Origin of the sequence: Colwellia piezophila ATCC BAA-637 (assembly GCF_000378625.1) — a bacterium.
Taxonomy (GTDB): Bacteria; Pseudomonadota; Gammaproteobacteria; order Enterobacterales; family Alteromonadaceae; genus Colwellia; species Colwellia piezophila.
Window position 1 is genome coordinate 1 of sequence record NZ_KB905174.1, and the last position, 115,343, is coordinate 115,343.

89 protein-coding genes (1 of these 89 running past the window's edge) are annotated in these 115,343 nt (G+C 39.3%); 44 read left to right on the plus strand and 45 right to left on the minus strand.

All coding sequences use genetic code 11. The features are described 5' to 3' along the window. Positions 1-275: 275 nt before the first annotated feature. Both F580_RS0120325 and F580_RS0120330 read left to right on the plus strand, forming a co-directional pair. Positions 276-1,832, plus strand: coding sequence for an FG-GAP repeat domain-containing protein (locus F580_RS0120325; protein WP_019029600.1), 1,557 nt, complete (start codon positions 276-278; stop codon positions 1,830-1,832). 343 nt (positions 1,833-2,175) lie between these two features. After that, positions 2,176-2,382: a DUF3565 domain-containing protein gene (locus F580_RS0120330; RefSeq protein ID WP_019029601.1), complete on the plus strand. Its 207-nt coding sequence runs from the start codon at positions 2,176-2,178 to the stop codon at positions 2,380-2,382. A 672-nt stretch (positions 2,383-3,054) separates the two neighbouring features. On the opposite strand, the gene F580_RS0120340 is transcribed toward F580_RS0120330, so the two are convergent. The 5 genes from F580_RS0120340 to cyaY are packed head-to-tail and all read right to left on the minus strand — an operon-like array spanning position 3,055 to position 7,811. Next, positions 3,055-4,272 carry a heme biosynthesis HemY N-terminal domain-containing protein gene (locus F580_RS0120340; protein WP_019029603.1) on the minus strand — a complete coding sequence of 406 codons (1,218 nt, stop codon included), beginning with the start codon at positions 4,270-4,272 and terminating at the stop codon, positions 3,055-3,057. Beyond that, positions 4,269-5,639 carry a uroporphyrinogen-III C-methyltransferase gene (locus tag F580_RS0120345; protein ID WP_019029604.1) on the minus strand — a complete coding sequence of 457 codons (1,371 nt, stop codon included), beginning with the start codon at positions 5,637-5,639 and terminating at the stop codon, positions 4,269-4,271. The genes F580_RS0120340 and F580_RS0120345 overlap by 4 nt, the downstream gene beginning before the upstream one ends. Before the next feature lie 37 nt (positions 5,640-5,676). Further along, a complete protein-coding gene (locus F580_RS0120350; protein ID WP_019029605.1) occupies positions 5,677-6,495 on the minus strand; it encodes a uroporphyrinogen-III synthase in 819 nt (272 codons plus the stop codon). After that, complete coding sequence (gene hemC, locus F580_RS0120355; protein ID WP_019029606.1) at positions 6,479-7,432, minus strand: hydroxymethylbilane synthase; 954 nt, start codon at positions 7,430-7,432, stop codon at positions 6,479-6,481. The genes F580_RS0120350 and hemC overlap by 17 nt, the downstream gene beginning before the upstream one ends. A gap of 58 nt (positions 7,433-7,490) precedes the next feature. Next, complete coding sequence (cyaY, locus tag F580_RS0120360) at positions 7,491-7,811, minus strand: iron donor protein CyaY (RefSeq protein ID WP_019029607.1); 321 nt, start codon at positions 7,809-7,811, stop codon at positions 7,491-7,493. A 419-nt stretch (positions 7,812-8,230) separates the two neighbouring features. Between cyaY and F580_RS0120370 the strand changes: the two genes are divergently transcribed. The 6 genes from F580_RS0120370 (at position 8,231) to F580_RS0120395 (ending at position 14,716) form a co-directional block, all read left to right on the plus strand. Continuing rightward, on the plus strand, positions 8,231-8,566 hold the full coding sequence (locus tag F580_RS0120370) for an LptM family lipoprotein (protein ID WP_157443197.1): 336 nt from the start codon (positions 8,231-8,233) through the stop codon (positions 8,564-8,566). 6 nt (positions 8,567-8,572) lie between these two features. Beyond that, on the plus strand, positions 8,573-9,403 hold the full coding sequence (dapF, locus tag F580_RS0120375) for a diaminopimelate epimerase (protein ID WP_019029610.1): 831 nt from the start codon (positions 8,573-8,575) through the stop codon (positions 9,401-9,403). A 38-nt stretch (positions 9,404-9,441) separates the two neighbouring features. Beyond that, complete coding sequence (locus F580_RS0120380) at positions 9,442-10,155, plus strand: DUF484 family protein (protein ID WP_245560659.1); 714 nt, start codon at positions 9,442-9,444, stop codon at positions 10,153-10,155. A 2-nt stretch (positions 10,156-10,157) separates the two neighbouring features. Beyond that, positions 10,158-10,931, plus strand: a complete 774-nt coding sequence (locus F580_RS0120385; RefSeq protein WP_019029612.1) for an HAD-IA family hydrolase — start codon at positions 10,158-10,160, stop codon at positions 10,929-10,931. 274 nt (positions 10,932-11,205) lie between these two features. Beyond that, positions 11,206-13,380, plus strand: a complete 2,175-nt coding sequence (gene uvrD / locus F580_RS0120390) for a DNA helicase II (protein WP_019029613.1) — start codon at positions 11,206-11,208, stop codon at positions 13,378-13,380. Positions 13,381-13,456: 76 nt separating this feature from the next. Then, positions 13,457-14,716, plus strand: coding sequence for a diguanylate cyclase (locus tag F580_RS0120395; protein ID WP_019029614.1), 1,260 nt, complete (start codon positions 13,457-13,459; stop codon positions 14,714-14,716). 85 nt (positions 14,717-14,801) lie between these two features. Here the strand turns inward: F580_RS0120395 and rarD are convergent, their stop codons facing one another. Beyond that, positions 14,802-15,704, minus strand: a complete 903-nt coding sequence (gene rarD / locus F580_RS0120400; protein WP_019029615.1) for an EamA family transporter RarD — start codon at positions 15,702-15,704, stop codon at positions 14,802-14,804. Between the two features lie 328 nt (positions 15,705-16,032). On the opposite strand from rarD, the gene recQ reads away from it, so the two are divergent. Both recQ and F580_RS0120410 read left to right on the plus strand, forming a co-directional pair. After that, entirely contained in the window at positions 16,033-17,829 is a 1,797-nt protein-coding gene (gene recQ / locus F580_RS0120405; RefSeq protein ID WP_019029616.1) for a DNA helicase RecQ, read from the plus strand. Positions 17,830-17,908: 79 nt separating this feature from the next. Then, a complete protein-coding gene (locus tag F580_RS0120410; RefSeq protein WP_019029617.1) occupies positions 17,909-18,376 on the plus strand; it encodes a thermonuclease family protein in 468 nt (155 codons plus the stop codon). 345 nt (positions 18,377-18,721) lie between these two features. Here the strand turns inward: F580_RS0120410 and F580_RS0120420 are convergent, their stop codons facing one another. The 4 genes from F580_RS0120420 to F580_RS0120445 form a co-directional block, all read right to left on the minus strand. Further along, positions 18,722-20,896, minus strand: coding sequence for a prolyl oligopeptidase family serine peptidase (locus tag F580_RS0120420; protein WP_019029619.1), 2,175 nt, complete (start codon positions 20,894-20,896; stop codon positions 18,722-18,724). 566 nt (positions 20,897-21,462) lie between these two features. Beyond that, positions 21,463-21,879, minus strand: coding sequence for a VOC family protein (locus F580_RS0120435; RefSeq protein ID WP_019029622.1), 417 nt, complete (start codon positions 21,877-21,879; stop codon positions 21,463-21,465). Positions 21,880-21,931: 52 nt separating this feature from the next. Further along, a complete protein-coding gene (locus F580_RS0120440) occupies positions 21,932-22,330 on the minus strand; it encodes a VOC family protein (protein WP_019029623.1) in 399 nt (132 codons plus the stop codon). Positions 22,331-22,368: 38 nt separating this feature from the next. Then, positions 22,369-23,001, minus strand: coding sequence for an NAD(P)H-dependent oxidoreductase (locus F580_RS0120445; protein ID WP_019029624.1), 633 nt, complete (start codon positions 22,999-23,001; stop codon positions 22,369-22,371). 192 nt (positions 23,002-23,193) lie between these two features. On the opposite strand from F580_RS0120445, the gene F580_RS0120450 reads away from it, so the two are divergent. Next, entirely contained in the window at positions 23,194-23,811 is a 618-nt protein-coding gene (locus F580_RS0120450; protein ID WP_019029625.1) for a helix-turn-helix transcriptional regulator, read from the plus strand. Between the two features lie 268 nt (positions 23,812-24,079). Here F580_RS0120450 and F580_RS0120455 read toward each other — a convergent pair whose 3' ends face one another. From F580_RS0120455 to F580_RS27250, 7 genes are all read right to left on the minus strand, one after another. Beyond that, positions 24,080-25,090 carry a Gfo/Idh/MocA family protein gene (locus tag F580_RS0120455; protein ID WP_019029626.1) on the minus strand — a complete coding sequence of 337 codons (1,011 nt, stop codon included), beginning with the start codon at positions 25,088-25,090 and terminating at the stop codon, positions 24,080-24,082. A 207-nt stretch (positions 25,091-25,297) separates the two neighbouring features. Next, on the minus strand, positions 25,298-26,221 hold the full coding sequence (locus tag F580_RS0120460; RefSeq protein WP_019029627.1) for a mechanosensitive ion channel family protein: 924 nt from the start codon (positions 26,219-26,221) through the stop codon (positions 25,298-25,300). A gap of 346 nt (positions 26,222-26,567) precedes the next feature. Then, positions 26,568-27,233, minus strand: coding sequence for a YceH family protein (locus F580_RS0120465; RefSeq protein ID WP_019029628.1), 666 nt, complete (start codon positions 27,231-27,233; stop codon positions 26,568-26,570). A 633-nt stretch (positions 27,234-27,866) separates the two neighbouring features. Continuing rightward, complete coding sequence (locus F580_RS25725) at positions 27,867-29,519, minus strand: SUMF1/EgtB/PvdO family nonheme iron enzyme (RefSeq protein ID WP_019029629.1); 1,653 nt, start codon at positions 29,517-29,519, stop codon at positions 27,867-27,869. A 1,167-nt stretch (positions 29,520-30,686) separates the two neighbouring features. Continuing rightward, on the minus strand, positions 30,687-32,546 hold the full coding sequence (locus F580_RS0120475; RefSeq protein ID WP_019029630.1) for a glycoside hydrolase family 3 N-terminal domain-containing protein: 1,860 nt from the start codon (positions 32,544-32,546) through the stop codon (positions 30,687-30,689). 312 nt (positions 32,547-32,858) lie between these two features. After that, positions 32,859-33,704, minus strand: a complete 846-nt coding sequence (locus F580_RS0120480; protein ID WP_019029631.1) for an SIS domain-containing protein — start codon at positions 33,702-33,704, stop codon at positions 32,859-32,861. Between the two features lie 257 nt (positions 33,705-33,961). Further along, entirely contained in the window at positions 33,962-34,114 is a 153-nt protein-coding gene (locus tag F580_RS27250) for a hypothetical protein (RefSeq protein WP_019029632.1), read from the minus strand. Positions 34,115-34,582: 468 nt separating this feature from the next. Between F580_RS27250 and F580_RS0120490 the strand changes: the two genes are divergently transcribed. From F580_RS0120490 to F580_RS0120510, 5 genes are all read left to right on the plus strand, one after another. Beyond that, positions 34,583-36,184, plus strand: a complete 1,602-nt coding sequence (locus F580_RS0120490) for a sodium:solute symporter (protein WP_019029633.1) — start codon at positions 34,583-34,585, stop codon at positions 36,182-36,184. Beyond that, complete coding sequence (locus tag F580_RS25095) at positions 36,172-37,092, plus strand: glucosamine kinase nucleotide-binding domain-containing protein (protein ID WP_019029634.1); 921 nt, start codon at positions 36,172-36,174, stop codon at positions 37,090-37,092. Before F580_RS0120490 ends, F580_RS25095 begins: the two co-directional genes overlap by 13 nt. Positions 37,093-37,124: 32 nt before the next feature. Next, complete coding sequence (gene murQ / locus F580_RS0120500; RefSeq protein WP_019029635.1) at positions 37,125-38,063, plus strand: N-acetylmuramic acid 6-phosphate etherase; 939 nt, start codon at positions 37,125-37,127, stop codon at positions 38,061-38,063. Positions 38,064-38,087: 24 nt separating this feature from the next. Further along, positions 38,088-39,293, plus strand: a complete 1,206-nt coding sequence (locus F580_RS0120505; RefSeq protein WP_019029636.1) for an exo-beta-N-acetylmuramidase NamZ family protein — start codon at positions 38,088-38,090, stop codon at positions 39,291-39,293. Positions 39,294-39,465: 172 nt separating this feature from the next. Next, a complete protein-coding gene (locus F580_RS0120510) occupies positions 39,466-42,327 on the plus strand; it encodes an FAD-binding and (Fe-S)-binding domain-containing protein (RefSeq protein WP_019029637.1) in 2,862 nt (953 codons plus the stop codon). Positions 42,328-42,418: 91 nt separating this feature from the next. Here F580_RS0120510 and F580_RS0120515 read toward each other — a convergent pair whose 3' ends face one another. Both F580_RS0120515 and F580_RS27175 read right to left on the minus strand, forming a co-directional pair. Continuing rightward, positions 42,419-43,567 carry an anhydro-N-acetylmuramic acid kinase gene (locus F580_RS0120515; RefSeq protein ID WP_019029638.1) on the minus strand — a complete coding sequence of 383 codons (1,149 nt, stop codon included), beginning with the start codon at positions 43,565-43,567 and terminating at the stop codon, positions 42,419-42,421. A 926-nt stretch (positions 43,568-44,493) separates the two neighbouring features. Beyond that, a complete protein-coding gene (locus F580_RS27175) occupies positions 44,494-44,619 on the minus strand; it encodes a hypothetical protein (RefSeq protein WP_019029639.1) in 126 nt (41 codons plus the stop codon). A 620-nt stretch (positions 44,620-45,239) separates the two neighbouring features. Between F580_RS27175 and F580_RS0120530 the strand changes: the two genes are divergently transcribed. The 5 genes from F580_RS0120530 to F580_RS0120550 all read left to right on the plus strand — a co-directional run bounded on the left by F580_RS0120530 (position 45,240) and on the right by F580_RS0120550 (position 55,676). Continuing rightward, positions 45,240-47,930, plus strand: a complete 2,691-nt coding sequence (locus tag F580_RS0120530) for a TonB-dependent receptor (RefSeq protein WP_019029641.1) — start codon at positions 45,240-45,242, stop codon at positions 47,928-47,930. An 83-nt stretch (positions 47,931-48,013) separates the two neighbouring features. After that, positions 48,014-50,080, plus strand: coding sequence for a GlyGly-CTERM sorting domain-containing protein (locus F580_RS0120535; RefSeq protein WP_019029642.1), 2,067 nt, complete (start codon positions 48,014-48,016; stop codon positions 50,078-50,080). Positions 50,081-50,152: 72 nt separating this feature from the next. Next, positions 50,153-52,936: a hypothetical protein gene (locus tag F580_RS0120540; protein ID WP_019029643.1), complete on the plus strand. Its 2,784-nt coding sequence runs from the start codon at positions 50,153-50,155 to the stop codon at positions 52,934-52,936. 73 nt (positions 52,937-53,009) lie between these two features. Beyond that, positions 53,010-53,858: a hypothetical protein gene (locus tag F580_RS0120545; RefSeq protein ID WP_157443198.1), complete on the plus strand. Its 849-nt coding sequence runs from the start codon at positions 53,010-53,012 to the stop codon at positions 53,856-53,858. Positions 53,859-54,104: 246 nt separating this feature from the next. Then, positions 54,105-55,676 (plus strand): glycoside hydrolase family 10-like protein, encoded by a 1,572-nt coding sequence (locus F580_RS0120550; protein WP_019029645.1) that lies wholly within the window; start codon positions 54,105-54,107, stop codon positions 55,674-55,676. 241 nt (positions 55,677-55,917) lie between these two features. On the opposite strand, the gene F580_RS25730 is transcribed toward F580_RS0120550, so the two are convergent. The 22 genes from F580_RS25730 to F580_RS0120665 form a co-directional block, all read right to left on the minus strand. Continuing rightward, positions 55,918-56,691: a helix-turn-helix domain-containing protein gene (locus F580_RS25730; RefSeq protein WP_019029646.1), complete on the minus strand. Its 774-nt coding sequence runs from the start codon at positions 56,689-56,691 to the stop codon at positions 55,918-55,920. A 672-nt stretch (positions 56,692-57,363) separates the two neighbouring features. Then, positions 57,364-58,227, minus strand: a complete 864-nt coding sequence (locus F580_RS25735; protein WP_019029647.1) for a hypothetical protein — start codon at positions 58,225-58,227, stop codon at positions 57,364-57,366. Further along, on the minus strand, positions 58,224-59,798 hold the full coding sequence (locus tag F580_RS0120565) for an AAA family ATPase (protein ID WP_019029648.1): 1,575 nt from the start codon (positions 59,796-59,798) through the stop codon (positions 58,224-58,226). Before F580_RS0120565 ends, F580_RS25735 begins: the two co-directional genes overlap by 4 nt. Further along, positions 59,795-61,501, minus strand: a complete 1,707-nt coding sequence (locus F580_RS0120570; RefSeq protein WP_019029649.1) for a restriction endonuclease subunit S — start codon at positions 61,499-61,501, stop codon at positions 59,795-59,797. Before F580_RS0120570 ends, F580_RS0120565 begins: the two co-directional genes overlap by 4 nt. Next, positions 61,498-63,036, minus strand: a complete 1,539-nt coding sequence (locus F580_RS0120575) for a class I SAM-dependent DNA methyltransferase (protein WP_019029650.1) — start codon at positions 63,034-63,036, stop codon at positions 61,498-61,500. Before F580_RS0120575 ends, F580_RS0120570 begins: the two co-directional genes overlap by 4 nt. Before the next feature lie 52 nt (positions 63,037-63,088). Continuing rightward, positions 63,089-64,168 carry a Fic family protein gene (locus F580_RS0120580; protein WP_019029651.1) on the minus strand — a complete coding sequence of 360 codons (1,080 nt, stop codon included), beginning with the start codon at positions 64,166-64,168 and terminating at the stop codon, positions 63,089-63,091. A 155-nt stretch (positions 64,169-64,323) separates the two neighbouring features. Next, positions 64,324-67,830 (minus strand): type I restriction-modification system endonuclease, encoded by a 3,507-nt coding sequence (gene hsdR / locus F580_RS0120585; RefSeq protein ID WP_019029652.1) that lies wholly within the window; start codon positions 67,828-67,830, stop codon positions 64,324-64,326. A 13-nt stretch (positions 67,831-67,843) separates the two neighbouring features. Further along, positions 67,844-68,761, minus strand: a complete 918-nt coding sequence (locus F580_RS0120590) for a restriction endonuclease (protein WP_019029653.1) — start codon at positions 68,759-68,761, stop codon at positions 67,844-67,846. 1,340 nt (positions 68,762-70,101) lie between these two features. Then, a complete protein-coding gene (locus F580_RS0120595; protein WP_019029654.1) occupies positions 70,102-70,611 on the minus strand; it encodes a nitrous oxide reductase accessory protein NosL in 510 nt (169 codons plus the stop codon). Beyond that, on the minus strand, positions 70,611-71,429 hold the full coding sequence (locus tag F580_RS0120600; RefSeq protein WP_019029655.1) for an ABC transporter permease: 819 nt from the start codon (positions 71,427-71,429) through the stop codon (positions 70,611-70,613). Before F580_RS0120600 ends, F580_RS0120595 begins: the two co-directional genes overlap by 1 nt. Then, on the minus strand, positions 71,426-72,394 hold the full coding sequence (locus tag F580_RS0120605; RefSeq protein ID WP_019029656.1) for an ABC transporter ATP-binding protein: 969 nt from the start codon (positions 72,392-72,394) through the stop codon (positions 71,426-71,428). The genes F580_RS0120600 and F580_RS0120605 overlap by 4 nt, the downstream gene beginning before the upstream one ends. Positions 72,395-72,406: 12 nt before the next feature. Further along, positions 72,407-73,807 carry a nitrous oxide reductase family maturation protein NosD gene (locus tag F580_RS0120610; protein ID WP_019029657.1) on the minus strand — a complete coding sequence of 467 codons (1,401 nt, stop codon included), beginning with the start codon at positions 73,805-73,807 and terminating at the stop codon, positions 72,407-72,409. A 198-nt stretch (positions 73,808-74,005) separates the two neighbouring features. Next, positions 74,006-75,895 (minus strand): TAT-dependent nitrous-oxide reductase, encoded by a 1,890-nt coding sequence (nosZ, locus tag F580_RS0120615; RefSeq protein WP_019029658.1) that lies wholly within the window; start codon positions 75,893-75,895, stop codon positions 74,006-74,008. A gap of 38 nt (positions 75,896-75,933) precedes the next feature. Beyond that, complete coding sequence (nosR, locus tag F580_RS0120620) at positions 75,934-78,072, minus strand: transcriptional regulator NosR (RefSeq protein ID WP_245560660.1); 2,139 nt, start codon at positions 78,070-78,072, stop codon at positions 75,934-75,936. A gap of 1,373 nt (positions 78,073-79,445) precedes the next feature. Next, positions 79,446-80,228: a YagK/YfjJ domain-containing protein gene (locus F580_RS25110; RefSeq protein WP_019029661.1), complete on the minus strand. Its 783-nt coding sequence runs from the start codon at positions 80,226-80,228 to the stop codon at positions 79,446-79,448. Between the two features lie 434 nt (positions 80,229-80,662). Further along, the gene (locus F580_RS25115) at positions 80,663-80,881 is read right to left on the minus strand and encodes a helix-turn-helix transcriptional regulator (protein WP_019029663.1); all 219 of its coding nucleotides are present in this window, start codon (positions 80,879-80,881) and stop codon (positions 80,663-80,665) included. Positions 80,882-80,989: 108 nt separating this feature from the next. Continuing rightward, entirely contained in the window at positions 80,990-81,760 is a 771-nt protein-coding gene (locus tag F580_RS0120640) for a hypothetical protein (protein WP_019029664.1), read from the minus strand. A 48-nt stretch (positions 81,761-81,808) separates the two neighbouring features. Next, the gene (locus F580_RS0120645; protein WP_019029665.1) at positions 81,809-83,068 is read right to left on the minus strand and encodes a tyrosine-type recombinase/integrase; all 1,260 of its coding nucleotides are present in this window, start codon (positions 83,066-83,068) and stop codon (positions 81,809-81,811) included. 181 nt (positions 83,069-83,249) lie between these two features. Beyond that, entirely contained in the window at positions 83,250-84,113 is an 864-nt protein-coding gene (locus F580_RS0120650) for a YicC/YloC family endoribonuclease (RefSeq protein WP_019029666.1), read from the minus strand. 414 nt (positions 84,114-84,527) lie between these two features. Then, positions 84,528-86,243: a GMC family oxidoreductase gene (locus F580_RS0120655; protein WP_019029667.1), complete on the minus strand. Its 1,716-nt coding sequence runs from the start codon at positions 86,241-86,243 to the stop codon at positions 84,528-84,530. Between the two features lie 109 nt (positions 86,244-86,352). Then, positions 86,353-87,123 (minus strand): gluconate 2-dehydrogenase subunit 3 family protein, encoded by a 771-nt coding sequence (locus F580_RS0120660; protein WP_019029668.1) that lies wholly within the window; start codon positions 87,121-87,123, stop codon positions 86,353-86,355. A gap of 5 nt (positions 87,124-87,128) precedes the next feature. Then, positions 87,129-87,680 carry a thioredoxin family protein gene (locus F580_RS0120665; protein WP_019029669.1) on the minus strand — a complete coding sequence of 184 codons (552 nt, stop codon included), beginning with the start codon at positions 87,678-87,680 and terminating at the stop codon, positions 87,129-87,131. Positions 87,681-87,824: 144 nt separating this feature from the next. Here F580_RS0120665 and rph point away from each other — a divergent pair, with 144 nt between their 5' ends. The 10 genes from rph (at position 87,825) to F580_RS0120715 (ending at position 98,996) form a co-directional block, all read left to right on the plus strand. Beyond that, positions 87,825-88,538 (plus strand): ribonuclease PH, encoded by a 714-nt coding sequence (gene rph, locus F580_RS0120670; RefSeq protein WP_019029670.1) that lies wholly within the window; start codon positions 87,825-87,827, stop codon positions 88,536-88,538. A gap of 47 nt (positions 88,539-88,585) precedes the next feature. Continuing rightward, on the plus strand, positions 88,586-89,251 hold the full coding sequence (gene pyrE, locus F580_RS0120675; protein ID WP_019029671.1) for an orotate phosphoribosyltransferase: 666 nt from the start codon (positions 88,586-88,588) through the stop codon (positions 89,249-89,251). A gap of 157 nt (positions 89,252-89,408) precedes the next feature. Continuing rightward, on the plus strand, positions 89,409-90,797 hold the full coding sequence (locus tag F580_RS0120680) for an alpha/beta hydrolase (RefSeq protein ID WP_019029672.1): 1,389 nt from the start codon (positions 89,409-89,411) through the stop codon (positions 90,795-90,797). 294 nt (positions 90,798-91,091) lie between these two features. Next, positions 91,092-92,348: an efflux RND transporter periplasmic adaptor subunit gene (locus tag F580_RS0120685; RefSeq protein ID WP_019029673.1), complete on the plus strand. Its 1,257-nt coding sequence runs from the start codon at positions 91,092-91,094 to the stop codon at positions 92,346-92,348. A gap of 91 nt (positions 92,349-92,439) precedes the next feature. Next, positions 92,440-93,156: an ABC transporter ATP-binding protein gene (locus tag F580_RS0120690; protein ID WP_019029674.1), complete on the plus strand. Its 717-nt coding sequence runs from the start codon at positions 92,440-92,442 to the stop codon at positions 93,154-93,156. 9 nt (positions 93,157-93,165) lie between these two features. Further along, complete coding sequence (locus F580_RS0120695) at positions 93,166-95,595, plus strand: ADOP family duplicated permease (protein ID WP_019029675.1); 2,430 nt, start codon at positions 93,166-93,168, stop codon at positions 95,593-95,595. 129 nt (positions 95,596-95,724) lie between these two features. Continuing rightward, positions 95,725-97,113: a sigma-54-dependent transcriptional regulator gene (locus F580_RS0120700; RefSeq protein WP_019029676.1), complete on the plus strand. Its 1,389-nt coding sequence runs from the start codon at positions 95,725-95,727 to the stop codon at positions 97,111-97,113. 3 nt (positions 97,114-97,116) lie between these two features. Further along, positions 97,117-98,421 carry a sensor histidine kinase gene (locus F580_RS0120705; RefSeq protein ID WP_019029677.1) on the plus strand — a complete coding sequence of 435 codons (1,305 nt, stop codon included), beginning with the start codon at positions 97,117-97,119 and terminating at the stop codon, positions 98,419-98,421. Between the two features lie 124 nt (positions 98,422-98,545). Continuing rightward, complete coding sequence (locus tag F580_RS25120) at positions 98,546-98,794, plus strand: hypothetical protein (RefSeq protein ID WP_019029678.1); 249 nt, start codon at positions 98,546-98,548, stop codon at positions 98,792-98,794. Then, positions 98,787-98,996: a hypothetical protein gene (locus F580_RS0120715; RefSeq protein ID WP_019029679.1), complete on the plus strand. Its 210-nt coding sequence runs from the start codon at positions 98,787-98,789 to the stop codon at positions 98,994-98,996. The genes F580_RS25120 and F580_RS0120715 overlap by 8 nt, the downstream gene beginning before the upstream one ends. Before the next feature lie 79 nt (positions 98,997-99,075). Here F580_RS0120715 and F580_RS0120720 read toward each other — a convergent pair whose 3' ends face one another. Both F580_RS0120720 and waaA read right to left on the minus strand, forming a co-directional pair. After that, positions 99,076-99,843 (minus strand): 3-deoxy-D-manno-octulosonic acid kinase, encoded by a 768-nt coding sequence (locus tag F580_RS0120720; RefSeq protein WP_019029680.1) that lies wholly within the window; start codon positions 99,841-99,843, stop codon positions 99,076-99,078. Next, complete coding sequence (gene waaA, locus F580_RS0120725) at positions 99,840-101,180, minus strand: lipid IV(A) 3-deoxy-D-manno-octulosonic acid transferase (RefSeq protein WP_019029681.1); 1,341 nt, start codon at positions 101,178-101,180, stop codon at positions 99,840-99,842. Before waaA ends, F580_RS0120720 begins: the two co-directional genes overlap by 4 nt. Before the next feature lie 89 nt (positions 101,181-101,269). Here waaA and F580_RS0120730 point away from each other — a divergent pair, with 89 nt between their 5' ends. Further along, the gene (locus F580_RS0120730; protein ID WP_157443200.1) at positions 101,270-102,145 is read left to right on the plus strand and encodes an alpha/beta hydrolase family protein; all 876 of its coding nucleotides are present in this window, start codon (positions 101,270-101,272) and stop codon (positions 102,143-102,145) included. A gap of 48 nt (positions 102,146-102,193) precedes the next feature. Here the strand turns inward: F580_RS0120730 and F580_RS0120735 are convergent, their stop codons facing one another. Then, a complete protein-coding gene (locus F580_RS0120735; RefSeq protein WP_019029683.1) occupies positions 102,194-102,622 on the minus strand; it encodes an Lrp/AsnC family transcriptional regulator in 429 nt (142 codons plus the stop codon). Between the two features lie 190 nt (positions 102,623-102,812). Between F580_RS0120735 and F580_RS0120740 the strand changes: the two genes are divergently transcribed. From F580_RS0120740 to glpG, 4 genes are all read left to right on the plus strand, one after another. Beyond that, complete coding sequence (locus F580_RS0120740; RefSeq protein ID WP_019029684.1) at positions 102,813-104,021, plus strand: glycine C-acetyltransferase; 1,209 nt, start codon at positions 102,813-102,815, stop codon at positions 104,019-104,021. A gap of 178 nt (positions 104,022-104,199) precedes the next feature. Next, positions 104,200-105,225 carry an L-threonine 3-dehydrogenase gene (gene tdh, locus F580_RS0120745; protein ID WP_019029686.1) on the plus strand — a complete coding sequence of 342 codons (1,026 nt, stop codon included), beginning with the start codon at positions 104,200-104,202 and terminating at the stop codon, positions 105,223-105,225. Between the two features lie 136 nt (positions 105,226-105,361). After that, the gene (glpE, locus tag F580_RS0120750; RefSeq protein ID WP_019029687.1) at positions 105,362-105,688 is read left to right on the plus strand and encodes a thiosulfate sulfurtransferase GlpE; all 327 of its coding nucleotides are present in this window, start codon (positions 105,362-105,364) and stop codon (positions 105,686-105,688) included. A gap of 6 nt (positions 105,689-105,694) precedes the next feature. After that, entirely contained in the window at positions 105,695-106,585 is an 891-nt protein-coding gene (glpG, locus tag F580_RS0120755; RefSeq protein ID WP_019029688.1) for a rhomboid family intramembrane serine protease GlpG, read from the plus strand. Positions 106,586-106,770: 185 nt separating this feature from the next. Here glpG and F580_RS0120760 read toward each other — a convergent pair whose 3' ends face one another. Then, on the minus strand, positions 106,771-107,160 hold the full coding sequence (locus F580_RS0120760; RefSeq protein WP_019029689.1) for a flagellar basal body-associated protein FliL: 390 nt from the start codon (positions 107,158-107,160) through the stop codon (positions 106,771-106,773). 185 nt (positions 107,161-107,345) lie between these two features. Between F580_RS0120760 and F580_RS0120765 the strand changes: the two genes are divergently transcribed. From F580_RS0120765 to F580_RS0120805, 8 genes are all read left to right on the plus strand, one after another. After that, positions 107,346-107,939, plus strand: a complete 594-nt coding sequence (locus F580_RS0120765; RefSeq protein WP_019029690.1) for a chorismate--pyruvate lyase family protein — start codon at positions 107,346-107,348, stop codon at positions 107,937-107,939. 72 nt (positions 107,940-108,011) lie between these two features. Then, the gene (ubiA, locus tag F580_RS0120770; RefSeq protein WP_019029691.1) at positions 108,012-108,875 is read left to right on the plus strand and encodes a 4-hydroxybenzoate octaprenyltransferase; all 864 of its coding nucleotides are present in this window, start codon (positions 108,012-108,014) and stop codon (positions 108,873-108,875) included. Between the two features lie 533 nt (positions 108,876-109,408). Further along, positions 109,409-110,497, plus strand: a complete 1,089-nt coding sequence (locus F580_RS0120780; RefSeq protein ID WP_019029693.1) for a TRAP transporter substrate-binding protein — start codon at positions 109,409-109,411, stop codon at positions 110,495-110,497. 101 nt (positions 110,498-110,598) lie between these two features. After that, positions 110,599-111,132 carry a TRAP transporter small permease subunit gene (locus tag F580_RS0120785; protein WP_019029694.1) on the plus strand — a complete coding sequence of 178 codons (534 nt, stop codon included), beginning with the start codon at positions 110,599-110,601 and terminating at the stop codon, positions 111,130-111,132. Beyond that, on the plus strand, positions 111,132-112,412 hold the full coding sequence (locus F580_RS0120790; protein ID WP_019029695.1) for a TRAP transporter large permease: 1,281 nt from the start codon (positions 111,132-111,134) through the stop codon (positions 112,410-112,412). The genes F580_RS0120785 and F580_RS0120790 overlap by 1 nt, the downstream gene beginning before the upstream one ends. Before the next feature lie 263 nt (positions 112,413-112,675). Next, a complete protein-coding gene (locus F580_RS0120795) occupies positions 112,676-113,923 on the plus strand; it encodes a hypothetical protein (RefSeq protein ID WP_019029696.1) in 1,248 nt (415 codons plus the stop codon). Next, entirely contained in the window at positions 113,923-114,357 is a 435-nt protein-coding gene (locus tag F580_RS0120800; RefSeq protein ID WP_019029697.1) for a type 2 periplasmic-binding domain-containing protein, read from the plus strand. The genes F580_RS0120795 and F580_RS0120800 overlap by 1 nt, the downstream gene beginning before the upstream one ends. Further along, positions 114,350-115,343, plus strand: partial view of a sensor domain-containing diguanylate cyclase gene (locus tag F580_RS0120805; RefSeq protein ID WP_019029698.1) — the 5' portion only. Its footprint extends 602 nt past the window's final position; 994 of the gene's 1,596 nt are visible here — the first part of the coding sequence; its start codon is at positions 114,350-114,352; its stop codon lies beyond the right edge, outside the window. Before F580_RS0120800 ends, F580_RS0120805 begins: the two co-directional genes overlap by 8 nt.

Sequence of the window (115,343 nt, forward strand, 5' to 3'; positions counted from 1 at the left end):
ATGATGAGCACGCGGTTATAGGTTAACGCCAAGAAACTCCAAGCCGATTATGTTGGTTATAGCTAATATTAAGTATAAAAAGGGATAATGCTCATCGTATGTAAGTGTTTAATAACCGAGTCCTACAATGTTGTTACATATTATGTAACAGCTTTTTTAATGCGTTGAAACTCAGCTATGTGTTATATGTTAGATAAAGCTAGGGAACTCTAACTACTTTTAGTGTTCTACATTTATCAGAATATAGTTAAAACCGACAATATGGATCTCACTTAATGAAAAAAATTCAGCTGTTTAACAATAAAATCGTATTCGCCATACTAACCACTATTGGCTGTGCCACTTCTTTTACGTCGTCTGCCAGTAAGTCGAGTACCGTTGACTTCAATGAAGTGATGATTATTTCTCCCTATAACCTCACTCAAGAAATTATTGCCGCAGACGTACTGCCAAATAAAGGTAAAGAGTTAGTCACGTTTTCTGTTGATGAAAAGGGTAACCGATGGTTAATTATTTATCAGTTAAACAAGCAGACAAGTCAGTATGTTATCGCAGAACAAGCCATTATCCCTAAGCACTTTTATCGCTTTGATTTAAGTGAGCTAAAACCCGAAGAGAAAGCCGGGCGAACACAAAATATCTATTTTCTTTCTGCGGATTCACTCGCCCTTTATAAAAATAAACAGTTTAAGAAACTGGTAGATATTGACTCCTTATATGTACAAGAGCAGGCGGACTTTCTTAGTAAAGGAAACTTTATTCAAGATTTGAATAATGACAATTTTGATGACGTGATTATTGCTGACTTTACTCAAACTCATATTTTTATCGGCCAAGGAATGAATAGCTTTGCTAAGCAAACTCTGCCGATAAAACCTGAGGTACGGGTGCTCTCAGCAGGGGCGACTTATACTGAAACCAAGTTATATTTTACGGATGTTAATTTTGATAAAAAAACAGACATTTTATTGGTAGGTGATGGCGAAATGATTGTTTATCCTCAAACTGAACAGAGTAAATTTTCTAGCACAGCAGTTATCTTACCGATTAATGAAGCGATCAGTGGTACCGATTGGTGGAATAAGCGTGATGAAAGTGGTGAACAATTAGATCAAAGTGATTTGGAGTATCGCAAGTTAGAAGAGCTACGCGATGTCAATGCCGATGGTATTACCGATATGGTAGTTCGCTACACCAAGGCTTCTGGTGTGCTTGACCGTGTTAACGATTATGAAATATTCCTCGGTAAAAAAAGCCAAGGCGTGTTGAGCTATGCACAACAGGCTGACAGCGTCATTCATGCTGAAGGTACGTTAACAGGATTAGAGTTTGTTGATATTGATAATGATGACAAACTTGAGGTTTTAATTGCTGGCTTTGATATTGGTTTATCACAAATTATTGGTGCTTTGATTACGGGGGGGATTGACCAAGATGTCTATGTATTTAAAATGAACGAGCAGGATAAGTTCCCCGCGAAACCGGCGATAAAAAAAGATGTTGAACTGACCTTTAGTTTAACTTCGGGCCAAAGTGGTAGTGCGGTGGTTAAGTTAGCAGACTTAAATGGCGATGGTTTAAAAGAATTGATCTTGTCTGATGATGACGATGAGCTAAAAATATACCTAGGTAAAAAAATTACTAAAAGCAGCAAATATAAACGCTCATTTAACAAGCGCAGTGTTGGCTACGACACGCAGTTACCTAAAAATGGTAATCTTGTCATGGTTGAAGATTTAAATGGTGATGGCAAAGATGATTTATTGATGAAGTTCTCTCGTCTTGATGGCGAAGGGAAAGCTAAAGAGTTTAAAGTGCTCTTTTCACTGTAGCAACCTCGATAGTTTACCAATAGCTTCCACCATTATTATACCAATTTGATTAAATTTCTTCCCAATTCAGAGCTCTGCTCAATGTTCAATAACAAGGAAAGTTTGTTTCGGTTTAGTCATTCTAAATCAAATAAATTTAACGATGTTAGTGGGCATCGAGCAAGCTCCCAGAGGGCGAGTTTAAAAGACTTACATGCTGCGTTATTTATTTTGACAAGGGAATAACCATTCTCTTCAATCAATGCCTTGCCTCTAAGCCTTTTAATTCTCGCTGAGTGGGAAAGAACTTAATCAACTTGGTATTAGTTAGCTAAGGCAATAAAACACAGCGATAATTTATACTATGAAACAAGATATTTGTGGGTATCATCAAGATGAAGAGCGGCATTGGGTGGCTGAGTTAGCTTGTGGTCATTTTCAACATGTTAGGCACAAGCCGCCTTTTATAAACAGACCTTGGGTAACGTCACTTAGTGGGCGAGAAGGCATGTTAGGGCATAAACTTAAGTGTAAGAAATGTGATGAGATGGCACCTAAAGATAAAGTCTAACCGCTAAGGTGTAGTTAATAGCGGTAACCCAGACTGAAGAAAGGGTAATGGTCATCGTTATAAACATTATAAGTTACCCCAAGCGACAAACCTGGGTTATCTTTGCCATAAAAGTAATATTTATAACCCACCGATATACCGTAAGCAGCATGGTGCACTATTTCGAAGCTGTCATTATAAATGGTCTCTATATTGATGGTGCCGCAATAGAAACCTAAGAAAGTCTTTTATCAAGAAAATAGTTGATGCCAACGCCTGATCACAATGCTCTGTTGTTATCATTGCTGCCAGAGTTGGCTTTAAGTGCACCAACAGCAATAAGGTTAAAATGAATCCTTTCAAAAAACACTCCTTGTTTTCTTATAAATTAGCTTGTTGAGTAACTTTACTTATCCAGAGTTGAGCTTATACCAATTTGATTAAATTTCTTCCCAACTCAGAGCTCTGCTCAATGTTCAATAACAAGGGAAATTTGTTTCGGTTTAGTCATTCTAAATCAAATAAATTTAACGATGTTAGTGGGCATCGAGCAAGCTCCCAGAGGGCGAGTTTAAAAGGCTTACATGCTGCGTTATTGATTTTGACAAGGGAAAAACCATTCTCTTCAATCAATGCCTTGCCTCTAAGCCTTTTAATTCTCGCTGAGTGGGAAAGAACTTAATCAACTTGGTATTACTTTGTGAAGCGACTCGCCTTTAGCCAAGTATCATTTGCTGCTTGATGTTGCCCTTGCAGGCCATGGGCTTGTGCTAGCGCATGCAGATCTTGTAAATCATACTGCTTACCGTAGTTTTCTTCCTCAAGCTTTATCAAGCTGCCAAAAGCCTTCTCTGCCATAGAGTATTGTTCGCTCATCAACGCTAGGTGGCCTAAACAGCTCAGCCATTTACCACTATGAATATCTTTATGTAGCTGTTTCTGCACAATAGCTATCAGCTCATCAGCGTGTTTAATCGGTAGGTTACGCGTTTGTTTTAAAAATTCAGCGCTGGGTGATTTTTTAAATAAAGGCACTAATAACTTGTTTATCGGTTCAATAATTTCGTGCTCAGCCAACACCTGACAGTAAGCAAGTAGAACGGCTTCGCGCTGTTTAACCTTACGACCTAGAGTATCCCAATTGGTTTGTAATTTGTTACTGTTATGCTGTTTAATACTGTCAGTGAAACTACCGTAGTAGGCCTTTTTTTCCCAAAGCCGAACCGTTTTATCGCTGATGGTTTTTGCTTTGTGTGCAGAAGGTAAATAATGCAGTGCTTGCTCAAAGCGTTGTTCAACCAAACATAAATCTATTTCCAGTGCCAGTAAGCGCGCATCATGACCAATTTGTTTGTGATTTTCATCAATGAGCAAGCGTGCCTTAGCGTAAGGTTCGCTGCTATCTTGATTCATTAGTAATTTGATATTTACAATGATGCTTTCTAAGCCGAGATCTTTAATTTTAACGGTTTCTTTTTCAAGTAAGGCTAAATAATGATTGGTGTTACTATTCAGTGCTAACTTGGCAGAGGCTGATGCCGCCAATAGATAAGCACTTTGTTTACGTTTTGATGGAATGGCACTTTTTGAAAATAACGCTTCTGCTTGGCTATAATCCTCTAGCATATAAGCAGCCAAGCCTTTGTTAAAATTAGCAATGCCACGGCGTTGTCCGGCAAAAGCGAGCTTATTCCAAGTACCAAAACTAAAGTTTAAACCACCACGTAGTAGCTTTAAGCTAAGCACTAAAGTTATAAAGAGTAGCGTTAGCATAATACCTGCAGAGAGTACGGTTAACTCTATAGTGGTATTGCCCATGGCAATAAGGATGTAACCTTTTTCATCAATTAAAAAGGGACTGATGGCCATTACGCAAAGAAAAAGCACTAAACCGATAATGATGCGGATCATCGTTGACCTCCACTCATTGGCTCATCTTCAATAGGCTTTTTTACTTCAGCTTTTATTTCTTTAGGCTTTATTTCTTTAGGTGTTAACTCTAGCGCTGATTCTTCAGTGGTAATTGTTTCAGTTAACTCAGTTTTCAGGGGGTTTTTATGTTGCACTGCACCTTGTTTAGTCGTTTCAAGCAAGCGTTGCATAGCCGCCAATGAGACTAAGTCACTTGGGTAGTCGTAATAAACAATTTGCTGTTTTAGCTGTTCGATTGATTGATAAAACTTTTGATTGCTCGCTAAGTCCATATCAAAATATTCATTGAGCCACTGTTGAATATCAAGCAAAGTTTGTTGATATACCTCCGCCTTTTGTTCGCTGGCGGCCCATTGCACTAACTGTACTTTTAAGCTTAAGTTCTGTCTTAAATGTTGTTGTTGATTAGGTGTCATTAAAGGTTCAACCATGCCGGTTCTACGACGAACCGTAATAAAATCATTAAGAAACTTTTGCCAGGTCTTGGCCAGATTTGTTTGCCAGTCGTTAATATTGTCCGAAAGAGTAAAATCTTCTTTTTCGCCGGCTAATGTTTCACCTAAATTAACCTTGGCAAGTGTTAAGCTTGGCACCTGCTTATTCAGCGCCATCAAGGTTAAAATGGCTTGTTGATTTTGTAAGGTCGGCATTAAGGCTAAGGCTTCAATATCTTCATTAATTAAGGCGCGCACCGGTAAATATTTAGGTTGCTTGAGTTCTTTAAGTCGACTGTCGGCCTCGCGCAGTAAACTAATAGCGGCTTTCGTATCACGCTCTAACCACATAGTGCGAGCAGCGACACGAACCAGGTATTCAGCTTCATGAATTAACCAATCACTTGGCTGGCGTTGGCTTACTTGCTGCTTTATTTGACTTATTTGAGTTGATAATTGTTGTATTTGAGCGTCACTATCAAGATGCGCTTTTTGGGCGCTTTCTTGTGATTGACTAGTGCTTTTATGTTGCTGTAATTGGTTATTAAAAGTGTTTATTAAGCTGGTTCGAAGTTGCTCTTGGCTTTGTTGTAACGCTTGTTGGTTTTGCTGACTTAAGGTTAAAAGTTGCGCGCTAGTTTGTTGCTGCTGCCAAACATAATGGCCTATGGAGGCGAAAATACTTAATAAAGCAATGACGAGGGCCATTATTGAGGTTTTATTCGATGATTTTTTAGTGTCGAGCTGAGCGCGTGATGGCTTTTTAGTTATCGGGCTGGCAGGGGGGCTCTTCTGTTCAGGTTTTGCCGCTGTTGTCTTGGCATTACTGGCAGATGATAATTTAGCGGCCTCTTTTTTCTCGGGTTCGCTATTATCCGATAAATTGTTTTTAGAGACTTCGTTATCCGACATGATTCTATTTTCCATCGTTATTTACGTTATAAACAGACTACGAGCAAGAGAGTGTTTGCAACGTATTACAGAGTATTTGAGAACTAGCACTGTGGGCATTAATCACCCGTTTTAAGCCTAAGGCTTTGGCGTTTTTTTCAATACGTTCACTGACTACAAGCCACAGACATTGAGATTGCCAAAAATGATCAGTGCTTTCAGTGGTATTGGCTAGATATTTTACTAAGGCTAATAATATATCGTTACTGGTAATGACAATACAGTTAATTTGTTGTGCTCGCCATTGTTGGGCAATATTTATTGGTAATGTTCGCCATACACGTTGATAACTTTCTATATAACTAACTTTAGCACCTCGTTGGCGTAAATTATTAGCAATATGTTCTCGGCCACCATTACCACGGAATATGACCACTTTTTTGTTCTTGATCTTGGTCAATTGTGACAGCTTAAGTAAACCTTCACTGTGTTCTTGTTGAGAAGGTGGCGTCGATACCTCGGTTATTCCTATTGCATGTAACGCTTGTTTTGTGGCATTACCGACAGCAAAAAACCGCTGAGATACACTATTACTTAACGGATAGTTCAGCTGAGTAAATTCAACCGCAGCAACACTAACAAAAATAAGTATATCGGCATGTTTTAATGCTGTGGCTATGTCGTTAGCGCTGGCGTTACTTTGATAATCAAAGAGGGGTTGGCTGGTATTGGCTATGCCTTGTTGATTAAGTAACAAAGTAAGTTGCTGAGCTTTAACTTCGGGTCTAGTGATTAAGACCTTTAGTGACTCATTGGTATCCGTCTCAAGCGGTGTCGCTTGAGACGGTTTTTTGGAAAACTTACTTTTTTTCGTCATTATTTTCTGAATAAACTTGCTGTAAGATTTTGTCTGCGCCTCGGCTAAGTAACTCTTGTGCGAGTTTATTGCCCAGTGCTTCACCTTCTTCTACGGGGCCAGTGATTTCACTTTCGATCATTTCACTACCGTCAACCGCGCCAACTAAGCCGCGCAAGTAAATTTCTTTGCCATCTTCAGAAATTACGCCGTAGCTAGCAATAGGCACTTGGCAGCCGCCTTCAAGCGCTTTATTCATCGCACGCTCTGCTAGTACGCGAATACGGGTCGTTGCACATTCTAATGGCGCTAATAAGGCTTTAATGTTTTCATCATCATTACGACATTCAATACCCACGGCACCTTGGCCATTTGCCGGTAACATTTCTTCTGGTTCGATGAATTGTGCAATACGTTCTGGCATTGCTAAACGAATTAAACCAGCAGCCGCTAAGATTATGGCGTCGTATTGGCCTTCGTCTAATTTTCTCAAGCGCGTATTGACATTGCCTCGTAAATCACGAATATCTAAATCTGGGCGGCTTGCTTTTAATTGACATTGGCGACGTAAGCTAGAGGTACCAACGATGGCGCCTTTGGGTAAATCGGCTAATGATTTGATGGTATTAGAAACAAAGGCATCACGGGGATCTTCACGAGGACAAATAACTTCTAGGCCTAAGCCTTCTGGAAAATCTACTGGCACATCTTTCATTGAATGCACCGCGATATCAGCACGGTCTTCAAGCATGGCTACTTCAAGTTCTTTAACAAATAACCCTTTACCACCGACTTTGGCCAAAGGCGTGTCTAAAATGATATCGCCTTTTGTTGTCATCGGCACTAATACAACGTTAATGCCGTCATGAAAATGTTCAAGTTGCGCTTTCACATATTCTGCTTGCCATAAAGCGAGGGCGCTTTTACGCGTGGCAATTCGTACTGTGGTGTTATTCATTCAATGTATCCAAATATATGATGGTGATACCCATAAGTTCTTAATGAACTTATCGGTATTACTGAGCTGAAAGTGTTAATTCAGCTTCAGCTTGTGTGCTTACGGCATTTGATAAAAATTGCCAAAATTCATCGCCACTACGCTTATCTATCCAACATTCGTTGTCAAAGGTAAAGTGGTGACCGTTGAATTTTGTTGCTACCCATATTTCATGTAACGGGGCTTGCTTGTTGATAATTACTTTGGTGGTATTTAGAAAAGTCAGCGTTAATAATCCGCCAACGCCTTCGTAATCTATATCAACACCAGATTCTTCAATCGCTTCTTCAATAGCGAGAAGCAGTTCATCGGCGAGCAAGTTGTATTGGCTATCGTTCATTGCCTATCCTTTAAATATCATTATTTTTTTAAGTGAGTAACATACCAAGTCTATTCAGTTAGTTTTCTGTCAGAGCTTGTTAACGCGGTGAAAATAAGCAGCGTTTTTTATATCTAATCATTCTATATTAAAAAGCTTCTGTGCGATTATTTAAACGCTGTAAAAGGCCCAAAGGGCTAGTTTCAAAGGCTTAAATACCGCGTTATTGATTTTAACCATAAAATAATTATTATCTTCAATCAATGCCTTGCCTTATAAGCCTTTTAAGTCCCGCTGAGTGAGAATAAACTTATTAGAATTGCTATAAATGTTGATAAGCATGTGAGTATAATAGCAATCAGACAAAATAAATATAGATACTAAGCGGTTAAGTTAGGGTAAAAACCTTGATTTAAACGACTTTCATGGTAAAAACCATCATGCGCATCAAAAGACTCCGATACCGACAAAAAAAGTTTCATCAAGAATCAAAATTCAAATCAATATTATTGACATTTTTTGCGGCTATTTTTATATCTGCGTGCGGTATTAAAGGTGATTTGTATGAAACGCCTGAGCAAGCCTCTAGCGAACAAAATACCATGACCGAGCAGGGCGCAGTAAGCCAAAAAAATGGCGTTAGTCAACCGGCTGACTCACAGAAAAAATCAGTAACAATGCTTGAAAAATCTGAGCAACCACAAGCTGCTCAGCAACCGATTGAACAAGCTATCAATCCATCGGATAAGCAATCTACAGATCCTATTAAAGAGTAAGTATTAATGCTAGTTAATTTTTCTAAAATGCATGGTTTAGGTAATGATTTTTTAGTGATTGATAATGTCACGCAAAATGTTTTTTTATCGCCAGAGCAAATCATGAAATTTGCCGATAGAAACTTTGGTGTCGGCTTTGATCAGCTTTTAGTGGTAGAACCGCCTTATGATCCTGATTTAGATTTTCATTATCGCATTTATAATGCTGATGGTAGTGAAGTAGGGCAATGTGGTAATGGCGCTCGTTGTTTTGCCAAGTTTGTTCGCATGAAAGGCTTGTGTAATAAACATAAGATCAAAGTCTCTACTAGTACCGGAAAAATGAATTTACAGATTGAGCGCGATGGTAATATTTCTGTGACCATGCCGGTACCACAATTTGAGCCGAATAAGATTCCTTTTAATGCACAAAAAATGGAAGGCACTTATATTCTGCGTAGTGAAAGCGAAACCGTTTTATGTGGTGCAGTATCAATGGGTAATCCACACTGTGTCGTTACCGTGGATAATGTCCTTGAGGCGCCAGTCGCATCTCTTGGTCAAGAGTTATCAACTCATGAGCGTTTTCCAAAAGATACCAATGTTGGCTTTATGGAAATCGTCTCACCCAATTATATTAAATTAAGAGTTTATGAACGCGGCGCAGCAGAAACCTTGGCTTGTGGTAGTGGTGCTTGTGCTGCCGTTGTCGTTGGCTATATGCAGAAAAAACTCGCCAAACAAGTCACCGTAGAATTGCCTGGCGGTAAGTTACGTATATTTTGGCAAGGACCTGGCCACCCGGTAAAAATGTCAGGACCGGCAACACATGTATTTGATGGTCAAATATCGATCTAAGCCACTATTCACCCTACTCTAATTAACGATGGCATCCAATGAAAGAAGAATCCAGCAACATGAATGATCTACAAAAGAGCATTAACAGTGAAGAACTACCATTAACCGATGAGTTGGTGGTCAGTTACCTGCAAGATAATCCTGAGTTTTTTAATCGCAATAACAGTTTGATGACCAGCTTACGCTTAAATGATGAGCACCGTGGTACTGTTTCTTTAGTCGAGCGGCAACAGCAGCAACTTCGCCAAAAAGTACATGGTTTAGAAGATGAGATTACTCAGCTAATGTCAGTAGCTAACCATAATGAGCAGTTGTTTGTACTCTATAGCGATCTTTATTTGCGTTTACTTGATTGCCAATCAGCAGCAGAGTTGCTCGATTGTTTACATCAAGCGACCACTGAATTGTTATCATTATCTTCGTTTAAATTGTGGCTGATCCCTGCAAATAACCCAACCGTTACTCACCACTGTATATCAACCAATGATTGCGCGGGCGTAATGCAAAATCGTTTAACTAACGACGAGTATTACTTTGGTCGTTTGCAAGCCTCGGAGCAGGCATTAATTTTCTCCCATGAATGTACAGGATCAGTGGTGCTGATTAAGCTTATCCACGATGAACAACCGATTGGCTTTCTTGCGATTAGCAGTGAGGATGCACATCATTTTGATCCCCGCATGGATACTTTATTGTTAAGCCAGTTCAAACGTTTAGTGGCAAAATTGTTACAGCAACAGTTGGCTTTGTAAGCATGCAAATCTACCGTCGTTTAACAGAAATCAAAGCGATTAGCTTTGATTTAGATGACACTTTATATAACAACCGTCCAGTTATGCTGGCGATTGAAAAAAAGATGGTGCAGTATTTTACTGAAAAATTTGCCATGTTATCACTTGAGTCAGTATCTGAACTACGGCTTAAACCAAAGCAGGTTTTTAATCGTCGCTTCTGGGCGCCATATCGACAACAAGCGATATCAGTGACACCTGAACTTACTCATGATGTTGTTAGAGTTCGATATGAGACTTATCGATTAGGTTTTTTGGCGTTGCAACTTTCTGTCGAAGAGTCGATAAAAGCAGCACAGGCGGGTTTAGATTATTTTATTAGTTTACGAAGTGACTTTACCGTACCAAAAGCAAGCCATGAACTATTAGCGAATTTAAGCAAAAAATTTCCTTTAGTGGCTATTAGTAATGGCAATGTCGATACTAAAGCCTTAGGTATTGAGCATTATTTTACCCATATTTACCATGCCGGGTTTCAAGCAGCTAGCACTCAAGGTGAAAGTGAATATTTGCTTAGACAAAAACCAGCAACAGATATGTTTACCTTGGTATGTCAGCAGTTAGTCATTCGTCCTGAGCAATTATTGCATGTTGGCGATTGTGGTTTTGCCGACATTTATGGTGCGTTAAATGCGGGCTGCCAAGCAGCTTGGTTACCACAATACGGTGTTGGTAAAAAACTGCGGCAAATCCCTCATATTGAATTAGCGCATGTTACTGAGCTGTCTGAGCTCTAAACTCGTGGTTTAAATAAATCGCAATCAAAAGCACCCTATTGATAAAGTAGCGTGCTTTTTTTTTGCTATTCAGTGCATTGTAACGCCATTAAGCCACTTCAATAGCTTGCTCGATAAATCCCCACACTAGGTGTATTTTATTAAATACTTGGTACTGTAAAAATAAACAGCACACCACAACAAGTCAGCCTAAATAGTGATATACTTTTGCTAATTTTTCAGTACCGCTATCTACTTCATTAGATAATGCCACTCAATCAAGGTTTTTAACCCTATGGACGTTTCAGAATTACTCGACTCCCTTAATGATAAGCAGCGTGAAGTTGTTGCCGCCCCTAAACAAAATATGCTTGTTTTGGCTGGCGCCGGCAGTGGCAAAACCCGAGTATTGGTGCAACGTATTGCTTGGTTAATGCAAGTTGAAGGCGTTTCTCCACACAGTATTCTAGCGGTAACGTTTACCAATAAAGCTGCCGCAGAAATGCGCGCTCGGGTAGAGCAGGTAGCCAATGGTAATACTCACGGTATGTGGATAGGTACATTTCATGGTTTAGCGCATCGATTATTACGTATGCATTTTCAAGAAGCTAACTTACCACAAAGCTTTCAAGTACTTGATAGTGATGATCAATTACGTTTAATAAAGCGTATTGTCCGCTCATTAGAACTTGATGAGAAAAAGTGGCCGCCTAAACAATTTGTTTGGTATATCAATGGCAAAAAAGATGAGGGCTTACGTCCACAACATATTGATGCCCAATTTGACCCAACAGAAGAGTTATTTGTTAAGGTTTATAAAGCCTATCAAGAAACCTGCGATAGATCGGGTTTAGTGGATTTTGCCGAATTATTACTACGCGCCCATGAGTTATGGTTGAAAAACCCTGCCTTGTTAGAGCATTACCAACAGCGTTTTGGCCATATTTTAGTGGATGAGTTTCAAGATACCAACGCTATACAATATGCCTGGCTTACCATGCTAGGAAAAGCTCGCAGTAAAGTAATGATTGTTGGTGATGATGACCAATCTATTTATGGTTGGCGTGGTGCCAAGATAGAAAATATCGAGCGATTCTTAAAAGAATATGATGGAGCCAAAACTATTCGCCTCGAGCAAAATTATCGCTCAACCGCCAATATATTGAATGCTGCCAATCAATTAATTAGCAATAATAATAATCGCATGGGTAAAAAACTGTGGACCGATGGTGAAGCCGGTGACAAGATTTCCATTTATACCGCTTTTAATGAAATTGATGAAGCGCGCTTTATGGCTAGCCGTATCAAGCAGTGGCGTGATGATGGTGGCAAGCTTGATGAAGTGGCGATATTGTATCGTTCTAATGCGCAATCACGTTTACTCGAGGAAGCCTTATTACAAGGGCAGTTACCCTATCGTATTTATGGCGGTCAACGCTTCTTCGAACGTCAGGAAATCAAAGATGCACTGGCCTACATGCGCCTGATCAATAACCGTGATGATGATGCGGCTTTTGAGCGCATTATCAATACGCCAACCCGTGGCATTGGCAACCAAACCTTGTCTTTGGTGAGAGATGCCGCACGCGGTATGGAAGTCACCATGTGGCAGGCATGTCAGCAAATGTTGCAAGCAGAGCAATTGAAAGGCCGAGGCGCGAAAACAATTACCGCCTTTATGCAACTGATTGAACAATTAGAAGATGATACCGGTAATTTAGACCTTGATCAGCAAGCCAATTTTATTATCAGCAATAGTGGTCTAAAGGCTATGTATCAAGCTGAAAAAGGTGAGCGTGCTGCCCAGCGTATAGAAAACTTAAATGAGCTAGTTACCGCTTGCCAAACCTATATACCGGATGCTGAGTTAATAGAAGAACAAACACCACTAACGGCATTTTTAACCCATGCGGCATTAGAGTCAGGTGAGTCACAAGCTGATGAATTTGAAGCCGCAGTACAGTTAATGACCATGCATTCGGCTAAAGGGCTAGAATTCCCCTTAGTGTTTATTGCCGGCCTTGAAGAAGGCATGTTCCCATCACAAAAATCGGTAGAAGAAATTGGCCGTCTCGAGGAAGAGCGCCGTTTATGTTATGTCGGCATGACAAGAGCGATGCGTAAGCTATACTTATGCCACGCCGAAAGCCGCCGCTTATATGGACAAGAAAAATTCCATAAAGCCAGTCGTTTTCTACGCGAACTACCTGAAGATTGTATTGAAGAAATTCGCATGCAATCACAAATTAAACGGCCTAGTAAAGTGGGTAAGTTCTCTAATACATTTACCCTTGAAACGTTTGCAAATACTGGGTTTAAGTTGGGTCAGCAAGTTAAGCATGCTAAGTTTGGTGAGGGTGTGGTACTTAACTATGAAGGCAGTGGTGCCCAATCAAGGATTCAGGTGAATTTTGAAGAGGTAGGCAGCAAGTGGCTTGTTGTTGAGTACGCCAATTTACAAGCGGTTTAAGGGCTTGTTAGTGGAGTATTTTTAGCTTTGAAGTTGACAATAAAAATAGCCTAAATTTAAATCAGAAGGTATTGAGATGTCTCAAAGATTATTAGTAGTAGAAGACAGTAAGCCTATAGCGACGGTTATCAAGCAGATAGCCCGTTCATTAAAGTTTGAGGTGGTTATTGCCACTAGCTTGGCTGAAGTGGAAAATATCTTATCTACCGATACTGATTTTTTTGCTGCCACCATTGATTATGCCTTACCTGATGCCCTGGATGGCGAAGCAATTGCTTGTGTATTATCTCATGGTATTCCGGGTATTGTGATGACCGGTAAAATGGATGATGAAACTCGTCAAAAAATACTATCGCAGCCAGTTATTGATTATATTCCTAAAGAAAATAGCCAAGCTTTTTTGTATTTAAAACGTGTTTTACATTGGCAGTTGACTAATAATCAAAATACTATTTTAGTGGTTGATGATTCATCTGCCGCGCGTAATCATATTGTTGAATTATTAAAGCGGCGTAATTTTAATGTCATCACGGCAAATAATGGTGTGCAAGCGTTAGAGAAAATTAGCCAACATAAAGATATTAAAATGGTTATCACTGACTTAGAAATGCCCGAAATGGACGGTATTGAGCTGACCAATGAAATACGCCGAGTTTATACCCGTGAGCAGTTAGCGGTGATAGGTATATCTGGAGCCAGTAATGGTATTCACTCGGCGCGCTTTATAAAAAATGGCGCCGATGATTTTCTACGTAAGCCATTTTGTCCTGAAGAATTCTATTGTCGCATTACACAAAACATTGACAGTCTGAATAATTTCGCCAAAATTCAGCATGCCGCTAATACCGATTACTTAACCGACCTTGCTAACCGCCGTGCCTTTTTCCGTAGTGCCAAACTTCGTATTAAAGAATATGTCAGCAAAAAAGTACCTTACTGTTTAGCCATGATCGATATTGATTTCTTTAAGAAGGTTAATGATAACCATGGCCATGATGTAGGCGATCAGGTGTTAAAAGTGGTAGCTCTTTATATGCGTAAACACTTTAGTTCAGGGCTTACCGCACGTTTAGGTGGCGAAGAGTTTGCGGTATTGTTGCATGGTTTAGATGTCGACAACTTATATAATAAGTTAGATGACTTCAGGCGCGAAATATCGGTGTCTACTATTCCCGCAGGAGATGCGTCAGTCTCGATAACATTAAGCTTAGGCGTGGTCTTTGATAGCCACGACGAATTTGCTAAGCAATTGAATGAAGCCGATAATGCGCTCTATTTAGCCAAAGAAAATGGTCGTAATCAGTTGGTTATTTCAGGGGCTGAACTCGAAGATTAGATGAGCTGAAGTCAAGTAACCATGAGAACAGCGCTTATTACTCCTACGGAGAACAAGCGCTTTTTTGAGTTAAATTCAGCTGTTTTTAATTGCGATTTCTTAATGAATCTACGCTGTAGAGTATCAAAGCAGCCCAAATGAAAATGAAGGTAACCAGTTCAGCACTCTTCATTGTTTCTTGGTAATAGAAGGTCGCCAATAAAAACATAATACTTGGGCCTAAATATTGGAAGAAACCTAAAGTGGACAATGCTAATCGTTTAGCTGCCGCAGTAAAAAATAATAACGGTGCTGTAGTCACAATACCTGCCATGATCAAGGTAAAGTTCAAGTTACTGGTGTTAACCGCCATATTGCTAGTGCTGCTATCCACAAAGAAAAACCAATAAGTAAGCGCTATGGGTAACATTATCAAAGACTCAATAAATAACCCGATAAATGAACTTACCGGTAGTTTCTTTCTTATTAAGCCATAGATAGCAAAAGTACTGGCTAAAGCCAATGAAATCATGGGCAGAGTTCCTAGCGCCACTAGTTGCACTAGCACACCAATTAAGGCTAAACCTACCGCCAATAACTGATTACGCCGTAAGCGTTCATGGAAAAACATCATGCCCAGTACAACATTAAAGAGTGGGTTAATGTAGTAACCTAAGCTGGCATCGAGCAAATGATTATTATTTATTGCCCAAATAAACATAAACCAATTCACCGCAAGAAAACTGGCTGATAAAGACAGCAGCAGTAATACCTTTGGTTGGCGGAAAACAGCAACGAGCTGCGACCATTTTTTCATAACGACAATCATCACGAGCAAAAATAAAGCCGACCAAATAACCCGATGCATTAATATTTCAGCGGGCTCAATTTCGCTGAGTAATTTAAAGTAGATGGGGGCAAAGCCCCACAGCAGGTATGCGGCTAACGCACTGAAGGCGCCGTTACGGCTGCTGTTTTGTTCGAGTTGGTGTTGTGAAGCTGTACTCATAAGTTAATTATTCAACGGTATTAGGTAATGATCGGCTAACAACTAGTAAATTACTAGGGTATAGATAGGTCGGGATAATAACATGACATTAAGTTATGCGAGCATTAAAAGCGTAGACGTCACTTACCACACTGTAAACTTGTTATTACTAACCTGAGTACTGAAAAATACATATTAGTAACCAAGTGATTTTATTCGATTTATAAATATATTTTTCAGTGCTAGGTTTTCACGGCATCACTGAGTTAAAATAGCGTTATTACTCCTAAGAAAATTAGTCGATACCTTCTTGAATTCCCCTGTAGCTAACACACAAGCCAACACAGCAATGAGTGCAGAAGATAATGCCTTATTGCTCGAGACCTTAAAGCACCATTTTGGCTATGAAAGTTTTCGTGCCGGGCAAGCAGAGATTATTAATAACTTACTGCAAGGGCGAGATTCTCTAGTCTTAATGCCTACTGGTGGAGGTAAATCTTTGTGTTATCAATTGCCTGCGATTCTATTGCCAGGGGTTACTATCGTTGTATCACCTTTAATTGCTTTGATGAAAGATCAAGTCGATGGCTTAACTCACCAAGGAATATCAGCGGCGTTTATAAATTCGAGTCTAGAGCAAAGCGAAATCAATGATATTTTTGCTCGCTTAGAGCGAGGTGAAATCAAGTTACTGTATGTGGCGCCGGAACGCTTAACGAATTATTATTTCCTCCAACGCCTGAGCCAATTACCATTAAGTTTATTTGCGATCGATGAAGCCCATTGTATTTCTCAATGGGGTCATGATTTTCGGCCGGCTTATACAAAACTACAATGTTTAAAGCAAAATTTTCCCACAGTACCTGTAATGGCACTAACCGCTACGGCGGACGTCACTACGCGTAAAGATATTTTGAACCAGTTAGCGTTACCTAATCCGTATATCCACCTTGATAGCTTTGACCGACCTAATATCCGTTTTACCCTAGCACCGAAATACAACGGTGAAAAACAGCTGCTAGGTTATATCAGGAAGAGAGGTGAAGACAGCGGCATTATTTATTGCAATAGTCGTTGGCAAGTAGAAAAGCTGGCTAAATATTTAGGCGCGAGTGGTATTAATTGTGCCGCTTACCATGCTGGTTTAGAGAATGAAATCCGTACCATAGTACAAGAGGGTTTTACTAAAGATAATATTCAAATTGTCATTGCAACTGTTGCCTTTGGCTTGGGCATTAATAAACCGAATGTGCGGTATGTTATCCATTTTGAACCGCCACGTACCTTAGAGTCTTATTATCAAGAAATTGGTCGTGCTGGCCGCGATGGCTTAGATGCCGAAGCGTTATTTTTGGTTGATGAGAAAGATGTCGCCCGTATTAAGAAACGCATTAGTGAGGGCGACAACCCTGAGCGAGTAAATGTTGAAATGCAGCGCTTTGCCGCTATGGATGCTTTTATAGATGCACAAACTTGTCGCCGACAGGTGGTACTGAATTATTTTGCCGAATATACTGAAAAAGGTTGTGGCAATTGCGATATTTGCTTAGATCCTCCAAGTCAGTTTGATGGCACCATAGAGGCACAAAAAGTATTGTCATGTGTTTATCGGATTAAGCAACAAGGTGATATTAATCATGTCATTGCGGTATTACGCGGCGAACTTTCTGATAAAATTAAACAACTAGGCCATGATAAAGTCTCAACCTTTGGTTTAGGCAAGGGCAAAACGGCTGGTTATTGGTTCTCTATTATTGGTCAGCTAATACATCTTGGCTATTTGCAACAAGATATCGAGCAACAATCCATTTTATGTTTAACGCAAGCTTCAGGTGTGGTCTTAAAAGCGCAAGAGCCACTGATGCTAGCGAGCCCACGTTTACAAAAAGCGAGTTACTGGCAACAAAAAAGCCCACAAAAAAGTTATGATCGCGCTTTATTTGCCAAATTGCGGGAATTACGCAAAGGTATTGCTGATGGCGAAGATATTGCGCCTTTCATTGTCTTCAATGATGCCACCTTATCTGAATTGGCGCGGGTAAAACCGAAAACCTCAAGGGAAATGCTCAGTATCAGTGGTATCGGGGAAGTGAAACTATCCCGTTATGGTCAGCCATTTTTGGCTTTAATTAAAGAGCATAACTAAGCAGTATATCTAAGCAGCATAACCAAGGAACATATCTAAGAGTTCAGCTAAAAAATTAGCTAGCCTATTTGTAGTATTTATGAAGAAATTGTTATTAACCCCGTTACTCATGCCTGTAATGAGTATCTTGTTGGCTACTCTTTTTGTCGTGCAGTCTTTTAGTCTCAGTGCAAAAACTCATAGTTATGGCAATGCCACCGTTGCGGCAGTAACCAGTATTTATGATGGTGATACCTTTAGAGCGAATATTGAGGGTTTCCCCACGATTATTGGTGAACATATGTCGATTCGAATTAACGGTATAGACACCCCAGAATTACGGGGTAAATGCCCTCAAGAGAAAGCGCTAGCAAAACTGGCCAAGCAATTTACTGTTAAGCACTTACGATCGGCTAAACGTATCACCCTTAAAAATATCAAGCGTGGTAAATATTTTCGCTTAATTGCCGATGTTTATGTTGATGGAGTGAACTTAGCTGAACAGTTAATAAAAAATAATCATGCGGTTGAATACCAAGGAAAAACAAAAATTAATTGGTGTAGTTAGTAATAACTGTTATGAGTAAACGCAGACAAAAAAGCCACTGAACTTAAATAAGTTAGTGGCTTTTTTTAGTATTGAAAAACTGAGCTAGGCTAGAACAAATAAGAAAACTATTCTTGCTCAGCTGCTTCAGTCTGCTCAGCTGATTTTTCGTTAGCTTGAGCTTTTTCTTGCTCTTTTTTATCCTCATGGCCTTCGCCACCACAACCACCGCAACAACCCATAATTTACTCCAGTTCAATTAGTCTTGTTGGGATAGTACCTGAGTGACTTACTCAGGTACTTGATCGAGATCAGCTTTAGCCATTTAAGATAAAGGTTAACTAAAAGTTAGTTAACCTTTAAATCTCATGACTTAGGTAATGAAGTAAAGCCCATGTTGAACAAGGTAAAGGCGTAGATATCGGCGTATTGCTCGATAGTTTTAGATACTGGCGTACCTGCACCATGACCGGCATTAGTTTCAATGCGGATTAACATTGGCGCATTACCTGCCTGTTTGGCTTGTAACTCAGCAGCAAACTTAAAAGAATGTGCTGGCACTACACGGTCATCATGATCGCCAGTGGTTACCATAGTGGCAGGGTAACTAACGCCCGCTTTCACATTGTGCACTGGTGAGTATGCGTGTAGATATTTGAACATCTCTTCACTTTGCTCAGCCGTACCGTAATCATAGGCCCAACCTGCACCAGAAGTGAAGGTATGGTATCTAAGCATATCTAATACACCCACGGCAGGTAAGGCTACTTTCATTAGGTCAGGACGCTGTGTCATTACCGCACCGACTAATAAACCGCCATTTGAGCCACCGTTTATCGCTAAGTAATCACTCGAGGTATAATCTTGTTTGATTAAGTACTCACCTGCAGCAATAAAGTCGTCAAAAACATTTTGTTTATCTAACTGTGTACCGGCTTTATGCCAATCTTTACCGTATTCACCGCCGCCACGTAAGTTGGCAACCGCATAAATACCGCCTTGCTCTAACCAAACTGCACGAGAGACACTAAATCTTGGTGTTAAGCTAATATTGAAACCACCGTAACCATATAAAATAGTTGGGTTCTTACCATTCAACTCAATACCTTTTTTATAGGTAATGATCATAGGTACTTTGGTGCCATCTTTTGAAGGGTAGAATACTTGCTTTGACTCATAAGCTGCACTATCAAATTTAGCGCCAGACTTACGGTAAACATCGCTGTTACCATTATCTATGTTGTAGCTATAGATAGTGCCTGGCGTTTTGTAGTTACTGAATGAATAATATAAAGTGTTTTCGTCTTTATCACCAGATAAGGCTGAAGAGCTACCAACACCTGGTAAGTTGATTTCGCGCACTTGTTTACCTTGATAATCATATTGGTAAACTTTTGAAATAGCGTCAACCATGTATTCAGTAAAGAAGAAGCCACCACCTGTTGAAGCGCTTAGTACATATTCTGTTTCGGCAATAAAGTCAGTCCAGTTGTCACTTGCCGGTTTTTTAGCATTTACCGTAACAATTTTCTTATTCGGTGCATTTAAGTTAGTTACTAAGAATAACTTGTCACCTTCATTTTCAATAACGTAACTATCAGCATCGAAATTATCGGTAATCGTCACTAATGGGCTATTTGGCTTGGTTAAATCTTTTAAGTAAAGATCATTGCCTGAGGTCGAAATGGCACCAGAGATAAGTAAGAAGCGGTTATCTTCAGTGACAGTACCACCAACGTAACGACGTTTTTGTTCAGCGGTATCGCCAAAAATTATTTTGTCATCTTTTTGCGGCTGACCTAAAGCATGGTAATAAAGTTTATGTTGATCGGTCTTAGCTGATAACTCACTGCCTTTTGGTTTGTCATAACTTGAGTAGTAAAATCCTTCATTTTTAAACCAAGAGATACCTGAGAATTTAACATCCACTAAGGGCGCTTCTAAGACCTCTTTTGTTTCTACATCAATGATGATGATTTTACGCCAGTCACTACCACCTTCAGAAATTGCATATGCGGCAATTGAACCATCTTTTGAGAAGCTCAGCTGCCCCATTGAGGTAGTGCCATCTTCACTGAAAGTGTTTGGGTCTAAAAATACTTCAGCTTCGCCACCGTCTTTTTGACGATAAACAACATATTGGTTTTGTAGGCCGTTATTTTTATAAAAGTAGGTGTAGTTACCTTCTTTAAAAGGCGCGCCAACTTTTTCATAGTTCCATAACTCAGCTAAGCGAGACTTTAGTTGGTCGCGGTAAGGAATTTGTGCCAAGTAATCAAAAGTGACTTTATTTTCTGCTTTTACCCAAGCGGCAGTTTCTTCGCTACGGTCATCTTCTAACCAACGGTACGGGTCAGCAACATCATTACCAAAATAATTATCAACCACATCACCTTTTTGAGTGACAGGATAGCTAACTTTCTGCATTTGTGTTTTAGCTAAAACATCAGTATTAGCTGATTTTTCAACGCTATTGCCAGTACAACCGGCTAATACGCTAGTGACCAAAACACTGGTCATAAAAAGGCTTTGTTTGTTCATGTTAGTCTCACTAAGTGGTAAATTAATTTATCCATCAGGCATGGAGCTTACTATGGATATTGACATTTATTTTACAAATCGTTTGGCAGTGTAGCAGAAGAGTATAAAGCAAGACTATGGCTTGCTTCATTGATCTATGAAGCAAGCGGCAGTATTTTGTTACAGAGGGTTACAAAGTTATTTGATAGCACAAGCTGGCTTGAGTCTGGGCTTGTTAAGTGGATTGGCACTTATTTAATCGCGGAAAACAACCTTGTTGACGCAGCGGTGGCAAGTTCTCAGTTTCCAGTACAGTTTATTGACTAAGATTTCCACTGATGTTGGCGGTATTTTTTGATTAAAATTAATGACTTGTGCGGTATTTTTTTTGGCTAGAACGCCTATTATCGACATGGCTAACGTGGCACAGCCTGAGAAAGAGAAACATAACTAACTATTGAAACTTAATTATGAGTAGCCTTAACTTGTTGTAATGTTTACATAGGCGGTTAAGTTTTAGCTATATTGATGAAGACTATAAAGTTATCTAATTTTCACCAATATAGCCTTAATACGGTTTATAGCTATTAATAACGATTTCTGAGCTCAGGAACGTCAGTATGGTATTGCACAAACTCAACTTCATAACCGTCGGCATCAAGAAAATAGATATTCTCTCTATATTCATCAGGTGTACCATCTTTATGAATAGGGAAACCAGCCTGTGTTATACGCGCTATGGTGCCTTTCAAATCACTAGTGACATAGGCAAAGTGTGCTAAACCGACTTGGTGGCCAGTTAAATCCCTATTGTCACCAACACCATTATCGGCCAAAGCGATATATTGATAATCATCACCAAAATGTAACCAATTTCTTGGTTTACCCGACCATTCACCTTTATCCCCGCCACGGACGTGCCAGTGAGGAAAAGCGGCTTGGTAAAATCGTAAACTCTTCTCAATGTCGCTAACGACTAAATTTATATGCTCTAAAGTAATCATAATTGCTCTCCTTTACCTATTTTTTAGGTCTATATTTTTAATAAGTGTAGCTCTACTTTCGGTGATACTTTTTCTCAACTCGCCAAGGCGGATTTAAACGGTTCTCTCCGGCCCAATAGAGTTTTATTTTGTTGCCACTAGGGTCAAATACTATTGCTTCGCGCCATAAATAAGACTGCTCGGTGGGTAATTGCGCTAACTCAATGCCTCTTAGCTGAATTTCTTTCACCCAGTCATCAAGTTGCTGATGTTCAAAATAGATGATGGCACCATGGGTATTATTTTCAGGCAGTTCAGCTTCAAGACTTAATGAAAAAGTTGCGCCGTCATCGGGGCAGGCAAAGCGTGCATAATGTGGTGTATCAACAATTTGTAAAAAACCTAAACGACGGTAGAAATCAGTGCTAATTTCCATCTCTCTTACTGGTAGGGTAACTTGATTTAAATTCATAAATATTCCTTTTTTTCACGTGTTAGTTGAGGATTAATCTACATGCCGTACGGATATAAGTGTTCATTATGATAAGTGGCGCTTTGTAAACTATCGCGTAATGTCTTCATTGCTTGGCCGTAGTGAAAAAGTGTATGTAAGCTGTAACCAATACGATGACGGATGCTGTTATCTCGACGGGCTAACGTCTCATCTTCTTGTTGGCTTGGCCCATTCATGGTATTGAGAATCTCTTCAACGTTTCTAATGATTAGGTGATCGGGAATAGCAATCAGTTTGTTATTCGAAAAAGCATTCATCCGTAATTCAGCTATAGGGTATGCGCCACTAATACCATTAACCACAGACACCAATAATACTGGCTTATGACCGATATCTTCCGCTTGCGCCATCATCAATAAGTTTTTCAATAACGGTGAAGCTGTGCCGCCCCATTCTGGGGTAATCACTATCAAGGCATCCATGGTTTGTAATTGGTTATTAATCTTTTGCCAATCACTATCTGTTTGTTGTTTGCTACTCGCTTCGCCATCCCACAGTGGTAATCGTTGTTTACATAATTCGATATGGCTAATATCACTAAATTGATTACTATTTTCTGCTAGGTATTTAGCAACTTTAACGCTCTGAGATTGTGTGCGTTGACTGGCACTGATAATAACTAAATTCATCACAATTCCTTCTTTGTCACTTTTTCATTTATTAAGTAAAGCTTTTCATTTGTTTAATAAGGTAAACCCTTTACTAAAGAAGATCAAGCATAATATAAATAAAAAACTTTACTAAACTTTGTGCTAAGCGGTGAATTTGTGCTAAAAATAGGTAATAATAGCGTTATAGCTAACTCTTCCCACGGAGATCTGATGAAGACTCATGAAAAAATAATTCAGTTGTTAAAGACCCAAGGGCCTTTAACGGCAAAGATATTAGCAAGTGAGTTGGGTCTTACCACCATGGGCGTTCGTCAACATGTACAAGGGTTAGAAGACTCTGGCGAAGTGACCTTTAAAGATGAAAAGGCTACTCGTGGTAGGCCGACTCGATATTGGTCGTTAACAGATAAAGGTAATAGCCGCTTTGCCGATCGCCATGATGAATTAACCGTGCAGTTATTGGACTCTGTGATCACTTTATTTGGCGATGACGGTATGGAAAAGTTGATCAGCCATCGAGAAGAAACTGCAATGGCAAACTATAGCTTAGCTCTTGCTGATCGCTTTGGCGTGGCAGAGAAGTTGCAAACATTGGCTAAACTTCGTAGTGATGAAGGTTATATGGCGACAGTAGAGCAGCATGACGGTATTTATTGGTTAATGGAAAACCATTGTCCTATTTGTGCTGCTGCGACTAAGTGTTTAAGTTTCTGCCGCTCAGAATTAACCATGTTTCAAACCTTAATGAGTGAAGTTGCCGAGGTGAGTCGTGAAGAACATATCATTGACGGAGCAAGACGCTGTGCTTATAAAGTAACGCCCACTTAACGTAGGCACTTATTTAACCTGAACTCTGGATGATGAGTTCTTGATATTTATGTAAAAACAATGGCTTAGGTGGCGATAAATGAAAACTTAGTGGCTATATACTCTATCAATGTTTCAATTTATTCGGTTATCAAGGCAAAACGTTTATGAATAACTGGTTATTTATCGACGTTTTAACGCTGAGAACCGGATAAAGGGGAATATTGAGCAAGTGCTGCTTATCCATAATTCAGGTTATTAAGTTAACACCACGCTGTTAATTTTCTACTTATTTATCTGCAGGGTAAATAATACCTTGCTGTTTTCTTGCTTGTTCTATCACAGTTAATACCTGCTTCGACAGCTGCCAGCTATTCACCGAAGATTCATGGTTACCACTTTCTATTAAATCGATAAAATGGCTAAGTTCGTAAGTCATTCTATTATCAGTTTGCGCTACTGTTAACGTTTGGCTACTACCGTTATTTAAATGCAAAGAAACTTCATTGAACAATGATGAGTGCTGCCACATTAAGTAACCATTTTCGCCCTGGATTTCGCAAACATTGCTGCCATTACTTAGTTTTGAGTAACTTATATGTACTTGTAAAGAGGCCTGGTTATTATCTGTCTCTGGCACATTGTAATTCAATAATAGATCGCCATAACCATCAACCCCGGTTGGTAATTTATAACTTTGGCCTATGATCTCTGCCGGAAAACCGAATAAATCTATTGCCAAATATAAGGGGTAAATACCGATATCCATTAAAGCACCATTGCCAAAATTTAAATTAAAGGTATTTGGATTTTCACCCCGTAAATAAGCAGGATACCTAGATGAAAATTGGCAAAATGATGCGCTATATTTTCGTATGTTACCAAGTGCTTTTAACTGTTTTTTTATTTGCTGATAGTTAGGCAGAAAAGTTACCAGCATTGCTTCCATAAAAGCAACCTTGTTTGCTTTAGCGGCGGCAACCATTTGCGCAAGCTCAGCACAGTTAATTGCCACTGGTTTTTCACAGAGTACATGTTTACCGCCATTAAGCATGGTAATACTTTGCTGTGCGTGAAAGTTGTTGGGTGAGGCGATATATACGGCATCAATAAGGCTGCTGTCTGCTAATAAGGCTAAATCAGTAAAACAATGTTCAATGTTATGCTTATTGGCAAAAGCTTGTGCCGTTGTTTGATGGCGAGAATAAACTGCCACTAAGTTAAAGCGAGGATCTTGCCTTGCAGCCTCAATAAAAGCGTCAGTGATTTTACTGGTACCGATAACGGCAAAATTAGTCATGTTAAAGCAGCCTTAAAAAATATATTTAGGGCTAAAAATTATTACATGCAGTGGTTGAAGAGTCTATCAAGTACCTTGATTTTTATTGACAAGGTCGCTTAACGATATTCTGCTCAGTGTTGGCTCTATATGCAGGTTCGATATTCTGGATCTAAATATAGAGCGCTAGGTCTTCACTCAGTCGCGGTATTTAGCTATTCTTTAACGTTATGCCGATTTCTTGGCTTCAATAATATGTATATCTTGTTGTGGGAAAGGAATGGTCACGTTGTCTTGTTCAAACGCTAAATATATCGCTTTATAAGCACTGTATTTTGCCGTGTATAAGTTTGTCGTCGGTATCCAGAGTCTTATGCCAATGGTGATAGCACTATCAGCAAAGTCATCAATACCTACTTGCATACGTACTTCGTCGGTATAAATATCAAGCTGCGCCAAAGTGCGCTCAACCAATGCAACAACATCGATGGGGTTATCTTGATAGGAGATGCCAACGGAGAGCTTCAGTAAGGTATCTTTTTTTGAATTAAGTACCACTTCACCAACAATATGCTTATTAGGGATGGTGATCTTAGCGCCATTCTCGTCTTCAATAATGGTAAAAGCCAAGAGCACTTCTTTAACAACCCCCGTTACGCCTAACACTTCAATGGTATCGCCAACAACAAAAGGGCGGACAATAATAATATTAAAACCGGCAGCATAGTTGGCTAATAAACCTTGTACAGCCAAACCGGCACCTAATGCCATAGCACCTATGGCTGCGATAAATGGCGTGACACTTATACCCACTTTACTTAACGCCATAATGGTTATCATCACCATGACCACCATTTTACTGGTGCTGGCGATAAAGTGACTTAAGGTTATATCGAGTTGTTGCTTTTTACAGAGACTAAGTATGCCTTTAGCCACTTTTCCGGCAATATAATAGCCCAATAACAAGATAAGCAAAGCGCCAACAAGCTGGAAGCTATAGTTGGTAAAAAAAGTAATGACTACTTGATATATATGTGAAACTTGCTCTATTTCAGTGCGTAATAATTCAGCGGGCATCTCGGCGGCTTCTTGGGCTTTTTGCGTTAAGGTGCTGGCGAGGGTTTCTGTATTATTTTTAACAGTCTCTGACATTTTATCTTCCATTAATAGATAACAAAGTTATTGAATTTTAAGGGGTGTCTGCTAAAAGCGATAACCTAGTTGCATCCGGAACAGCCGCCGATCACTAAAAGCGAGCTTGGTTGCATTGCTCTGTACTGCAAAGGTAGACAATGAACATAATAATAAACTTAGTAGCAGTAAGTTGTTAGCCATAAAGCTATGTTCGGTAAAGGGATATTGTTTTTGGTTGCTTTATACTTTTCTGCCTAAAATACACAGGCTTTATGCTTCACCGGCACTAGCTAAATCAGGTTTTGTAACATCAGCTAGTGCTCAATGATTTTCGGTTATCATTTAGTGATTGTTTGCTGAATGGTTAACGCTCATTAAGTAATGCTGTTAAACCGGCTATTTTCTCAGTAAGTGTTGTAACTTGTTGCTCTAAATCAGTCACTCTTTGGGCGAGGTGCGGTTCATCAGATGCCGGCGTTATCACAGTGTGAGTTACCATTGGCTGAGCAAAACTAGTCTCATCAACATCACTAAGTAAATGTAGGTAACGAGATTCGCGTTTTCCAGGCTCACGTTCGAGCTTTCTTACTAATGTTTTGCCGTTTAAGTCCTGTAATTGCATTAAGCACGATTCAACTTCACTGACATCAGCAAAGTCAGCCAAGCGATTGCTGCGGGTGCGTAATTCGCCTGGCGTTTGTGGTCCGCGAAGAAAGAGCACGCAAATAATAGCTCTTTGTTGGGGGGTAAACTTCAAATTACCAAATTCAGTATCGCAAAAACGATGAAAATATTTATTCACTCGGCCCGAGGCTTTTTGGTCGACCATTAACTGATTCATTTGTACCAGTTCATCTACCAAGTTTTGTACGTCACTGTCTGATAATGACATTACCGGTTCACGGTTACTTTTTTGATTGCAGGCAGTCGTAATAGCGTTTAACGACAGAGGGTATTGCTCGGGTGTGGTGGTTTCTTTTTCTAACATTACGCCGATAACGCGGCATTGCTCAGGGGAAAGAGTGATCATCGAGAAGGCATCCTAGTAGAAGTAACTAGTGATGTTATAGCAAGCTATATAAGCTATTACTATGTTATTCGGTGATTTAATTGGCTTTTTGATAGCAGTGGTCTTCGGTAAGTTATGTACTGAATATTCATATTTGAGACCTAACGATAAAAATAAAATTATGCTGTGTTAATTCGTATGGATATTAAGTGGTAGGTTAGCCGATAATCGCAAATAAGTATGACTTTATACTTTTATTGAAAGGGGAAATAATACTAGGGTCTGTTGATCTTTCAGGGTTAAAATTTATTCAATTTAAAACGGGCTTAATCGCGGCGCAAGCTTTGTATCATAGTTATTCTATTAAATAAGCGAGCAACAAGGAGTAAGTTCGCTTTAAATGAACCCAAAGGGCAGCACTTGTTTGAAATTTATACGGCGTTATCGCATGTTCATGTAGCCACACCACTTCACATGCTCTGCTCTGCCCTGCCTAAATATCAAACATGTTGCTGTAAAAGTAATCTCGAAAGATCAACAGACCCTAGAGTATCCCGCTTCTGACGGATTTATTTGTTGATTTGATGAAAAAGAAAGGGAGATATAGTCGTTAATAAGGTTAATTCCCTTTCTTTTTTTAGTTTGTAGGCTAATTTAAATAGCTTTTACATCAAGCCAATTTACCGCAAACATAGGTTTTTTGCCTTTGACTATCAAGGTATGATTGCCTTGAGGTAGTTGGATAGTAATGTTAGTAACCGTTTTCCAACCGCTGTCTCCGGATACTGATGGCGTTGCTACTTTTTGGTCGCCCAACCAAAGTTCAAACTCTTGTTCATCACCAGCATGATAAACCCTAGCATCAATGGTAAAGGTACCGCTATTGGCTACTTGTATTTGATATGCTGCTTCACTTTCACCTAAAGACGCAAATACCTTGTCATGCTTGGGCTCTTGTACTGAGTCTCTCACTTGCGCATTGTTAGCGTAAATAAACGCTTCCCCCTGAATTTTTACTGGCAAGTTATGCAACGTAGTAAAAGCACTATCAATAATATCGCTGCTTTGGCTTTCAGTTTTCCCGTTTAAAGCAACGACTGAATATCTCGCATTGTGAGTTAAGGGGGAGTTATCTACGAAGCTAGCTTTATCAATATTATTAGCAAGAGTTACCTTTTCATTGGTTATTGGATCTTGGCGATAAACTTTATAACCGGATAGAATTTTCTCATTGCTATTGTTCCAGCTTAAGGTCACTTGGTTTTTATTGGCCGATATTACTTTTAAGCCACTAGGCTTGTTAGGGTAGGCTGCATTTTGTTTGTGTTGTGCTTTGATTTTATTTTGAGCAATGCGTAATTGCTTTACAAACTTTTTACTACCGGTCTGTGAAGGTAATACTTTACCACCAGTATCAAGGACTAATCTAAATCCTTCTAGAGCACCTAAAAAGTCGCTACCAATGCTGCTACGCTCGCTTGAATGCCATGGGTACCAGTGCCAGCTCCCACCTCGAACTACATGGGTATTACAATCTGTTGTGGTTACAGCACTACCATCGGTTGGCGCATCGTTATAATTATCTACATAACAATCGGCTAAATACTCCATTACATTGCCAATCATATCGTGTACACCAAAGGGGTTTGCCTGATATAAACCAACCGTTGCTAATGTTGCCTCGTTATCACTGCAACTCTCAATATCACGTACGCTGGCACCCGTAAATATTTTTGCGGACATATCCGCGGCATACCAATCAGAGATATTGGCGTACTGGCATGATTTTCCTGAATCACGTTCTTCACCATAAAAGTGACGTGTTGCTGTACCAGCTCTTAAGGTGTATTCCCATTGAGCTTCTGTTGGAAGTCGATAATCGTTACCGGTTTTTTTTGATAACCACTTAGCGTAATCGGCAGCTGCTTTTTGAGGTAAACATACTACAGGGTGATTATCGCTAAAGTTATAAATTGTATCGTTCCAGCTCGCTAATTCTTGGTTCGGACCACCTAAGACATATTGATAACAGTTATTAGGCATTTCATAACCTGTATCAGCAATAAACTTTTTAAACTCGGCAACGGTTACTTCATATTTCCCCATTTGAAATGCGGGTACTGAGACTTTCCGCACGGGCCTTTCATTTTCTTGACCACGATCACTACCCATGTAAAAACTTCCTGCAGGGATACTTACCATAGGCGGCTCTATAAAAGATGAGTTTGTTGCCATTACGGTTGATGGTGAAATAGCCATAGTGAAGATAGCCAAAGTGAGTGAATTCAGTGCAATAGTTTTTGTCATAAATAGTCCCTATGTAAAAGTGCTAGCACCATAAGGAATTAAGTAGCAGTAGGTCTTATAAAAACTCTATAATCTACTGTGATAGATTTATTATAGATTCAACGCGTTGAATTTAATTGATAAATCTATTTCATTGTTTTTATATTTTTGTAAATAGTGAATGGTTCGAGTACTTATTAGATCAATAATGGTAGAAGATTCGCTTATTAATACTTATAAAAAAACCGCCAAGTAGCGGTTTTTTAGGTTGAAATTAAGGTTTTTTTATTCAATATTCGCAATCTGAATCTTGAGTGGTAAGCAAGTCTTATTTATTTAAAGGGCTTGTAGGTGATTTGTTGATTTATATTTGTTGATTAGTAACCTATTCAGTAACCACTTGGAGAGGGTGAGACTAATATACGTTCGGTGTATATGAATACATTAGTCATCTACTGCTCTTTAGGTCTTCTTACAGCTAACAAGCAGGTTTTCAATAATAAACATACATCAATGGGCTTGGCTCAAGCCGCAAAGCGTTCTTAATTATTAGAACAATACCTCTACTCTTATGTCGACTATCTTCAAGGATAGCTGACGTTAGCAGCATTTATCTATCTAGTTAACGCCACCTGAGCAAGAGAGTAGCAACTACCACTATTACCATACTGTAGAATAAAAAGATGACTTCGAGTCTAATAGCCTTGCTTCAGCTGATGTTAATAATGATTAACGTTAACAGGCGTTCTACTTTTCATCGTGAATAGACATAAGTACATTATTTCTATCTTGCTAATAAGATGGTCCGCCTCCCCTAATCTACACTTAGAGCAGATTAATAAATGAGGAGAATCATCATGTCTACTATTCACATTCTTGGAATCGATATAGGACAATCTACCTTTCACCTGGTTGGCCGCCCTCAAATCGGCACAGAAAGATTATAGTAGTATCACCTAAATGGTGTCTTTTCAATTTTAAACAGGTGCTTTAAAAGAAAAATTAAATATTTGATAATTAATGTATTTATTTTAAAATAGAACCCGATCACATAAGTCAGCTTATATAGAAGGATATACATAAAAGACTTACATGAATCAATAATGCCCAAGAAACATGACCTATCAATATAACCTTGCTTTTAACCTAAAGGGTCAATATTTATTAAGTTAAAGAAGCAAATTTCTATTACAATTTTTTAACGGTCACCGGTAAACTGCCTTTCGCGATAATTTTACCAGTAATCACTTTAGCTAAAGCGCTTAACGCCGGGCTGTCAAAATTGCCGGTTTCAGGATTTCTATGGGTATTGTAGGCATAGGTTGCTAATGATACATCAGCAACTTGGCTAAATTCTGCTATTTCATAAGGTGTTCTTAAACTAACAAAAATAACCTTTTTGTTGAGCTTTTTTCCTTGCGCAAGCAAATCATAGACAACTTCCGGACCAATAATATCTTTACTCAATTGATTATTACTGACTAAGTCATCCATGCCACCCATTTCAGCAGCGCTTTGGCGCGGGGCTATATGTGCGCCAAGTATTACATCCGCTTTAGTTATCGCTTTTTGCGTCTCAAGGGCATTATAACTTTGCATACTGGTACAGCTGACTGCGTGATTAGCGCCTAATTCAGTTTTTATAGCACTGACTAGCGCTAAACACTTAGTTTTATCTGGCATGAGCAAATGAATGCTTTCATTGGCATTTATTGGTAAAATTTTGCGCTTTTGACTGACCAGTGTCAGTGCATCTTCGGCCAGTTGTCTTTCTATCGCTTTATTCTCAGGTGTTGCTAAAATATTTTTTGCTTTCGCTATTTCTTGGCCTAGATCTTTACTGAAAGCCTGATTTAATTTGTAGTCAGTTTTTAATTTTTGTATGCGCTCAAATGAACGAGATATTTCTGCACGCTTTAGCTCTCCCGAATTTACCGCTGCAACAATTGAGTCAATCAAGTCAGATAAGTTATTCAAATCTTTTGGTGTACGAATTTTAATTGGCATCAAGGCAATATCAGCGCCGGCCTTAAAGCTATTTATAACCGCATCATGCTCAGTAAAAAAATGTCGAATGCCAGCCATATCCATAGCATCGGTAATAACAACACCTTCAAAAGCCAATTCATCGCGTAAAATGTCGGTAAGTATCGTCCGTGACATAGTCGCCGGTTTGATCATTTCTTTGCCGTCGATTGAAATAAAGGTACTGTTATCTAATGTTGGATATTGAATATGAGCCGTCATGATCATGCCCGGGGGTTGGTTTTTTATAATTTGCTTAAACGGGCCGATATCCATGCTATAAATAGTGTCAATATCATGGTTTACCTGAGGCAAACCGGTATGACTATCCGTGGCCGTATCACCATGACCAGGGAAATGTTTTAGTGTACCTATAATACCCTGTTGCTGGAATGCGGCTAATTGTACTTGCCCTAACTCGGCAACAATCTCAGGATCTTCGCCAAATGAACGCACATTAATAACCGGGTTTTTTGGGTTAGCATTGACATCAACTGTTGGCGCATGATTTACATTAATGCCAAGTGCATTTAATTCGCTACCAATCACCCGTGCACTTTCTCGCGCATAATAACTGCCGTGTTTTTGGTAAGTTGCTCCGATAGACATATTGCCGGTAAAAGCGATGGTTTCGGCCCTTGAGGTCCTAAATACTCGTCCACCTTCCTGATCGATGGAAATAAGCAAAGGCGAGCTAAAATCGGATCTTGCCGCCGCCTGTTGTAAATCATAATTGAGTTTTATCGTTTGTTCAGTACTGACTAAGTTATCGGAAAATAAGATTATACCGCCAATATTACTGTTACTAATGACCTTCGCTATAGATTCAGGAAGTTGCGTCAGCGGTGTTCGGCAATAGACTTCACTGGTTTCTTCTTCACAGTAATAGCGTATATCAATCATGATTTTTTGTGCTATTTCAGTTCTAAGTTTTTTTTCTTCAATGCTTGTTTGACTACAAGCCGTTGTTAACATTGTCAGTCCTGCGGCTAATATGGCAGAACGAATTGATTTTATTTTCATAGATTTTCCTATAGGCCATAGTTGGCTATTCTTCATCGGAACTGAATAAGATGAATGAGGTGAATATTAGTTAATAATTACTGAATTCGTTTACTTAGTCTCTGTATTGATCCCGTATATTGAGTATGTTCATGAGCATGAGCAAAAACTTGATAGCGCCTTTCTTAAGAGGTTTATTTACTCAGCAGTTGACGGTATAATAATAAATAATTCACCAGATTGCATTATATTAAATTAATTATTCCACCATGAATAAAAAAAACTAACACGTCACTGTTAGTTTTTTAAGCCTGCTATATTCATGCACTTTTTCTATCTTTGTTTAAGTTTGGCAACAGCGGCATTCGTTTTTTCTAATAACTTGCGTTTTTCAGCAGAGCCCTGAGTTAAGGCTATAAATAACATATCAATCACATATTCTTGAGAGGTCCTTGCCAAAATAGAAGATAAACGAACAGAATCTCGTTCTGCGACTGAGAAAAGTCTGACATCGGCATGAATAGAAACGGGATTATCGCCATACTTGGTTAGCGAGATAATTTTACATTTATTTTTTTTAGCCTGTAAACATATCTCTTTTACCTCATGGGTTTCGCCCGATTCACTAATAACAAAGACCAGATCTTCTTTGGTAAAATTTGCGACATTGGCCAATTGTACATGGGTATCATGGTCTGCAATGCAAAATAGGCCTATTTTTTGTAATTTATAACTGAAATCTTTACATACCAACGCTGAACCACCTACGCCACTGATTAAGATGCGTTTAGCCTTATCTATTAACTGCAGCGCCTTATTAAAAAATTCCGCGCCATTAATACTTTTAGTTTCGGCGAGTACAGAAACTTTGCTTAAATATAACTTTTCTGAAAGTGCATAAATATCGTCCGTTAAAGTGATTTCGCCATGGATCTGAGTTGCACTATCTTCGTCATTTAACGCATCGATAATCGCTAACTTAAAAGTAGGGTAACCTTTATAGCCTAGTTTTTGCGTAAACTTGACCACACTCGACTGACTGACTGATACCGCATCAGCAAGCCCTTGTGAAGAAAGTTGACGGATATCAGCAGCGAAGTTGAGGGTATAGTCTGCTAATTTTTTTTCATTGAGTGATAAAGATTTATACAGCGCTTTGATTTTTACAAATGTAGTCATAATGATTCTGTTAACTTCAAATTAATTATTATTCTCACTAACTTTAACTTTTATGAATAAAAAATTCAACGACGATTAGTGAGATATCACTTTGTTTTGACTAAAGCTCTGTCGGCTATTATTTAATCACAACCGGTGTAAATAAAATAAATACACCACAGAAAACACCGAAGTTTGGCTACTGCCAGAAGCGATACATACAAAAAAACCGCATAAATGCCGGGCTCTTTTCATCTGAGTACTGGTGTTAGTTTAACTTAGTAATATAGCTTTACGGTAACGCCTAACATGATACGACGACCATACTGATGATCTTGATAAACCATATCTTCATCACCGTCATAATTCCAGTTTTGCTCTGCATCTGTCAGGTTAATAGCCTGCAGGGTGAACGTGGTAATGTCATTCAAGTTATAGGCTAATGTTGCATCGTACTGGCCAAATCCACCTTTAATTTTGTTACCATACTTAACACTTTCGCTATATTCATCTCTTTTCCCGGTTAATTGTTGTGCCTTAAAGGGTCCAATAAAATTAAAACCCCGTGACCTTCTATTTATAAATTTACCCGCATGGCCAGCTGGTAATTATTAAGCATCTTAATTTCAAAACAATCACAACACAAGATAGATTATTTCATAAACATCAATCGACTGGAATTTAAAATTCAATGGTATGTTAAAACTATTACTTATCAAACATATAAATTGGTTGTGCTTTGTAATAGAAACACATTAGGACACAAAAAGTCATAATTTCATTGGCCTTTATCCACTAATAATTATCAATAAACTAAAAAATAATAAATTATTCCTTGAATTTACCTTCGTAAGAATGTTTAATTACGCCAGATGAAAATTTAAAGAAGATTAATCGTTATGAATACGACATATACTTGGCTAGATTGGTCCGTTTTTGCAGCCTACTTTGCCTTATTAGTTTGGATTACTTGGTATTTTAGTAGAGAGAAGGCAAACAATACTCAGGATTATTTTCTTGGCGGTAATAAAATGCCAATCTGGGTGGTCGCCATTTCAGTATTAGCAACATCACAATCAGCCGCGACTTTTTTAGGTGGTCCAGATCAAGGTTACCAAAATGACTTAACGTATTTAGCCACTAGCTTAGGCGCTTTTATCGCCGCTTTTTTTGTGGCAATATTTTTGATCCCTAAATTTTATAAAAACAATGTTTCTACTGTATATGAGCTGTTAGAGCAAAGGTTTGGTGCACAGGCAAAACGTCAGGCCGGTTTAATGTATTTAATGGGCCGTGTTTTTGCCAGTGGTGCCCGTTTGTATATGGCAGCCTTAGCCGTGGCTATGATTTTATTTGGTAATATTGAAGCGTCAAGTGTCGTTATTGGTATCCTTATCTTAACGGTTGTTGGCTTAGGGTATTCAGTAAAAGGGGGGATACGTGCGGTAATTTACAGCGATGCCATACAGTGCGCAGTCTACATTACTGCCGCACTTTTTGTCGTCTATTTCTTATATTCAGCCATCCCGGCAGACTTTGGCCAAATAATAGATGCGCTCAACAATCCTCATGATAGAGAACTTTCTAAACTAACAGTTTTTAACTTTAATGTTGATTTTACCTCTGCGGGAGTTTTTAACATTTGGTCGGCATTAACAGGCTTTGTGTTATTAAATATTGCCGCATTTGGCTTAGACCAAGATATGACACAAAGAGTACTAACCTGTAAAAATGCCAAAGAAGGCTCAAAGGCTATGATCTGGTCTGTGGTTATGGTAGTCCCAGTGATGGCGTTATTTATTGCTATCGGTCTTTTATTATATGTTTTTTATCAGCGTCCTGATCTTATGGCTACTGATGCCATTGGCTTGGTACAATCATTTGAAGGTGAAAAAATCACGGTATTCATGTCCTATATCCTTAATGAAATCCCATCAGGAGTACGAGGATTAGTAACCGTTGGCGTGATTGCTGCCGCGTTATCAACACTGAATTCAGGTTTAAATTCTATGTCTTCGGTATTGGTACAAGACATTTACCGCCCTTGGCATGAAAGTAAAAATAAAGGTACCGACCCTAGCCATTATGTTAAAGCGGGTCAGGCTGGTATGGCATTGGCGGCATTAGCGTTATCAGGCATGGCGATACTTTGTTTCTACTGGCAACAATATACCGATATGCCATTACTTGCCTTTGCTCTGAGTGTTATGGTTTTCTCTTACAGTGGTTTATTAGGGGTCTATTTCACCGTATTATTTACCAATAGAGGTAATAAACATTCGGTACTGTCGGCACTGATAGTGGGCTTTACTAGCACGCTATTATTCCAACCTTATATATTAACGGGTCTAGCAAACCTATTTGCAGCGCCTGACTTAGCTAAGATTAACTTAGGTTTTACCTGGCAGCTTTGCATAGGCACGCTAGCAGCCTTTATCACTTGTTGTTTAGGGCATAAACTGCCTGTTTCTGAAATTGAGAGTAAACAATGCGTAGCATAATCGTTATTGATGCCGGTGCCAGTAAAACGCTGATCAGCCTTTACAATATACTCAGCCCAGAGCGGTTCAAGGCTGAGTACGCCAATGCTAAAGAGCTCAATCCTGAAGAGATAAAGCCCAACTTTCATTGTCACACTGAACGCGCTTCTTTAACCAATGATTTGCAAGGTGCAATAAACACAATCAAAGGCGCTATTTGTTTATGCTTAGAACATACTGGCAGTAACAAGCTTATGATCAGCATAGGCATAGCTGGCGCTGGCAATAAAAATAATTGCCAACAATTATCAAGTCAGTTAGTTGAGGCCTTTGAACTCGAAAACAAGCAACTGCTGATAAATTCTGACGCTAAAACGTCAGTCCATGGTGCTTTATTTGGCAAAGCCAACATTTGCATTGCTTTAGGCACAGGCTCAGTGGCGATGAAATTAGCTGCTGATGGTAGTGAACAATTATTTGGTGGCTGGGGGTTTTTAATTGGCGATCACGGTGGTGCTGCTTGCTTAGGTAAAGTTGCCGTACAACATCTAATCAATCAAATAGATAATCATGGCCGAGCTAAAAGCTTGTTAGCTCGAGCTGTTAGCAAAAAAACAGGCAATAACCGACCGCTGATATTAAACTGGCTTAATACCGCCACTGCCTATAATTTTGGTCAGCTTGCACCGTTAGTTACCGAGTTACAGAAAAAATGTCCTAAAGCCAAATCAGCTTTTGCGCAACATATAACATCGGTTGAACAGTTAATACAAACCGCACAAGGACAAACAAACCTGCCTGTCACGGTGATAGGAGGTCTGGCTAGTGTGACTACAAGTCATTTAAGTAGCCAAATACGAAATCAAATAGTTCCGGCTCAAGGTACCTCATTAGATGGTGCTTTGTTATTAGCCTTAGCCGCCCTTTAAAATATAAATATATATCTACAAGAGAATAGAAAATGACCACAGATACAGCAGGTAAATTAGATAAAGAAGCCAAAATACTAGCCCAGTTAGCAACAATGGTTTCTGAAGGCCGCAATCCTGATACTTTAGATATTGATGTATTAGATACCCAAAGTGTACTTACTAAGATAAATAACGAAGACAAGAAAGTTGCCCATGCCGTTGAAGCCGTAATTCCAGAAATCTGCAAAGTCGTTGATGCTATCGTTTTAGCGTTTAAAAATGGTGGCAGACTTATTTATATGGGTGCTGGTACCAGTGGCCGTCTTGGCATTTTAGATGCCGTTGAATGTCCGCCCACATTTTCAGTTTCTGACAAAATGGTTGTTGGTCTTATTGCTGGTGGTGAAAATGCCATTTATAAAGCCGTAGAAGGTGCTGAAGACAATGAAGGTTTTGGCGTTTCTGACCTTAAAGAAGCTAATTTAACAGCCGATGATGTAGTGATTGGCATCGCGGCTGGTGGCCGAACTCCTTATGTTATTGGAGGTCTTAATTACGCCAATGAACTTGGCTGTACCACCGCGAGTGTAACCTGTAATCCGGGGGCAATTATTTCACAAATCGCTGATATTGCCATTTGTGCTGTGGTCGGCCCTGAGGCACTAACAGGCTCAACCCGAATGAAGTCAGGTACGGCACAAAAGTTAATTTTAAACATGCTATCTACTGCCAGTATGATCCACTCCGGTAAAATTTATCAAAATCTCATGGTTGATGTAAGTGCTAGTAATGAAAAACTCTATGCCCGCGCCAGCAAAATTGTTATGCAGGCAACAAACTGCCAGCACCACGTTGCCAAAAGATCACTAGAGCAAGCCAACTATCATGCCAAGCTAGCGATTTTAATGATATTAACAGGTAAAGATGCACAAACTGCTCAGCAGCTATTGGATAACAACAGTGGATTTTTACGTCAAGCTATTGCTTAAAATTGACCATACAGGGAAATTAACATGATTTTTTTCAAAATTATTTTTGTGTCTGTAGTGCTGTTATTAAGTGCGTGTGTGCAAACTAACCAGCCTAGTGGACAAGTGAGTAATAGCATAAGTTCTAGCTTAGACTCAACTCTAGTTATGGGCGCACAACAATCGGATTTATATCTACAGCAATTACAAGGCAAACGCCTTGGCCTTGTAATTAATCAAACCTCTATGGTCAATGACCAACATTTAGTCGACTTTTTATTAGCGCAGGGTCTTAAAGTTAATAAAATTTTTGCACCTGAACATGGTTTTAGAGGCGATCATGATGCTGGCGCTAAGGTCGATTCCAGTGTTGATGGCAAAACAGGCATTTCAATTATCTCAATCTATGGTAAAAATAAAAAACCATCGGCAGAGGTACTTAATGATGTCGATGTATTGATTTTTGATATTCAAGATGTCGGCTTACGTTATTACACTTATATCAGCTCGATGCATTATATGATGGAAGCCGCCGCTGAGTATGATAAAGAATTTATTATTTTTGACCGCCCTAATCCCAATGGTTTTACCGTAGACGGGCCGGTACTTGATCTCAAGTTTCAGTCTTTTGTTGGTATGCATCAAATTCCCCTTATGCACGGTATGACCGTAGGTGAATTGGCCAAAATGATCAATGGCGAAGGCTGGTTAAAAAATTCGGTAAAAGTGAATTTAACCGTTATTCCCGTAGACAACTATGATCGCCATATGAATTATTCTTTACCGGTAAAACCTAGCCCGAACCTGCCAAATGATGTATCAATTGCTTTATATGCTTCTTTGACCTTTTTTGAAGGTACGCCAGTGAGCATAGGCAGAGGCACTGACTTTCCTTTTCAAGTTATTGGCTTTGATAAATTTGGCTTAGGTGATTTTAGCTTTACGCCAAGAGCTATTAAGGGGGCTTCGATGAACCCTAAGCTAAAAGACAAGTTAGCTAAAGGCGTTGATTTAAGACAATCGTCAATGCGTGGCGTTAATCTAGATCACTTGGTTAACTGGCATCAATTATTTGTTGAACACGATGAGGAGTTTTTTACCCTAGCCCCATTTTTCGACAAACTTGCCGGTACCGACAAATTGCGTAAACAAATTATTTCAGGGTTAAGCAGTGTTGAGATTCGCAGCAGCTGGCAAAGCGAGTTAAATGCTTTTTTACAACAGCGTCAACAATACCTGCTTTATCCGTAACCTTTTCAAGTTCATCTACCCCTTACAGATTGAACTTACCGACAAGGACGTCAATTTTATTCCAATGCAGATTTGTATAGATGATAAGCTCATGCTGTTATTTATCGGAAATATTTTCACAAAAATGCTAGCTACCGAGCCTGTAAATTATAAAGTTACCAGTGAGTAAACCATGCCTGCCAATTTATTTGCCGATTTTTTTAATAAGTTAAGTCTTTTTTTAAGTCCAGATGAAATTATCACGTCTTATACTAAACGTTATGCCTTTGGTACTGATGCCAGTTTTTATCGCTTAGTGCCCAAACTGATCTTACAGCTAAAGAATAAAGAGCAATTAAAAGAAGTTTTACAACTAGCAAGTACTCATCAGGTGCCTGTCACCTTTAGGGCTGCGGGTACTAGTTTATCCGGGCAAGCGATTACCGACTCAGTATTAATCACTTTATCTAATGACTGGCAGGCCTTTGAAATACATGATCTTGGTAAGAAAATCACCCTACAACCCGGCATCATAGGCGCTAAAGCTAACCAGCTATTAAAACCCTATCAGAAAAAAATAGGCCCAGATCCAGCCTCTATCGACAGCTGTAAAATTGGCGGAATTGCTGCCAATAATGCCTCGGGTATGTGTTGTGGCGTTAAGCAAAACAGTTATCATACTCTGTCTGACATGACTATTATCTTTGCTGATGGGAGCGAATTAAATACTGCCGACAAGCTTAGTTGCGCTGCTTTTTTAAAGCACAAAACAATCATGGTTGAGCAAATTAATAAGCTGTTAAAGCAAGTGAAACAAGACCCTGAATTATCTGAACTTATTGAACATAAATACCGCCTAAAAAACACCTGTGGTTATGGACTCAATGCCTTAATAGATTTTGAACACCCCATTGACGTGATCAAACATTTAATCATCGGCTCAGAGGGCACCTTAGGTTTTATCGCCGATATAACTTATCACACGGTGGATGACCACCCCTATAAATTTACCGGATTTTATGTTTTTGAAGAGCTAAGTACCGCCTGTAACTTAGTGACTAAGTTGGCAAATCTTGATGTAACTGCGGTTGAATTACTTGATTATCGCGCACTAAAAAGTGTTGCTGATCATCCGTTAATGCATGCATGCATTCCTAACTTAACTGAAAATTCAGCAGCCTTATTAATTGAACTACAAGCGGCAGATCAAACACAGTTAGCTAAAATAAAACAAGCCGTTGAACAACAACTACACCCTATAGAACAACTTATAAATTATCAGGTAGTGTTCACTGACAAAGCCGAGATCAGCAGCCAACTTTGGCAGATCAGAAAAGGTACTTTCCCAGCGGTAGGCGCCGTACGTGAAACCGGCACCACAGTGATCATAGAAGATGTCGCCTTTCCTATTGAAAAATTAGCGGAAGGTGTCAATGAACTACAGCGTTTATTTGTTAAATATGATTACATTGAAGCGATTATATTTGGTCACGCTTTGGATGGTAATTTACATTTTGTTTTTACCCAGTCCTTTAATGAACAGCGTGAAATAGACCGCTACAGTGCCTTTATGGAAGAGGTTGCCCAACTGGTTGCCGTGCGCTTTAAGGGCTCATTAAAAGCTGAACATGGCACTGGCCGTAATATGGCCCCCTATGTAAAACTTGAATGGGGCGATAAAGCTTATGCCTTAATGCAAGACATCAAAAAGATCTTTGACCCGAATAATATTTTAAATCCTGGTGTGATATTAAATGATAACCCGCATGTACATCTGGAAAATTTAAAGACCTTACCCGCTGCCAATACCATTATAGATAAGTGCATTGAATGTGGCTTTTGTGAGACTGTTTGCCCCTCTAATGGTTATACGCTAACGCCCAGACAGCGTATTACTGTTTGGCGTAGAATTACCGAATTAGCGTTGGCAATTAACAACAGTGAACAAGACGTTCCGGCACATGAAGCCGAATACCAACTGCTATTGCAAGATTATCAACATATGGGGATAGATAGCTGTGCCGCCACCGGATTATGTGGTTTAAAATGTCCGGTAGGCATCAATACCGGTGAATTTATCAAAGCACTTAGAGCGGAAAAACTTGATACACAGCCTATCGCCAAAAAGATAGCGCAAATAACTGCCAATAATATTGGAACAGTTTTAACTGCTGCCAAGCTGGGTATGTCTGCAATTTCTGCCGTTAATGGGATATTCTCAGCGCCGGTGGTTGAATCTGGCTTTAAAATGTTAAACAAAATATCAGCTAAGCGCATTCCATTATATTATCCGGCCTGGCCTAAAGGCGCTAAAGCGTTACTCAAAACCCAGCAAAAATTTTCAATTCTTGATAACACTAAAAAGGTAATTTATCTGCCCAGTTGTGGTGGCAGGGTCTTTGCCCAAGATACAAACGCCAAAGATCAACGTGATTTAAACCAGGTTATTTTAGCTATTTTGGCAAAAGCTGGCTTTGAAGCAATTATTCCTACCGGCGCCAGCCAACTATGCTGTGGTATGCCTTGGTCAAGTAAAGGCGATCAACAAACCGCAGACCAAAAATCCAAGCAGCTTATTGAGCATATATTGCCCTTCACAGAGCAAGGCAGCATTCCGGTAATTATGGATGCTAGCCCCTGTGCTTTAACGTTAAATCAATTTGATAACCAACAAGTTATTTATGAGTCAGTTGAATTTATCGCCCAATTTGCGCTTGATAAATTAACAATTACTGCACAAGCAGAGCCAATCACAGTGCATATTACCTGTAGCAGCAAAAGACAAAAAACTGAAAATAGCTTATTAACCATTGCTCATGCTTGTAGTGAAGAGGTGATAGTGCCTAGTGATATTCATTGTTGTGGTTTTGCTGGCGACAAAGGTTTTGTCTTACCTGAGCTTAACGAAAATGCGCTTAAATCATTAAAACAACAGGTCAGTGGCGAGTGTAGTGAAGGTTTTTCAACGAGTAGAACTTGTGAAATAGGCTTGAGCAAAGCCACTGATATCCCCTATCAATCTATCGTTTATTTATTAGATCGTGTTAGTCATTAACATTAAGTTCAAATAGACAGCTCGCGCTGTGATGTGAAAATCACAGCGCTACAAAATATTCAGATAGTATTTATTAAGAAGTTATTGCTAGTTATTGAGAAGTTAAGACTCGGGTTACTGAGCCACAGATTTCGCTCCGTGTCGCCCCTGTTACTTGTGGGTCATTACCCGGTAAGCCATTCATACAACGATATGCTAACCAAGCAAATGCCATCGCCTCTATAAAATCACCACTAATACCCACTTCATCGGTACTGCAAACTTGCCACTGCGGCAGTGCTTGTTGTAAGGCCTGCATAATGCCCCCATTTTTAGCACCGCCACCACAAACCAATAATTGCCCCGGTGCAAAATGCTCGATAGCATCGACAATAGGCTTACAGGTCAACTGCACTAGTGTCGCCATAATATCGGCATCGCCAATCGGTTGTGTAAATTCACTCAGTTTTTGTTGCAGCCAATCTAGATTAAAAAGCTCTCGACCACTACTTTTTGGTGGGGGTAAAGTAAAATATTTTTCACTTAATAAACATGATAATAGCGCTTCATTACATTGGCCACTCGCAGCAAAGGCCCCGTTTTCATCATATCGACAGCCCTGTATTTTAGCTATCCACAAATCTAATAAGACATTACCAGGGCCTGTATCAAAGCCGCTTAAAGGCTTGGGGTTAACAATTGAAATATTTGCTATACCACCAATATTTAAAAATACTTGCGCGCGATCATCTTTAAGTGTTAGTAAATCCTGATGGAAAATCGGTACTAATGGAGCTCCCTGTCCTGCTAACGCAATATCCATCGATCTAAAATCGGTCACCGTTGTTATACCTGTGTTGGCGGTAATAACACTGGCATTAACCAATTGCATTGAAAATGGGTATTGACCGGTAGGTTGATGAAAGACTGTTTGACCATGACAACCTACCGCAATGATATGCTTTGCATTTAATTGATTTTTTATAATAAATAAATTAACCGCATCAGCATAAGCTAAACTCAACTGAGTGGTTAGTTCACCTAATGCTTGTAAAGAGGTCATTTGTGTTTGGCATAAGGACAAAATTTTAGTGCGAAGATCTTGTTCGAACTCAAACTCTTCGCCAAGTAGAAACTCTGTTTTACATTTATCGGCTTCCGAGTTTATATTTATTAGCGCAACGTCTATACCATCAACACTCGTTCCTGACATTATGCCTAGGTATAGTTGCTGTTCAGGTGATTTTTGTGTGTGTGTCATCTAAAGCTATCCCATTTCACTTAATACTTTAAGAATAAAATATTTAAACAAAAAAGTCACTAGGGAATAATTAATTAATTTTTATAAGTTATTATTACCGTGGTTTTAAAAACTGTACCGCTATAGTTTTAGCGCAGATTTTAGACGTTAAATAAGTGGATCTGATATTGAACTGAAATTATTTAGCGCTGAAGTTGAGTCAAGGCACTTAGTAGAGAGTGATAAAAGATAATTAGGAGAGGATACGGACTATTAAGGGATAAACTAGTGCAGTGTGATTACTAACACTATTCCAGTTTTGATTATAACGATTGGATTTGAAAGGATTTTAGAATACCGCTTGAACTATTATAAATAGATCAATCGGTTACTGAATTAGTTGAGTTGACCACATAATTAAGCTCAAACAACTACTTCAACCAATTGATTTTACAATTAATTGTAAGTTTAGGTTTATTCGTTCTTATAGATGATGATCTGCAATTTAGAACACACTTTTGTCGAGTATGCTAAGTCGTTGATAACTCACAACCAGCTTTCAACCTATATATGTGTCTAACCCCAATAGAAAGTGAATAATCGCAGAGTAGTAGCTATTAACTTGAAAGAGAATGAGCTACATTTAGTTAACTTTAAGCTCTATTAACATCAAGTGTCATGCTCGCTTTCGTCCCCTGAGCGGCTCAAAACCTGCAGAATGTTGGCCACTACACACTGAGCTAAATTGATTTATAAACGTTCTTTAAGTAATCCTCAATTTCTCGTGCTGTTACTCTCTGAGGAGTTAAAATTTGCTTAAGGTAGTACTCTAGTAAGTTAGATTTATTCCGCTTAATCCATTTTATATTCAAAGAAAACACATAGTCAACAGGGTTCCCTTTATTGACTTTTTAAGGTGCTTTTTTATGAAAATAAGACCTGAAAAATTAAAAACCGGTCGTTAGTTTAACTTTTTTCAGTGTTGTTGTTTTGAAATTTTCCTCTTCAAAATAATTAAGCAACTGCGGTGGTATATCCTGTAACAAGATATTTGAAGAACGTGTACTTGCCATAATTTTCCCTAATGTGTTCCCCAAGGAACATATTCCCAGATTAATACAATCTACAATACTTATCCTATTTAATCGAATGATATAGTTCTGCAATTTAGCGATGAGAACGTTACTAACAAACACTATCTAAGCTACTGATAATAAGAAGACTTTATCTAAATGTGGTAGCTATTCAATAACCATTCATAATCAAGTTACTCACAGTAAAGGCCTATGATGCATTGAATATGGAAACGGTTATTTCATGTTTTAAAGATCAAACTGAAACATAAAAGTTGGTCATGCATAGTTGACTTATCACATTGGGAGTTGGGGCCGCCAGAAATGCTAAATGAAATGGAAAAATTAAATATAAGGTTAGAAAAAAACAATCAAAAATTTGAAGCGGTAATTGTAAAAAATTCTGTTCAAGAACATTTTTTTTAAAGTTCACATATGACATTGAGTAATCTTCAACCTAACTTATTTGTGCGAATTTTACCCGAATTTTAGCCCATAAAGTGAATTATATATTTACAACTAATTACTGATGTGTAATAGTTTATTCCATTATTGTAAGTCAATGTAAATTGGTGTCAGTGATAAAATATATATCTATAAATAAAACGGTTGGGGATACAATGAGAAGAATAAAACTAGCTAAAACCTCTTTAGCTGTCAAAGCAGCACTTTTAATAGGGGGAAGTTACATTTCAACGAGCTTTGCAGCTGAAGTAATATCAGATCAAACACCATCAAGTACAAAAACGGCTCAAAAAACTAATAAAGAAAAACAAAAAGAGATAGAAATAATAGAAGTATCCGGATTTGCGTCCAGTTTGAAAAAAAACCTGAACACTAAACGTTTTGCTGATGTTGTTTTAGACTCTATTTCTGCCGAAGATATTGGTAAGTTTCCGGACCAAAACGTAGCAGACTCCCTTGCCCGTATCTCGGGCGTTTCCATTGAAAGTAATTTTGGTGAAGGGGAAAGTGTGAGTATCCGAGGTACGGCTCCAGGTCTCAACCGTACGCTATTAAATGGTCAAAATGTTGCTACATCTGACTGGAATGCGCTGTCACTGGGAAAACGTGAATTTAACTTCACCTTAATCCCCTCTGTTATGGTTAAGCAGTTGGAAGTATTAAAAACCCCTACAGCTGACATAGATGAGGGCAGTTTAGGTGGTACGATTATGATGCGTACGCGTAAGCCTCTGGAAATGGATAACGGCAGTGGCGCTATTTCTTACCAGCAACAATACTCTGATAAATCTGAAAAGTGGGATCCGCAGTTCTCGGCATTATTTTCACTTAAAAATGAAGATGAAACACTGGGCGCCTTGGTTACCTACGCCCGTCAGGATAATTCATTGCGCCGTGATGGTATTCAAACCCATGGCTGGACACAGAGCGACCTGGGTGGCCGTAGCGATGTCTGGCATCCAAAAATTATAAGTTCAAATATTTTCGAACAAAAGCGTGAACGTGAAAGTATCATGCTGACTCTTGAATGGATTCCCGTTGCTGAGCTGGATGTCACCTTCAATGCGCTAAATTCCCGCATGGATGCCGATAACGTGAGTCAGGCCTATTATTTAATGGTAGATCAAAGCCTCAATTTAGGTGCCGTGCCCACAAATATTGTTTTTGATGATGTTAATGGTGATACCGCGCTTGGCATGGTGATCCCAGATGTTGAAAATGGCAGTCCTTCGGATGACTCGGAAGTCCAGTTAGATACCCGTAACCGTAAGGCTTTTTTTGAAACACAACATTATGATCTAGATCTTCAGTATGAAGGTGATAATTATACCTTGCATGCACAGGCGGGCTATACCGAGGCCAAAGGTGGTAACCGTTTTGAAGTGGCCACGGCATTCTTTGCCGATACCGCCATCGCTTATGACAATACTCAGGGTGTTCCACAGGGCAGCCTGCTTGATATGGACATCAATGATACGGATGCATATAGCCTGCGCCTGTTAAGCGTGTATGACCGTCCGCAACATGATGATGAATTATATGGCCAGTTAGATTTTGAATACGAGTTTGAGACTAATTTTATTACGTCGGTTAAAACCGGTGTTAAATACAGGGATCATGTCAAGTCACAACGTGCAAACCTGTACCAATCTAAAAGAATCACCGAAGGATATGATGAGTCTTATTATGATGAGTTGGTGCTAGGCAATGAAACCAGTTTATCTGATTATTCTGCCGGTCCTTCACCGGAAAATTTTTTAGAAGATAATGCGGCACCTGGGTCTATAACAAATTTCCCAACATTAGATTTTGACGCTTTTGAACAAGAGATACGCCCTAATCTACACAGATTTTCAATTGCACCTTTATTGAATGCTGAGTTTGACATTAAAGAAGTCATCACTGCGGCTTATGTACGCGCAAACTTTGAATATGACGATTTACGCGGTAATATCGGTGTTCGTTACGTTGAAACCGATCTGGACAGTAGCTCCTGGTTATATTCGGGTCCATATTTAAACCCTGCACATAAAGAGTGGGTAACCACAAGCCGCACCTATACCGATGTATTGCCCAGCCTTAATCTGGCTTACGGTATAAGTGATAATGTTCTCATGCGCTTTGCTGCCGCTAAGGTTATGGCTCGACCGGGTTATGGTAACTTATCCGGCTATCGTGGTTTAAACGATATCATGATGACAGGCAGCGGTGGTAACCCAGATCTTGACCCATACCGCGCCACTCAGTATGACTTATCTTGGGAATGGTACATAAATGATACCGGTGGTTTCTCGACGGCTATTTTCTATAAAGATATAGAATCATATTTAACATCCGAAGCCGTGATTGAATCCCATTACCACAAAGAATCATCAAGTATGCGTGATTACACCATAGATGTGAAATCTAATGGTACCGGTGGACAAAATGTTGGTTTTGAATTGAATTATCAACAAGATATCTATAAAGGTTTTGGTTTAATTACTAACTATACCTTCTCAAAATCAACCACTCAAAGCGGCGATAAAATACCGGGTAACTCGGAAGACACCCTCAACTTTACCGCTTATTATGAAAAAGGTCCTTTAAGCACTCGCATATCGTATAACTACCGCTCAGAATATTTCTTGTATCAAAGCGCCGGTAATGACGTCTGGGTTGATGCCACGGAACGCTGGGATATGAGCTTTAGTTATAAAATTTTCGAAAAAACTTCACTTATTTTACAAGGTGTCAACTTAACGGATGAACATAGTAGCCGTTACGCTGATGAGATGAAATACCGTCATTTAGCGACCTTTGAAAATGGCCGCAAGTTCAGAATTGGTGTACATCACAAGTTTTAACCCATAACCTTTTTAAATGACTTCCTTAAGGGATAGTTAACTGAGCATTGACCATAGGTCCAGCTCACGTGGAGAATATAAAAATGAAATTAACAAAAGTCGCATTATGCTTAATCGCGGCCACTCAAATACCATCTGTATGGGCTGCCCAAGATGAAACCCAAGATAATTACCTGTGTGGCAACCGCGTAGCGGGACAAGTAGACAGCTTTGGGCAGACACATTATGGCTGTGATGTCGCAGCCTTTGGTGATACAGGTTTCGTTGAACAAAAATTATCCGAGCTTGTTTTTGATGACGCTCAAACAAGCCCGCAAGACTATGTTAGCGCCCTTTACCCGGTACTAAGAGACGCCGCTAGCTATTATATCGAGCAAAGAAATGCAGTCGCTACAAGCGAAGAAATTGCAGCATGGCAAAATGCGGTACTGGCGTTGGCGCAACAGGCCTCTTTCTGGACCCATTACCGCCGGGGAATCGATGGCTTAATAAAAATGTCTCGCGGCGACAATGGCCACGGTCATGGTTTAATGCAAATTGATGACCGAGCCCATTTTGCAGATATCAAAGCGGGAAAGGGTTGGCATTTATTTGAAAATATTACCTTCGCTCTTGACGTTTATTACCCACACTGGTTAGCCGCGAATGATAATACCTGTGTTACTGACCTCGAAGATGAAACCGGTTTAGCAAAGGCGCAGTTTGCTTATGCAGCCTATAACGCTGGCGATGCTTTGCAAGGTTGTCGTTTCAGTGATGAGTCTACAAACCAGTGGGCCGAGCTGGATGCCCAGTTTGCAGTTAAATACACCGAAAAAGTCTGGCTTGATCTTGTTGACGATGTAAATAGTGACGCCCCGGTCAATACCTCATGTTTCATGATGGGAGATGAAGGCTGTGTGGTTGTGGGTACTTTACCCGCGGCTAAGGCCGATCTTGGTAGCACCGGTCGTATTTTTGGTGAAACTTACTATGGTTCACCGAACACAATTGCAGCCTGTCGTACCCTGCCTGATGATGAAAGTGTTAATGTGGAGTGGATCCGTACCACAACCAATGCCTGGGCCACCTTTAGTATTTTAAACCTGGTTGCCCGCCAGGGGGATTATGTTCAGGTTGCATTTGAATACAATTCGTTGACCAATATGTGCTGGACCAAAGAAGATTCCATCACCTGGGATGGTTTTGAGCCACCTGCACCGGCAAACGATACCTTATTTGCCTATAAACAACTACAACTGTCAACCGGTGAAACCTGTTTACATAGCGAAGGCCAGTTTCATTGTGTGACTCAGGCTAAAGATGCACTTTGTTTAACCGAAACACTAAACCAGGTTGTTGATCCCATAACATTAGTGTTAGGCACCAGCCTGTCTGAGTCTCAAGAAAAGATCATATATGACAGACATCAATGTCTGCCGGTAGTGAGCAATTTATTCAGCGTTGGCGACTCCATAGAGCTAGTTCAGGATATGGATGCATTTGCAAGTGTCGGTGGCAGTGTCGTAGGCAATTTGATATCTGGCAGCAAGTATCAGGTATTAGACATGGTTGCGGATACGAAATATGCCGAACACAGATATTATAAGGTTTTAATTTCTGAAGCTTATACCATAGCGGCCTATACCGAAGGGGAAGGTGAAACGGCTATTGAGCATGAAGCCGAATTTGTCCCTGGTGTTACCGGTTATGTTTATGCGGGCATGGCATCGGATTCCAGCGATTATGTCGCAGCAGCTAGCAATATTGCCAATGAAGCCTTAGTGATATTACGTGCGGGTGACAATCTTAAGATTGATGTCGCAGATGGCGTGAAGATGCTGAGCGAAGTGGGTGGAACTGAGGTTCTGACCATACCTCAGGGTACAGTGCTTGAAGTCACCGAAGTCACCGTAATGGGTGATAACAATAAAGTGTATTACTCAATCCACCGTAAAGGTATTGACGGCCTACTTTATGCCGGATCTTTAGCCCCTGAGCTTAATCTGAACGCAGATTTTTCTGTCACAGCAGATGCTGTAACACTAGACAACACGACCGCAGTGCCAACACAAGATACCGAGCAACAAGTTGCCAGTGGCGGCTCCTTTGGGGTGATCAGTATAATGCTGGCAGGTCTGTTTGGTTTCAGACGTAAAAATAAACAATAACAGTAAATTAATTTAACTATGGCGTTATAAAGTTAAATACCGGTTAACGCATATTTTTATTTTGGGAACAATATGAAAAATTTACATAAATCGCTAGCAGTTTTGCTAGTGTTACAGGCAGGTTTTGCCTTAGCTGTTGAAAATACAGAAGATTATTATAATTGTGAGAATAAAGTAACCGGCACTAACTGGGACTATGGTACCGTTCCTTCCTGGTGTGATGCCGCGTCTTTCGGTGATTCCGCGAAAATAAAAGCAGACTTTGCTGATATCACCTTTGATGCAAATGAAGATGAAGCATCGGAACGTGACCGCTATATGTCTGCGATGTATCCGGTGATCCGAGATGCAGCCGAGCATTACTTTGATACCCGTCAACCGGATGCTTCTATTACAGAAAAGGCAGCCTGGGTCCATGCGGTAATGGCAACCGCCAGCATAGAAACCAGGTGGAGCCAATACCGGGATGCCCTGGACGGCAAGATCAAGATGATACGTGGTGACTTAGGTCACGGCCACGGCATGATGCAGATAGATGATCGATGGCACTTTACCGCGATAGAAGAAGGCAAGGGCGTTGAGATATTCGATAATATTTCTTATGCCCTGGATATTTTCCATAATGGTTGGAAATATAGCGCGGCACAAAGCTGTGTAACGGATGTAAGTGACTGGGAAGCTCGTGCCCGCTCTGCTTACTCTGCGTATAACGGCGGCCCGAGTGACTGGTGTCGTTGGCAGGATTCGCCTATCACCCAAGATACCAACTATATTGCCCATTACAGCGGTAAACAGTGGGAAGATTTTGTTGACGATAAAAATGCGGTTGCTACCATAGATGCCACTTGTTATATGGATGAAGGCGCATCATGTTCGGTAAGTGAAGCACCTGCGCCATTATCTAAAATCAATATTGGTCAGTTTACCTCGGGTAGTGTATTTGCATTATTGGATGAAATAGACGGTACTCGTTTAGAATATGTTCGTGGGCCGGAAAATGCCTGGGAGCAGGCAACTCGATTCCTGGAACTTGAGCGTGATGGTGACTGGGTTAAAGTTGAATTAATGAAATACAACGATGCCACGGAAACACCACTTGTTGGTTGGATGCTAGATGCTGGTACCGTCACCTGGACCGAATTTCCTGCCCTAGGGACATTAGCAAGCGATTTTCCTGCAACCATCTTAGAGTTACGTGATGAAATAGACGGTGCCGCCTTGGGCCAGTATGTTCGCAGTGCCACCAATGCATGGAACCCTGCCGACCGCGTTGTCTTGCTTGAGCGCAGTGGTGACTGGGTTAAAATCGAAATATTACGTTATTTAGATGTAGACGAAACGGCAAATGTTGGCTGGGTACTGGATTCGGGAAATTTTGACTGGATAAGTACCGAACAGGTATTAGATCAACAGGTGGGCCAGTTTGCAAGCGGTAGTGTATTTTCGTTGCTTGATGAAATCGACGGTACCCGTCTTGAATATATCCGTGGTCCAGATAATGCGTGGGAGCAAGCTGCTCGTATGTTACTTCTAGAGCGCGATGGTGACTGGGTTAATGTTGAGTTAATGAAGTATAACGATGCCACCGAACAGCCATTAATAGGTTGGGTATTTGATGCCGGTGCTATCGAATGGATCGATGCCAAGGCAGTAGGTGCTTTAAAACAAGACTTTGCAGCAACTATTTTAGAATTAAAAGATGCCATAGATGGCAGCGGTATGGCCCAGTATATCCGTAGTTACTCTAATGCATGGAATCCTGCAGACAGAGTCATGCTGCTTGAGCGCGACAGCGGCTGGATCAAGGTTGAAATCTTACGTTACTTAGATGTTGACGAAACACCTAACATCGGTTGGGTACTTGAAGCCGATAACTTTGAATGGTTTGGTGGTATCGCTAAAGAAGAAGGCCCTACGCTTTCCGAAATTTGGGAAAATCTATACCTTACCTTACCTACTGGGGAAACTTGTATCCATGAAGCGGGCACCTTCCATTGCGTTGCACAGTGGACAGATGCCGTTTGTTTAAATGCGATGCTTAACCGTGAAACAGACATTATGCCAGTTGCCGTTGAAGCCGAAAATGTCGAAGGGCGTACCATAATGCTTCATGACCGTCATGAATGTTTAGCTCTGGTACCTTCAGCATTTAAAGTAGGCGATGTAATACAAACAATCGGAAGCCTTACATTATACGACACAGTTGAAGCCGTGATAGCCGCGACTCATGCAGATTTTGTTACGGCAAGCAGGGTCATACAAACTCAAGCAGACGGTGTTTACCAGATATTAGATGTTGTGGTACAAGACCAATTTATTTTTGAGAGTTATTACAAGATATTTGTCGAAGATAAAATTGGTTATATCTATGGAGGTAGCTTAGAAGAATATACGCTGGTTGAGGTTGATCATGAGATGCTGGCGCAAGACAATATTCTTGTACCACAGGCAGGTGATACCATAGTGATCAACCAGGTGGATGGCGTTGTACTACGTGATGACACTCATGTAAGCGGGAAAGCGCAAGCCGTTATCCCTCAAGGGAAAGAGGTAATGGTAGAAGAAACCATTATTATTGGTGAGTCTGGCCGGGTATACTACAAGGTCGATTATCAAAATGTATTAGGTTTCATTTATGGTGGTTTAATTTCACCAGAGATTACCTTAAGCGAATGGGCATCTTTTACTGTACCAACTCCGGTAGAGGCTCCGGTTGTGACGGTTCCTAATGCCGGTAATGATGAGGTTGAAGTACGTCCTTTGGCCGAAGGTGGTAGTATCTGGGCATTGATCCTGTTTGGTTTATTATTACCATTCAGATCACGTGTTCAGCGTAGATATAAAAATTTAAAATAATGTTACCAAAACGGCACTTTATGTGCCGTTTTGTTTTAACGTTGGAATTAATACACGAACAGAGATAATGAGTATGAAAAATAAATTAGTCATAGCTGCCGGTGTGGTTAGTGTTTTAACCTATGGTTATTTCCAGGTTGCATCGGAATTAGGCCCAAAAGAGCTAGATGCTGAGCAAACTCTCAATCAGGTTGAGGAAGTGCAAGACAAAGTTTTAACCTCTTCTGTGAGTAATAAAAAACAAGGTATAAACCCTTTTTCCGTAATTAAAGACCCCGATCAGCCCCAAAATTTAGTTAGTGGGCAGCCAGATCTGGAAACTGATAACACTGAACTTGAACTTGAACTTGAACAGGTCGAAGTTGAATTATTGTCATTACTTAATTGTCGCGAAACCTATTCATGCCCACAAGATGATTCAGATCCAAGAGCAAGCGCCCATTTATTAGGCCAGAAAATTTCACAAGGCATAAATAAGTTAGCTGATTTATACAAAAGTAATGGGGTTAACGATACTGAAGCTGCCAAAATTACCCGGAAATTTATACCCAATGGCAATGGTTATGTACAGGAAGCCGTAATTGAATTTATGGCTATGCAGCCCCCTAATGAAGAAAATGCCTTAATATTAATTGATGCCCTGGCTAATGGCTATGATCCTAAAATCATGACACAAGGGATGAAAGAATTAGGCCGTTATCCGCAATTAAATAATGAAATGGATACCATGTTTACTGATATTCTGAAACATGGGCCTTTTAATGTATCAAAAGAACTGGCCAGGCAAATAAAAACCTTCATTAATGCCGATAACCTAGCTCATTACCAAGAAGTATCCAAGACTTTACCGTCAAATAGTGCCAAGGCCCGCTATCTCAGATCTGCGATTGTTGAAGCCCAAATGCGCGTAACCAAGGGCTAAGTAAGGAATATGCTATTAAGTCAAAAGCCTTGCTCGTGGTTCTTGGCTTGTTTCAGGCAGCATTGTTGTGTATCCCCAGCGTTTTTGTAGAAAATTATGTTGGCGAAAGTGACGGTAAGGTTTACCTTATAGTCACTTTTTATATATAAAATCAGTAAAGTGTTGATTATCTGGTTCGTTGCTGGGTATTAATATTTTAATACAAGAACTTACCAAATAAAGATCACCTCTAAACAGATGCCATTTATGAATTTATATCTTAAATTAAGGGAATTTAAATCTTTCTCTGCTTTGCCGAAAATATTATTTTTATTTATCTGGATATTATCACTTGCCGGTTGCAGTTCAATCAGCAAAAAGCCGAACCCTCTATACAAAACAATTCACCGAGAACATGTTCAGCGTGAATTTCGCGCCGTTTGGGTTGCAACGGTTGCAAATATAAACTGGCCAAGTGAGCCTGGTTTAGATGTTGCTGAACAAAAACGTCAGGTAATTTTACTTTTAGACTTAGTTGAAAAAAATAATTTAAATGCGGTGATTTTTCAGGTGCGTCCTCAAGCGGATGCCTTGTACCAGAGTCATTTAGAGCCCTGGTCATACTATTTAACTGGGGTCCAGGGGAAAGCGCCCGAGCCATTTTATGATCCGTTACAGTTTTGGCTTGAACAAGCCCATCAAAGAGGCATAGAGTTACATGCCTGGATTAACCCTTATCGGGCCCATCATATTGCCGGCGGTGAGCTGAGCGAACTATCAATAGTAAACACTAAACCGGATTTAATCGTGCCACTAAAAAATGGTTATTACTGGATGGATCCAACGCATCCTAAAACGATAGAACATTCTTTAGCCGTCGTTATGGACATAGTGCGTAATTATGATATAGATGGTATTCATTTAGATGATTATTTTTATCCCTACCCATCCTATAACCAAGGTGAGCAATTTCCAGACGCAAAACGTTACCTTGAATATACTGAAAAGGGTGGTGAACTCACTCGTGATGACTGGCGGCGAGATGCAGTGAATGACTTTGTAAAACGTTTGTATGGTTCAATAAAAAAAGAGAAGCGTCACGTTAAATTAGGCATTAGTCCATTTGGTATTTGGCGACCCAATCAGCCTGAAACAATTCGTGGGTTAGATCAATATGATCAGCTCTACGCAGATGCTAAATTGTGGTTGAATGAAGGCTGGTTAGATTATTTTACACCTCAACTTTACTGGAAAATTAACCAATACTCACAAAGCTATCCATTATTACTTAATTGGTGGCAACAAGAAAACACTAAAAATCGTCATTTATGGCCAGGGATGAGCACCTACCAGACTTCGGACAGCGCTGGTATTGATGAGATTATTAATCAAATCATGATAGGCAGAGGTATGCTAATGGATAAGCCAGGGATGGTTTTTTGGAGCATTGACGCCTTACAAAAAAATTTAGATTTCAATGATGCATTACGTTTAGGTGCCTTCCAGCATAAAGCTTTGATCCCAGCATCCCCTTGGCTAGATTTGGAACCACCTGAAATGCCAAAAGTTGTTATCAGGCCAACCAAAGACTTTGTTGCCTTAAATTGGTTCCCTTTAGATACCGAAGATGTATTTAATTGGCTGGTTTATTATAAATATGATGATGTTTGGCAGTATAAAATTTTACCTGAAAATCGGCGTTCATTAGAACTTCCCGCTTTTAACGCTGGTGTTGCTTTGGTCGAAATCGCCGTGATTGCGGTAGATAGAAACGGTAATGAAAGTAAGCGAGTAAACAGGGTGCTTGGTGCAAGAGATATTCAAGCGGCTCTTCAATAGCAGAGACTAAGATCCTCAACTATGCCATGGTTGAAAATGGGCCGGGCTTAAACACCTGCTTAAGATCGGCAGAAAAACGATGGAACCAAATCGCTAACTCGCGCGCTAGCCTTAAGCCGTCTAAAGCTTCTTTGTGCTTAGTTATTTGATTCTTATTAATTAGTAACCTATCCAGTAACCACTTGGAGAGGGTGAGACTTATGAATAGGGTTTAAATATCTAAAGCGTACTATCACATAACTCAAACAGTACTATCGCATAACTTGTTTAGTAAGTTTTTTACTCGTGGTTTTGAGTTTTTTATTTTTAACGCTTCATTAAGTGCTTTGGTGATTATTACCATCGAAGCATGTAATGCTTCGGTAACTGCTAGCTCTATTTCTGTTTTTTCTGGTTCATCAAATGAACACAGCCCTTCACCTAATTGCGATAGTTGGTGCATTTTTTGTACTTCCTCTACAGACATAGGAAAGCGGTTTCTTCTCCTTGCTCCGCTTGCAAAATAGTGCACCATTTCTGATAGGGGAGCTATATCAGATAAATGAATAGAATCAACATTACGTATAGATATTACTTTTATATTTAAAGAGCTACTTTCAATGCTATTTATTGCAGCTAACACCGCAGATTCAAGTGATGGAGATTCGCGTATAAATGTTATGTCTACTTGTCTTAGGAAACTCGATAATACGCCATCACCGCACCCAGCCTTAAATAGCCAGTCTTCTAAGTTTGGGGTGTGTATATTTATACCTGATAACCTCAGGGTAAAGCGATAATTTTTCATAACTACTTTCGTAATATAGTTTAATTTATTATGTTCAGTCTTCATCGGAGTAGCATTGGGTTTTATTTCTTGCCGTTCTTCTTTTAGTCGTTTAATCCATTTTTTAAGGGTACTGATGGCGCATCCCGTTTTTTTTGCCGCATCTTTCTGTGTAAATCCGTCATCAACCACTAATTTTGCTGCTCTCAATTTTGATTTAGTAGTATATTTTTTTCTGGGTATTGTCATTGATATCACCTAACGTTTGATGCTTACAGTTAATTATTAGAATAAGCCTTAAAAGAACTGATTAAGTCATTATTTCTAGTTTATGAGTAAGGGCTTCATCCCTTAATTTAGGAGAGGGTATGACTTTTTTCATATAATCACCAGCAGTGATTTTACAATTAAACCCTAGTTATTCTTCTTTGAATCAGTGGTTTATGTTTTTGGTATGTTTTGTTAGTACGTGGCTGTAGTTACGTTAGTTATGTGCATGTAGTTATTTTATTTGCTAAAAATAATACTTGTCAGCAAGGGCACAATGAAATATAAATGGTGATTTATAGGTGGTCGTTTATTTGTTAGGAGGTAGAATTAATTAAATTTATTTATGTAAATTTACCAGAAACAGATTGGGTTTTAGCGATAGAAATTGATGAGCATGTAATTTACTATCTTGGTATCGAAGTTGATGACGGAATTGAACTGTCTGAATCTTTAAATCACAAATGACTCAGGAAGTATGGACGTTTCATACTACAAAGCGGCCACGGCTTATTCAGTAGGTTTTTAGGAGAGAGAAACACATCTTTATTATCTAATTTTCCAGTGATCTAGCAGGATTTGATTGGCACTTATCTAGGCTACCTAGAAAATTAGGGGCTTCCGGTGTAATGACCATGTGTATGAATACCTTCCCTAATAATCTAAATCAAGCTCGTCAACAATATCGGCTAAATAATCAGCATTGCTAAAGGGTAATACATATTGCATTGCTGCGGCTGAAAAAGGAGATTTTCTATTACATAAATTCCTTAACTTATCTTTAGCTGTAACTATTCCCGCTCTATCTTCCTCATCAAGATCGCTATCACTCATTTGAAATGTTAGTTTCAAATATCTTAATGTCGCTTTTGTTGTTTTTATTATTTCGTAACGGTGCGGAACGATAGTTTCATGATCCAAGTTTAATAGCATTTTACTATTTGTTACTCTGAAAAACCCTACCTGATCTTCTTCTTCTGTAACACTTGGATGTACCCTACCTGGCTCTATTTCAAAAGATAAAAGCATCACATCTTCAATATCGCAAGGATCTAAAATCACCCTAAAATTGTAATCAGATTCACAATCTTTAGTCCATGCTCGATTATTTTCATTACTAATAGGAAAGTAATCTACTTTTCCTCCTCCGCCACGACTTCGATTAGAGAAAATACAAGAATAGCGGTAATTGCTTACATCATATGCCTTCCACCAATACCCTGTATGTGGACCATTAATATTAGCTACAATCTCACCATCTAGATTTTTTACTCGACCTTTGGGCCAATAATGGTCGACATCAAAATCTGTGCCTATCCGTGGTGATTCGCTATACCAACACTTATCCCCATATTCACGGATAAAACCAGGCTTGAGTAAACTCCACTTGTTACCAATACTCCTAATAACATCTTTAGGAGTGACTGAACGCTCAACCCTTAAAGACCAAGCAAGAGCATCTGTATTCCAGTCTGCTGGTTTACAGTCATTGAACCTTTCCTTATTGATATGCCTCATCCTGAGACCTTCATATCAGCAAGTATATTTTTAATCATTTTCTTACGGGCTTCAACCGATGCTACCTCTTTGCCATATTCAAGGTATTTGCTTCGTGCAATTAAAAATTGGCGATAGTCTTCATCAGGATGAATATAACCATATCCTAGTAACTCAAGTTCTGTATTAAGCTGTTCAAGCCGCTCGGGATCTTCGTTGGTGACAACTAATTCTCGTCGCTCCCTAATGAGACTTTGAGTATCGTTGTCTAACGTCGTTAACATACCAAACATGTCACTTGTTAAAATGCCATTGACGTTCATTCCTCGGGGGCTTTTATCTGGACTCTTTACTGATATTTTTTGTGTGGTAAGGCTACGCTTTACCACCTGAATTTGTTCTTTTTTTAACTCGGCAATAGACAATGGATGATGAGTGGTCATGATGATGTGGCTTTTAAAACCTTCAGGAATAAATATGGCTAAAAAATCATGGTATTTAGCAGCCCAATTTGGGTTTAAATGAGTATCGGGTTCATCAAGTAAAAACAACGCATCTCGCTTAGCGGTAAATTGTAATAAACCAAAAATAGTTAACAGTTGTTGCTCACCCTCACTAAGCTCAGAGAATGCAACTTCTTGCTCAGATTTAGTTTGTTTAACTTTAATTTCAACACGCTCTAACACGCCTGAAAGATAAGTTGCTTCTAATATTTTAAAAAGATCTTCAGGCCTCATATTGCGGGCTAGTTGGTCTAACTTTGTTTTATTAGGCAAGTAGAAGCTCAATACTTTTTTTGTCTTCTGACGACGAGATAAATCACTTAATATGGGTTCTTCAGTTTCAATAGGGCCAATACAGTGATCTTGAATCAGCTCTAGAAAGTCGCGTATTGCACCTTTAGCTCCCCAAAAATCATTTGCATCGCTATTGCCCCAACCTGTTGGTTGAGTTAATACAAAGGTAGCAGATTGAAAGCTTTCTATTGATAGCTCTCGCTGAAGAAATTTTTCTGCTTGAGGAAAGCCTCGAGCAATAAAAAAGGCTAGTAGCGAAAATTGGCTATGAAAAGGTTTAGCATAAAAGAATGGTCGAATATTATCTCGAATATTTGAGTCTTCTTTTATCACTTCTAAATAGAATTCTCGGCGTTTTTGATAAAACAATGATTCTAATCTATCACTTGGACCGGAATAATAAGCAAATACATTTCGCGGCAGGTAGGGAGATAAACCATCTTGGTCACGTTTAACTTTAGCTATATTAAGAGCTAGCCACTCAGTTCGAGGTACACCCGAGCTATACTTCTGGAATTTAATGTCATAGTAGGGTGCATTGTCTTTATCGGTAATTATATGTAGCAAAGTTTCCACCTCGCCATCACCTATTTTATACTTTATTTCATAACTAAATACTGGTGGTTCGCCAGAATCCAACTGCTTAAAAATATGTACCAGAGCTTCGATAATATTAGACTTACCCGTACCATTTTGGCCAATAATGACCGTACGGTTTTCCTCAGCATTCAACTTTAACTCAATGCCGTGAAGATTTTTAAACTCTGATATGATTTTTAAGTAGATTAATCTCATAACGTTAATGTTACGGCTTTCACGCCATCCTTGGTGGTTTCTGCTATTTTATTGTCAGCTAACAATTTTGCTATTTCGGCAAAAACATCGGTCAAAGATAAGTCATTGGCCAATTTGTCAAAGATTTGTTGTGGACTGAGTGCCCCCTCTGTAGCCAATACCCGCTCGACAGGATTACTTAGCTCCTTTGCAAGTTTTACTATTTTTTTAGCAACAACTTTTTTTACTACTTTTTTATTTTTAGTTGTTTTATTTTTAACGGCAAGTACTGCACGCTCTGCTTTAATTTTTTCCAACAAGGCTGCTGCGGAATTTTCGCCAGTGATTAAATCAGGATTTTGTCCGCGCCATTTAGCCGTGAGTTCGCCGTTAAAGGCTTTGGCTAATAGTGATTGAGTGAGGTTATTAACTCGCTCTTGTGCGGCGTTAACTTGGGCTTCAACTTTATCAGCATAAGCGAATAGATCGTTGACCCGGCGGACTATTTCTTTTTGTTCTTCGAAAGGAGGTAAAGGAAATGCTAACGACTGAACGACTGTTTTATTCATCGCTTGTTGATTGTTACCTGCACCAACCCTTCTTGTTTCCTCGTAACGCTCATACAAAAAATAATATAGGTATTCTGAAATACAATGCGTATCAAGTATACGAATTGCCGCCGTATTTTGGTTGTGACATGCTTCGATATCAAGTATTGCAGGTTGACCGCGTGTCTTACCCTGCCCAATCATTGCAAGCATTACTGTTCCTACAGGATGAACATTGGTTGAAGCGTTCTTAAGCCCTTCTTTAGTTATTGTTTCCTTTGTTGAAGTTACGCGACAAAAAGCAACTTCAGAACTGCTCACCCAACTAATATCGCCCTTCCAATAACTGTCTTGCTTTCTGCTCGGTGTAGCACCAACATAAACATCAAATACCAATCCTATTTGTGACCAGCACCAGCTTTTAGGGATTTCATTATTCGCATTTTGAACCGGTGTAACTTTAGGTGTTTTATACCGTTTACCTAAAGCTTCATATCTCGAGTTCCAAAGTTCTTTAATTTCACTTATAGGCTGTGCAGCCAAGGCATCATTCTGATCACGCCACTCCTCTGTCAATTTACCACTCACGGCGTCTGCGAGCACGGATTGGCGGAAGTTTTTTAGAATTGTGGGAATGGCATCGAGGCGGGCTTTAGTGCTTTCAACCTGCGCCAATAGTTTATCCAACTGAGCAACAATTTCTTTTTGTTCGGCTAGTGGAGGGAGTAATATTTCATGCGCTTTTATTAAGGCTTGGGAAATATTTGGTTGCGCTCCTCCTTTCCCTTTTCCGATGAAATTGTCTCTTTCACTACATAACAAATAATAAAGAAACTCTGTTGATGTTATGTTTTCAATTGGATTACCTACTGCACATGCTTGGTTAGTTGTTGCATCAAGACCCAAAATTGATGTTCGCCCAATAGTGGCACCGTACATCGCCATTATAACGGAGCCTTTACTAAACCATTTAGCACTAGAATGTTTAACTGCATCGTCGGTGATAAACTCGCTCGCAGTAGTAACAAGTCGATTACCTAAATCACCTGTCTTTATCCACGGGATTTTACCGCCAAAATAAGAAGAGTTCTTTCTCGACGGAGTTCCGCCAGATCCCCAAACGGCGATACTTTGCATTTGAGTCATGGACCAACCTATTGGTAATTCTTGACTCATACCTTCACCTCAAGTCCCAACGAAGCCAACAACTGCTCTAAATCACCAATCGCGCCTTTCAGCTCCGTCAGGGCTTCACCTGCTAATTCTTCCGGTGTGCCTAAATCAGCGGCATCAATACTGTTTTTATCTTTAATCCAACTGATATCGAGCGAATCATCTTTACTGTCACGAATGAAATCACGACTAAAACACTGCCAGCGGCTGAAGGTTTCATCCTTCACCTTACCCTCTTCAGTAAAGCTCCATTCACCTACTTGGCGAGGGCTTTGACCATGAGCATCATCGCCATATACAAGTTCAAATGGCTTTAGATGACTTTGACCAAACGGAGTACGCTTACCAAAACTTGGCATATTGGACCGTAAGTCATAAATCCAAGTATTTTCGGTACAGTTTTCTTCTTGTAACTTGTCTTTGACGCTACCTTTGGTGAAAAAAAGTACATTGGTTTTAACGCCAGCGGCATAGAAAATCCCCGTTGGCAGACGTAATATGGTATGCAGATTACATTTAGCCATTAAATCGCTACGCACGTCTTTACCGACGCCAGTTTCAAATAATACATTGTCTGGCAACACTACGGCGGCACGGCCACCGGGTTTTAAATTGCGGTAAATATGCTGGAGAAATGCCAGTTGTTTATTACTGGTGGGAAAGGTTAAATCGTCCCTTGTTATGGAAGCATCGCCGCCTTTAGAGGTGCCAAAAGGAGGGTTAGCTAAGATAATGTCGGCTTCTGGTAAGCTAGCGCCGACTTGCCCTAACGAGTTACCCAAATGCACTACTCCTTCGTCGTCGCCTTCCATGCCATGCAATAAGCAGTTCATCAGTGCTAAGCGACGGGTTGATGGTACTAACTCGACACCGATAAATGCTTTGTTTTTCTGGAAAACAGCTTTTTTAGTTTCTAGATCTATATAACTATCAGTTAAGCCTTTCATATGACGATCAGCGGCGATTAAAAAACCTGCGGTGCCAGCGGCGGGATCTTGAATAACCTCACCTGGGGTTGGTTTAATACAACGCACCATAGAATCAATTAAGGCGCGTGGAGTGAAGTATTGTCCGGCACCCGATTTTGTTTCGTTGGCGTTTTTTTCTAACAAACCTTCGTACAAATCGCCTAAACCATCTTTATCCAGACTAAACCAGTCGATTTTATCCAATGATTTTATTAGCTGCTCAAGATGACGCGGCTCACGTAAGCGAGTTTGTGCATCGGAATAAATGGCAAGAATTAACTTATCGTTATGAACAGGGTTACCTTCAGCATCTTTACCGGTCGATAGTTTATATAGAATTTGTTTGTAATCATCTAGCAGATTCAAACCTGACTTTTTTTCTATGTCGCTCCAGCGACATCCTTCAGGTAGTGGATGTTTATTGAATAATCCTGCTTCGGTTTTTTCATGCACCATCTTTAAAAACAGTAATAATACTAACTCGGTAACATAATCGCTGTAGTTAATGCCGTCGTCTCGTAATACATCACAAAGGTTCCACAGTTTTTGTACGATATCGTTGTTGTTCATTTTTATTCCTAAAATATGTATAAATTAATTTGTTTGCTGTTGTTGCATTTTGTTATTGGCGAGCCATCAGCAATGATAATAACGACTGGTTGATGTAATAATTGCTGCGTCCTACTTTTTCTTTTGTGAGTAGGCCGATTTCAACCAGTTGCTCTAAGTATTTAGTTGCGGTTAGTCGACTAACATCGAGGTCGTTAACCATAAATTCTATTTTGGTGTAAGGATGATTAAATAGATTGTTAAGTAGCTCTTGACGATAAATTTTTGGCAATTGCTCGCGTATCTGTTGTTTAAATTTTTGCATTAATTGTTTAATGTTTTTAATCAGTTTAATGGTAGCTTGGGCGGTTTTTACTATGCCCTCTAACATGTATAACAGCCATGGTTCCCACTCGCCGTTGTCGCGCACCGCTTGTAATTTTTGGTAATAATCAGTCTTGGTTTGAATTAAATAACCACTTAAATAAAGTACGGGTAGATCAAGTAAGTCTTGCCCTACTAAATACAGCATATTGATGATGCGACCGGTGCGACCATTACCATCGTAAAAAGGATGAATACTTTCGAATTGATGGTGAATAATAGCCATTTTAACTAGAGGGTCAGCATCACAAAGCTGATCATCATTAATGTATTGAACAAGATTATCCATTAACTGAACAATATCTTGTGGGTGTTGCGGTGGGGTGTAAACCACTTCGCCCGTTTGCGCGTTCTTGAGTTCAGTGCCTGGTAACCTTCGAAAGCCAGCTTTGTTATTTTCTAACGTTTGTTGAATCTCTAAGATGTCAGCTAAGCGAATAAGTTTGCTGTCACGCACTAAAGAAAAACCGGTACGCAAAGCAATAGCATAGTCTTGTACTTCTTTGGTGGCAGGGTTTAATGCAGCTTCAGTGAATAGTTCAGCTTTGAATAATTCATCGTGAGTGGTAATGATATTTTCAATTTCAGAACTGTGCTTAGCTTCTTGCAGCGTTAAGGTGTTGATTAAGATCGCTTCATTAGGGATGGTTGCCGAAACCCCTTTTAATTCCGCTAAATAGCGATGAGCTAGCGCTGTTTGTTTTAATACTGCGCGGGTTTCCCATTCTTCAATATTGGGCAACGGTAACTCAGTAAGGTTATGGCTCATTAGTGTCTCTTTGAGTATAGGTATAGAATTATCGATAGTTTATACATATTAACTAAATGTGTATATAAAAATGGTTTTTTTATACATATAGTGACGTTATGTATAGATAAGTGCTGTTTCCTATATCCGTTATAAAACAGCACTTATTCTTCGCATTAGGCTACTTCCCATATGTAGCTACTCATTTCATTGAGTACAGTATCAAGCTGATCTTCTAACACGCTATTAAAGCGTTTGGCTCCACCTTGGTCAGCGAAACGTTGGTTAACAAAATCTCGATCAATAACTGCTTCGTGCACCAGCTGTTTAGCTAAACGTTCAAGCCATTTTCGTTGATTTGGATTCCAGCTATGCTCACTATAGATCCGTGACATTGCCATTTGTACCCGTTGCTCAAATGGGATTAAGGCTTCTTTTAAAGCTGCTTGCCTGATATAGCCGATAATACTGGCAGCGATGTCTTGATTACTATTATTTCGCCAAGCAGTTTGTAAGTGAGTGGCACTGAAACCGGCGTCATCAAGTAGCAATTTCACTTCTTTGAGTTGCTCTCGGGTTAAATCTTTCGGTCTATTAACTACCACAGAAAGTGCGGCAGACTTGTTAATGTTATTTAGAATAAAGTCATTAAAACTGTCTAAATAGTCTGCAGGTTTTTCATGAATACCATAGGTCTGCTCACGTCCAAGAAACTCGTCTTTCCCTTGGTAAATGATTGGCATCTGGTCTGAACCGGCAATATGGCGTACTTGAGCCAGTTGATCTAATAAACTGCTATGTTTAATTAAAAATACTGCTGCGTCTTTTGGTCCCAATTGATGAAGATGTTGGTGCAGTTTGTCTGGAGCCACTCCCCAACTAGCCTCTAATTGACTCAATTTATCTTTAAGCTCAGGTTTCGTTTCTGCTTTTTTAGTCGCTTTGCGCATTACACGCATTACTTTCTGGCTTAGGTGATTTAATACATCGTCAGCATGGGACGTTGCCTCTTGTTCACCTGGTGTATCAAGCGCTTGCTCAAGGTGTTGTGGATCTGTGAGTTCTTCCATCAACTGTTCTATGGTGATATTTGGGTCTTTACTGATAGGCTTCATGGTGTTTACATCTTCTAAAGCACTATAGAGATCTACGGGGTCGTATATTTTAAATGCCGTTTTTCCAATTTCATCGCAACGCCTAGTCGCACGGCCCATCATTTGCTCGTATAAAATACGAGATTTCACTCGGCGTAAAAAGACTAGGTGACATATTTTAGGAACATCGATACCTGTTGTTAACAAGTCAACGGTGATGGCGATGTTTGGGTAGCGTTCGTTTTTATATTTGCGAATAAGCTGATTAACTTTATCGCTTTCACCTGTTATTTTAGCGACTGCGGCTTGATTATAATCATCTTGATACAAAGCTATAAAAGCTTTGTCGAGCGCGGTTTTAACCATATCTGCATGTAAATCTCTGGTGCAAAATATTAAGGTTTTTTCGTCGCTAAAGGGGTCTAATTCTTTAACCAATTGTTCGCAGATAACATTGTTAAACTCTTCGGTGATCACGCGACTATTAAATGATTCGATATTAAATTTAACTTCGTCTTCCAGCTCAGCTGTTTCAACTTCACCTGTTTGGGTGTTGATAACCGAAACCGTTTCCCCTTTATCAAAGGTAATACCATTTTTACTCAATAAGGTTTCATATTTTATTGGCGGTTCATGGTCGGTTAACCAGTCGGCTGCAACAGCCTCACGATAAGTATAGGTATAAACGGGTTTGCCAAATATATCACTGGTGTGTTTTGCTGGCGTTGCGGTTAAACCAATTTTCACAGCGTCAAAATAATCTAATACTCGTCGATAAGAAGATAAATACTGGCTAGCATCTCGGTTAGCTACTTCACCTTCAGTCATCTCTTTGTCTAACGCGTAACCACGGTGAGCTTCATCAACAATAATACAATCGAACTCATCTAATGGCGGCGGTGAATCAGAGATAAAGATACGATTAACCATGGCCTGTACCGTTGCCACTTTAATTCGCGTTTCTGCTTCAGTTGCCATGTCGCCTAATTGCGCAATATTGTAAATTGAAGATAGTGTTTTATTTTGTTCAAGTTGCGCTTCGTCAAAGGCGTCACTCGCTTGGCTTCCTAAGGCTGTTCTATCAACCAAAAATAATATTCGCTTAAAGCGCTCGGCCTTTAGAAAACGATACATTAAACCGATAATGGTACGGGTTTTACCTGTGCCAGTTGCCATCGCCAGTAAACAGCTGGTTTTACCATGTTCTAATGCTGTCTCCACCGCCTGAATTGCTTTTTCTTGATAGTCACGTAAACCTAAATAGCTAAAACCTTCTTGCTGAAGTAGTTGTTCTGCCGCTTCTTTGCTGCGTGTTAGCTTATCAATTAAGCCATCAGGTGAATGAAAGCTTTCTAATGGCCTAGCGGCATTACTTGCTTTACGTACATCACGAAACCAAGTACCAGAGAGTTCTTTGATATTTTTATTGAAATTACGGCCATTAGAGGAATAAACAAAGGGTATATGATAATGGCTGTCTGATTCGTCTGCCCAGGCAACGGTTCTGCCTTCAGTAATCCATGCTCCTGTTATAGGTGAATGAACATTAAAACCTTTAGAATATCGTTCGGCTTGTGGTATTTTTCCAGCAACATTGGTGTTTTCTTTTTTAGCTTCAACTACTGCAATGGCAGTTAATCCACAAAATAATACATAGTCTGCGCGACCTTTTTTACCTTGATGCAATGTAGGCCATTCGGCGATAGCAATGTTTTTACCTTTTTCAGGACGAGTACCGCTGGCGTAAGTTAATAATTGGGTATCTGCTTGCCAACCAACATCGATTAGTTGTTGGTCGATGATAATTCGCGTGAGTTCTTCATTAAGTTCAAAATTACTACTGGCTTTTTTAGTGCGTTTACCAACCTGTTTTCGGGCTGCTGTAACTTCTTTATCTTTTTCTTTGAGTTGTAATTGTAGTTCTTTAAGCCGCTGCTCAAACGCTTGCTGTTGCTCAATGATAGTTTGTTCATGTAATTTAGCTTGTTGCGCTAATGTTCGAGCTTCAACATCCATTTGCTCAGCAAGAACGGCATACTCTTCTTTTTCTTGCGCTAATAAACTCGTTAGCTTTTGGTCATTTTCTATTTGTTCATTGTTCTCAAGTAACTGGTTTTGTAATGTTTGAATTTGAGTTTGTAGCAGGCGAAGTTGATGGCTAGGGTCTTCTGGTAAAATGAATGGTCCAGGCTTAAAAGCCTGCTTGAGATTAGCAAAAGAACGATGGAACCAGATTGCTAGTTCACGTGCCAATTTTAAACCGTCTAATGCTTCTTTATGTTTAGTTACAAACTGATGATTGGCTATGTTGCCTTCAACTCGTAGTGTATAAAATAATTGTTTAATTATTGGTTCAAGACTTATTGCACGATTTATTCTATACAGTAACTCGTGCTGACTTGTCGCATCGTCGAACTCAACTCCAGAACGGGCAGCAATATCTTGCGCCAGCGCTTCACCTAGCTGACGTAATTTCATCAGTGTGGTGTTGGGATCGCTAGCAAACACCTGTTCTGCTGTACTCGCCAGCTGAAAATAAACAGGGTCATGCTGTTTTAAAAACTCGAAGTTACTGCCTGTACTAGTCATTAGATGTCCTTTCTTATTCTTCAGAAAAATAGTCTGTATCAAGCGTTTTAATTTCAAATACTTGCTTAATGCTGACACCAAGGTTGTATTCGAGCATAAGTTCAGTGAGCATTTCGCCATCAATTAACACAATTCGCTTTTCAATCATGCCAGCAAACTCTATTGCTTCTTTACTAAAACGACTGGTGGTTATAAATACACCTTTTTTAGCCCTGTGCATATCAAGTGCGCCAGCGAATGCTTGCAAGTCTGGCCGCCCTACGGTTTTATTGGTATAGCGTTTTGCTTGAAGATAGATCATCTCGAGACCTAATTTATCTTCTTTAATAATGCCGTCAATACCACCGTCTTGGCTATATTGTGTTGCCTGGCCGGCATCTTTTCGTGAACCGCCGTAGCCCATAGCGACCATTAAATCGACCACTAAGTTTTCAAAAAACTCTGGTGATGCTTTCAATATGGTATCGAGAATATCAGCAGTTAAAGCAGAATTTATTGTTTCAAACGCTGTTTCGAGTGTTTCTTGCGGGGTTTGTTCATTACTTGAATTAGCTAAATCGACCTGCAGTACTTCAGTTTCGCCTTTATTACTTCTCATTTTAAAGGCAATGAAATCGCTGAATTGGCTGAGATATTTATTATTAATCTCTTTTCCTGAAGCTAAGGCTTGTGTACCTATATCAGTAATGTTGCAGTAAGCACGTTTAGGTTGTTCTATTAACCCTGCTTGTACTAAATACGTCTTAGCCCAGCTTAAACGATGATAAGCATAGGTTTGCTTGCCACTTGGAATTCGCAGATGAAGTTGCTCAGGCGTTAAACCTAATTGATTATAAACCTTAGTATCAATGTCTTTTAGCCTAACAACACAACCATCAGCTAGTTCGCGCAGCAATGGTGTCATAAATGATTGATAATTTGGTACAGACATATAAATCCTTTTATTGATTTGCATTATTAACCTTCAGGTTAAATAGCTAATCCATTATTATTTTTGACTTTTTTTAGTCTGTAGTGATATTACAATAAATAAAGGAGCTTAACAAAAAAGCTTATTTTTGGGTTGTCACTATTTGTTTTCTTCTCTTTTTCTTTCCATTTTTTAAATACGGATTTTAGTACTTATTTCTAAGTATTTCTCGAATGAAATTATTTTGATTGAGCTATTAGTAATGCCCTAAATTGGCAAAGCATAAGTATGACTTCTTCTCTTAAGTGCTGGTCAATTTTGAACTTTACCAGTACGTTATTGTTCAAAATTCACTCAGTATTTCAAAAGTAAAGGTAATGGATTTTACCGATCGTTGAAGAATGGATAATGATGACCCAGAATTTTAATTTTTTAAAGAAAGGCTCATTTGTAAAATCATAAGAAGTTGAAAAGTGGGTGTTTATTTTTTTAGGCTACTTATCTCCATCAATTTTTACTGCGAAAAGCACTGCGAAAACTGCGAATTTTGATTAAAAATCAGTGCATAACTGCGAATTTAATTTTTTATAACTGCGAATTTTCGCAGAGTATGGTGATTAAATAACAGCCAATGGTATGGCTATTTCAAGTTAGGGACATTTGGCTATTAACAATGCTTTCAAATAGCATGACACAAATGTATTTCTATCCCCTAACTGGTTGGATAATTACATGAGATTTGCCAATCAATTACATCACTTATACCAGTGATTAATATTTTACACTGCCAGTAAAGAACATTTACTTTGACCACCCAATAACTGGTAGGTGACCACTGATTAATTAATAATAAATCTTTAATTTTATTCGAAAGATGACTTTAGCCCTTGCTTCTTTAATGGCAGCTTGTACCACATTGCGGACGTTTTTATGAACCAAATCCACCTCAGCTAAGGGTCAGTTTAGATACGATAGCGGACATTAGCCTTGGCTTATCTAGCGACAAGGGATCCGACTAAATCAGCCCTGCGTTAGATATTTAAATTGTTCTAAATTTAATCAGGAATCTGTAAAGTCAAAAATTCTAATTTGGTTAAAAACACCAAAAACGGACATTCGATTAACATGATTTTAGGTATTGAAATTTTTATAATGGGGTATATACCGCCTTAAAGCTTTTGCCTTAATTTACTGCTTTTAATTATTACTTTGACGTGTTCTTGAGTTGGCTGGGGCAATCGTCGTATGTATATGCTCCTTCGGTGTTTTATTATCATTAGGAAGTGATATTACTTAAAGGTATAATTAGCCTACCAAACTTTACATAGCGATTAAAAGTCTAACTAGACATGTACCAATAATTACATTAATACCGCTAAGTCTATTTGGTCAAAACTAATGACTTGACCATTAAATTCTTTAGCAAAAGTCTGTGCGTCTATTTTTTTACTAAAACTCGCTAAAGTTTTACCCATAGCACCGGTTTTTTCTGAACCGATAACAAACCATGCCACTTTAGCATCGATAAAGTAATTATCATTCGGGGTCTCCCATGGTGATTTACTCATATCATGCACTAACATTGTGGTGACGTTACGTTTGTTTTCTGGGTCGAGATAAAAACTAAACATGTCTCGAGTAGAACAAAATTTATGCACAGTATCGCTTTGTTCTTGGCTAAGTTGTTTACGATATAACTCACCTTTGGGACCACTAAAGTTTGTTATTAGCATGCCGCATAGGTGACATTCATCTGCTGATTCAATGGCAACTGCGTTTTGTACAACTTTTTGTTTTGTATCTGGCTCTGAACAAGCAGTTAAAAACAAATGAACAAATAATATTAAAAAAATAAGTTTCCATATTTTCATTAGAGGGATTTTCTCCTAAAGATAATAATTGCAGTAGTTAAAGGTAACAATACCCAAAGCAGTAATAATGAAAATAATTGAAATTGCGTTAAACTAGCATTAATTGCGATGGCCAAAACACCATTGACATCCCCACGATCTAACCCGGCAAGATTCACTAACCTGAAAATATCTGCAGGATTGAGCATCATTAATTGTGTTAAACCTTGCTGACTAATACCATCTTCAATGCCCACTAATAGGGCCAGTAGCGCTAGGTCGAACACTAAAGCAAACAAGAACCAAACGATTAAAGCAAACCCTGCAGCTTTTGATTTTTCACTCACTGATAAACTAATGATATACGCGATAGCAGTAAAACTTAGTCCTAATAAAATGGCACTACCAATAAAAACCCCAAAAGTAGATAACACCTCAATTGAGCCCATATTGACATATAACAGGCAAGCTGAAGCGCCAAACCCTAGTAAAATAGCAACTGAAATAATACCACCTTGACCAATAAATTTACCGAGTAATAACTGCGTTTTACTTAATGGGTAGGTTAATAACAATAATAATGTGCCATTTTCTTGTTCGCCAATAAAGCTATCGTAGCTGACTAAAAGTGCAATCAGTGGTATTAAAAAAACAGCTAAACTGGCTAAACTAGCAATGGTAGTCGACAGTGATGTAATGCCTAACTCCCCTGCCGAGGCTGAGCCGAAATAAGTTAACCCTAACGATAAAACCGTAAAAATAACGGTAATAGAAACTAACCAACGGTTTCTCAACCCGTCGTAAAACTCTTTACTTGCTACGGTAAAAATTTGATTCATGATTGGCCTTCTAAATTTTCAATTACAGTATTCTCATTAGTATTGACCTGGTATTCTTTTGATAAGAAATATTGATATAATTGCTCTAAATTTGCCGAATTCATTTCGATATTTTGTAAATTAGGGTAATTCAATAAATGACGTAACGTTGCTAATTTTTCTTGTTCTGGCACTAATAAAATATCATCAGATTTTGTATTATTAAAATATTTGAGCAGATGACCATCTTCTCTTAATGCGCCATTTAACCCATACGCTTTAATCGAGACAGGTAAATCCGCAGATTTTCTTAATACTTCTAAAGTCCCTGTAGCGATCACCTTGCCAGAAGAGATGATCATTGCACGATCAATGTGTTTTTCAACGCCAGGCAGCACGTGAGAGCATAAAATAACGCTAGTACCTTGGTTTTTTAATTGATCAACTGTCTTATAAAAGTCAGCGGTTGCAATAGGGTCTAGACCCACAGTGGGTTCATCAAGTAAGAGCAACTGTGGGTGACCAATAAAGGCTTGTGCTAAGCCTAACCGTTGCCGCATCCCTTTAGAGTAAGTTTTAACTTGGCGTTTCATCGCATGTGCAACACCTACCTGTTCAAGTAATGCGATGGCATGCTTTTTATCGAAGCCTTTTAGTTTTGACAAATAAGTAATAACTTCGAACCCGGTTAATTGCTCATAAAAACTCACATTTTCAGGTAAAAAACCTATTTTCGCACGCATATGCCATGCTTCTTTTGAATCAGGGGCAACACCCATCACTTCAATATCGCCATGACTGGGTGATATTACACCGAGAATCAATTTCATCATCGTGGTTTTACCTGCTCCATTATGGCCAAAGAGTCCTAATACCTCTCCTTGGTCTAATTGCAGATCTATCCCTTGTAAAACGGGTGATTTTCCATAGTTCTTGCCAACATTTTTTAATAATACAAGCGGTGAGTGAGTCAAGTTTAGGGTCATAAAATAATACTCTTAATGCCTTACTATTGCTGAAACAGCGTTACTATCGTTTGCATTGGTGGCAGTTTTAGCAGCCGAAAATGGTGAACGGCTCTGTGTTGATTGAATAAGTAAATCACTTGCGTGGGGGGAAACCATTAAAGGAAAGCTATCTTTAACCCCTGGCGATTTTAATACCGGAAACTGGCGTTGTACCCAGCGTAAAATTAATACCGCAGGGCTGTCCATTAACATTTTCATTTCTGGGTATTGCCAAACAAGATTATCAATCCCGTCATTTGGCTCAAAAATCACATCGCCTATATTGTCGTTATTCATGTCCCAACCTAAATAATTACTCCAGTAATTACCTTTACCGTCAACGCTCCATTCTTGTTTTTTATTGGAAACATATTTTACTTGGGTCCGATTGTTAATAAAACTATTGCCAAACACTTTGGTGTTTTCAGAGCCCGCCGTTAAATGAATGCCTATTTCGGCGGTGTCAATGACATTACCACTGATGGTATTATAAGCTGAGTTATAAACGAACAACCCTTTACCATCGCGCCCCAGTACTTTGTTTTCCGGTTTGGTCCAAACATTTTTAATGATATTATTTTTGATTTCTGACGAGGTGATAAAGTTCATCAAAAAGCCATAATCTTCACTGTTCTCGCTGCGATTTCCTGCCACTAACAAATCACGAGAGCTCATCAATGCATAACTCGCTCGCGTATTATAAGCGGTGTTGTTGATGACTTTATTATTGTGAGAGTACATATAGTGAACACCGTAACGCAGGGTGTGCATGGTATTATTATCAATAGTATTTTCTTGGCTGGAAATAATGTAAAGCCCATCGCGGGTATGAAATATTGTATTACCTCGTATCTCAGCATGCTTAACAATAGAAAGTTGAATACCATTGCCACGGTCTACTGAACGTAACGCGGCATTACCTTCGATCGTATTATTTAATACCTTAATACGTTCGGCTTTTTGCAGCCAAATACCAAAACCATCACCTTGAAGTTGGTTGTTTTTAATGACGATATGGCTAGCTTTTTGATCGGAATAAATGCCTGAATCTTGGTCGGTTAAATCTCGCCCCCAATTAATAATGGTGAGATTTTCTATGGTGATATTTGAGTTTTTTAATAACAAAGCATGACCTTTTCCTTGAGCGTTAATCACTACAGGTGCAATATCTTTGGCTTTGGTGGCGGTTAAGGTAATTTGACGTTCAATAACAAAATTTCCGATGTATTCTCCCGCCGCTAAAAAGACAACATCGCCATCAGCGCTGCTGTCAAGCTGCTGTTGTAAATTATCTTGCGGTGAAACCTCAATTGTTTTTGCCTGTAGACTAACGGATAAAAAACATGTCGTTAAGTAAATGTATAAAACTATAAGGTTTAAGCTATTTTTCACTGTTATCAATAGGGTGTTTTTCCAATTTCTGAAAGTACTAAAAAGCATCATACAAAGTAAAGGTTATGCTTTTAATCTGGGTTATGAGTTAAGGTTTATCGGCAAGTAAGCATCAAGTATCAAGTATCAACGGGGTTGATAAGAAGATAATAGGTATCTTCTTATCAATATTTCTCCACTAATACTCTCTATGGGTAGCTAGGCTTGAACCAACATTCTGCCGCGCATTTCCATATGTAGTGCATGGCAGAACCAATTACAGTAATACCATTGCACGCCGGGTTTATCGGCAATAAAGGTAATCGATGCCGTTGCTTGTGGGCCAATTTCCATTTGTACACCATGGTTAGTCATACAAAAACCATGTGTGACATCTTCAACTTGGTCAAGATTAGTGACAACAACGGTGACTTCATCACCGAGTTTCACTTTAAACTCAGTGATACCGAATATAGGGGCAATAGATGTCATGTAAACACGTACTTTTTTACCGTCACGAATAACCTTGTTGTCAATATAAACATCAACGCCATCTTTTTTCGCCATTGCAATTGTTTCAGCAAAAAATGGGTCGTCACGTGGCCATAATTTAAAGGGTTTCATTGTACTACGATGTACCATAATACAATCATGCGGTTCAGCAAAGGCAGGACCATCATGAACCAATTTCATTTCATCACCTGAAATATCAATTAACTGATCATTTTCAGGCCGTAAAGGGCCAACAGGTAAAAAGCGATCTTTCGAGAACTTAGACAAAGAAACTAACCATTTACCATCGGCGTCACGCGTTTCACCTAGTGAAGTATGATTATGCCCAGGTTGGTAATGTACATCTAATTTTTGACGAATATAGTTAACTTTTTTCCCGTTGTGTGCATCAATGGCATCTTGCACATTCCACTTAGCAATCTGACTATCTAAGAACAACGTGGTATATGCATTGCCTTTATTATCAAACGCAGTATGTAATGGCCCTAGACCTACTTCAGGCTCTGCTATAATGGCATCACGTGGTTTGATTTTATCATTAAATAAGTCATCTAATTTCTTAATAGAAATGATTGAAACAGTGGGTGATAATTTACCGGCAGCCATAAAATACTCACCATTAGGAGACGTATTTAGTCCATGCGGTGATTTAGGTACTGGGATGTATCGAGTTAAAGCGGAACCTTTACGTCCATCTAATACCGGGACATCATTACCATTATAGGTTTTAAAATTACCCGCTTTCACTGCTGCTTCACAACGCGCTAATGAAAAAACCACCACATGATCGCGCTCTGCTGTGATCATCTCACCTAAAGTCATGCCCATTTCTGAGTTATAACAAGTAGAGGCAAAATATTTACCGTCATAATCGGCATCGGTATTATCCAAATTGCCATCCACCATGACTTGGAATGCCACTTCCATTTTTTCTGCATCAATGACATTAAACAAAGAACGATAAGTGCTAACATCTTCTAAGCTCGCTTTGCCATCGTTATTCATTGGAATTTCGTACTCACCATTACAAATAACATATTTTGTATATGGCACTTTTTGTACGCGTAAACCGTGAATAGCATGTGCATTTGGCACGGTTAAAATTTTATCCGTTTTCATGATGTCACAACGAATACGGGCGACACGGGTATTAGCTTTATCGTTGATGAATACATATTTACCATTATATCGACCATCGGTCATGCTCATGTGTGGATGATGAGTATCACCAGTATGTATGTGAGCACTTTCACCTTTTATGCGTTTACTTTCATTGGTTAAGCCCCAGCCTGTGGCACTGTCCATATTAAAAACGGGAATACGCATTAATTCACGCATCGATGGGACACCTAGAATACGTACTTCACCTGATTGACCGCCACTCCAAAAACCATAATATTCATCTAAATCGCCAGGACCAACATGAGGGCTATTCTCAATTTTATTTCTTTGAGCTTGTGCCATGGATGAAAACATCGCAGCAGTCATTGGAGCGACAACAGCGCCAGCTCCTAATAACGCTGTTTTACCGAAAAATTTACGTCTTCCTTCATCCTGTAACTCTACGCTATTAGAGCTTTTATCATCTTCATTCATCACTCTTCTCCATTTGTTATTTTTAGTAGTAAAGGTATTTAGCCAACATTCACTATTTCAATTTCTTTAAATCGATTTTTCTTCCGGGCTAATTTTTTCAATGGTGGACATTTTTCGTCATTAAAATATGTAATTTGGCAATCTAAACAATAATGGCACTCACGCATGTTAATGGTACCGTCTGGATGTATCGCTTGAATTTCACATTCTTTTGCACAGGTTTTACATGGCTGACCACATTCTGGACGGCGTTTTAGCCAACTAAACAAGCGAATATTGTTACTGGTTGATAAGGCTGCGCCTAATGGGCATAAGTAACGACAAAAGAATTTACGGTTAAATAAGTTAATAAAAAGCAATAATAATGCCCAAGCGACAAAAGGCCATTGGCGATCAAATTTGAGTAAAAACGTGGTTTTAAACGGCTCTATCTCAGCAAATTGTTCCGCTAAGGCAAGTGAGTCTAGTGACATGCCAAAAAGGCCAAGTAAAATTAAATACTTAATTGCCCATAAACGTTCATGCACGGCAAACGGGGGTTCAATTTGAGGAAGTTTAATATAGCGAGCAAAAACGTTTAACAATTCCTGTAAAGCGCCGAACGGGCATAACCAGCCACAATAAACAGCTCTACCCCACAATAATATAGTTACGGCAGCCGCACACCAAAGAATAAAAATAACGGGGTCGAGTAAGAACAGATCCCAAGAAAAATCAGACATAAAGGCTTTAAGGAAAGTGAATACATTGACGACGGATAACTGGCCTCCCCATTCCCAGCCAATAAGAACAACAGTGACCACTAAAAAACAATGACGAAAATTGTGCAAGAAGGTAGGGTGTTTAACTAACACATCCTGAAAAAACAATGTTGCTAGTAACAAAACCATCAAAATAAGCAATATGACCACTTTGACATGATGTTCTTGCCATACTTCTTGAGTGAGGGTTAATTCTGGCTCGGGTAAAATGACGGGTGGGCGATTAACATAAGCGTCTAAAGTAGTGTAACTGCCTTTGAAGCTAGTAAAGACGCTATCAATAGCGCCTATTTGACGACGAACCAATAATTCCAGTTCCCAATCGACACCGGGGTTAAACTTATGCTGTGCTCTGACAATAAATAACGACATTTCTTTAAAACGAGGGGCTCCCTCGATATACAAATCCGTTATCCTATTATGGTCAAGATCACGAAAAGCAAAAGCATCTTCGTTTTGCAATATTTGAATACGGTCAAAGATGCCACCTCGCACATAACCCGAACCTTTATATGAATACCCATTACCTAATAAAATAATGGCATGTTCATCCGGTTTTAAGGTGCTGATTAACCAGTTATACTCAGAATCACCAAGTAAGTTACGTCCGATGGTAGGAATATTTACTTGAGCAAAGTAAATATCAGCAAACATTGCTTGTTTTTGTTGAGGTGATGCTTCATTAATATGTTCAGCTTCGGTGCCAACAAACGCCTCATCTATGGTTTTTCTGTTTAAAGATAATAAGCGTATTGAACCGTCACCTACTAATGTTTGCCAATTTTGTTGCTGATAAACATCAGGGTAAATAGTAGACATAGGTTGAATAATTGCTTGGCTTGCTTTAATAATTCCTAATGAACGCGCTACTTTTGTTGCAGATTTGGTAATAGCAACATTCATAACCATTACTGTCACTGTTGCCCCGGATAAGCCATCAATATGAATCACGCCATCTTTGTTGTTACCACCAATTTTTAATCGGTCACTTACCAATAAACCATCATATTGGCTGGTAAAGTTGTGCAGTTTATTCTCAGGAATACCAGCAAGAATAATAGGCTCGTGATGCTCAAGTACTTTAGCACCTAGGTAAATCCCTTCAGGGTTAATCGCGACTAGTATATTTACTGGCTCGCCTGAATAGGCAGGGATTTTTGCTACATCATTCGTTTCAAAGGCATAACCAATTATTTTTTCACCTTCATGAATAGTCCAAACTAAAGGCTCACCTTGTTTTTCGCTAATGTTGGTTGCCGTTGGAAATATTTGTTTGATGATCGGCATGGGATCTTTAGGTGGGCTAACAAACAATGCCTGGGCAGGTACCACAACACATAGAAATAACACTAGTATTGAAGCTAGTGAGGTGAATGTGTTTTTTGAAAAATACTGGATTAAATTAAATAACTTCAAACAGTAAACCTTATTTTTATTTTTATCAATTAAACACTAGTAAACAATCAATGTATCCGTATCCGCTTTACAACCTGAGAACAATTACAACAAATTCAGATTAAAGTAATAGTTTTAATCTATGTATTTCATTTCACGAACACCGAATTATGTATTTTTTATTAGGCTATGTGAATAGTTAACTTACAACATTACAGACGGTTTTATAGCTATTCTCGATACCTTAATTGTGAGTGACTTTCAGTGTATTGTTAGCTATTGATGCTAAGATAAAAAAATCCTATTAAAACATGAAGAATGATTAGGTGAGATAAAACATAATAAGCTAAGTCGAATATAGACTAACATCTCATTTATGCAATCTTACTCTTGTAAAATGTATTGACGTGCTGAATTAGGCTATATAATTAGATGTGTTTATTTTGAAACCCATAAAAATATAAAAATATAAAAATTAACAATAAAAACAATGTGTTATTGTTGTGCGGAAAGTTGAATAATGTGTCGATTGTTTAAAATAACCTTTATTTATTGATAGGTTAATTTTTTAGTGTGAAACACCTGTTATTCAATAGAATAAATATCCTTGGATAAATAATATAGATCGAGAAAATGAATTTTCTGTGGCGGAAAGGGGCTGTTTTCGCCTTAGAATTAAGGCTCTAAATTCGTTTGGAACTTTAATGTTTCCAATGTCCGCTTTGGGGATTTGAGATCTAACTCCATGCAAAAGTTTTAGGCATAATTTTAGTTGTGAATGGATGTTGTTTTTAAGTGAAAACGACCTCTTTAGGCTCACTGAACGGCCGTTATTAACTCAAGATTTAATGTCAGGAATTGGCTATCAGTTGACCTAAATATCAACCAGTAGCTAACGTCAACAATGCGCACTAAGTGATCTTTAACTCTAATTAATTTAACGACTGTTTTATCAAATGCTTGTCATTTACTTAGTGGCTAAACTGAATGTAATTAAGGGTCATACTCGATGTAATTGTGTCGAACAGTCGCATGTTATTTTCCACTGATAACATCAGAACAATTCCCAAAGTGGCTTTTGACTAAAATTCATTCGATATGTCAATAAAATTTGACGGTGTATTTTACCGATCGTTAACGGTTCTAAAACGACTAGGCTTGATTTTAACTTTATAGGGAAAGGCTCATTTGTAAATATGTAATTGGTTGAAAATTAACTGTTTATTATTTTACACTGTTTGTTTTAATAAATTTACACTGCGAAAAGCACTGCGAAAACTGCGAATTTTGCTTAAAAAGTCAGTGCGTAACTGCGAATTTAACCCCCTTATAACTGCGAATTTTCGCAGTTAACAACGAATAAATAATAATCGATAAAGTAATAGTTAAACCGTTTAATCATGTCCTGTTACATGGTTAATTTTTAAGTGAATCGAAGCTGGTAATCTACAGGACTGGAGCTGAGTCTTAATGTTTGAAGCTTGGAAATACTTTGGCTTTTGATACGCCGCTATATTGCTTTCAGATTTAAGCTCTTTTTGTTTGGCTCGGTGAGTAATCATAGGATCAACGAGCAAGTGTTCATTGTTTGAATCACCCTTATATTTAGCTCTTAACTTACCCTCATTACATAAATAACTGTTAGCTGGCTTATTATGCTCCTTAGTGTGGTTTTTAGTGAGGTAGCTTATACGGTATGCTGCAGGATCGATTGAGGCTTTATCACCTCTGTGTATCATGTAATAAGGCTTATCAACAAAGTAAACGCTACCTTGGCAATGTTGAGCCCAATCCGCTTGAAGTTGAATAAGTATATTATGAGGGAGCATAGCCTTATGGCCACTTAGCAATAATACTAAATGGTAATGCTGCTTTTCAGATTTGTTTTGTTCTCTGGCACAGAAGTAACCTACCTTGCATTGATATTGTACCTCTAGTTTAGCAATGAACATTTTGAGAAATAAGCTCATAACTTTATTATCAACACTGAAAGTATGTGGGTGTAGATCTACCCTGACTAAGAATACTCTTGAGTAATAAGACAACATTATTTCAAACAATCGAAATACACGTTTTAATGCGACTGCATTTTGAGTACCCTTTTTAGGTTTATAAACACTATAGAGGTGATTTCGATAAGTGAAAAGAGATGAATTATTATCTGTTATTTTAAACATTATAAATTAAGGTATTTCATTAATAAGAAGATTGGTTTATTGGACTATAGATTTGGCCTTATATTATTAAAGGTCCACTGAAAAAATTTGACTATTTGATATATATAACCAGTTAAAATAAGGGTCTCGTTATTTTTCAAGCCTTATTTTTATGCTCTAGCTGTGTCAAAGTGCGTCACTAACAGATATAAAAAAGGCAGGTTGCTATACCTGCCTGTTGATTACTGATTAACGTATATCAAACCACAATTGAACATCTTTAAATTTCCACAATGAACGGCCGTTTATTATAATTGCGGGCATCGGAAATTGCCTTTTTTTTATACGACGGGCTAGTGTAGAACGACTTACATCGAGTATCTTTTGAATTTCTGGTTTACCAAGAAGACGGTTTTCGTCAATGTATTGCTCAATAGGGTCTGAAAAAGATGAATTCATGATGGATTAACTACTTCTCTTTCATTAATCCACAAGTTTATTTCACTCAAAAGCCAACAAACTGTCGATCCTGAGGGGTGTAACCGTCTGCGTTTGGGAAATTGCCCTTTTTGCTCTAACTCCCATGCGCCAGTACGGCAGACGGAAGTCAGTCTTTTACGCTCAGGTTCTCTAATAAGACGATCTGTTGGTGGCGTTAAAAGTTTGTTATTCATATTTGATTGCTCTCGTTTAAGTTGGTGTGAGAAAGCATATCGTTGATAAATAAGGGGGAATATTTGGCAATGCTAGCATAATAGGGGGTTATGCTAGCAGACGGTAGGTTATTTCGGGTTTATAAAGTGTTTATTGACTTCATCTGCTGAGAAGTTTTCATCCATCCATTGTGAAAGTTCTTGCGGTGATGGTTTACCCTTTGGTGGCCTGCCACCTTTAGACTTTTTATCCATAGCTTCACTGAAATACTCTTGCAAAGTACTGGTAGCTAAATTTTCTTGTCTGTACTTGGCTAACAAGTTAAATGTAGCTTGTGCCTTATCGGGTATTGGTGCTGAATAAATGCGTTTATCTGATTTCATTTTGTTGTTGATATTAAGTACTAGCAGTTTAGTTCTATTATGCCCCTCGTTAGACTTATCACCGCCAGCACTTTGAGACTCTTTGATTGTTTCGTTGTCCCTTAATGCCTGAATGTTTTCGACACTTTCATTGTAAACTCCGATTTTATTACCTAATAAAAGAGCATCTGTTAATAATTGGCTTAAGTGAATAAAAGCATCTGTATCACTAGCAAGTTTGCTGCTTAATACATTGAATCTTGAGATTAAATTAAGTGTTTTACTATGTATTTCTTTTGTTTCATGCAAGTAAATTTCATCTAACTTCATTTTATGGAAAGGTTGTTTATCTACTGCATTTAATGAAGTGAGAATGTTTTCCAGTGAATCCGCACCTAATGAGCCAAAACCGCTATTAGCTATAAGGTGGTCATCATCAATAATCTTCTGAGCTTCTTGAATTTTGGCAACATCAGTAATATGAATTTTATTGTTTTCTACTTTGGGGCAGTTTCTAAAGAATTTATCTTTTTTCATTGAATTTGGTTACTTTTGATTAAGTTAAATTATAATTTTTTGTAAGGTTTATGCTTGCTTAGCTAAGGGGGTAATGTTCGATACATCATTCACTAACGGAGCTATAAGGTGAGATAGTTTGGTTAACGCTTCGCGGCGCTGTTCAAAATAATCATATCTATCATATGTGCCATCAATCCCTTCTACTTTGTGATTAAGGCATTTTTTTGCAATATCCTTTGTAATGCCTAGTCCAGATAACAAGGTGCGACAAGTGCGGCGCATGTCATGAGGGGTAAAATCATCTACACCAGCCTTACCAAGGAAATTTTCATAAGGTTGTTTTTTACTATCAACTTTTTTCCCAAGTATTTTAGCTAGTGCATGGTTGAGGGTATCATCAGAAATATAGCCTCTGCGTTTACTTGCTCTTCTAGATGGAAACACATAGTCAGATCCACAAGACCTGATATGAAGCTCCTCAAACCAAGGGATAGTACTGTCAGGTAGGGGGATATTTATCGCAACGCCTGTTTTGCTTCGCTCAGCAGGAAGGCTCCAATCTTGCTTTTCAAAATCGAACTCTTGCCATTGTGCGGCAATCAATTCGCCTTTACGTACACCAAGAGAAACAAGTAATGCTAGAGCTAAATAATTATCGCGTGTGAATATGTCTGAATTATCGCGTAGGACTTTAAATGTAATGGTAAGTTCTGGTTCACTAAGTGCTCTGTCTCTGCTTTTTTCTTCACCGCCAGCATCAGTTACTTTAAAAGGACTTGCTGGATTATAAGTAATTAGCCCTAGCTTACATGCTTCGTTCAATAGCTGTTTACAGCATATTAATGTTTTATTGGCGACTGTTGGGCGTTTACTGGAGACGATTTTATCGAGAATGTTTTGAATGTCTATTGGAACAACTTGTGTAATAGCTAAGTTACCGATATGAGGCTTAATTTCATTGAGATAGTGTCGTTTATTAGCAGCATGACTTTTGATTCTTTTGCTTAATTTTGCATACCAAATTTCAAATAAATCATTAACTGTTTTTGGTTGGCCGTTACACAGTCTATTACGTTCAGCTAAGGGGTCTTTACCTGTTTTGGCAAGCAGTTTTATTTTTGCAGCTTCTGCTTTTGCTGCAACTAATGGCATTGTTGGGTACAGGCCACCTTCTATAGTCATGAAACGGCGTTTACTATTAATGGTGTAGCGAACTTCCCAGTACGCCAGCCCTTTAGTTTGTACGCGTATATAGAGACCATCACCAACGGGTTTTCTTGTTTTTACACCTGTCCGTATAAAAGCCTTTATTTGCTTATCATTCATGATGCTAGCCTAAAGTGGTTACTAAATTTATATGCAATGGTTACTACTTTGGTTTAGTAACCATTATAGTAACCACTTGGATATGTACTTTAGCAAACTATTACGAACAAGAGCAAACAGAAATTATAATTAAGTTATGATTTTTAAAGGCTTTATGAGCAGGTATTAACTCGCACGAACACTATTCTATATTCGCAATCTGCTCGCGCATCTGTTCAATTAATACTTTTAATTCTACTGCGCTAGCGGTAACGTCAGTATTGATAGATTTAGATCCTAGGGTGTTAGCTTCGCGGTTAAACTCTTGCATCATGAAATCTAAACGACGACCTTGGGCGCCACCCTTTTTCAAGATTTTTTTGGTTTCGCTAACGTGGCTGTTTAAGCGGTCAAGTTCTTCGGCAACATCCATTTTTTGCGCTAACAAAACAAGCTCTTGCTCTACGCGGCCTGAGTCTAGATCAATTTTAGCATCGGTGAATTTCTCAATGATGCGGTTACGCTGCCAAGCAATTACCTCTGGCATATGGGTTTGTACTTTATCGGCTTCGGCTGATATAGCATCAAGACGTTGTTCAATCATCACCTTAAGGTTTGCACCTTCGCTGGCGCGGGCTTCAATAAAGTCTTTCAGTGCTTGATCAAAACCAGCCAATAATTCAGCTTGAATGGCACTCATATCGGCTTCAGGAGCTTCCATCACACCAGGCCAACGCATTACTTCAATGGGGTTAACTTGGCTGTTTAGCGTGTGTCCATTAATCCAGTTAGCATGCTCAATAAGTTGCAAAGCGAGTTTTTCATTTAGGGCTAATTCACCCTTGTTCGCCGCGTTAGCATTAAAGCGTAAGTTACATTCAACTTTGCCGCGATTAAGCTGCTTACGAAAACGCTCACGTAACACCGGCTCTATGCCACGGAACTGTTCCGGTAAGCGAAAATATGTTTCTAAAAATCTTTGGTTAACCGAGCGAATTTCCCACACGGCGTTGCCCCAGTCGCCTTTAATTTCAACGCGAGCAAAAGCAGTCATGCTGTAGATCATAATCTTTCCTATTATTACTCAAAAAGTTTGTTTTATAAGAATGAACAGCGTGGATTATGCCTGAGCTAAAATACCAAGTCTATTAAGCTATTTCCCCACTCAGCGAGAAGTAAAAGGCATTGAGGCAAGGCATTGATTGCCGAGAATGGTAATTCAGGAGAATATGCTCCTGCATTCTCTAAGAGGCTACATCCATGTAGCATCCTTGTCAAAATCAATAACGCCGCTTAAAAGCCTTTTACTTTCTTATTAGGTAAGTGTCCCTTTTGAGGGCTTGCTAGAAAAGTGATAACTGCATAAATCTGTTTGATTTAGAATGACTAGACCAACACAAATTTTATTTGTTCTAACCTCCCTAGCATAACTCTGAGTAGGGAATAACTTTAATAGAGTTGGTATAATTATTTAACTAGTTTAGATTTTATGCCAGTGGGCCTTTATTTTATCGGCAACCCTAAAAGCGTTGGCATAAATGGTAAAGGTGTAGGGAACACTGCCACCGGTAGGCATAAATGAGCCATCGGTAACATATAAGTTATCTACTTCATGGGCTTGGCAGTTTTTATTAAGCACAGACGTTTTTGGATCATGACCAAAACGACAACCACCGGCCATTAAGTTAGTTGAGGGATAACCACTGACCGATGAGGAAATATTTTTAGCGCCTAAAGCGTCGAGTAGTCTTTCCGCTTTTTTTGATAAATACTCACCCACTTCAAGGTCATGGTCATGATAACCAATGCGAACTTTCGCTACTGGATCGCCCCATTGGTCGGTTACTGATTCATCTAGGCTGACAAAGCAGTCATCGGTAGGTAACCAATCATTAAATACTTCAAAACGTAGGGTTTTGTAGGAAGTGAATTCAGTCTTCATACTTTGTTTTAATTCTTCACCCCAAAGCAATTTGTCATCGCCGTTTTCATCCAAGCCCCATTGTGTGCCACGTGCTCTGGCGATGGGGTTTTGGTGAAATAAGAAATCGATAGTGCCACCTTTGGCTTGGCCTTTTTTATTGGCACCCGTAAAGTTCTTATCAGCGATTTGATACCAGTCTTGCAGGGCGCGATTAATAAAGGGGCCGACTTGTTTTAATTCGTTAATTTTTTGCTCAGATAAATCCGCATAATTAAAATCACCTTGGCCGGTGCCACCACCACTAAACAGTAAATTTTTTCCAACCTGACCACTGTTATTCGCTAAGCCTTGCGGGAATTTTTCACCGGTAGAGGCGAGTAATAAACGCGAGGTCTCAACCGCTTGACAGGCAACCACGTAGATTTTGGCATTGACTGATTTTTTACGACCATTGTTATCGTAATAATGTACGCCAGTAATCTTGCCATCTTTATCGCTCGCTATTTTATAGACCTTAGCATTGGCGACTATGGTGCAATTACCTGAGGCCACGGCGTGATTTAATAGCGCTGCTCGGCCACTGCCTTTGGCACCGGAAGAGCAACCATAACTGCTGCAATAGCCAGAATATTCACAGCTGCGTCTGCCCATGGCGGGTTTAGATAAAATCGCCCTAGGCACAGGGATAGCATGATAACCAATTTTTTTTGCGGCTTTATCTATCCATGACGACATAGGTAATTCGGCAATAGGCGGGTAGGGGAAGTCGGTTGAACGCGGCTCTTGGTGTGGATGTTCAACCACGCGGCCTGATACGCCAACTTCACGCTCTACTTTGGCATAATAAGGCTCAAGTTCATCGTAGCTAATCGGCCAATCGGCGACGTTAGCACCAGAAATACTACCAAACTCAGATTTCAAACGAAAATCTATCGGTTTTAATCGATGAAAGTAACCACTCATAAAGTTTGATGAGCCGCCAACTACGTTACCATTCCACCAACTCCAGCCAGAATCACTGGTTTTTTCACCTTGCCAAAAAGGTTTGTCATTTTCATCAAGGTACTCTTCTTCAATGACATGCTGTTCGTCAGTCAATTTAGGATTGTAAGCATCATGGATACTAATGGTTAGCTCATCTTTGAAGAATTCTTTTTCGGTTAACCAAGGGCCTTTTTCTAGCACTAATACTTTCGCCCCCGCTAGTGATAATTGATGGGCAATAGGCGAAGCGCCAGCACCACTACCGACTATACAAATATCATAAGTCATTGAAAACTCCTAGATTGAGGAGGGGTAAAGGCGTTGTTGTAAATAACTCTGTAGCGGCGGCCACTATCATCATTACAAGTGAAGCAAATATCATCATTTATCGAAACAGTCATGCTTTGCGGGTTCCTTGCTGGGCTCTTTTACGGCGGCTTGCTAGGCGTTTGTGGTCACTGTCTATTGCTGGTTTTACCTGCTCTTTGGCGGTATTGGTGTCAGTCACTTGGCCGAGTAAATTAATACGCGCTCTTTTAGGTAATTCAAAATAGCGTTGACCTTTTTCGGGCAGCGGAAAACCTGCTTGATGTTCTAGCCACTGATAACCTATGCCGTTGGGATTGCCACCATAACTTGGCGGAGCAAGCATGGCTTCAAAGATATAACCCAGTAAGGTATTGAGCCAATTTTGTCCGGCTGTTGATTGGCTAATGCCACGCAGTAACTGTTCTTTATCGGCAAAACTTAATTGGGAGAAATTGGCTGATTTTTCGCTGTTGGCATAACTATTTAACCAACCAACACCTTTGAGGATAAAGTCTTTTTCGTCTTGTTCGGTCGGTTGTACGGTCATTATTTGATGTAAATAGGCCGTTGCGCTAATTTCATTGGCACTGGGTCCTGTCGCGGAGCGGGGTAATAATTGATTAAGTGTGGCATCAAGTGTCAGCCAAGGATCTGTTTTAACTAAGGTCTTAAGTAACTCATTCAAGGAAACTTGCGCCTTAGCGGAAACACGGAACGTTGATAAACTGGCTAATGCACCCATACCTGCGGCAGCCTTAAGAAAGTGGCGGCGATCTTGTTGCTTTGCTTGTCTTTGTTTATCTTTGATAAATTCAGGCGTTTGATAACTTTTATCAAAAAAAGAAGTGACAGTAGCCAAGCTGATTATTCCCCAGATTGTTGGTCGTTGATTTGAGACGTGGCCTTAGCACGGGCTGTGCTATTTTCTACCGACCACTGAGTGAGAAAGCTTAACCATTGGACTTTGGAATAATTATTGTCGTCCAGAAGCTCCGCAGTATCTTTGGATAAAATCATTTTTCCTTGCGCCGTTGAAACATACATATGCGGATAACCTAATACTGGCGGTAATGATTTCATAAAATCATTATTTTCATTACTGTCACTGACATTCACTTTTAATAATACATATTGGCTATGCAGTGCATGATATACCTCAGGATTTTTAGCTAGAAAGTTGTCCATTTTATGGCACCAAGTACACCAATCCCCACCTATTTCGATCAGTACTTGGCGATTTGTTGCTTTAGCTAAAGTAAGGGCTGCAGTGGCATCTTTAAATGGGTCGCGTTGCTCATCATAGGAGGTACTATAAGTCGGCAAGTCAGCTGTGCTTGTGGTCGAGGCACTATTCGCCGCGGTAATGTTTGTTAAAAATAAGCTTAAGCTGATAAGCAATATGCTAAAAATTTTCATGATTCACTCTGATAATATTTGTTACTAGGTCAATTACATGACCTTGTGTTGGTGAACTATATTTCAAAAAAGTCTGATAAGCATTATAATAGCGACAATTAATTTATCCATTTTTACTATATCTTTACCTTAAAGGAACACTCTATGCGTCCAAGCGGCAGAACATTAGGGCAAATTCGCCCAGTAACAATTACCCGTCACTTTACTACTCATGCTGAAGGCTCAGTACTTATTGAGTTTGGCGATACTAAAGTAATTTGTACTGCTTCTGTTGAAGTCGGTGTGCCACGCTTTTTAAAAGGCCAAGGTAAAGGTTGGATTACGGCTGAATACGGTATGTTGCCTCGCTCGACTCATAAACGTATGCGTCGTGAAGCAGCTTCGGGCAAGCAAAGTGGCCGTACTTTAGAAATTTCTCGCTTAATTGCTCGTGCATTACGCGCGGCAGTTGATTTAAAAGCCTTAGGTGAAAATACTATCTCGGTTGATTGTGATGTTATCCAAGCTGATGGTGGTACGCGTACTGCGGCTATTACCGGCGCTTGTGTTGCGCTAGTGGATGCTCTTAACTACATGCGTGCTAAAGATATTATTAAAACTAACCCACTCAAGCATATGATTGCAGCAGTGTCAGTTGGTATTTATAAAGGCGAAGTGGTAGCTGATTTAGATTACCCAGAAGATTCAGCGGCAGATACTGATATGAACGTGGTAATGACTGATACCGGTAAACTGATTGAAGTACAAGGTACTGCTGAAGAAGCACCGTTTAGCTTTGAAGAAATGCAAGCCATGCTTGAATTAGCTAAAAGTGGTATCAATGAATTATTTGAAATACAAAAAGCAGCGTTAAGCTAAGCTATATTCAGTTAAGCTATGTTCAGATAAGTAACAGGAAAATAACTATGAAAGATTATCAACGCGAGTTTATTGAATTTGCTATCGAAAAGCAGGTATTACGTTTTGGTGAGTTCACCTTAAAGTCTGGCCGAGTTAGCCCGTATTTTTTTAATGCCGGTATGTTTAAAACCGGTGGCGATTTAGCGCGTTTAGGACGTTTTTATGCGGCGAGCTTAATGGACGCAAAAATTGATTTTGATTTGATTTTTGGTCCCGCTTATAAAGGTATTCCCATTGCAACGACCACAACCGTTGCTCTGTACGATCACCATAATTTAGATGTGCCTTATTGCTTTAACCGTAAAGAAGCAAAAACTCACGGTGAAGGTGGCTCATTAGTAGGCGCTGATCTTGAGGGTAAAATCATGCTAGTTGATGATGTTATCACTGCCGGTACTGCCATTCGTGAATCAATGGAAATCATTAAAGCACACGGCGCACAGCTTTCAGGTGTGTTGATTGCGCTTGATCGTCAAGAAAAAGGCCAAGGTGAGTTATCAGCGATTCAAGAAGTTGAACGTGATTTTGGTACGCAAGTTGCGTCGATTGTTACTTTAGGTGATGTGGTGACTTTCCTAGAAGAAAAGTTAGCCGAGCAAGGTGCTGAGAATTCAGCATTAGCCGAAAACTTAGCGAGCATTAAAAAATATCGTTTAGATTACGGTATCTAGCCTTCGATTTAAAACCTTACTAGTATATAACCTAGTTAAGGTATTTTAAATATTAACGCCTTTGAAGCATAGGTTTCAAAGGCGTTTTTTTTTGCGTAGAATAAAGCTCTATAGCTTAGATAGCGAATAAGACCAATTTAAACTCACAGGAATCATGATGAAAAATGTCACTAAGTACACGTTATTATTACTCTGGATGGTAAGTACTTGGTCATTTGGCCAAGAACCACAAGATTGTTTGAGCATTCAGGGGGATTTTGTCGCGTTAACTGATTCAGGTAAGTATCGCTTTACTGCCGAAGAAGGCAGTCATCGCCAAAGCCAAGGCTTATCAAGCATTAACTTTACCGAGCTAACAAGTTACCAGCAATATATTACCGCAAGCCAGCGGCTTATCGCCGATAAAAATCCGCGAGCTACTATGCCTTGTCCTATTATTACCGATACTTATCAGCAGTTAGCTAAACAGAATAACTGGTCAGCTACCCCTGAAATAAGTCAATTAATAGCGCCGTTCGAATTACCCCAAGGGAATAAAGAAAAAGCTATTTTACTTATTCACGGCTTAACTGACTCACCTTTTATATTTCATGATCTGGCGCAATTCTTCTACCAACAAGGTTTTACCGTCAGAACATTATTGTTGCCAGGCCACGGTACAGCACCTTCTGGCTTGCTAGATGTTAGCTACCAGGAATGGCAGCACGCGACTAAATTTGCTATCGAGACTACATTGCATGATTTTGAACAAGTCTATCTAGGTGGTTTTTCTACCGGTGGAGCGCTTATTTTTGATTATTTAATGCAACAGCCGGTGGCTAACAAAAAAATTAAAGGCTTGTTGATGTGGTCACCGGCTTCAAAGGCAAAAAATGATTCAGCTTGGCTAGCGCAATATGTTGACTATATTCCTTTTGTTGACTGGATTGATCTGGATGCTGATATTGATTTTGCTAAATATGAATCTTTTCCTTACAACGCCGCCGCACAAGTACATGGCATAATGAGCCGTATCGTCGGGGAAAACGCCATGGACGATCGTGTACTGCATGATATTCCACTCTTTGTCGTAGCAAGTGAACATGATCAAACCATAAATACCAAGCAAACTTTGCTCTTGATAGAGCAGTGGCAACAACAGGCAAGTACAGCGAAAACCAAAAAAAGTGCCCTGATTTATTATGGCGATAAAGGCAGTTTACCGCCAACGTTACTAACAAGTATTAAGGTCATGGTGCCGAGTTGTTCAGCCGGTGAAATATGTGAAGGCATTTTTGATATCGCGCATACCGCGACAACTAATGCCCCAGATAACCCACATTATGGCGCTGCCGGGCAATACCGAAATTGTGGTCATTATCAAACAGAGCCTGCACGTTATCAAGAATGCAAAGAGGCAAGTAAGACCATTAAAGGTGAGCTTCGCCCAGAGAATCTTAATAAAGAACAACCTCTGCAAAGGTTAACTTACAATCCATATTATCAACATATGCTTGCAACGATGACCGGGTTTTTGAGGGCAACTCAGCTATCAGTGAGTGATTAGCGCACGTATTTCACCTCCGTGCTTAAAATATAACAGCATCTGGCTATAGGTCATTCCAGAGGTCACTGCTCTGGAATCCACTCTGCGTTAGCGCGCGTATTTTATCCACTCAAGTTAAAGCCCCTGTTAAGCATCCCTAATTTGGGATGAATTTTCATTTTACTCATCCCAAAAGTGGGATGGGTCAACTCAACAAACCAACCAATTGATGTAACTGACTGTTTTATAATGTTATTTTTTATGGCACAACTTTCGCTTAGTTAACACTATATTCAAAAGTAATTTAGGTCTGTTATGGACATCATTAAAAAAGCTAAAAAGCCCATTTATAAAAATATAAAGTTCATTACCGCTGCAGGCGTAGTTGCACTGGCTGGTTTATTGATCGCTAGTTCACAAATGCGCTTTGCAGGTTTTACGGTACAAAAAAACTCGGTTGTTACTGCTGTGGTTGAGCAGGGCGATTTTGATATTAAAATTTCAGGACCCGGTATTTTAGCCCCTAGGGATGTACGTTGGGTTGCCAGTACAGTCGCTGGCAAGGTTGAACGTATTTTAGTCAAACCAGGAGCACATGTTGACAAAGGACAATTAATTGTTGAGTTGGTTAATCCTGAGTTAGACCAAAAAGTAGAGGAGTTGCACTGGGAAGTTGCAGCGATGCAAGCACAAACCCGCGCATTAAAGGTTGGTCACGACACACAGGTACTTGATATGAAAGCCAGTACTTTAGAAACACAAATGCAATACGAAAAAGCAAAAATGCGCTTGGATGCTGAAGCGAAGTTAATCAAAGTGGGTAACTCTACAGTGTCAAAATTGGATTTTGCCTCATCAAAACTAACGGTTAATCAGCTGGTCAAAACCATTGAAATTAATGAAATGAGAGCAAAGCAGTTATTACTTAATTTGGCGGCACAATTTGAAGCACAAATCGCCTTACTTAATAAGCTAAAAAAGCGCTATGAAAGAGCGCAATTTCAACTTGCCTCTCTTAATGTTGAAGCGCCTGTAGCGGGTGTATTACAAGCTATGCCACTTGAGTTAGGTCAACGTGTTGCTATTGGCGGCAACATAGCCAAGTTTGCTAAGAAAGGCGATTTAATTGCCGAATTAAAAGTACCTGAACTCAATGCTGGCGATATCATTATTGGCCAACATGTCAGCGTTGATACTCGTTTTAGTCAAATACAAGGCAAGGTCATTCGTATCGACCCAGCAGTAGTGAATGGCACGGTACAAGTAGATGTTGAACTCACCTCAACATTACCCGATGAAGCAAGACCTGATCTTTCTATCGACGGTGAAATATACATAACCCAGAAGAAAAATAGCATATTCGTTCGACGTCCGGCTTTTTCTCAAGCCAATCAAACCATGTCTATTTACTTACTTAATAACGAACAAAACAGCGCCAGACAAACGCAGGTGCAATTCGGCTTATCGTCGAGTATTGATATAGAAATACTTAGCGGATTAAAAGCGGGAGACCGAATCATAGTGTCAGAGCAAAGTAGCTTTGAACGCCATAAACAAGTTGCGCTGAATTAAAGCGGCAACCAGTGCAAACCAATAACTAGCCAAGAAAAAAATAATTAAACAATTACAACTAACAACATCAAGATTAACAAAGGGATAACCAATGAAGACATTAATTAAGTTAGCCAACCTAAAAAAAGTATTCTCTACCGATGAAGTAGAAACACATGCGCTGAGTGATATTAATTTAGAGATTAAGCAAGGGGAATACTTATCTATTGCTGGTCCGTCGGGGTGTGGTAAGTCAACACTCTTATCAATATTGGGTTTGTTAGATACTAGCTCTGAAGGCTGTTATACCTTAAATGGTCATGATGTCGTTGATATTAATGCTAAGCAAAGAGCGGCAATACGTAATAAAGAGATTGGTTTTGTTTTTCAATCTTTTAACTTAATCAGCGAATTAACGGTTGCTGAGAATGTTGCGCTGCCATTAACGTATCGCAAAGACTTAAGTAAAACAGAACGTACTGAGCTAGTCACTGCAGCACTCGAGAAAGTCGATATGGGTCATCGCACCAAACATTACCCGTCGCAATTATCAGGTGGTCAACAGCAACGTGTTGCGGTAGCGCGTGCTATTGCCGGCAACCCATCAATAATTTTAGCGGATGAACCTACGGGTAACCTTGATTCGAAAAATGCTGAATTGGTGATGGCTTTACTTGATAAGTTACATGCCGAAGGCGCAACTATTTGTATGGTGACTCATGACCCTCGTGGTGCTAAACGTGCTGAGCGTATTATTGAAATTTTTGATGGTCGTATTGTTTCTGACTCACCTACCTCTGAAACTCATATTGAAGAAGCTGTGGCTTAAGGATAAATGATGAATATTTTGTCAGATATAAATTTCGCGTTTCGAACCTTGATTAAAAACCCTAAGTTTACCGCGTTAACTATTTTTGTGATGACCACAGGTTTAACATTATGTATTTACATGTTTAGCTTTATTCATGGTTCATTAGTTGCGCCACTGCCTTTTGAAAATGGCGAACGCATAAGAGCGGTTGATACTATATACAATGGCATGCAGTACCAAGGTACTAGCTTTAGGGTTCATGATTTTGAAGATATAAAAAAGCGTGTGCAAAGTTATGAGGTATTTGATGCCTATGATCAAGGCACAGTTAATCTTAGTACAACTGACCGCGCGGTGAAATACACAGGACACTACGTAAAAGAAAGCTTCTTTGAAATATCTGAAGCCAAACCACAATTAGGTCGCTTATTAACCAATGACGATGGTTTGTCAGGTGCTGAGCCGGTGACACTTATTAGCCACACACTGTGGCAAAATATGTTTGCGGGCGATAAAGATATTTTAGGTAAAAAGTTAAGAATAAATACTGAGCCAACCACCATTGTTGGTGTTATGCCCGATAGTTATCAATTTCCGAGTGCGGGTAGAATTTGGCTACCTTATACCACCACAGCTAAAGGCATTGCCCGTAAAGATGGTGATTATGTTGCTGTCTATGGTGTTTTAAAGCCAGGTATTAGTGATGAACAAGCCAACGCTGAGTTACGCAGTTTAATGGCAGAGTTAGAAGAAAGTTACCCTAAACTTAATTCAAATACTTCGGCGCATGTTTGGACTTTACAATCAGCAGCGATGGGTAGCGGCACGCCTACTATTATACTCGCCATGGAGTTAGCGGTAGGTTTTATCTTATTACTGGCTTGTATAAATGTTGGTAACTTATTGTTTTCAAGAGCAATAGAAAAAGGTAAAGAAACCGCTATTCGCACTGCATTAGGTGCGCCTCGATCAAGATTGATCATGCAGATGATGTGGGAATCTACCCTTATTTGTACTATTTCTGGGGTTTTAGCGGTACTTTTTGCCGGTTTGTGGCTAGAGGTCGCCAATAAAGATTTATTGTCTTCATTTCCTTTTGATCCGCCTTTTTGGTGGAATATTCAGATTACTCAAAGCTCTATTATAGCGGCGATAGTGATTACCTTAGTTACGGCACTTATTACTGGAATATTACCCGCTCTTAAGGCCACCTCTGGCGATTTTAATGCCACTTTAAGAGATGGTACTCGTGGCGCTCAAAGCAAAGCATCGGGTAGATTAAGTAAAATGATTGTTATTTCTGAAGTCGTTTTGTCTTGTGCCTTGTTATTGCTTTCAACAGGCATGGTCTATTCGGTAAATCAGCAGAACAATATTGACTATGGCACTACGATTGAAGATATATTCACAGCGCGTGTTGGCTTGCCTGAGGCTGAATATAAAAGTGATGAAAAAAGATTACAGTATTATCAAAACTTAAAGGCCACTTTATTGGCCGAGCCTGAAATTTCGGCGGTAAGTTTAACTCGAACAATACCGGGTAATGGTGCTAGTTATCAAAACATTTTACTTGAGGGTGTTGATTACGGTAAAAAACCGCAATACCCAAGTTCAAGCTCTGTTGGCGTTGACCATAATTACTTCTCCGTCATGACTATTAACTTACGCGAAGGTCGACTTTTCGACTCAAGAGATAAAATAGGCAGCCCATTAACCGCAGTGGTTACCGATAAGTTTGTCAATAAATTCTTCAAAGACGGTGTCGCACTGGGTAAACGTTTTAAGTTTATTGAAACAGATAACGATTGGTATACCGTTATTGGTGTAGTTAATGATGTTATTCATGGCCAGCCAATGTCATTTAATATTGAAAAACCAACCGCGTTTATCTCTATACAGCAAACCCCTAAACGTTTTATGTCAGTGGTTATTAAAACAGTCGCAAGCGATGCGCAAAACGTGCCTAATTTAGCGAAAATAGTTGCCGATAGTATTCAAAAAGTCGAACGTGATGCGCCAGCTTACGATATTAAAACCTTACGAAACTCTATTATTGGCCGTAATGCCGGTATGAACTTTGTTAGTGAGCTCTTTCTGGTGTTTGCTGCCGCGTCTATGGTCTTGGCGTTTAGCGGTATTTATGGCGTGATGTCGAATACCATCATACAAAAAACCCAAGAAATTGGCATTAGAAGAGCGTTGGGTGCAGATAACAGTGATATTTATAAATACTTTATCAAACAAGGCTTAAAGCAGTTAGTTATCGGTTTAGCGATTGGTGTACCAATGGGAGTGGCACTAGTGACTATGTTAGAAGAGTCTTCAATAGCACAAGGCTCGCTTATGCTATATTTCTCTGTGCCAGCTTTTATCAGCTTTATTATTTTACTGGCGGTGTACTACCCGGTAAGTAGAGCGCTTAAAATGGAACCATGTGAAGCGTTAAGACATGAATAATTTCATCCTAAACAGAATCGAAATTAACTAAATATTAAAAAGCCTTTTCTTAGAAAAGGCTTTTTGTCATAGTACTTTCTCACTTAATAGAAAGAATTTAAGCCGTTTACTTAATAACAGGAAGTTTTTGTGTCCCATATCCTTATCGCAGATGATGATGCCAGCATAGTTGCCGCTTTACGCTTATTTTTAAAAAGTGAAGGTTTTAAGGTCACAACGGCTACCAGTCCTGCTGAAGTTGAGTTCTTAATAAAATCTAAAGAAATAGATTTGGCGTTAATTGATCTTAATTATCAGCTAGATACTACCTCAGGTTTGGAAGGGTTAGCGCTTACCCAAAAGCTGAAAGATTATGATGCTGATTTAGCGGTAGTTTGTATGACCGGTTGGGCTACCGTTGAAATTGCCGTACAAGTAATGCAGTCTGGCGCGGGCGATTTCATTCAAAAACCTTGGGAAAATGATCGGTTGTTATCGGTGATTAACAATCAACTAGCGCTACGTCGACAAACTAAAAATAATTTAAAACTCACCGAAGAAAATAATAACTTAAAGCAGCAAATTGCGGTGTTAGATGGTAATGACATGGTGGCTGAGTCCCCAGCAATGAAAAGCTTGCTTACTACCCTTGAGCAAATTGCCCCGGCTGATATCAATATTTTAATTACTGGCGAAAACGGCACAGGTAAAAGCTTATTGGCCAATCATATTCATCAATTGAGTCTGCGTGCAGATAATACCTTTGTCTCGGTTAATATGGGCGCAATCACCGATTCTTTATTTGAAAGTGAAATGTTTGGTCATGTTAAGGGCGCTTTTACCGATGCCAAGGAGAATCGGATTGGCCGCGTTGAGTTAGCAGAGCACGGCACGTTATTTTTAGATGAGATTGCCAACATCCCCTTAGCTCAGCAAGCTAAACTGCTTAGGCTATTAGAAGAGCACCAATATGAAAAAGTGGGTGCCAGTAAAACTCAACAAGCAAACATTAGAGTGATCAGTGCGACCAATAGTGATTTACTACAAATGGTAAAAGATAAAAGCTTTCGCCAAGATTTACTCTTCCGTTTGAATACCTTTGTTGTTGAAATTCCGCCATTAAAAGCACGCCTTGAGGATATTTTACCTATGGCGGAAGCCTTTATAGCGAAATGTGCGACTCGATATAAAAAAGCCAAGCCTAAGTTGTCAGTTCAAGCGGAACAGCAATTATTAGCTTACCCATGGCCAGGCAATGTCAGGGAGTTAAGTCATACCCTAGAAAGAGCGACCTTATTAGCCAGTGATGAAATCCTTACTGAGCATTTAATGTTGGTTGAAGTTGAGGGGGCAGCAACACCCGAAGCCACTTTCGCTAAGCAAGGTGATTTTGACGATGAAATGACCATGGATGACATTGAAAAAACAGTGATTGAGCAACGGTTAAGGCTCAATAAAGGTAATGCTTCTGATGCCGCAAAATCTTTGGCAATGAGTCGCAGCGCTTTTTACCGTCGCTTAGATAAATTTGGACTCTAATTCATGTTTACTGGTCCTTTTGAAAAACGCATATTCACCACGGTATTATGGGCTATTTTACCTAGCTACTTTCTGGCACTGTTTTTATTGTGGTACATAGACAGCTCTTTTTATTTACAGGCGTTGGTGACTATTTTCTTGTCAGCCATGGTCGGCTTTTCTTTTCATCATTTTTACTATGATATTAAAGACCAGTTTATTTCACTGGCCAACCTTATCGAAGCGTTGAATATTGGTGACTTTTCCTTGCGTGGTAAAGCTGAAGTAGGGCAGAGCGGCCACAGTGATTTAATTAGACAGGTCAATAAATTAGCGGATTCACTCACCACTGCTCGTTATGACTTTAAAGAGAGTCAGTTACTGCTAGCTAAGGTGATTAAACAAATTAAAGTGGCCATTATTGCCTGTGATCAACAGGGTAAAATTACCATGGTAAACCCAGAAACAGAGTTATTACTGGGATTAAATGAGTCTAAATTGCGCCATAAAACATTAGCGGATGTCAATTTAGGGCAATTGAGTGAACTGAGCTCTAATTCGATAGAAAAACTGACTTTCGGCTCTCGCACCGCCCGTTGGCATATTTTCAAAGACGGTTTTCGTGATCAAGGTAAGCAACATAGCTTATATATTTTTTCAGATTTAGATTTATTACTCAGCCAACAAGAGCAAGAAGCATGGAAGAATTTGGTCAGAGTATTAAGTCATGAAATTAATAACTCATTAGCACCGATTATCTCGTTAGCTTCAACATTAGATAAATTAACTGCTCGAAGTGATATTGAACGTGAAGATAAAGAAGATATTCAATTAGGTTTAAAGGTTATTCAAGATAGAGCAACCAGTTTAAAGCACTTTCTTGCCGGTTATCGGGTACTCACTCACTTGCCGAAACCGAAACTTCAATCAGTCGATATCATTCCTGTTATTGAGCAGTTGGTATCATTACTAAATTATCCGGTAAATTTGAGTTTACCTAGTAAAATGGAGCTGTTGATTGATGTTGCCCAGTTTGAGCAATGCCTAATTAACCTGTTAAAAAATGCCCATGAAGCCTCAGAAAAAAATAGCGAAATTGATTTATTAATAAAGGTTAAGGCTAATCAAGTTCTTCTCTATATTCTCGATAAGGGCCCAGGTATACAAAATTTAGATAATATTTTTGTGCCCTTATTTACCACCAAAGCAGAGGGAACAGGCATTGGCTTGTCGTTGTGTAAACAAATCATTGAAGGCCATCAAGGTCAGTTACGTTTATCGAATAGAGCTGAAGGTGGTTGTCAGGTTGAGATTAATTTACCGAGATAAAGGCTAAGCTTGTTCTGAGCTATTTTAAGATGTTGTGCTTGGCTAGCTGTCAAATATTTAAGCGTATTTTACCCCCACAAGTGAGTAATAATTTAATGAAATTGGTATTGAAGGGAGATAGTTGATGCATGAACCTGAAATCTCACGTTGGACCTTGATTAGAGATATGCTTATTTTTCAAGCTAAGCTAGCGATGGATGCTGTTCGCGACTTGTTGTTAAGCCCGGTATCAATAATATGTGGTCTTATAGACATCTTTAAAGGCCACTCTATTTCGAAAAGCTATTTTCATCGGTTAATGGCTTTAGGTCAGAAAAGTGATACCTGGCTAAATTTGTTTGGTAACCCTATTGATAAGAAAAACAATGAATAAGCAGGCTGAAAATTTAAACGTCACCGGAAGTAATTCAGCGAAGGTTGAGGTAAATGTTGACCAATTATTTTCCCACGTTGAATGCTTATTAAAAGATCAGCACGGCAAAGGCGGTTTAACGGCTTCAGCTAAAGCGACAATCGATCGTTACCTAAATAAAATCGTGGCAAATAAAGACTCACAAAAATCGCCGGACGAGTAAAGTCATCTCATCATTAAATACCGAGCAAGCACTACTTTCGTCTTATAAAAATGACATAATTACCCGCTGAAATATCGGTCTATTTAGGGGTGTTTTTTTGATAACCAGCCATTAATGTTTGCCAGTTTTGTTCAGTAAAATAAAACTGCGCTAGCTTATTTAATTCTTTTAAGAATGAACGCTGTAAACGCGCCATATTGGCTTGTTTCCAATGAGTATTCACTGGGTTGGTGCGTAATTCCCCACGATCAAAATCGATTAAAAATACCTGTTCTTTATCATCGAGTAAAATATTATGGCTATTTAAGTCATGGTGATAAATACCGTGATGGTGAAAACGTTTAATGGTAGCGCCAATACGTTGCCAAACCTCATCAGTTAAAGGCTTTTTCGTTAATATTGCCACTAAATCTTCTGCGTGTTGAATTCGGCTTGATAATAAGTCGGCTTGGTAAGTTAAACCATGGTGAATAACACGATAGGCAATAGGCTCAGGAGAGGGAAGTTGTAGGGTTTGCATATGACGCAGCAGGGCAAATTCCGCCGCCGCACGGGTATTCTTTAAGCCGTTGAACCAGTAGGAGTCTCTAATGATTTTACCGATTAATCCACCACGATAATAATGACGTAAGACCCAATCATGTTGGCGATTATTTTGATCATGATAAGCAACAAACCAAGTGGTACCACGACCTTGTGCAGAACCCGTGACAGCTCCTGCTTTCTGCCAGTAGCTAGGGTTGAGCATCTCGACAGTGAAATTAGTAATCAGGGTGTTGTTGAAAAAACAAGTCGCCTTATCTTGTTCAAGTTTAGAGAATTGTTCGCTATTTATCGCTTGGCTCAAGAGTTATCTCCTAATGACTTAGTCTCAACCGGGTGCGTGACTAGTAGGTTTTGTACATACGCTAAAGTTTTATCACTGGCGCCTTGATTTGCGAGTACCACTTTTAATGCCTTTGCTCCGCGCGCTTTTTGCTGTTCTGGCTGTTGTAATAATTGCCTCACTTCATTGGCTAATTGTTTGCTAGAAGGGTTAGTCTCAGTATTATTGGAGAGTTCAATAATGGCATCTGCTTGTCTTAGTTGTTGCATTATTTCGTTGAAATTACTCATGTTGTGACCAACGATGACGGGCTTATTAAATAACGCCGGCTCTAGCGGGTTATGGCCACCAACCTCACTAAAGCTACCACCCATAGTAACAATGTCACTTAAGGCAAAGGCCGCCATTAATTCGCCAAGGCTGTCGAGTAACCATACTTGTTTATCAGTTATCACAGTATTCTCACTACGTTTGGCCAATGACAAGCCTTGCTCGAGGCAAAGTTTGGCGACGTGCTCAAAACGCTCAGGGTGTCGCGGTACGAGTACTAATAATAATTGTGGATACTGTGGTAATAATTCTTTAAAAGCGGCCAAGGCAATTGTCTCGTCGCCTTCATGGGTGCTAGCGATTAACCAGACAGTTCTTTTAGCCTGATTATCATCTGCAAAAAGTAATTTGGCTAACTCAGCCTTTTTTATCATGACTTGTTGGTTGATGCTTATATCAAATTTTAAGTTACCACTATTAACACAGCGGCTTGCTGGTGCGCCTAGTTGTATGAAGTGGCCTAAGTTTTCTTGGCTTTGGGTAAGGATTTTATCGAAGCGGTTTAGGCAGGGCTTAATAAGCGGGCCAATTTTTTGATAGCTGACTAAAGACTTTTTAGATAAGCGAGCATTAATCAATACTAGTTTAATGCCTTGATTTGAGCATTGTGAAATTAAATTTGGCCATAATTCGGTTTCCATAAAGATCATCATTTTAGGTTTTAGTCGCTGTAAAAATAGTGCCGTACAGGGAAATAAATCTAGCGGCAGGTAGCCATGTTGCACGCGTTCGCCAAATAACTTAGTAATTTGTGCTGAGCCTGTGGGAGTAAAGGCAGTAATGGTAATGGGTAAGTTGGGGTAGGTGAGTAATAACTTTTCAATAAAACTTTTGAGGGCGATAACTTCGCCAACACTGGCAGCATGCACAACGATGCCACCTTGTTGATAAGGCTTTGGAAATAGGCCGAAGCGTTCTAGCAACCTTTGACGGTAGGCTTTATTGTTTTTAGAGCGAACCAGTAATAATATCAACACTACGGGCAGTAAAAGTACTAATAAAATACGGTAAATTAGTAAGAAAATCATATCGGTGAATATTGCTCTATAATAAATTTATCGGTAGATTATACCAAAGGGTTTCCAAATAAGCGTTAGCAATTATGATAGTAAAAAGCATGCAGAAAAAATTAATGAAAATCACCGCACTTTGTCAAGTAAAGCACCTTGCTTATCTATGTCTCTTGTCTGTTTATAGCATACCAATGTCTGTTGATGCACAGAACTCTTTCTTCAAAGATAACCCGCAAGTAAAAGCGCCAGCTAAACCAACCAAAATTGATCCCGCTCTGCAATACCAAGTAAAATTTAAAGCACGGCCAGAACATGACTTTCTCCTAACGGCAGACTATCGATTTTTGCCGAATAAAGCCTCAGCTAAAAATATGCCCGGTGTCATTGTTTTACATGACTGTCAAAGTGACCGGACAAAATATAATAACTTATCGATAAGCATTGCCGAGCAAGGTTTACATACCTTATCACTCGATTTTCGCGGTTATGGCAGTAGTGTTGCTCAGGGGTATTCGGCATTAGCTGTGAAACAGAATGCTACTGATTTTATGAGTTACCAAACTGAAGTTGCCGTTTTAATGTCATATTGGTCTGATGATTTATTGGCTGCTTATCAATATTTGCGAGCTAAAGTTGATAAAAACCAGGGGATATCTATTGTCGCGAGTGGTTGTGCAAGCGCTTATGCTGTTGGCTTAGCAGAAAAAGTACATTTAAATTCCATGGTGTTAATCACCCCTGATATGTCATATGCGGATAAAGAACGTTATAAAAACTTGGTCGATATCCAAAGTTATTTTATTAGCTCTGCTCAGGATGCTATGAGTTATGCTACCGCTCAGGAGCTCTTTACTTGGAATGGTGCTAGGCATTCAAAATTACAAGTGTACAAAGGCGGTCGGCTAAATTATCAGGTCATTAGGGGCAATAAATATTTGGTTAATGATATCGCCCAGTGGTTGAAATTTACGCTGCGCTAAAGCAAGGGCCAAGGTTTAAATAAGCCTTGGTAGGGCGAAATGGTAGGGCTAACGCTCAAAGATGGTATCAAGAATAATAGCAGAGTTGGTTCTTTCTACACCTTCCGTTGAGCAGAGCATATTGAGTACCTCACTCAGTTTTTCTAATGTGCTAGTTTGTATGATAACCAACAAGTCATATTCCCCACTGATAGAATGGATATGACTAATTTGATGGACTTTCCTTAAGGCGATGCAAATGGTCTTTCGTAAGTTTGGCTTTACTTTTAATGACACGTTAGAAGAAATTAAACCACTGCTATAGGCGCTGCCAAGCACTACGCTGTAGCCTTTAATAACATTATTATTTTCAAGCTTATTGAGTCGATTTTGTATCGCGGTTCTAGAAACACCTGTTGCTCTGGCGATATCTGACACACTGGCTCTAGCATTTAGTCGTAATATTGACAGTAATTCTTCGTCTTTTTCGGTTAACAAACTACACTCCCCTTTAATGAATATACTCAAACTACATGCACAATACCGTTAATAACTTACACTTTGATAGGTAAGGGTGTCAATTTTACTATAAAAAAGGTCATATCATCAAGTAATGTCACTTATATTGTAGTAGCCACTGAGTTGATAATATCTTTATTAAACCACAATAATTATTTAAGGAATTTACATGACTGATTCTGCATCAACGAAAGATTTTTACTCGCATTTAACCGCACAAATAGAGCAAGTAAAAGAAGATGGCTTATACAAGGCGGAACGTATTATTACTACAGCACAGCAAGCAAAAATTGCTGTTGCCAGTGGTGAGCAAGTAATTAACTTTTGTGCCAATAACTATTTAGGTTTAGCCAATCACCCTGAATTAATCGCTGCAGCCAAAACAGGTTTAGATGAGCATGGTTTTGGTATGGCGTCAGTACGCTTTATTTGTGGTACACAAGATATTCATAAAACGTTAGAGCAAGGCATCAGTAAATTTCTAGGTATGGAAGATACCATTTTGTATTCTTCTTGCTTTGATGCCAACGGCGGTTTATTTGAAACATTATTAGGCCCTGATGACGCTATTATTAGTGATGCTTTGAACCATGCTTCTATTATAGATGGTGTGCGTTTATGTAAAGCTAAGCGTTTCCGTTATGCCAACAATGACATGGCTGCACTAGAGCAAAGTTTAATTGAAGCTGATGCTGCAGGCGCGCGCTTCAAGTTAATTGCTACTGATGGTGTTTTCTCAATGGATGGTGTAATTGCCAACTTAAAAGGTGTTTGTGATTTAGCTGATAAGTACAATGCTATGGTAATGGTTGATGATTCTCATGCGGTAGGCTTTGTTGGTGAAGAAGGTCGTGGTAGCCATGAGTACTGCGACGTGATGGGTCGTGTCGATATCATCACCGGTACTTTAGGTAAAGCCATGGGTGGCGCTTCAGGTGGTTTTACCGCAGCGAAAAAAGAAGTCGTTGAATGGTTACGCCAGCGCTCTCGTCCTTACTTATTTTCAAATTCACTAGCACCAGCGATTGTTAATGCCTCATTGAAAGTACTTGAACTATTAGCTGAAGGTGGCGAGCTACGTAAAACACTCAAAGATAATGCCGCTTATTTCCGTAAAAGTATGGAAGCCGCTGGTTTTACTTGTGCCGGTGCAGACCATGCGATTGTACCCGTTATGTTAGGCGATGCTAAAGTGGCGAGTGCCATGGCTGAGCGTTTATTAGCTGAAGGTATTTATGTTATCGGTTTTTCTTTCCCTGTGGTACCAAAAGGGCAAGCTAGAATTCGTACTCAAATTTCGGCTGCACACTCTAAAGCACAGCTAGACCATGCGATTGAAGCCTTTACCCGTATCGGTAAAGAGATGGCTATTATCTAATAGAGAATCTAATAGAAATCCTAATAAAAAGCCTTAGACAAAGTGGCTCATAATAGTTGCTTAATTAAAGCAGCTCATTAGCAATGCCTTATGACTACTGTATGGCCGGTTTTCGAATCAAAACTGACCGGCTATACCGCTTATAACAAGTTGAATATCACTAAGATAGAGAGCGATAATGAAATCATTAAGTAAATTAAAAGCAGAGCCGGGCATCTGGCTAACAAACACAGCAAAGCCAAAACCAGGTCATAACGATCTGCTGATAAAAATCAAAAAAACCGCGATTTGTGGTACGGATATCCATATTTACAATTGGGATGAATGGGCACAAAAAACGATCCCTACCCCTATGGTAGTTGGTCATGAATATGCGGGTGAAGTAGTAGGTATTGGCCAAGAAGTAAAAGGCTTTAATATTGGTGACCGAGTTTCTGGTGAAGGTCATATCACTTGTGGTCATTGTCGTAACTGTCGTGGTGGCAAAACGCATTTATGTCGTAATACGGTTGGAGTTGGTGTTGATCGTGAAGGTTCGTTTGCCGAATATCTAGTGATTCCAGCGTTCAATGCGTTTAAGTTACCCGATGAAATTTCAGATGATTTAGCGGCTATCTTCGACCCTTTTGGTAATGCTGTTCATACTGCCTTGTCATTTGATTTGGTTGGTGAAGATGTCTTAATCACCGGTGCAGGACCTATTGGTATTATGGCGGCGGCAGTTGCTAAACATGTTGGTGCTCGCCATGTCGTTATCACAGACATTAATGAATATCGCCTTGATCTAGCCAGAAAAATGGGTGCTACTCGTGCGGTAAATGTCAGTACAGAAAAACTAGAAGATGTCATGAAAGAGTTAGGCATGAATGAAGGTTTTGATGTTGGCATGGAAATGTCAGGTGTGCCAATGGCGTTTACCTCCATGTTAGAAAATATGAATAATGGCGGGAAAATCGCCATGTTAGGCATTCCTGGTGGCGAAATGGCCATTGATTGGAGCCAAGTTATTTTTAAAGGTTTAACCATTAAAGGTATTTATGGCCGTGAAATGTTTGAGACCTGGTACAAGATGGCAAGCTTGATTCAATCGGGTTTAGATTTATCGCCAATTATCACTCATCATTTCAATATTGATGACTTCCAACAAGGCTTTGATATGATGCGCTCAGGTCAATCGGGCAAGGTCATTTTAGATTGGACTTAAATTCGGTAGAATAACGGTGATGAAACGCTAGCTACTAGCTAGCGTTTCGATTAAAAGCTAAACTTAACGCTACAGTTAACGTAGAATAATATAAAAATGACTGTCATCACGACAGTCATTTATTGAGGAATAAATAGTGTCAGAGAATAATTTCAAACATATGTCAGTCAGTGAGCTACAAGCAGTTATGGCGGATAAATCACATGTTGTTGTCGATATTCGAGATGAAAATTCCTTTGCCAATGGTCGCATTACTGACGCGATTAATTTAACTAATGAATCGATGGCTGATTTTTTACGTGCCGCAGATCTGGATGCACCGTTAGTTGTTTGTTGTTATCACGGTATCTCAAGTCAACAAGCGGCACAATTTCTAATTAGCCAAGACTTTACCGACGTCTACTCTCTTGACGGCGGTTTTACTCAATGGCAAACTCAATTTCCTGATAATATTGAGCGATAGTTACTGATGACAAGTGAGTCTGCACAAAATACAGATGCTTTACAGCCACTCGTTCAACTGAAAGATCATAATATTGCCTTATTGTTCAGTAATTACTTACAATCTTTGGGTATCCAAGCACAGCTTAAATCTCACCCCGAGCAAGGTTATGTTATCTTCTGTCCAGCAGATAAGATCGCTCAAGGCAAAGTAGAGTTTGATGCCTTTATTTTGCAACCCTATGCCGATAAATATCAACAAGCGGCTTGGGATAGAGGTGAAACAGTCACCTTAAATGCCGATGACTTCAGTTTGTTAAAAAGCTTCAAAGAAAGTTTTTTAGCCCATGCGGGTATGGTAACTCTATTGGTTTTTAGTCTTTGTTGGCTAGTTTTTCTTGGCAGTGAACTTGGCTGGGCACAAACAATTTTCAATAGCTTACAGTTTTATCCGCAACTATCACTTGATGCTTTTTTAGCAGAGCCGCTACGTTTAATTGGTCCGGCATTTTTTCATTTTTCTTGGCTGCATATTGTTTTTAATACCATGTGGTGGTGGCAATTGGGCGGCAGCATTGAAAAAACCTTAGGAAAAGCGACGCTAATAAATATACTACTGATCTCGGCGATTGTTTCTAATCTAGGACAGTACTTAGTTTCAGGGTCCAATTTTGGTGGTTTATCTGGCGTGGTGTATGCGCTAGTCGGTTTTGTTTGGTGGTTTGGTTATTTAGCACCAGAGCGAGGTTTGACACTTTCTAAGCCATTGGTTGGCTTTCTGCTTTTTTGGTTAGTACTTGGTTTTGTTGATTTATTACCGGTAAATGTAGCTAATACCGCGCATTTGTTGGGTTTACTCTCCGGCTGTTTTTTAGCGTTGTTTACCGTAAAGGTCATCGGCACAACCCCTAAAAAGTAACGCTTCCACAAGGGCTTTAGGGGTGATTAGCTAAGTCTTAGGTCATTGACCTCAACGCTGATATCGCCAAAACTATCAATATTGAGACGAATAAATAAACTTATAGCATAGGTGTTTATGCTATGTGGTTGATAATAAATAAGTACTTATAAAAACTAACATTCATTATCCAGAGTTGAGGTTAATTAGTTATCTAACCATTGGGTAAAGAGTAATTTTTTAATCAAGGGATGGCCAGTCTCTTTAATAAGTAACTCTTTTACTTGCTCTTCACATTGCAGCTGGATCTCAGCTCGGCCTTTCATCGACTTTATTTTAGCTTCATTTTGTTGGCCAATAATATTGATAATAGCATCGCGTAATAACGGTGCATGGTGCTCAACTATGGTTAAATCATCACCAGCCACCATTAACTCCACCGTTAAGCGCACATAACCCATTTTCTTTTTCACCGCGACATAGTTAGTGACGATATCAGGCTCAAACCCGTAGTAAGCATAATCGCTAGCTTTGGCTTGAGGCGCATTCGTGCTTAAAGTGAGTAGAACAACAAAGAGGAATAGATACTTAAACATAAGATAACAGTCGCTTGAGAGTGGTGAAACTTAACCTTATGATAACCTTATTTTGGTCTTTTACCTGATTATTTTTTACAAAATTACGATTTTTTTATCACCTTGATTGAGATAAATGAGTTTACCTTTCAGGTCTGCTACTATAGCGACGATTCTAACTATCGATTATTCTATCAAGCAGATTTATGAAGCAGAAAACTGTGAACTCACCGCTAACTTTTCCTGTCGCCTTCCCTATAACGTTAGCGGGGCAGTGGCAGTCACCTGATGATGAAGGCTTATCTCTGCTGTCCGCGCGACTTACCAGTTGGTTGCTCGATGAAGGTTCACTAACCGCACGTTTGAAAAGCCACTGTACCAACTTTCGCGTGAAAGTAGTCGGTGAGCAGCAACAGTTATGTTCAGCCCAAGAGGCTTGTAACATTATTAAAGTAGGGGAGCCTATTTTAGTGCGTGAAGTCATTTTATATTGCGATAATATCCCACAAGTATTTGCCCGTAGCTTATTACCTTTAGCAACCTTAACCGGTAAAGAACAAGCACTCGCTAATTTAGGTGAGCAACCCTTAGGGCAAGTGCTGTTTAATAACCCGTCATTACAACGCCAACGGTTAGAGCTGTCTTCTTTTGGCTGTGATTCTAGTGTTGCCGCTTTAGCCGCGCAATTAACGGATTTACCTACACAAGAACTGTGGGGGCGTCGCTCTATCTTTATCTTGGAGAATAAACCCTTGATGGTCGCTGAGGTGTTTTTACCTAATGCGTTTGCGTATCAATAAGCGCTGAGGCCGTATGAATTCAATCAAGACCTTGATAAAGCCCTATTAAAAAAACTTAAAAGACACCGATAAATGCTGAAAAAAATTCAAAAAAAATGGTTAGCGATTAAATTAATTACCCGTATGGATAAGCCCATTGGTACTTATCTACTGTTGTGGCCAACGTATTGGGCGCTGTGGATTGCTAGCGATGGTTGGCCAAGCCTGCACATGCTGTTGGTGTTTAGTCTCGGGGTATTTATTATGCGTAGTGCGGGTTGTGTCATTAATGATTACGCCGACAGAAAAATAGATGGCCAGGTTGAGCGCACTAAAAATAGACCTTTGGTTAATGGCATGATGACCGCTACCGAGGCGATTAATTTATTTGGTCTGTTAATTGGTATGGCGCTGGGTTTAGTGCTGACCCTGAGCTGGCCGACTATCTATTTATCTATTGTAGCGTTATTTTTAGCGGCGATTTATCCGTTTATGAAACGTTATACCCAACTGCCACAAGTCGTTTTAGGGGCTGCCTTTAGTTGGGGCATGATCATGGCATTTTCAGAAGCACAAGGGCAGATACCACTCGTTGCTTGGTTACTATTTTTTGCTAACCTATGTTGGACCGTTGCTTACGATACAATGTATGCCATGGTTGATAGAGAGGATGATCTAAAAATAGGGGTGAAATCTACCGCGATTTTATTTGCTGAAAATGATAAGCGTATTGTTGGTTTTTTACAATTAATGACCCTCGCTTTATTATGGACGGTTGGCGATATACTGGCCTTTGGTTGGCCCTATCAGCTCTCTCTTATTGTTGCGGCGGGCCTGTTTAGCTATCAACAGCTACTGATCGTGAATAGAGAGCCTAAAGCCTGTTTCCAAGCCTTCTTGCATAATCATTGGGTCGGGTTAGTTGTTTTTGTTGGTATAACGATTGAGTATTTATAATCATCAATACTTTGGTTTAAGCTCCTTAGTTTAAGCTCATTAGATAATCGTCAAAGGTTGCTGGGGCTCTCAACCCCTTAGTATCGATAATAACTAAGCTTGAAGTCGTTGTGCTTAACAACGGCTTCACTATGCCCCATTTCGACAAAAGCCCCTCGCGCCAAAAAAAGTAATTTTTTTAAGTTAGTGAACATACTCTCACCTTCCTTAGTTCCTGCCTACTCTAGCTAATAGTTAACCCGTAAGCTAATTCATTAATTTCCCAGTTTTGACCACTCATCTTACTGTATATCTTGGTTTTTTTAACGGTTAGTGTTAATTATAGTACTACCAATGGTGTGAATTTCAATCACTGAAAAGTTAGCAATATTAACTAAGAGAGTGACTAGCGAGTTAACGACTACTACTTATGTCTAGTTGCATTGTTTAATAAAAGCACAGTACAACTAGTTATACCTTTTGGTATTAGCTCCATGGAATCTGTACACCATTTATAAAAATAATTAATGACAATCAGTTAAGGGAAACAACAGATGAACAAATCAATGTTTTTAAAGGCGGCTTTAGTCGTTTCGATTGGAATATCCTCGCTAGGGCTCTCTGCCCTAGCTCATGCAGATGATGAGAAAAAATATCGTTGGCGTTTAGCAGAAACCTGGGGGCCTAACTTTCCTATTTTTGGCGATACCACGAAAAATATGGCCAAAATGGTCAAAGAAATGTCCAATGGCCGATTAACCATTCGCATTGATTCATCTAATAAGCATAAGTCAGCTTTAGGTATTTTTGACTTTGTGAAGAGCGGCCAATATCAAATGGGTCATTCTGCCTCTTATTATTGGAAAGGAAAAAACTTTAATACCATGTTTTTTACTACCGTACCTTTTGGCATGATAGCGTCTGAGCAACATGCTTGGTTCTATTACGGTGGCGGTATGGAGTTAATGAAAAAAGTTTACGATCAGTATGGCATTTTGTCATACCCTGGCGGTAATACCGGTAACCAAATGGGCGGTTGGTTTAAAAAAGAGATTAATAGCATTGAAGACTTGAAAGGGCTGAAAATGCGTATCCCTGGTTTTGCCGGTGAAGTATTAGCAAAATTAGGTGCTAAGCCAACCAATATACCATCGGGTGAGTTATACACAGCACTAGAGCGCAATACCATTGATGCGTTAGAGTGGGTTGGACCCTCATTAGATTTACGTATGGGTTTTCATAAAATCGCACCATACTACTATACTGGTTGGCATGAGCCAGGTACTGAGTTGCAATTTATGGTTAATGAAAAAGCTTATAATTCATTGCCTAAAGATTTACAAAAAATCTTAACCGTGGCGATGAAAGCCGCAGCCTATGACATGTATGCACAATCTATGCATGCCAGTGGTGTAAATTTAGCGACCTTGAAAAAAGATTACCCTAACGTAAAAATGCGTTCTTTTCCTAAAAGTGTGATGAATGCCATTAAGAAAACCAATGACGAGTTATTAACAGAGTTTGCGGCGAAAGATCCAATGACAGCAGAGATTTTAAAATCATTAAATGATTATAAACATCAGGTGCGTGCTTGGACTAATTTGTCTGATCGGGCTTATCTGGATAACTTTGATAGTAAGTAAGTTATTACTTTATCCCTAGTGGTCACTAAAGCTGTTAGTTCTCGTGAGTTAGCAGCTTTTCTTTTATTATTTTGTTTTTGAATGAAAAATTGAGCCTTAACATGAATACTAGCTTGAAAATTATCGGTAAAATTATCGATGCTTTAGGTAATCTTTGCAGCCTATTGATGGTGCTGATGATTGCCAATGTGTTTTATGACGTCATCATGCGTTATTTTTTTAATGACGTCAGTATCGGCATGCAAGAGTTAGAGTGGCATTTATTTGCTGCTATGTTTATGTTTGGTATCGCCTATACCTTAAAGGAAGATGCTCATGTACGTGTCGATATTTTTTACGATGCTATGTCAGCGAAAAAACAGGCCGTTATTAATATTTTTGGTTCACTATTTTTCGCTTTGCCGATCACTTTACTGATACTCTATTTTAGCTATGACTACACTTTTGAAGCCTATCAAATGGGCGAAGGCAGTGCCGATCCCGGTGGTTTACCGCACCGTTGGATTGTCCGTAGTGTTATTCCTGTATCGTCAATTTTTCTGGTCTTAGCTATTATTCATGTGCTGCTCAGCAATATTCAAGTATTAACCAATGAAGATGTAAGCAATCCGCCTAGCGAAGAAGGAGCAGCATAATGACGGGTATCGTACTTTTTGCTATCGCTTTGATTTGTTTGTTTTTAGGCTATTCCGTTGCTTTTACCTTTGCTGGCGTATCATTGATTGTCGGTGTTGCCGTGCTTGGCGTAGATCTGTTTGCTTTTATGCCTTATCGCATTATGGCAATTATGGAAAACACCATTTTAATGGCTGTGCCTATGTTTATTTTTATGGGCATAGTTTTACAAAAAACCGGTTTGGCCGAACGCCTGTTAGAATCATCCGCTAAACTTTTTGGTGGTATTGCCGGCGGTGTGGCGGTTTCAACGATTATTGTTGGTGCTTTATTGGCCGCATCAACCGGCGTAGTTGGCGCTAGTGTCGTTGCCATGGGCGTTATTTCATTACCTGTTATGTTGAAAAATAATTACCATCAACCGACAGCGGCGGGTGTTATTTGTGCCTCGGGCACCTTAGGGCAAATTATTCCCCCTTCTATCATCTTAATTATTTTAGGAGATGTGATGGGTGTGCCTGTGGGGGACTTATTCCGTGCTGCGGTGATACCGGGTATGTTATTAGTGATTTTTTATACGGTTTATATTTTAATTTTAGGTAAGATCAAACCCGAGTTAATGCCTCCTCTTGTGGTTACCGAGAGTAAACGTGAGTTACTAGTACAAGCGCTAAAAGATATAGTGCCACCGTTAGTACTCATTCTGTCCGTACTTGGCTCTATATTTGCCGGTATTGCCACACCAACAGAATCATCGGCTATTGGCGCTGTCGGTGCGATAGTATTATCACTTTTGTATGGCAGTTTTTCGTTTGCAAAAATGCATGAAGTGTCCAAAGAAACGGTGAAAGTCACCTCTATGGTATTTGCTGTACTTATCGGCGCGACAGCATTTTCCATGGTATTTAGCTACTCAGGCAGTGAATATTTGATAGAAGACTTCTTTATGGAGCTATCGGGCGGTAAATGGACTTTCATTATTTTAGCCATGTTGGCTATTCTTATTTTAGGTTTCTTTATCGATTTTATTGAAATTGCTTTTTTAGTGGTGCCTATTTTGTTACCGGTAGCCATTGCCTTAGATATTAATTTAGTTTGGTTTGCCATTTTAATTTCAATGAACTTACAGACCTCATTTTTAACGCCTCCCTTTGGTTTTAGCTTGTTTTATTTAAAAGGCGTCGCGCCTAAGTGGATGAAAACTACTACCATTTATAAAGGTGTAATACCCTTTATTTTAATGCAAATAATGGTGTTGTTATTGGTGATACTATTTCCTGAGTATTTGATTATTTCTTAATGCTTTAAAGAGATAAATGAATTATGTCTTTGATAGTCCTTGATATTTTTTGAGGGCTTTATCTTTCGATGACAACCGGTTGGCACAGGTTTTGAATTTAATTTAATTACTCTGCTGCTGTAGCAAAGTCAGTAATATCTTAGTTGCTGTTTTTATTGATTTTTATTGGTTTTTCTTGCGTGGTCATTTTGTGCTCTATATTGAAAAATTGCTAATGTTGATATATATTTTATATATCCTTTATCATTTTGTGAGCAGCTTATATGTTCTTAGCGCTATGCAGAAATTGGCTAGGTTTTTCTCTGTTTGTCTTTGCTTCTTATGTTATGGCAAACGAGACTGGCAATGATAAATTGCAATTTAGTGGTTTTGCTACTTTAGGTGCAGTTATATCTGATTCTGATCATCATGGTTACCGAAAAAATGTTGGCTCGGACGATGCTGTGTATTCAGGCGAGGTTGATTTTAAGCAGCATTCCTTACTCGGTTTGCAAGCCAACTGGAATATTTCGCCAAGTTTTGATGCCGTATATCAAGGTGTGCTCAGAGATTTACCAGAGCCTTCATTTGATAGATATACAACGCTGGCTTTTTTACGTTATGAAGTGAATACCCATTGGAGTGTTCGACTTGGCCGAACAGCACCGGATCTTTTTTTACTGACCGAATACCGTGATGTTGATTTTTCTTATGTCTGGGCAACGGCACCCAATGAAGTTTACGGCATTATCCCTTATAGAAGTATTGATGGCCTTGATGTTACCTATCAACAAAGGGGTTTAGGCGGGGTTTTCAAAACCAAGGTCTTTACTGGTTTTAGTGAGGCAGAAATTTCTGCAAATTCAGTGATTGAAAAAATAAAGATTGACGATATTATTGGCATCTCGCTATCGTTTGATCATTTTAACTGGATAGTTCACGCCAAACATACCCAAGTTAATGTGGCTAATGAACCGAAAAACAACACTTTATTAGCCGCTACTATTAGTCAAATACCCGATTTTTTATGGCTAAACGCCGCTGATTTTTCTCAGTCAATACTAATGACAGGGCAAAAAGTAAACTATTCCTCAATCAGTGGTCAATATCAGTGGCAACATTGGTTAGCCTCAGCAGAGTTATCACGTATAGCTTCAGACAGTGAGGTAATACCTCAAATCATCAGTGGTTATGCTGCTTTGTCTTACCAATTTAATGCCCATCAATTTTATGGTGTTTATGCTTTTACTGATTCCAATAATTATATTTTTGATGAACCCGGTGTTAATGAAGTCGCGTTAGAAGAACTTATTCATGGCACTACGACCCTGATGAATTTCTATGCAACAAACCAGCAAACAATATCGTTAGGTTGGCGTTGGGATATAGCGAGCTATATGGCCTCATCGTTACAATGGAACTATACCCGCATAGATGAGGGTGGTGGTACCTTGTGGCTTAATGAAGGCGCTCACCATAACGTAGCCGAAGACATTAATACCTTCTTACTAACGCTGAGTATGGTTTTCTAATGGCTAAATTTAATCAAACTATCGCTATACTAATACTGGTACTTGTTGGTGCTTCAGCTCAGGCACAAGAGCCTCTTGCTGTGGTGGTCAATAAGGCGAACCCTATTGATGAATTATCTCGCTCTGAACTTATCGACTTGTTTATGGGCAAATATGTAGCCTTTCCTAATGATGACAAAGCGATACCTGTTGAACTTAACGGTGAGCATGAAGTTAAAATTGAATTCTATCAAAACTTAGTTGGCATGCCTTTATCGCGTGTAAATGCTTATTGGTCAAGACTGCGCTTTACGGGTAGAAAACGTGCGGCGGTATTTAAGCCAAATGAAGAAGAGTTAATTGCTTTTATCATAGCGAATGAACAAGCGATTGGTTATGTGCCTCAATCACTTATAACAGAAGATTTAAAGGTTGTTTATATATTAAATGAATAAATCGGGCTTAGTTATTAGATTAGCGGTAGTTATTATTTTTACAGCAGTTATTGTTGGGCTTATTACTACCCAGATTTTCTATCGTTTTACTTTTCTTAATGAGCAAGCTCTTGGCGAGCAAAGTATTAAGCAACTGTATAACACTGTTTCCCCGACAGCCTCTATTGCCAGTTATTTGGGTGATGAAGAGCTTGCCAAAGAAGTCATTAATGGTCTGATTAGTAACGATCTTATCACCGCTGCCGCCATTAAAACTGATGTGCTTATGGTGAAAAGTGATAACTATCGACCATCGACAGCGACACTTGAGTTTACCTTGTTTTCTCCTTTTCAAAAAGAAAGGAGTGTCGGGGTACTTTTTGTCAAACCAAATGAAAAACACCTCGTAGACAGAGCCAATAAAATTAGTGCTACCAATGCTTTTGTGGTCGCCATTGAAGCATTGATCATTACCCTCATTTCAATTTTAGTGACTTATTATGTTATTACTCGACCCATTTTGAATATTGGTAAAGCACTGCACACCATCAGTCCGGGCACTAATGAGCGAATAAATAAACCTAGCTCTCACCAAAAAAGTGAGATAGGTCAGTTAGCTGATGATGTTAATGATTTATTAACTAAAGCTGAAGAGCAAATGCTTAGAGAAAAAAACCTTAGAAGTGAGGTAGAAGTTTTAGAATCAAGATTTAGAATGTTATTTGAAAATGCCACATCAGCGATAGTATTGGTTGAGCCGCAGGGCGATATCTTGCTTTATAACGAGACTTTTGAACAGCTGATTGAAAAACTTAACCTAACATTGAAAAAGAATTATGGTAATTATTTGCAAGACCTTTTTATTATGAAAAAAGATTTGCATGAACATATCCGCATAGCGTTTTCGAATAATGAATCAGCAGCGATAGAATTAGAATTAATATCATATCAAGACGAAAAATTCTGGGTGCAAGTCGTGGTTACACAACTTATAACCGATGACTTTC

What these genes read in the sequence shown, in the direction of transcription:
- F580_RS0120325 (WP_019029600.1), top strand. Translation starts at nt 276, where the DNA reads ATGAAAAAAATTCAGCTGTTTAACAATAAAATCGTATTCGCCATACTA.
- F580_RS0120330 (WP_019029601.1), top strand. Translation starts at nt 2,176, where the DNA reads ATGAAACAAGATATTTGTGGGTATCATCAAGATGAAGAGCGGCATTGG.
- F580_RS0120340 (WP_019029603.1), bottom strand. Translation starts at nt 4,272, where the DNA reads ATGATCCGCATCATTATCGGTTTAGTGCTTTTTCTTTGCGTAATGGCC.
- F580_RS0120345 (WP_019029604.1), bottom strand. Translation starts at nt 5,639, where the DNA reads ATGTCGGATAACGAAGTCTCTAAAAACAATTTATCGGATAATAGCGAA.
- F580_RS0120350 (WP_019029605.1), bottom strand. Translation starts at nt 6,495, where the DNA reads ATGACGAAAAAAAGTAAGTTTTCCAAAAAACCGTCTCAAGCGACACCG.
- hemC (WP_019029606.1), bottom strand. Translation starts at nt 7,432, where the DNA reads ATGAATAACACCACAGTACGAATTGCCACGCGTAAAAGCGCCCTCGCT.
- cyaY (WP_019029607.1), bottom strand. Translation starts at nt 7,811, where the DNA reads ATGAACGATAGCCAATACAACTTGCTCGCCGATGAACTGCTTCTCGCT.
- F580_RS0120370 (WP_157443197.1), top strand. Translation starts at nt 8,231, where the DNA reads ATGCGCATCAAAAGACTCCGATACCGACAAAAAAAGTTTCATCAAGAA.
- dapF (WP_019029610.1), top strand. Translation starts at nt 8,573, where the DNA reads ATGCTAGTTAATTTTTCTAAAATGCATGGTTTAGGTAATGATTTTTTA.
- F580_RS0120380 (WP_245560659.1), top strand. Translation starts at nt 9,442, where the DNA reads ATGAAAGAAGAATCCAGCAACATGAATGATCTACAAAAGAGCATTAAC.
- F580_RS0120385 (WP_019029612.1), top strand. Translation starts at nt 10,158, where the DNA reads ATGCAAATCTACCGTCGTTTAACAGAAATCAAAGCGATTAGCTTTGAT.
- uvrD (WP_019029613.1), top strand. Translation starts at nt 11,206, where the DNA reads ATGGACGTTTCAGAATTACTCGACTCCCTTAATGATAAGCAGCGTGAA.
- F580_RS0120395 (WP_019029614.1), top strand. Translation starts at nt 13,457, where the DNA reads ATGTCTCAAAGATTATTAGTAGTAGAAGACAGTAAGCCTATAGCGACG.
- rarD (WP_019029615.1), bottom strand. Translation starts at nt 15,704, where the DNA reads ATGAGTACAGCTTCACAACACCAACTCGAACAAAACAGCAGCCGTAAC.
- recQ (WP_019029616.1), top strand. Translation starts at nt 16,033, where the DNA reads ATGAGTGCAGAAGATAATGCCTTATTGCTCGAGACCTTAAAGCACCAT.
- F580_RS0120410 (WP_019029617.1), top strand. Translation starts at nt 17,909, where the DNA reads ATGAAGAAATTGTTATTAACCCCGTTACTCATGCCTGTAATGAGTATC.
- F580_RS0120420 (WP_019029619.1), bottom strand. Translation starts at nt 20,896, where the DNA reads ATGAACAAACAAAGCCTTTTTATGACCAGTGTTTTGGTCACTAGCGTA.
- F580_RS0120435 (WP_019029622.1), bottom strand. Translation starts at nt 21,879, where the DNA reads ATGATTACTTTAGAGCATATAAATTTAGTCGTTAGCGACATTGAGAAG.
- F580_RS0120440 (WP_019029623.1), bottom strand. Translation starts at nt 22,330, where the DNA reads ATGAATTTAAATCAAGTTACCCTACCAGTAAGAGAGATGGAAATTAGC.
- F580_RS0120445 (WP_019029624.1), bottom strand. Translation starts at nt 23,001, where the DNA reads ATGAATTTAGTTATTATCAGTGCCAGTCAACGCACACAATCTCAGAGC.
- F580_RS0120450 (WP_019029625.1), top strand. Translation starts at nt 23,194, where the DNA reads ATGAAGACTCATGAAAAAATAATTCAGTTGTTAAAGACCCAAGGGCCT.
- F580_RS0120455 (WP_019029626.1), bottom strand. Translation starts at nt 25,090, where the DNA reads ATGACTAATTTTGCCGTTATCGGTACCAGTAAAATCACTGACGCTTTT.
- F580_RS0120460 (WP_019029627.1), bottom strand. Translation starts at nt 26,221, where the DNA reads ATGTCAGAGACTGTTAAAAATAATACAGAAACCCTCGCCAGCACCTTA.
- F580_RS0120465 (WP_019029628.1), bottom strand. Translation starts at nt 27,233, where the DNA reads ATGATCACTCTTTCCCCTGAGCAATGCCGCGTTATCGGCGTAATGTTA.
- F580_RS25725 (WP_019029629.1), bottom strand. Translation starts at nt 29,519, where the DNA reads ATGACAAAAACTATTGCACTGAATTCACTCACTTTGGCTATCTTCACT.
- F580_RS0120475 (WP_019029630.1), bottom strand. Translation starts at nt 32,546, where the DNA reads ATGAAAATAAAATCAATTCGTTCTGCCATATTAGCCGCAGGACTGACA.
- F580_RS0120480 (WP_019029631.1), bottom strand. Translation starts at nt 33,704, where the DNA reads ATGACTACATTTGTAAAAATCAAAGCGCTGTATAAATCTTTATCACTC.
- F580_RS0120490 (WP_019029633.1), top strand. Translation starts at nt 34,583, where the DNA reads ATGAATACGACATATACTTGGCTAGATTGGTCCGTTTTTGCAGCCTAC.
- F580_RS25095 (WP_019029634.1), top strand. Translation starts at nt 36,172, where the DNA reads ATGCGTAGCATAATCGTTATTGATGCCGGTGCCAGTAAAACGCTGATC.
- murQ (WP_019029635.1), top strand. Translation starts at nt 37,125, where the DNA reads ATGACCACAGATACAGCAGGTAAATTAGATAAAGAAGCCAAAATACTA.
- F580_RS0120505 (WP_019029636.1), top strand. Translation starts at nt 38,088, where the DNA reads ATGATTTTTTTCAAAATTATTTTTGTGTCTGTAGTGCTGTTATTAAGT.
- F580_RS0120510 (WP_019029637.1), top strand. Translation starts at nt 39,466, where the DNA reads ATGCCTGCCAATTTATTTGCCGATTTTTTTAATAAGTTAAGTCTTTTT.
- F580_RS0120515 (WP_019029638.1), bottom strand. Translation starts at nt 43,567, where the DNA reads ATGACACACACACAAAAATCACCTGAACAGCAACTATACCTAGGCATA.
- F580_RS27175 (WP_019029639.1), bottom strand. Translation starts at nt 44,619, where the DNA reads ATGGCAAGTACACGTTCTTCAAATATCTTGTTACAGGATATACCACCG.
- F580_RS0120530 (WP_019029641.1), top strand. Translation starts at nt 45,240, where the DNA reads ATGAGAAGAATAAAACTAGCTAAAACCTCTTTAGCTGTCAAAGCAGCA.
- F580_RS0120535 (WP_019029642.1), top strand. Translation starts at nt 48,014, where the DNA reads ATGAAATTAACAAAAGTCGCATTATGCTTAATCGCGGCCACTCAAATA.
- F580_RS0120540 (WP_019029643.1), top strand. Translation starts at nt 50,153, where the DNA reads ATGAAAAATTTACATAAATCGCTAGCAGTTTTGCTAGTGTTACAGGCA.
- F580_RS0120545 (WP_157443198.1), top strand. Translation starts at nt 53,010, where the DNA reads ATGAAAAATAAATTAGTCATAGCTGCCGGTGTGGTTAGTGTTTTAACC.
- F580_RS0120550 (WP_019029645.1), top strand. Translation starts at nt 54,105, where the DNA reads ATGAATTTATATCTTAAATTAAGGGAATTTAAATCTTTCTCTGCTTTG.
- F580_RS25730 (WP_019029646.1), bottom strand. Translation starts at nt 56,691, where the DNA reads ATGACAATACCCAGAAAAAAATATACTACTAAATCAAAATTGAGAGCA.
- F580_RS25735 (WP_019029647.1), bottom strand. Translation starts at nt 58,227, where the DNA reads ATGAGGCATATCAATAAGGAAAGGTTCAATGACTGTAAACCAGCAGAC.
- F580_RS0120565 (WP_019029648.1), bottom strand. Translation starts at nt 59,798, where the DNA reads ATGAGATTAATCTACTTAAAAATCATATCAGAGTTTAAAAATCTTCAC.
- F580_RS0120570 (WP_019029649.1), bottom strand. Translation starts at nt 61,501, where the DNA reads ATGAGTCAAGAATTACCAATAGGTTGGTCCATGACTCAAATGCAAAGT.
- F580_RS0120575 (WP_019029650.1), bottom strand. Translation starts at nt 63,036, where the DNA reads ATGAACAACAACGATATCGTACAAAAACTGTGGAACCTTTGTGATGTA.
- F580_RS0120580 (WP_019029651.1), bottom strand. Translation starts at nt 64,168, where the DNA reads ATGAGCCATAACCTTACTGAGTTACCGTTGCCCAATATTGAAGAATGG.
- hsdR (WP_019029652.1), bottom strand. Translation starts at nt 67,830, where the DNA reads ATGACTAGTACAGGCAGTAACTTCGAGTTTTTAAAACAGCATGACCCT.
- F580_RS0120590 (WP_019029653.1), bottom strand. Translation starts at nt 68,761, where the DNA reads ATGTCTGTACCAAATTATCAATCATTTATGACACCATTGCTGCGCGAA.
- F580_RS0120595 (WP_019029654.1), bottom strand. Translation starts at nt 70,611, where the DNA reads ATGAAAATATGGAAACTTATTTTTTTAATATTATTTGTTCATTTGTTT.
- F580_RS0120600 (WP_019029655.1), bottom strand. Translation starts at nt 71,429, where the DNA reads ATGAATCAAATTTTTACCGTAGCAAGTAAAGAGTTTTACGACGGGTTG.
- F580_RS0120605 (WP_019029656.1), bottom strand. Translation starts at nt 72,394, where the DNA reads ATGACCCTAAACTTGACTCACTCACCGCTTGTATTATTAAAAAATGTT.
- nosZ (WP_019029658.1), bottom strand. Translation starts at nt 75,895, where the DNA reads ATGAATGAAGATGATAAAAGCTCTAATAGCGTAGAGTTACAGGATGAA.
- F580_RS25110 (WP_019029661.1), bottom strand. Translation starts at nt 80,228, where the DNA reads ATGTTTAAAATAACAGATAATAATTCATCTCTTTTCACTTATCGAAAT.
- F580_RS25115 (WP_019029663.1), bottom strand. Translation starts at nt 80,881, where the DNA reads ATGAATAACAAACTTTTAACGCCACCAACAGATCGTCTTATTAGAGAA.
- F580_RS0120640 (WP_019029664.1), bottom strand. Translation starts at nt 81,760, where the DNA reads ATGAAAAAAGATAAATTCTTTAGAAACTGCCCCAAAGTAGAAAACAAT.
- F580_RS0120645 (WP_019029665.1), bottom strand. Translation starts at nt 83,068, where the DNA reads ATGAATGATAAGCAAATAAAGGCTTTTATACGGACAGGTGTAAAAACA.
- F580_RS0120650 (WP_019029666.1), bottom strand. Translation starts at nt 84,113, where the DNA reads ATGATCTACAGCATGACTGCTTTTGCTCGCGTTGAAATTAAAGGCGAC.
- F580_RS0120655 (WP_019029667.1), bottom strand. Translation starts at nt 86,243, where the DNA reads ATGACTTATGATATTTGTATAGTCGGTAGTGGTGCTGGCGCTTCGCCT.
- F580_RS0120665 (WP_019029669.1), bottom strand. Translation starts at nt 87,680, where the DNA reads ATGAAAATTTTTAGCATATTGCTTATCAGCTTAAGCTTATTTTTAACA.
- rph (WP_019029670.1), top strand. Translation starts at nt 87,825, where the DNA reads ATGCGTCCAAGCGGCAGAACATTAGGGCAAATTCGCCCAGTAACAATT.
- pyrE (WP_019029671.1), top strand. Translation starts at nt 88,586, where the DNA reads ATGAAAGATTATCAACGCGAGTTTATTGAATTTGCTATCGAAAAGCAG.
- F580_RS0120680 (WP_019029672.1), top strand. Translation starts at nt 89,409, where the DNA reads ATGAAAAATGTCACTAAGTACACGTTATTATTACTCTGGATGGTAAGT.
- F580_RS0120685 (WP_019029673.1), top strand. Translation starts at nt 91,092, where the DNA reads ATGGACATCATTAAAAAAGCTAAAAAGCCCATTTATAAAAATATAAAG.
- F580_RS0120690 (WP_019029674.1), top strand. Translation starts at nt 92,440, where the DNA reads ATGAAGACATTAATTAAGTTAGCCAACCTAAAAAAAGTATTCTCTACC.
- F580_RS0120695 (WP_019029675.1), top strand. Translation starts at nt 93,166, where the DNA reads ATGAATATTTTGTCAGATATAAATTTCGCGTTTCGAACCTTGATTAAA.
- F580_RS0120705 (WP_019029677.1), top strand. Translation starts at nt 97,117, where the DNA reads ATGTTTACTGGTCCTTTTGAAAAACGCATATTCACCACGGTATTATGG.
- F580_RS25120 (WP_019029678.1), top strand. Translation starts at nt 98,546, where the DNA reads ATGCATGAACCTGAAATCTCACGTTGGACCTTGATTAGAGATATGCTT.
- F580_RS0120715 (WP_019029679.1), top strand. Translation starts at nt 98,787, where the DNA reads ATGAATAAGCAGGCTGAAAATTTAAACGTCACCGGAAGTAATTCAGCG.
- waaA (WP_019029681.1), bottom strand. Translation starts at nt 101,180, where the DNA reads ATGATTTTCTTACTAATTTACCGTATTTTATTAGTACTTTTACTGCCC.
- F580_RS0120730 (WP_157443200.1), top strand. Translation starts at nt 101,270, where the DNA reads ATGCAGAAAAAATTAATGAAAATCACCGCACTTTGTCAAGTAAAGCAC.
- F580_RS0120740 (WP_019029684.1), top strand. Translation starts at nt 102,813, where the DNA reads ATGACTGATTCTGCATCAACGAAAGATTTTTACTCGCATTTAACCGCA.
- tdh (WP_019029686.1), top strand. Translation starts at nt 104,200, where the DNA reads ATGAAATCATTAAGTAAATTAAAAGCAGAGCCGGGCATCTGGCTAACA.
- glpG (WP_019029688.1), top strand. Translation starts at nt 105,695, where the DNA reads ATGACAAGTGAGTCTGCACAAAATACAGATGCTTTACAGCCACTCGTT.
- F580_RS0120760 (WP_019029689.1), bottom strand. Translation starts at nt 107,160, where the DNA reads ATGTTTAAGTATCTATTCCTCTTTGTTGTTCTACTCACTTTAAGCACG.
- F580_RS0120765 (WP_019029690.1), top strand. Translation starts at nt 107,346, where the DNA reads ATGAAGCAGAAAACTGTGAACTCACCGCTAACTTTTCCTGTCGCCTTC.
- ubiA (WP_019029691.1), top strand. Translation starts at nt 108,012, where the DNA reads ATGCTGAAAAAAATTCAAAAAAAATGGTTAGCGATTAAATTAATTACC.
- F580_RS0120780 (WP_019029693.1), top strand. Translation starts at nt 109,409, where the DNA reads ATGAACAAATCAATGTTTTTAAAGGCGGCTTTAGTCGTTTCGATTGGA.
- F580_RS0120785 (WP_019029694.1), top strand. Translation starts at nt 110,599, where the DNA reads ATGAATACTAGCTTGAAAATTATCGGTAAAATTATCGATGCTTTAGGT.
- F580_RS0120790 (WP_019029695.1), top strand. Translation starts at nt 111,132, where the DNA reads ATGACGGGTATCGTACTTTTTGCTATCGCTTTGATTTGTTTGTTTTTA.
- F580_RS0120795 (WP_019029696.1), top strand. Translation starts at nt 112,676, where the DNA reads ATGTTCTTAGCGCTATGCAGAAATTGGCTAGGTTTTTCTCTGTTTGTC.
- F580_RS0120800 (WP_019029697.1), top strand. Translation starts at nt 113,923, where the DNA reads ATGGCTAAATTTAATCAAACTATCGCTATACTAATACTGGTACTTGTT.